The sequence below is a fragment of the Kitasatospora sp. GAS204B genome (assembly GCF_029892155.1).
Lineage (GTDB): Bacteria > Actinomycetota > Actinomycetes > Streptomycetales > Streptomycetaceae > Kitasatospora.
Window position 1 is genome coordinate 227,151 of record NZ_JARZAG010000004.1, and the last position, 115,343, is coordinate 342,493.

Annotated in this window: 93 protein-coding genes, 2 pseudogenes and 1 riboswitch; of the genes and pseudogenes, 40 read left to right on the plus strand and 55 right to left on the minus strand. The window is 71.1% G+C overall.

What is annotated here, in order from left to right:
• Positions 1–173: 173 nt before the first annotated feature.
• Positions 174–2,240, plus strand: a complete 2,067-nt coding sequence (locus P3T41_RS07965) for a hypothetical protein (RefSeq protein WP_280688885.1) — start codon at positions 174–176, stop codon at positions 2,238–2,240.
• Positions 2,241–2,321: 81 nt separating this feature from the next.
• Here P3T41_RS07965 and P3T41_RS07970 read toward each other — a convergent pair whose 3' ends face one another.
• The 5 genes from P3T41_RS07970 to P3T41_RS07990 all read right to left on the minus strand — a co-directional run bounded on the left by P3T41_RS07970 (position 2,322) and on the right by P3T41_RS07990 (position 10,288).
• A complete protein-coding gene (locus tag P3T41_RS07970) occupies positions 2,322–3,308 on the minus strand; it encodes a DUF4190 domain-containing protein (RefSeq protein WP_280688886.1) in 987 nt (328 codons plus the stop codon).
• Positions 3,309–3,371: 63 nt separating this feature from the next.
• Positions 3,372–4,358, minus strand: coding sequence for an NADP-dependent oxidoreductase (locus P3T41_RS07975; protein WP_280688887.1), 987 nt, complete (start codon positions 4,356–4,358; stop codon positions 3,372–3,374).
• 20 nt (positions 4,359–4,378) lie between these two features.
• A complete protein-coding gene (locus P3T41_RS07980; protein ID WP_280688888.1) occupies positions 4,379–5,035 on the minus strand; it encodes a TetR/AcrR family transcriptional regulator in 657 nt (218 codons plus the stop codon).
• Between the two features lie 121 nt (positions 5,036–5,156).
• Complete coding sequence (locus tag P3T41_RS07985) at positions 5,157–5,927, minus strand: putative protein N(5)-glutamine methyltransferase (RefSeq protein ID WP_280688889.1); 771 nt, start codon at positions 5,925–5,927, stop codon at positions 5,157–5,159.
• 458 nt (positions 5,928–6,385) lie between these two features.
• Positions 6,386–10,288: a LamG-like jellyroll fold domain-containing protein gene (locus P3T41_RS07990; RefSeq protein ID WP_280688890.1), complete on the minus strand. Its 3,903-nt coding sequence runs from the start codon at positions 10,286–10,288 to the stop codon at positions 6,386–6,388.
• A 417-nt stretch (positions 10,289–10,705) separates the two neighbouring features.
• Between P3T41_RS07990 and P3T41_RS07995 the strand changes: the two genes are divergently transcribed.
• The 8 genes from P3T41_RS07995 (at position 10,706) to P3T41_RS08030 (ending at position 26,013) form a co-directional block, all read left to right on the plus strand.
• Positions 10,706–17,434 (plus strand): RHS repeat-associated core domain-containing protein, encoded by a 6,729-nt coding sequence (locus P3T41_RS07995; RefSeq protein ID WP_280688891.1) that lies wholly within the window; start codon positions 10,706–10,708, stop codon positions 17,432–17,434.
• Entirely contained in the window at positions 17,427–18,170 is a 744-nt protein-coding gene (locus tag P3T41_RS08000) for a hypothetical protein (RefSeq protein WP_280688892.1), read from the plus strand. Before P3T41_RS07995 ends, P3T41_RS08000 begins: the two co-directional genes overlap by 8 nt.
• 94 nt (positions 18,171–18,264) lie before the next feature.
• A complete protein-coding gene (locus tag P3T41_RS08005) occupies positions 18,265–20,301 on the plus strand; it encodes an RHS repeat-associated core domain-containing protein (protein ID WP_280688893.1) in 2,037 nt (678 codons plus the stop codon).
• Positions 20,302–20,407: 106 nt separating this feature from the next.
• Positions 20,408–20,623, plus strand: coding sequence for a hypothetical protein (locus tag P3T41_RS08010; protein ID WP_280688894.1), 216 nt, complete (start codon positions 20,408–20,410; stop codon positions 20,621–20,623).
• Between the two features lie 235 nt (positions 20,624–20,858).
• Entirely contained in the window at positions 20,859–23,054 is a 2,196-nt protein-coding gene (locus P3T41_RS08015) for a polymorphic toxin-type HINT domain-containing protein (RefSeq protein ID WP_280688895.1), read from the plus strand.
• A complete protein-coding gene (locus P3T41_RS08020) occupies positions 23,041–23,592 on the plus strand; it encodes a hypothetical protein (protein ID WP_280688896.1) in 552 nt (183 codons plus the stop codon). Before P3T41_RS08015 ends, P3T41_RS08020 begins: the two co-directional genes overlap by 14 nt.
• Before the next feature lie 317 nt (positions 23,593–23,909).
• The gene (locus P3T41_RS08025) at positions 23,910–24,284 is read left to right on the plus strand and encodes a hypothetical protein (RefSeq protein ID WP_280688897.1); all 375 of its coding nucleotides are present in this window, start codon (positions 23,910–23,912) and stop codon (positions 24,282–24,284) included.
• A gap of 907 nt (positions 24,285–25,191) precedes the next feature.
• Positions 25,192–26,013: a hypothetical protein gene (locus tag P3T41_RS08030; protein WP_280688898.1), complete on the plus strand. Its 822-nt coding sequence runs from the start codon at positions 25,192–25,194 to the stop codon at positions 26,011–26,013.
• 34 nt (positions 26,014–26,047) lie between these two features.
• Here the strand turns inward: P3T41_RS08030 and P3T41_RS08035 are convergent, their stop codons facing one another.
• The 3 genes from P3T41_RS08035 to P3T41_RS08045 are packed head-to-tail and all read right to left on the minus strand — an operon-like array spanning position 26,048 to position 27,975.
• Positions 26,048–26,374 (minus strand): hypothetical protein, encoded by a 327-nt coding sequence (locus tag P3T41_RS08035; protein ID WP_280688899.1) that lies wholly within the window; start codon positions 26,372–26,374, stop codon positions 26,048–26,050.
• A 9-nt stretch (positions 26,375–26,383) separates the two neighbouring features.
• The gene (locus P3T41_RS08040) at positions 26,384–27,652 is read right to left on the minus strand and encodes an amidase domain-containing protein (protein WP_280688900.1); all 1,269 of its coding nucleotides are present in this window, start codon (positions 27,650–27,652) and stop codon (positions 26,384–26,386) included.
• A gap of 5 nt (positions 27,653–27,657) precedes the next feature.
• The gene (locus tag P3T41_RS08045) at positions 27,658–27,975 is read right to left on the minus strand and encodes a hypothetical protein (protein WP_280688901.1); all 318 of its coding nucleotides are present in this window, start codon (positions 27,973–27,975) and stop codon (positions 27,658–27,660) included.
• A gap of 297 nt (positions 27,976–28,272) precedes the next feature.
• Between P3T41_RS08045 and P3T41_RS08050 the strand changes: the two genes are divergently transcribed.
• A complete protein-coding gene (locus P3T41_RS08050) occupies positions 28,273–32,241 on the plus strand; it encodes a DUF6531 domain-containing protein (protein WP_280688902.1) in 3,969 nt (1,322 codons plus the stop codon).
• Positions 32,238–32,693, plus strand: coding sequence for an SUKH-3 domain-containing protein (locus P3T41_RS08055; RefSeq protein ID WP_280688903.1), 456 nt, complete (start codon positions 32,238–32,240; stop codon positions 32,691–32,693). The genes P3T41_RS08050 and P3T41_RS08055 overlap by 4 nt, the downstream gene beginning before the upstream one ends.
• Positions 32,694–32,767: 74 nt before the next feature.
• On the opposite strand, the gene P3T41_RS08060 is transcribed toward P3T41_RS08055, so the two are convergent.
• Both P3T41_RS08060 and P3T41_RS08065 read right to left on the minus strand, forming a co-directional pair.
• A complete protein-coding gene (locus P3T41_RS08060) occupies positions 32,768–33,964 on the minus strand; it encodes a TerD family protein (protein WP_280689052.1) in 1,197 nt (398 codons plus the stop codon).
• A gap of 113 nt (positions 33,965–34,077) precedes the next feature.
• Positions 34,078–35,373 (minus strand): hypothetical protein, encoded by a 1,296-nt coding sequence (locus P3T41_RS08065; protein WP_280688904.1) that lies wholly within the window; start codon positions 35,371–35,373, stop codon positions 34,078–34,080.
• A gap of 500 nt (positions 35,374–35,873) precedes the next feature.
• Here P3T41_RS08065 and P3T41_RS08070 point away from each other — a divergent pair, with 500 nt between their 5' ends.
• Positions 35,874–36,377 (plus strand): SsgA family sporulation/cell division regulator, encoded by a 504-nt coding sequence (locus P3T41_RS08070; protein ID WP_280688905.1) that lies wholly within the window; start codon positions 35,874–35,876, stop codon positions 36,375–36,377.
• A 71-nt stretch (positions 36,378–36,448) separates the two neighbouring features.
• Here P3T41_RS08070 and P3T41_RS08075 read toward each other — a convergent pair whose 3' ends face one another.
• The 3 genes from P3T41_RS08075 to P3T41_RS08085 form a co-directional block, all read right to left on the minus strand.
• The gene (locus tag P3T41_RS08075) at positions 36,449–37,867 is read right to left on the minus strand and encodes a GAF domain-containing protein (RefSeq protein WP_280688906.1); all 1,419 of its coding nucleotides are present in this window, start codon (positions 37,865–37,867) and stop codon (positions 36,449–36,451) included.
• Between the two features lie 174 nt (positions 37,868–38,041).
• A complete protein-coding gene (locus P3T41_RS08080) occupies positions 38,042–38,995 on the minus strand; it encodes a M56 family metallopeptidase (protein WP_280688907.1) in 954 nt (317 codons plus the stop codon).
• Positions 38,992–39,396, minus strand: coding sequence for a BlaI/MecI/CopY family transcriptional regulator (locus tag P3T41_RS08085; protein ID WP_280688908.1), 405 nt, complete (start codon positions 39,394–39,396; stop codon positions 38,992–38,994). The genes P3T41_RS08080 and P3T41_RS08085 overlap by 4 nt, the downstream gene beginning before the upstream one ends.
• A 95-nt stretch (positions 39,397–39,491) precedes the next feature.
• Between P3T41_RS08085 and P3T41_RS08090 the strand changes: the two genes are divergently transcribed.
• The 4 genes from P3T41_RS08090 (at position 39,492) to P3T41_RS08105 (ending at position 42,545) form a co-directional block, all read left to right on the plus strand.
• Positions 39,492–40,226, plus strand: coding sequence for a DedA family protein (locus P3T41_RS08090; RefSeq protein ID WP_280688910.1), 735 nt, complete (start codon positions 39,492–39,494; stop codon positions 40,224–40,226).
• Positions 40,223–40,837 (plus strand): phosphatase PAP2 family protein, encoded by a 615-nt coding sequence (locus tag P3T41_RS08095; protein WP_280688911.1) that lies wholly within the window; start codon positions 40,223–40,225, stop codon positions 40,835–40,837. Before P3T41_RS08090 ends, P3T41_RS08095 begins: the two co-directional genes overlap by 4 nt.
• A gap of 322 nt (positions 40,838–41,159) precedes the next feature.
• Positions 41,160–41,675, plus strand: a complete 516-nt coding sequence (locus P3T41_RS08100) for a pyridoxamine 5'-phosphate oxidase family protein (RefSeq protein WP_280688912.1) — start codon at positions 41,160–41,162, stop codon at positions 41,673–41,675.
• A gap of 174 nt (positions 41,676–41,849) precedes the next feature.
• Positions 41,850–42,545: a phosphonatase-like hydrolase gene (locus P3T41_RS08105; protein ID WP_280688913.1), complete on the plus strand. Its 696-nt coding sequence runs from the start codon at positions 41,850–41,852 to the stop codon at positions 42,543–42,545.
• Between the two features lie 305 nt (positions 42,546–42,850).
• Here P3T41_RS08105 and P3T41_RS08110 read toward each other — a convergent pair whose 3' ends face one another.
• Positions 42,851–43,582: a TetR/AcrR family transcriptional regulator gene (locus P3T41_RS08110; protein WP_280688914.1), complete on the minus strand. Its 732-nt coding sequence runs from the start codon at positions 43,580–43,582 to the stop codon at positions 42,851–42,853.
• Between the two features lie 114 nt (positions 43,583–43,696).
• Between P3T41_RS08110 and P3T41_RS08115 the strand changes: the two genes are divergently transcribed.
• The gene (locus P3T41_RS08115; protein WP_280688915.1) at positions 43,697–44,920 is read left to right on the plus strand and encodes a saccharopine dehydrogenase C-terminal domain-containing protein; all 1,224 of its coding nucleotides are present in this window, start codon (positions 43,697–43,699) and stop codon (positions 44,918–44,920) included.
• Positions 44,921–44,959: 39 nt separating this feature from the next.
• Entirely contained in the window at positions 44,960–45,472 is a 513-nt protein-coding gene (locus P3T41_RS08120; protein ID WP_280688916.1) for a recombinase family protein, read from the plus strand.
• Between the two features lie 766 nt (positions 45,473–46,238).
• On the opposite strand, the gene P3T41_RS08125 is transcribed toward P3T41_RS08120, so the two are convergent.
• Together P3T41_RS08125 and P3T41_RS08130 are read right to left on the minus strand one after the other, a co-directional pair.
• Positions 46,239–47,294: a hypothetical protein gene (locus P3T41_RS08125; protein WP_280688917.1), complete on the minus strand. Its 1,056-nt coding sequence runs from the start codon at positions 47,292–47,294 to the stop codon at positions 46,239–46,241.
• A gap of 161 nt (positions 47,295–47,455) precedes the next feature.
• Entirely contained in the window at positions 47,456–47,797 is a 342-nt protein-coding gene (locus tag P3T41_RS08130) for a DUF5713 family protein (RefSeq protein WP_280688918.1), read from the minus strand.
• A 208-nt stretch (positions 47,798–48,005) separates the two neighbouring features.
• Here P3T41_RS08130 and P3T41_RS08135 point away from each other — a divergent pair, with 208 nt between their 5' ends.
• Positions 48,006–48,494: a SitI3 family protein gene (locus tag P3T41_RS08135; protein ID WP_280688919.1), complete on the plus strand. Its 489-nt coding sequence runs from the start codon at positions 48,006–48,008 to the stop codon at positions 48,492–48,494.
• Here the strand turns inward: P3T41_RS08135 and P3T41_RS08140 are convergent.
• From P3T41_RS08140 to P3T41_RS08180, 9 genes are all read right to left on the minus strand, one after another.
• Complete coding sequence (locus tag P3T41_RS08140) at positions 48,452–49,051, minus strand: hypothetical protein (protein WP_280688920.1); 600 nt, start codon at positions 49,049–49,051, stop codon at positions 48,452–48,454. The genes P3T41_RS08135 and P3T41_RS08140 overlap by 43 nt on opposite strands.
• 160 nt (positions 49,052–49,211) lie before the next feature.
• Positions 49,212–51,209, minus strand: coding sequence for a phospholipase C, phosphocholine-specific (locus P3T41_RS08145; RefSeq protein ID WP_280688921.1), 1,998 nt, complete (start codon positions 51,207–51,209; stop codon positions 49,212–49,214).
• A gap of 13 nt (positions 51,210–51,222) precedes the next feature.
• Positions 51,223–52,692 (minus strand): endonuclease/exonuclease/phosphatase family protein, encoded by a 1,470-nt coding sequence (locus tag P3T41_RS08150; RefSeq protein WP_280688922.1) that lies wholly within the window; start codon positions 52,690–52,692, stop codon positions 51,223–51,225.
• A gap of 300 nt (positions 52,693–52,992) precedes the next feature.
• On the minus strand, positions 52,993–53,316 hold the full coding sequence (locus P3T41_RS08155; RefSeq protein ID WP_280688923.1) for a multidrug efflux SMR transporter: 324 nt from the start codon (positions 53,314–53,316) through the stop codon (positions 52,993–52,995).
• A gap of 4 nt (positions 53,317–53,320) precedes the next feature.
• A complete protein-coding gene (locus P3T41_RS08160) occupies positions 53,321–53,989 on the minus strand; it encodes an HAD family phosphatase (RefSeq protein ID WP_280688924.1) in 669 nt (222 codons plus the stop codon).
• Positions 53,990–53,997: 8 nt separating this feature from the next.
• On the minus strand, positions 53,998–55,092 hold the full coding sequence (locus P3T41_RS08165; RefSeq protein WP_280688925.1) for an ABC transporter ATP-binding protein: 1,095 nt from the start codon (positions 55,090–55,092) through the stop codon (positions 53,998–54,000).
• A 93-nt stretch (positions 55,093–55,185) separates the two neighbouring features.
• Positions 55,186–55,932: an ABC transporter permease subunit gene (locus P3T41_RS08170; RefSeq protein ID WP_280689053.1), complete on the minus strand. Its 747-nt coding sequence runs from the start codon at positions 55,930–55,932 to the stop codon at positions 55,186–55,188.
• Between the two features lie 80 nt (positions 55,933–56,012).
• Positions 56,013–56,981, minus strand: coding sequence for an ABC transporter permease subunit (locus tag P3T41_RS08175; RefSeq protein WP_280688926.1), 969 nt, complete (start codon positions 56,979–56,981; stop codon positions 56,013–56,015).
• A gap of 8 nt (positions 56,982–56,989) precedes the next feature.
• A complete protein-coding gene (locus P3T41_RS08180) occupies positions 56,990–58,147 on the minus strand; it encodes an ABC transporter substrate-binding protein (RefSeq protein WP_280688927.1) in 1,158 nt (385 codons plus the stop codon).
• A 327-nt stretch (positions 58,148–58,474) separates the two neighbouring features.
• On the opposite strand from P3T41_RS08180, the gene P3T41_RS08185 reads away from it, so the two are divergent.
• The gene (locus P3T41_RS08185) at positions 58,475–59,275 is read left to right on the plus strand and encodes a GntR family transcriptional regulator (RefSeq protein WP_280688928.1); all 801 of its coding nucleotides are present in this window, start codon (positions 58,475–58,477) and stop codon (positions 59,273–59,275) included.
• Positions 59,276–59,300: 25 nt separating this feature from the next.
• On the opposite strand, the gene P3T41_RS08190 is transcribed toward P3T41_RS08185, so the two are convergent.
• Positions 59,301–60,896: a phosphonate degradation HD-domain oxygenase gene (locus P3T41_RS08190; RefSeq protein ID WP_280688929.1), complete on the minus strand. Its 1,596-nt coding sequence runs from the start codon at positions 60,894–60,896 to the stop codon at positions 59,301–59,303.
• Positions 60,897–61,389: 493 nt separating this feature from the next.
• Here P3T41_RS08190 and P3T41_RS08195 point away from each other — a divergent pair, with 493 nt between their 5' ends.
• Entirely contained in the window at positions 61,390–62,481 is a 1,092-nt protein-coding gene (locus tag P3T41_RS08195) for an amidohydrolase family protein (RefSeq protein WP_280688930.1), read from the plus strand.
• 34 nt (positions 62,482–62,515) lie between these two features.
• Complete coding sequence (locus tag P3T41_RS08200) at positions 62,516–63,193, plus strand: uracil-DNA glycosylase (protein WP_280688931.1); 678 nt, start codon at positions 62,516–62,518, stop codon at positions 63,191–63,193.
• 48 nt (positions 63,194–63,241) lie between these two features.
• On the opposite strand, the gene P3T41_RS08205 is transcribed toward P3T41_RS08200, so the two are convergent.
• The 8 genes from P3T41_RS08205 to dnaK are packed head-to-tail and all read right to left on the minus strand — an operon-like array spanning position 63,242 to position 72,262.
• Positions 63,242–63,691 (minus strand): DUF1931 family protein, encoded by a 450-nt coding sequence (locus tag P3T41_RS08205; protein ID WP_280688932.1) that lies wholly within the window; start codon positions 63,689–63,691, stop codon positions 63,242–63,244.
• A 35-nt stretch (positions 63,692–63,726) separates the two neighbouring features.
• Positions 63,727–65,418: a cyclic nucleotide-binding domain-containing thioredoxin-disulfide reductase gene (locus P3T41_RS08210; protein ID WP_280688933.1), complete on the minus strand. Its 1,692-nt coding sequence runs from the start codon at positions 65,416–65,418 to the stop codon at positions 63,727–63,729.
• Between the two features lie 13 nt (positions 65,419–65,431).
• On the minus strand, positions 65,432–65,878 hold the full coding sequence (gene trxA, locus P3T41_RS08215) for a thioredoxin (protein WP_280688934.1): 447 nt from the start codon (positions 65,876–65,878) through the stop codon (positions 65,432–65,434).
• A gap of 2 nt (positions 65,879–65,880) precedes the next feature.
• Positions 65,881–68,502, minus strand: a complete 2,622-nt coding sequence (gene clpB / locus P3T41_RS08220; protein ID WP_280688935.1) for an ATP-dependent chaperone ClpB — start codon at positions 68,500–68,502, stop codon at positions 65,881–65,883.
• Entirely contained in the window at positions 68,493–68,876 is a 384-nt protein-coding gene (locus P3T41_RS08225) for a chaperone modulator CbpM (protein ID WP_280688936.1), read from the minus strand. The genes clpB and P3T41_RS08225 overlap by 10 nt, the downstream gene beginning before the upstream one ends.
• Positions 68,873–69,835 (minus strand): J domain-containing protein, encoded by a 963-nt coding sequence (locus tag P3T41_RS08230; protein ID WP_280688937.1) that lies wholly within the window; start codon positions 69,833–69,835, stop codon positions 68,873–68,875. Before P3T41_RS08230 ends, P3T41_RS08225 begins: the two co-directional genes overlap by 4 nt.
• Before the next feature lie 6 nt (positions 69,836–69,841).
• Positions 69,842–70,348: a nucleotide exchange factor GrpE gene (locus tag P3T41_RS08235; protein WP_280688938.1), complete on the minus strand. Its 507-nt coding sequence runs from the start codon at positions 70,346–70,348 to the stop codon at positions 69,842–69,844.
• Positions 70,349–70,357: 9 nt separating this feature from the next.
• The gene (gene dnaK, locus P3T41_RS08240) at positions 70,358–72,262 is read right to left on the minus strand and encodes a molecular chaperone DnaK (protein ID WP_280688939.1); all 1,905 of its coding nucleotides are present in this window, start codon (positions 72,260–72,262) and stop codon (positions 70,358–70,360) included.
• 369 nt (positions 72,263–72,631) lie between these two features.
• Between dnaK and P3T41_RS08245 the strand changes: the two genes are divergently transcribed.
• From P3T41_RS08245 to glnII, 9 genes and pseudogenes are all read left to right on the plus strand, one after another.
• Positions 72,632–74,224, plus strand: coding sequence for a helix-turn-helix domain-containing protein (locus P3T41_RS08245; protein WP_280688940.1), 1,593 nt, complete (start codon positions 72,632–72,634; stop codon positions 74,222–74,224).
• A 167-nt stretch (positions 74,225–74,391) separates the two neighbouring features.
• Complete coding sequence (locus P3T41_RS08250; RefSeq protein WP_280688941.1) at positions 74,392–75,693, plus strand: ABC transporter substrate-binding protein; 1,302 nt, start codon at positions 74,392–74,394, stop codon at positions 75,691–75,693.
• Complete coding sequence (locus tag P3T41_RS08255) at positions 75,690–76,628, plus strand: sugar ABC transporter permease (protein ID WP_280688942.1); 939 nt, start codon at positions 75,690–75,692, stop codon at positions 76,626–76,628. The genes P3T41_RS08250 and P3T41_RS08255 overlap by 4 nt, the downstream gene beginning before the upstream one ends.
• The gene (locus tag P3T41_RS08260) at positions 76,625–77,518 is read left to right on the plus strand and encodes a carbohydrate ABC transporter permease (protein WP_280688943.1); all 894 of its coding nucleotides are present in this window, start codon (positions 76,625–76,627) and stop codon (positions 77,516–77,518) included. The genes P3T41_RS08255 and P3T41_RS08260 overlap by 4 nt, the downstream gene beginning before the upstream one ends.
• Before the next feature lie 58 nt (positions 77,519–77,576).
• Positions 77,577–78,758: a sn-glycerol-3-phosphate ABC transporter ATP-binding protein UgpC gene (ugpC, locus tag P3T41_RS08265; RefSeq protein ID WP_280688944.1), complete on the plus strand. Its 1,182-nt coding sequence runs from the start codon at positions 77,577–77,579 to the stop codon at positions 78,756–78,758.
• Between the two features lie 35 nt (positions 78,759–78,793).
• Positions 78,794–78,883: pseudogene (locus tag P3T41_RS08270) on the plus strand (uracil-DNA glycosylase); the annotation flags it as partial.
• 71 nt (positions 78,884–78,954) lie between these two features.
• Positions 78,955–79,425 (plus strand): hypothetical protein, encoded by a 471-nt coding sequence (locus tag P3T41_RS08275; RefSeq protein ID WP_280688945.1) that lies wholly within the window; start codon positions 78,955–78,957, stop codon positions 79,423–79,425.
• Between the two features lie 254 nt (positions 79,426–79,679).
• Positions 79,680–80,621, plus strand: coding sequence for a hypothetical protein (locus tag P3T41_RS08280; protein ID WP_280688946.1), 942 nt, complete (start codon positions 79,680–79,682; stop codon positions 80,619–80,621).
• Positions 80,622–80,794: 173 nt separating this feature from the next.
• Positions 80,795–81,817, plus strand: a complete 1,023-nt coding sequence (gene glnII, locus P3T41_RS08285; RefSeq protein ID WP_280688947.1) for a glutamine synthetase — start codon at positions 80,795–80,797, stop codon at positions 81,815–81,817.
• A 75-nt stretch (positions 81,818–81,892) separates the two neighbouring features.
• On the opposite strand, the gene cobC is transcribed toward glnII, so the two are convergent.
• Complete coding sequence (gene cobC, locus P3T41_RS08290) at positions 81,893–83,314, minus strand: Rv2231c family pyridoxal phosphate-dependent protein CobC (protein ID WP_280688948.1); 1,422 nt, start codon at positions 83,312–83,314, stop codon at positions 81,893–81,895.
• Between the two features lie 89 nt (positions 83,315–83,403).
• Between cobC and P3T41_RS08295 the strand changes: the two genes are divergently transcribed.
• Entirely contained in the window at positions 83,404–84,297 is an 894-nt protein-coding gene (locus tag P3T41_RS08295; RefSeq protein WP_280688949.1) for an alkaline phosphatase family protein, read from the plus strand.
• 8 nt (positions 84,298–84,305) lie between these two features.
• Here P3T41_RS08295 and P3T41_RS08300 read toward each other — a convergent pair whose 3' ends face one another.
• Positions 84,306–85,040, minus strand: a complete 735-nt coding sequence (locus P3T41_RS08300) for a DUF2071 domain-containing protein (protein ID WP_280688950.1) — start codon at positions 85,038–85,040, stop codon at positions 84,306–84,308.
• 33 nt (positions 85,041–85,073) lie between these two features.
• A complete protein-coding gene (locus tag P3T41_RS08305; RefSeq protein ID WP_280688951.1) occupies positions 85,074–85,580 on the minus strand; it encodes a MarR family transcriptional regulator in 507 nt (168 codons plus the stop codon).
• A 51-nt stretch (positions 85,581–85,631) separates the two neighbouring features.
• Here P3T41_RS08305 and P3T41_RS08310 point away from each other — a divergent pair, with 51 nt between their 5' ends.
• Positions 85,632–86,357: an SDR family oxidoreductase gene (locus P3T41_RS08310; protein WP_280688952.1), complete on the plus strand. Its 726-nt coding sequence runs from the start codon at positions 85,632–85,634 to the stop codon at positions 86,355–86,357.
• A gap of 3 nt (positions 86,358–86,360) precedes the next feature.
• Here P3T41_RS08310 and P3T41_RS08315 read toward each other — a convergent pair whose 3' ends face one another.
• From P3T41_RS08315 to P3T41_RS08330, 4 genes and pseudogenes are all read right to left on the minus strand, one after another.
• Complete coding sequence (locus tag P3T41_RS08315; protein ID WP_280688953.1) at positions 86,361–87,833, minus strand: phosphatidylinositol-specific phospholipase C domain-containing protein; 1,473 nt, start codon at positions 87,831–87,833, stop codon at positions 86,361–86,363.
• 98 nt (positions 87,834–87,931) lie between these two features.
• Positions 87,932–88,105: a hypothetical protein gene (locus P3T41_RS08320; RefSeq protein ID WP_280688954.1), complete on the minus strand. Its 174-nt coding sequence runs from the start codon at positions 88,103–88,105 to the stop codon at positions 87,932–87,934.
• A complete protein-coding gene (locus tag P3T41_RS08325; protein WP_280688955.1) occupies positions 88,102–88,653 on the minus strand; it encodes a flavoprotein in 552 nt (183 codons plus the stop codon). The genes P3T41_RS08320 and P3T41_RS08325 overlap by 4 nt, the downstream gene beginning before the upstream one ends.
• Positions 88,650–89,168: pseudogene (locus P3T41_RS08330) on the minus strand (hypothetical protein); the annotation flags it as partial. The pseudogene P3T41_RS08330 and the gene P3T41_RS08325, both read right to left, overlap by 4 nt.
• On the opposite strand from P3T41_RS08330, the gene P3T41_RS08335 reads away from it, so the two are divergent.
• From P3T41_RS08335 to P3T41_RS08345, 3 genes are all read left to right on the plus strand, one after another.
• On the plus strand, positions 89,113–89,493 hold the full coding sequence (locus P3T41_RS08335) for a hypothetical protein (protein WP_280689058.1): 381 nt from the start codon (positions 89,113–89,115) through the stop codon (positions 89,491–89,493). The pseudogene P3T41_RS08330 and the gene P3T41_RS08335 sit on opposite strands and share 56 nt — an antisense overlap.
• A 9-nt stretch (positions 89,494–89,502) precedes the next feature.
• On the plus strand, positions 89,503–90,624 hold the full coding sequence (locus tag P3T41_RS08340; protein WP_280688956.1) for a hypothetical protein: 1,122 nt from the start codon (positions 89,503–89,505) through the stop codon (positions 90,622–90,624).
• Between the two features lie 446 nt (positions 90,625–91,070).
• On the plus strand, positions 91,071–92,363 hold the full coding sequence (locus tag P3T41_RS08345) for a hypothetical protein (protein WP_280688957.1): 1,293 nt from the start codon (positions 91,071–91,073) through the stop codon (positions 92,361–92,363).
• A gap of 5 nt (positions 92,364–92,368) precedes the next feature.
• Here the strand turns inward: P3T41_RS08345 and P3T41_RS08350 are convergent, their stop codons facing one another.
• The 5 genes from P3T41_RS08350 to P3T41_RS08370 are packed head-to-tail and all read right to left on the minus strand — an operon-like array spanning position 92,369 to position 99,049.
• A complete protein-coding gene (locus P3T41_RS08350) occupies positions 92,369–93,727 on the minus strand; it encodes a cobyrinate a,c-diamide synthase (RefSeq protein ID WP_280688958.1) in 1,359 nt (452 codons plus the stop codon).
• 10 nt (positions 93,728–93,737) lie between these two features.
• The gene (gene cobO / locus P3T41_RS08355; RefSeq protein ID WP_280688959.1) at positions 93,738–94,334 is read right to left on the minus strand and encodes a cob(I)yrinic acid a,c-diamide adenosyltransferase; all 597 of its coding nucleotides are present in this window, start codon (positions 94,332–94,334) and stop codon (positions 93,738–93,740) included.
• 4 nt (positions 94,335–94,338) lie between these two features.
• The gene (locus P3T41_RS08360; RefSeq protein WP_280688960.1) at positions 94,339–96,438 is read right to left on the minus strand and encodes a putative cobaltochelatase; all 2,100 of its coding nucleotides are present in this window, start codon (positions 96,436–96,438) and stop codon (positions 94,339–94,341) included.
• Entirely contained in the window at positions 96,435–97,955 is a 1,521-nt protein-coding gene (locus P3T41_RS08365; RefSeq protein ID WP_280688961.1) for a cobyric acid synthase, read from the minus strand. The genes P3T41_RS08360 and P3T41_RS08365 overlap by 4 nt, the downstream gene beginning before the upstream one ends.
• Positions 97,952–99,049, minus strand: coding sequence for a cobalamin biosynthesis protein (locus P3T41_RS08370; protein ID WP_280688962.1), 1,098 nt, complete (start codon positions 99,047–99,049; stop codon positions 97,952–97,954). Before P3T41_RS08370 ends, P3T41_RS08365 begins: the two co-directional genes overlap by 4 nt.
• Before the next feature lie 54 nt (positions 99,050–99,103).
• Positions 99,104–99,239, minus strand: a riboswitch (cobalamin riboswitch).
• A 238-nt stretch (positions 99,240–99,477) separates the two neighbouring features.
• Between P3T41_RS08370 and P3T41_RS08375 the strand changes: the two genes are divergently transcribed.
• From P3T41_RS08375 to P3T41_RS08390, 4 genes are all read left to right on the plus strand, one after another.
• Positions 99,478–100,197 (plus strand): XRE family transcriptional regulator, encoded by a 720-nt coding sequence (locus P3T41_RS08375; protein WP_280688963.1) that lies wholly within the window; start codon positions 99,478–99,480, stop codon positions 100,195–100,197.
• A 135-nt stretch (positions 100,198–100,332) separates the two neighbouring features.
• On the plus strand, positions 100,333–101,460 hold the full coding sequence (locus P3T41_RS08380) for a hypothetical protein (protein ID WP_280688964.1): 1,128 nt from the start codon (positions 100,333–100,335) through the stop codon (positions 101,458–101,460).
• 214 nt (positions 101,461–101,674) lie between these two features.
• Positions 101,675–103,180: a hypothetical protein gene (locus P3T41_RS08385; RefSeq protein ID WP_280688965.1), complete on the plus strand. Its 1,506-nt coding sequence runs from the start codon at positions 101,675–101,677 to the stop codon at positions 103,178–103,180.
• Between the two features lie 15 nt (positions 103,181–103,195).
• Complete coding sequence (locus tag P3T41_RS08390) at positions 103,196–103,570, plus strand: hypothetical protein (protein ID WP_280688966.1); 375 nt, start codon at positions 103,196–103,198, stop codon at positions 103,568–103,570.
• A 77-nt stretch (positions 103,571–103,647) separates the two neighbouring features.
• Here P3T41_RS08390 and P3T41_RS08395 read toward each other — a convergent pair whose 3' ends face one another.
• The 9 genes from P3T41_RS08395 to P3T41_RS08435 all read right to left on the minus strand — a co-directional run bounded on the left by P3T41_RS08395 (position 103,648) and on the right by P3T41_RS08435 (position 115,004).
• Positions 103,648–104,484, minus strand: a complete 837-nt coding sequence (locus P3T41_RS08395) for a CDP-alcohol phosphatidyltransferase family protein (protein ID WP_280689054.1) — start codon at positions 104,482–104,484, stop codon at positions 103,648–103,650.
• A gap of 43 nt (positions 104,485–104,527) precedes the next feature.
• Positions 104,528–105,220, minus strand: coding sequence for a phosphatidylserine decarboxylase (locus P3T41_RS08400; protein WP_280688967.1), 693 nt, complete (start codon positions 105,218–105,220; stop codon positions 104,528–104,530).
• Positions 105,221–105,505: 285 nt separating this feature from the next.
• A complete protein-coding gene (locus tag P3T41_RS08405) occupies positions 105,506–106,708 on the minus strand; it encodes an acyl-CoA dehydrogenase family protein (RefSeq protein WP_280688968.1) in 1,203 nt (400 codons plus the stop codon).
• A gap of 133 nt (positions 106,709–106,841) precedes the next feature.
• Positions 106,842–107,345, minus strand: a complete 504-nt coding sequence (locus tag P3T41_RS08410) for a MaoC family dehydratase (protein ID WP_280688969.1) — start codon at positions 107,343–107,345, stop codon at positions 106,842–106,844.
• Between the two features lie 2 nt (positions 107,346–107,347).
• Entirely contained in the window at positions 107,348–108,307 is a 960-nt protein-coding gene (locus P3T41_RS08415; protein ID WP_280688970.1) for a CoA ester lyase, read from the minus strand.
• Positions 108,304–110,334 carry a protein meaA gene (locus tag P3T41_RS08420; RefSeq protein WP_280688971.1) on the minus strand — a complete coding sequence of 677 codons (2,031 nt, stop codon included), beginning with the start codon at positions 110,332–110,334 and terminating at the stop codon, positions 108,304–108,306. Before P3T41_RS08420 ends, P3T41_RS08415 begins: the two co-directional genes overlap by 4 nt.
• Position 110,335: 1 nt before the next feature.
• Positions 110,336–111,673, minus strand: coding sequence for a crotonyl-CoA carboxylase/reductase (gene ccrA, locus P3T41_RS08425; protein WP_280688972.1), 1,338 nt, complete (start codon positions 111,671–111,673; stop codon positions 110,336–110,338).
• 335 nt (positions 111,674–112,008) lie between these two features.
• Positions 112,009–112,905 (minus strand): TetR family transcriptional regulator, encoded by an 897-nt coding sequence (locus P3T41_RS08430; RefSeq protein ID WP_280688973.1) that lies wholly within the window; start codon positions 112,903–112,905, stop codon positions 112,009–112,011.
• Between the two features lie 287 nt (positions 112,906–113,192).
• Positions 113,193–115,004 (minus strand): 3-hydroxybutyryl-CoA dehydrogenase, encoded by a 1,812-nt coding sequence (locus P3T41_RS08435; RefSeq protein WP_280688974.1) that lies wholly within the window; start codon positions 115,002–115,004, stop codon positions 113,193–113,195.
• Between the last annotated feature and the right edge of the window lie 339 nt (positions 115,005–115,343).

A 115,343-nucleotide genomic window follows, 5' to 3' on the forward strand; every position in this document is an offset into this window, starting at 1 on the left:
CGAGGTCAGGCACGGGGGCCATGAATGGCCGGTGCTCTGGCCTGTCCGCTCATCGACGCGGTGCGCAGCATAGGGCTGTCCGGCCGTTGTTCGGGCCTCTCGTTGGTGTGAGGGGGTGGCCCGTGCTCGGCGGACCTGACCACCTGATCGTGTCGCGAAGGGGAGATTTCGTCATGACGGACGACATAGCGGCGGGCGCCGACGAGCAGCCCGGTGATCCCGGGCCCTGGCCGTATGGCGGACCGCCGCCACCGGTCCCTGCGGCCGGTGCGGGCCGGTCGCGCCGGCGGCTCGTCGCGCTGGCCGTGGCGGGGCTGCTCGTGCTGGGGAGCGTCGGGTACGTCCTGTGGCCGGGCGGCTCGGGCCGGTCCGCGAACGGCAACGCGGCCGCCCACGCGACAGCAGCGGCCCAGGCGCTCAGCGTGTTGCCGGCCGTGCAGCTGTCGATGGTCTACGACCCGGGCCAGGACGGGACGTTGACGCAGGCCGACTTGACGGTCACCGCCGCCGGTCAGGCCACCGGGACCCTGCACGAGCCGGACGCCGGCAGTTCGGATCTCGCCTGGAACGCCGGGCAGCTCTACCTCAAGGGTGACGCCGCGTTCTGGGGGACCCAGTCGCCCCTGTACGACTTTGACGTCTCCGCGAGCGGTCACTGGGTCGCACCGCAGAAGCGCGACGGCTACTACCTGCTCGACAACTTCGCCGTGGACGTGGGCACGCTGACCCCGGCGTCGCTGGGCTCGCTGGTCAAGCAGGTCACCTCCGACCCCACGGCTGTGCGCGGGGACGCCGGTTCGTTCGGCGGCCGGCCGGCGACGTCCTACACGGCGGGCGACTGGACGGTGCTCGTGGCCTCCACCGCCCCGTACACGGTCCTCGGCATCGGCGGCACCCCGCACGACTCCGGCCCGGTCCGGTCGGCCGCCTGGACCGCGCCCGTCCACTCCACGAAGGTGGTTGACGCGGGCTTCCGGTCGTCGGTGCTGCCCACGGACGACCCCGGTACCGGCGACCCCGCCGGCCCACCCAGCCTGTTCTTCGTTCCCGCGCCCGCCTGCCCCGCCGAGGCGGCGGCAGTACCGCCGGCTGTCGCCGGTGCCTCCTCCACGGCCGTCCCCTCCGGGACGGCTGGCAGCTCGGATCCGACCGGCACCGGCACGGCCCAGGGAGCTGCGTTCTCGGCGACCCAGACCAGCGGGACGGACTGCAGCACCCCGTCGTGCCCGATGACCTTCGAGGTCACGAACACCGGCGACCAGCCGGCGGACGCCACCCTCTACGTCAGCGCTCCCGGGTTTCCCGAGACGCCCTTCCCCCTGGGAACGATAGCCCCGGGCGACAGCCGGCAGGCCAGCGCCAGCAGGCCCAACCAGGCGCCGCCCGGCCAGACCGTCTCGGTCACCGTCAGCACCTGGGTGTACTCCTCGGCCCTGTACGGCCAGGACCCCGCAGTGCCGCAGCGGCTGCGGGCCCGGAACCTGAACCCCGACGACCAGGCCGAAGTCAGCAGCGTCGCAACGCCGTTGCGGGCAGCCGCGGTGAACCTGCTGGACCAGATGACCCAGAACACCCCGGCCTCGAACACCGAAGCCAACACGGCCGCGCTGAAGGCCCTCGACAGTGCCAACACGCGCGGACTCCTGCCGTTGCTGTCGACGATCACCAGCTCCGGGCGCCTGCAGAACCCCGACGACCTGCGCACCATCATTCCCAAGGCGATTGCGCCCACCGACGTCCGGGAGATGGAGCAGGTCGCCCACCTGCTGCAGACCGACCCGACCGCGAAGGTCTGGTACGACGGGCCGTACATAGTCGACGGCACGCGGTACCAGGCCGACTACATCTACACCGGCACCGAGAACGGCCAGCCCGTGAAACGCGCCGTCCAGATCAAGACGCTCACCTCGTACAAGAACCTTGGGACGAACGTGCGCAAGGGCGCCAACCAGCTCAACGGCAAGGCAGGCGGCCCGAACGGGGACGACACGCTGGCCGAGAAGGCTCCGCCCGGCTTCGAGCGGGTCCTGCAGCTCTACCTCGAGCCCTCGTTCGGCTACCTGGCCATGAGCAACCAGGCGGATCTGGAGAACTGGATACAGAGCAGGGCCTTCCGCCAATCACGCCAGAACCTCTGCGATCCGGGCGGCGGAGGACTCCTCGTCGACCGGCTCGTCATCATCAACGGCACCGGCCTGCACACGTGGACCGACCTCGGCAAGCTCGGTATCCACTGCTGACGTCCGCTGCTGACAGACGGGGCGACGGATGGGCCGGCCGAGTTCAGTGCCTGCTGCTGCTCCGCTACGGCCGCCTTGGGCTCAGACTGCGGCCGGGGCGGCGCTGTCGGTCGGCTGGGTGCTGCTCGGATCGCCCGGTATCCCGTTGCCCGGGTCGACCGGCCGGTCGTCGTCGGTGAGCGAGAGTGCTTTGCGGGCGATGGCCTCGGCGATCGAGGGGGCGTTGGTCCGCAGGGCTGCCTGGAAGGCCCCCACCGGGTCGGTGGTGTTGGTGCTGACCGCGTTCCATACGGTCGCGTCGGCCTCGAAGCTGTTCACCAGCACGGCGATCTGGCCCTTGACCTCGGCGGGCCACTGCGTCTGGTCGAGAAAGACCTCGGCGTCCGCGAGTGCCTGGGCGGTGCGCTCTGCCTCCCCGCCCGCCATCCCCGGGTCGGTCATCGGGTCCTGCAGAATCTCGTCCTGCAATCTGAGCTCGGTGAGGTCCTGCACGAAGGCCTGCTGAGTCGGGTTCAGATCGGCGGAGCCACCAGGGTCGCTGGGGATGTCGCTGGGCAGGGGGAAGGGCAGCGCGGGCGTTGAAGGACCAGCCCCGGTAGCGCTCGCGTGGACGTGCAGGACGCCGCTCACCATGCCCACCGTCCCCCCGATCAGCCCGAGCGTCCCGAGCACCACTCCCGCAACGGCGATCCCGAACCCCTCCTGGCGGCGGCGCCGGAGCTGGACCAGCGCTGCGATTCCGAAACCCAGCGCGGCCGGCCAGAGGCAGCAGGTGACCCCGGTGACCAGCGAGGTGATGGCCAGCCCGTTGGTTCCCTCGACCACCGGGCGCCCGTCGTACGGGTAGGGGTACGGGCCGACCTGCGCGTATGGGTGGCCGACCTGCGCGTATGGGTGGGGGTACGGGCCGTTGCCGGGCGGTGGCCACGGGGCACCGGCGGGGCGGGCGTCCTGCGGTGCGTCGTCCTGCGGCGGCGCCCACGGATCAGGGGAACCGGCGTCGTGTGGAGCCGCGTCCTGCGGTTCCGCCTGAGGCTCCCCGTTGTCCGGCCGTGCTGCGTCCGTCATGCTCCCCGCCCCCAAGCCCGCTGCCCGCGCAGCCGTTCGATCGTGGCCGGACTCTAGCGGAGCTCACAGCTGGACGACGACTTTGCCCTTGGCGTGGCCCTGTTCCAGGTACGCGAAGGCGTCGGCGATCTGCTCGAAGGGGAAGACTCGGTCGGTCACCGTTTTGAGCATGCCCTTGTCGACCAGTCCGGCCAGCACCTCGAGGTCCGCTCCGCTGGGGTGCATGAACAGGTACCGGTAGCCGACACCCTTGCGTCGGGCCGCGCGGCGGATCTTGGCGCTGGCCGCCGTCAGTACGGCGGTCAGCAGCGGGCCGGCGCCCAGGTCCACGCGGGCCGTGGTCGCGTCGGGGATCCCGGCGATGGAGACGGTCCTGGCGCCGCGCTTGAGGATGGCGAAGCTGTCGAGCAGGTCCTGGCCGCCGGTCAGGTCGAATGCGCCGTCGTAGTCGCTGAGTTGGTCCTTGAACTTCTGCGTCCGGTAGTCGATGACCGTTTCGGCCCCGAGGGAGCGCACCAGTTCCTCGCCACGCGGTGATGCGGTGGTGGCCACCGTCGCGCCCAGCCAGGCGGCGAGTTGGATGGCGAGGGTGCCGACGCCGCCGGCTCCGCCGGAGATGAACACCCGGTCGCCCGCCTTGACGGCCAGTTCGTCGCGCAGTGCCTGCAGCGCGGTCAGCCCGGCGAGCGGGAGTCCGGCGGCATCGGCGAAGTCCAGCGACGTCGGCATCTTCGCCACCAAGGCCTCGTCGACGACGGCATACGGGGCGTAGGCGCCCAGCTTGTCCTTGTCCACCCTGGCGAACACCCGGTCGCCGACCGCGAAACGCGTGACGCCGTCGCCGATCGCCTCGACGGCACCCGACAGTTCGCTGCCTGCCACCATGGGCAGGTCGAGGCGCTTGAGCAAACGCATCTTGCCTTCGCGGATCTTGAAGTCGACCGGGTTCAGCCCCGCCGCGCGCACGCGAATGAGCACCTCGCCGCTGCTCGGCGCGGGCTCGGGGACGTCGCGCAGTTCCATCGCGCTCGCGTCGCCGTATCGGGTCATGACGTATGCCTGCATGAGAGTTACTCGCTTTCACTGCTCTGTTCGGTCCGAGCCCGCTGTTCGGTCCGAGGCCGGGGTGCTGCCACGCCGAGATTCGCGTGGACGGCGCCACGGACCCGGTCGGCGACGACCTCCGGCACGGAAGCGTCGAACTTGCCGTCGAGGTGCAGGAACGCGAGGCCGTGCACCAGGGCCCAGACGGCGGTGGACAGCGCCTCGAAGTCGTCGGCACCCGGGCCCGCTTCACTGCCGTGCTTCCGAAAGGCTCGCCGGACGAGGCCGTCGACGTACGCGGAGATGGCGGCGGTCGCGGCGGCCCTTTCGGCGTTGCCCGGGTCGCAGGGCTCCGAGAACATGGCCCGGAACAGGGCCGGGTGCGCAAGGGCGAACTGCACATAGGCCACGGCGACGTCCGCGAGATCCTCAGGCGTCGCGGGCGCTGGGTGCGCCGCGGCGAGGCGCTCCGCAAGCTCGCGGTACCCCTGCGCGGCGACCGCGGAGACCAACGCCTCCCGGTCGGGGAAATGCCGATACGGAGCGGTCGCCGACACGCCGGCCCGCCGGGCCACAGCGCGCACCGAAAGCCCGCCGCCGCCCTCTTCCAGCAGCTCACGCGCCGCACGCAGGCACGCGGCCCGCGCGTCGCCGTGGTGGTAGGAGTCGCTCGGCTTGCCCATGGGACTCCTCTCGAGTGTGCACTGCTTACATTGCGATCGTAGCCGCAATGTAAGCAGTGCGCACATCGACTCCTTGTCGAAGGGGTGTTTGAGGAGTCAACGGCGGCAGGCTGACGTACCGTCAGGCAGCCGTGGCCACGATCACGGTCGCCTCCAACTCCTCGTCCCTGCGGATCTCCACACCCAGCCCGGCCGCGCGCACCGTGGCCACCGCGTTCGGCACCTGCCGCTCGCTGGTCTCGAAGAGCAGCGCCCCGTCCGGCGCCAGCCACTCGGGCGCGGCACGGGCGACCCGGCGCAGCACGTCCAAACCGTCCGCGCCGCCGTCCAGCGCGACGCGGGCCTCGTGCACCCGGGCTTCGGTGGGCAGCAGCGCGATGTCCCCGGTCGGGACGTACGGGACGTTGGCGAGCAGAACGGTGACCTGGCCGCGCAGGCGGGTGGGCAGCGGGTCGAACAGGTCGCCTTCGTAGGCGTGCGCCCCGGCCGGAAGGTTGCGGCGGGCGCAGGCGACGGCAGCGGGGTCGACGTCAGCGGCGTGCAGCTCGACGCCGCCGTCGACGCTGGCGGCCAGCGCCGCGCCGAGCGCGCCGGACCCGCAGCAGAGGTCGATGACGAGGGCGCCGGGCGCGGTGCGTTCGGCCGCGCAGTCGACCAGGAACTCGGTGCGGCGCCGAGGCACGAAGACGCCGGGGTCGAGCGAGATCCGCAGGCCGTGGAAGTCGGCCCAGCCGAGCACGTGTTCCAGCGGGAACCCGGCAACGCGCTGCTCGACCATGGCGGCGAGCTGCTCGGGCGTGGTGGCGGTGGCGACGATCAGGTCCGCCTCGTCCTCGGCGAAGACACAGCCGGCGGCGCGGAGTTGGGTGACGATGTGGGGGAGGGGCGACATGAGAGCGGTGGATGCCTTCCGGGGTGACCGAAGGGTGCTCTCGCGGTCTGTCTCTGTCGTCTACGCCTGCGTCTACGAGTGGCGTACGGCGGGACCGCGCGGGGAGAGCACCCGGGCTGCAACAGCGGTAATGGGTCTCACCTCCTGGGTCGTGGTCCGGCAGGGCCGTGGTGCGGGCCTGCGGCGGCAAGAGTAACAGAGGGGGGCTGCGGGGCGGGGGTGGAGGAATTCTCGGCGAGGGGTGTCGAAGCCGGGTGGGCAGCGGCGTCATTCATGGTGAGGCCTCGAAGGCGCCATGCCTGCCGAAGGACCTACTGCTGAGTAACCTGCTGGTCAGTCCTGATAGCCACTCTGCCCCGCCGGGTACTCCCGGCGGGGCAGAGTGGCAGAGCCCGGATCAGCTAACAGCGTTGCGTTGCCTGCGGGTCCGGGTGTTGCTCAGGGTGAGTCGGTGCGGCTCAGCTGTTCTGGTAGATGTTCGTCACCTGCTGGTTGGTGAGGGCGTAGGGGTAGATCTGGACGTCGCTGACGGCGCCGTCCAGGGCGTTGCTGAGGCTGTATCCGGTGGCGGCCGATGCGCCGATGATGGTCGGTCCGGTGGTCTTCCAGGGGCTGGGGTTGGTGCCCGAGCCGGCGAACTGGCCGCCGACGTAGAGGGTCATGGCCTTGGTGTCGGCGTTGTACGTGGCGGTGAGGTGCGTCCAAGCCCCGACCTGTGGCGCTGTGTTGGCCGAGGCCGAGTAGTAGGTCGGGGTGTTGATGTCGTCGGCGCCGGCTGCGATGAAGGCCCAGGTGCCGAAGGACTTGGAGTACTGGAGGTAGAAGGGGCTGCGTTGGTTGCCGGCGAGGCAGAGGATGGTCTGGTTGTCGTAGGTGCTGTTGATCTTTGCCCAGGCCGAGACCGAGAAGCTCTTGGTGGTGTCGGGGGTGGGGATGTTGGCCTGGAGGTAGCTGGGGGTCGAGGCGCCATGGAACGAGGCGGCGGCGTTGGGGGTGCCGTTGTGGTCGGCCTCCCACTGGTAGGCGCCGCTGGGGCTGGCGGTCAGCGGGTTCTGGCCGTTGACGTCGAGGGGCGGGCTCGCCGAGGCCAACTTCCACTCGTAGTTGGGTGCTCCGGTGTTGAGGACGGTGTCGGGGCCGGTGGTGAAGGTGTAGCCGGGCGTGGCGGTGTCGGCACCAGTGGTGTTGCCGGTCCAGATCTGGATGTCGCCGGAGGGGGTGATTCCCCAGAGGGTGGGGTGGCCGTTGCCCGTGAGGTCGCCGTCGGAGCCGATGGTGGGCCAGTTGGCGGTGGTGACACCGCTGTTGATCTGGGTGCTGGTGGCGATGCCAGTGAGGGTGGGGAGAGTGACCGAGCCAGCGAAGGGGACGTTGACGGTGATGGTGCCAGTGCTGAAGGTGTAGGCAGTGATGTTGCCGCTGGCGTTGCTGGTGCTGGTATCGCGGGCCCACAAGCCGGGGCGGCCCTGGCCCGCCCAGTCGCCGGGTGAGATCAGCTGGAGGTTCTTCCAGCCGGTTGCGGCAAGTTTGACCGGTGAGCCGAAGACGGCGTTAGCGATTGCCGGGTAGAACCAGAGGGCCGCGTCGTTGGCGGGGTTGGTCTCCACGGTGAACAGGCCGGTGCGGTTGAGGAAGTGCTTGGTGGGGTCGAGGTTGGTGGTGCTGGGGTCGCCGCTGGCGGCGATCTGCTTCACGCTGGACCAGTCGGTGGCGTTGTAGCCGGTGCAGTCCGTGAGGGTGGGGTCACAGGCGGGCTTGGTCAGCAGGTTTGGGGTGTCGAAGGCGCCGGTGATGCTGTTGTTGTTGGGGTTCTGGTAGTAGTACAGGCTCTTGGCGCCGACCTTGTACGCGATTAGGTCGTCGACGTGATTGGCGCCGCTCAGGCTGCCGCGGTGCGTGATGAGGTAGTTGTTCCAGGAGTCAGCGCCGGGTGACTTGGCCTGAGGGGCGGCGAGGGTGGTGGCAGGCGCCTGGGCGAGCGGGTTGCCCGGGACGGTGTAGGAGCGCAGGTTGCCGGCCGAGTCCGGGGCGACGATGTCGGGGACGCTGTCGCCGGTGATGTCACCGAAGACCGGCGCGGGGCCGTTGGGGTTCCACGGGGCGTAGAAAGAGTACGGGGCGATCGGCGAGAGGTTGCCGGCGTTGTCCTCGGCCTGGACGTAGAGGATGTTGGTGCCCCAGTGGCCGGGGATGATGCCCGGGATCTGGCCGCTGGGCATGTTCGAGCCGCAGGCCCAGTTGGAGCCAGCCAGTTGTGGGTCCCAGCCCCAGCGCAGGCAGCCGACGCCGGAGGAGTTCAGGCCCGAGGGGTTCGGGTCGGTGGCGATGAACGGGACCGCGCCGGTCTTGCCGGCGTAGATCTGCGGGATCTGGCCGTTGCCCGAGGGCGGGAATGTCGTGGCGAGGTTGCTGACGGTGGACGGGAAGGTCACGGTCGGCGGAGTCAGGTCGACCTTGAAGTAGCAGGTCGGGGTGGAGGCGGACCAGGACACGCCAGGCAGTTGGTCGCTGGCCATGATGCCGTAGCCGTAGGAGTGACCGTCCTGGATGACGCTGCCAGGCACACCGAAGCTGGTGGTGCCGCCGCTGGCCGCCAGGTTCGAGTACCCGGACGCCACGTCAGGGACGCCGGAGAGCTGGTAGTCCCAGAGGTGGTCCCAGGACCACAGCTGGCCCTGGGTGGGGCTGGAGACGGTGGCGTTCAGCCAGACCGCGCCGTTCTGGTTGCTGCCGGCGCCGAGCCAGGCCCAGTCGTTGGAGTTGCCGTCTCCGCAGGACTGGTTGGTGGTCCCCGTGCTCATGGTCTTGGGGGCCGGCCAGACCGCTGGGTTGGTCGGGGTGTTGGGGACGCGGTCGTACTGGATGGATATCGAGGGCTGGTAGGTGAAGCGCTTGAACGCGTTGTCGTTGCTCTCGTTGCCGTAGAGGCCGAAGGTCAGCTGGCCGTTGTTGGCGTACTGCTGCATGGTGCCGGTGATGTTGTACTGGAAAGGTATGTTCGGACCGCAGCCGGAGCCGCCGACCTTGTCCTCGCCGAGCGAGCCGCCGACCTGGCCGGGCTGGTTGGTCCAGTTGGTGCCGGTGCCGTTGGGGCCGCTGCCGGGCGGGTAGATGGCACCGGTGAGGTAGAGGTCCAGCGGGTAGGTGTCGGCGCAGGTCCAGTCGGCGGAGCTGTACTCCTGCATGTTCATCGTGGCGGAGGAGACGATCGCGCCGTTGAGCCCGCTGATGTCGAACTGGTAGAAGCTGCGGTATTTGTCGACAGGGGAGCAGCTGTTGCCGGCGGCGTAGTAGCCGCAGATGCCGACACCAGGGTGGTCGGAGTCGCCGCTGCCCGAGCGCATCCAGTTGGACAAGTTCGGGTAAGCGGACTGGACCCAGGTCCAGGAGTTGGCCGACGGTGACCACGGCACCCAGGCCGGGTCGATGTAGTAGGGCGCGGTGCCGTGCGCCAGCAGGTCCTGGTCGGGGGTGAGGTCGATGCCCGTGCCGTCAGCCTTCACCGGCATCGTGGCGACCTTGGATGCAGCACCGGGGCCGTCGGTGGTACTGGTGGGCGCGGCCGTGCCGTCGCCACCGGCGGCTGTGGTCTGGAGGGCGGCGCGTAGCTGCATACCGTTGGCGGCGGGAGCAGCGGGCGTGGTGCTGCTGTCCCACATCTGCGGAGTGGGGGCGAGGAAGCGGGGGTTGCCGTCGGCAGCGGTCGCGGTGATGTCACCGACCTGGTCACTGCTGACGGTGACGCCGTCGGCGACGGTGTCGAAGTGCAGGTCCTTCAGGACCGGATTGGCGGCTGCGGCTTGGGTCTTGACGACCAGGACGGTGGTCAGGCCACCGAGCTTGGTCGCAGTGACCTTGAGGTCGATGTCCGGGGCGACAGACGGGTAGAGAACGCTGTCGCCGCTGACGGTGGGCGCGGGAAGCGCGAACGGGGCGGTCAGGGCGAGCTTCTTGCCGTCCGTGCTGGTCATGGTGGCCAGCGGACCGTCACCGCCCTTGGACAGCACCAGGTTCGCGACCGAGGCCTTCGGCGAGTAGCTGCCATCGGGGTTGGCCGCCAGGTCGGCGTCCAAGGCTTGCCAGGTGCCGTTGCGCTTGACGCGCTGCTGGTCGGGGTGGCTGGTCAGGGACAGATGACCTGTGGGCGTCGCGACCGTCTCGCTGAACTCCGTGGTCAGCGCGTCGATCGGAACGTTCTGCTTGGTCGCCTCGGCCTGCGCGATGGCCTTGTCGGTGTCGTTGGCCGGAGGCCGCTCCTGCGAGCGCAGGGCGGTCGCGGCGTCGATCGCGGCCTGCGAGGGCAGACCCGATGGGCCTGCGGCGTGCGCGATGGGTCCGGCGAGGGCAGCCGTCAGTGCCACGACCGCGGCCGTGGTCAGGAGACGAGTGGGCGCGCCAAAGTGATGGCGCCGGCTGGTCACGGTGAAAGTCCCCCAGGAAAAAGGTGAGAGGCCTGTGTAGGCAAAAGTCGTCAACACGCTCGTGGATGTCACGAACCGTGGCAAGTCATTTACGGCTGGTGCTGTCCGGGTTTGGCGGAAAGAGCATCGGAATGCGTGCGCGTGAGAATCTTCACGCCTGTGATGATCTTGACGTGTCCTCAGTGAACACCGCTACGCTGCGCCTGGTTTGTGTCGGGAGGGTGACCCGGTCGTGCCGGGTCGGTGGGGGGAACGGTGTTCGCGTTGCGTCCTGTTGGTGGCCTGTGGCAACGAGTTGATCGACGGCGGGACCGACCACGTGGCGGCTCCAGAAGCCGCGTTGCCGCGGTCGCCGCAGTGGCTCTGCTGGGTTCGCTGGTGGCGCCGGTGTCGGTCGCGGTGGCGGCAGGGCCGGACTACTCGCGGGTGTGGTCGCCGGGCACGGCGTTGTCGAAGACGGCGTCGGTCAAGGGTCACAAGGCCGCTGCAGTTCCCGCGGCGAAGCCGGCGCACCCGGTGCCGCCGGTGTGGCAGCCACCGAAGTCCGCGCATCCGATCCCCAGCGGCCAGGCGTCGGTGCAGCTCGGCTCGGGTCCCGCGCCGCAGGCGCCGGCCGCGGCCGCGGCCCCGGCCGCCGGTGGCGAGACGGCCGCGTCAGGTCTGCCGGTCACACTCGCGCCGGTCGCGGGCTCCTCGGTCGCTGGGCAGAGCGTCCAGGTCGATGTCGCGGACCCGAAGTCGACTGCCAAGGCCGGTATATCGGGGCTGGCGGTGACGCTGACCCGGTCGGGCCAGGGCGATCCGGGCGCGGTCCAGGTCGGGATCGACGCGTCGGGTCTGGATTCCGCGTTCGGCGCGAACTGGGCGGAGCGCGCGCACCTGGTCCTGCTGCCCGGCTGCGCTGTGACGGATCCTCAGGCGGCCGGGTGTCAGAAGCAGACGCCGCTGGCTTCGCAGTACGACCCAGCCTCGAAGAAGATCACCGCTGATGTGACGTTGCCCGCCGCCAACGGCGGTGCGGCGCAACCGCGCAGCATGGCACTCAACAGCGCCGCCTCGTCCTCATCCCCATCCTCGACCACGGTCGGGGTGGTCTCCGGATCCTCCAGTGGTACAGGCACGTACTCGGCGACTTCGCTGAACCCGTCCCAGGCGTGGACGGGCGGTGGCTCCTCGGGCTCATTCACCTACTCCTACCCGGTGCAGGCCCCGCCGGCGCTGGGCGGTTCCGCTCCGACGGTGCAGCTGTCCTACGATTCGTCCTCGGTGGACGGGAAGACCTCCTCGACGAACTCGCAGGCGTCCTGGATCGGCGACGGCTGGGACTACACCCCTGGCTTCGTGGAGCGCTCCTACCAGCCGTGCTCGAAGGACGGGATCACGACCTCGGGCGACGAGTGCTGGGCAGGGGCGAACCTCACCCTGTCCCTTGGCGGCCACTCCGGGCAGCTGGTCCCCGACGACCCCTCCTGCCAGGCCAACGCGCCGGCAGCCACCGAGCAGTCCAACTGCACCTGGCGGATCAAGGGTGACGACGGCACCAAGGTCCAGTTCCTCACCGGCGCCACCAACGGCACCTGGAACGGCTCCTACATCAAGGTGACCGACACCAGCGGCACGGTCTACTACTTTGGCCTCAACCACCTGCCCGACGCGAACGGCAACCCGACCACCCTGGGCGCCGACAGCGGCTCGGCCTGGACGCTTCCGGTCTACTCGCCGAACTCCGGCGACCCGTGCTACGACCCGGCTAAGAGCCAGGCATCGTGGTGCCAGAGCGCGTGGCGCTGGAACCTGGACTACGTCGTCGACTCGCACAGCAACCTGACCACCTACAGTTACACCCCCGAGGCGAACTTCTACGCCCGGGGTGGCGGCCAGAACAACGGCACCGGCTCGAACAGCTCCTACACGCGCGGCGGCGTGCTCGCCTCCATCGGCTACGGCCAGCTGCTGTCCGACCAGCTGAACAACAACGGCGGCTACCAGCCGGCCGCGAAGATCGTGTTCAACTCCACCGAACGCTGCGTCACGTCCACCGCAGCCTGTGACCCCTCGCAGCGCACGTCCGCGAACGCGGCGAACTGGCCTGACGTCCCGCTCGACCAGCAGTGCGCACAGGGCGACAACTGCACCAACTACGGCCCCACTTTCTGGACCACCAAGTGGCTGGCCTCGATCGCCACCCAGGTCAAGATCAACGGCAGCTACCAGCCGGTGGACTCCTACGCGCTGAACCACGTGTTCCTCCAGGTGCAGAACGCCACCGAGAACACCCAGGTGCCGTGGCTGGCCAGCGTTCTTCGCACCGGCCAGGACGCCCAGGCCCCTGGGATCTCCGTCCCGCTGCCCCTTGTGTCCTTCACCTCGGAGCTGCTGCCCAACCGCGTCGACGGCACGAACCTGCTCCCCGCACCGCCGCTCTACAACCGCCCCCGCATCCAGCTGATCACCACCGAGACCGGCGCCACCATCGGCGTCACCTACGCCAGCGCCGGCGCCACCGGCACCACCAACCAGCCCACCTGCTCCCGGGTCAACAACGTGATGCCGGCCTCGGCCGACAGCGACACGATGTCCTGTTACAACGTCAAGTGGAACCCGCCGGGCTCGGTCGCGGGCGCGACTCCGGTTGACGACTGGTTCCAGCGCTACCCCGTTGCCAGCATCACGGTCAACCCGGGCACGCCGGGCTCGGCGCCGATGACCACGACCTACAGCTACGGCAAGGCCGCCTGGCACCGCAACGACTCCCCGCTCACCCCCGACAACGCGCGTACCTGGGACCAGTTCCGCGGCTACGCCTCCGTCACCGCAGTCTCCGGCAGCGGCAACGACGGCCCCCAGTCGCAGAAGACGACCACGTACTACCAAGGCATGGACGGCGACCTGCTCGCCAACAAGAACGCCCGCAGTGTCTCGGCGGCCGGTCCGATGAGTGGTCCGGTCACCGATTCCGACTGGCTCTCCGGCCAGACCCTGGAATCCGACACCTACACCCAGGCCGGCGGCAGCATCACCGGGTACACGGTCAACACCAGCAGCGGTCCGGTCGCCACCGCCACCCACAGTCAGGGCAGCCTGCCCGCCCTGATCGCCCGCTACGCGGCCACCACCACGGCCTCCATGACCAAGTCGCTGAAGGCGGACGGTACCTGGCGGGCCACCAGCACGACCACCAAGACTGACTCGGCTTACGGCAACCGGACCATCACCTCGCTGAACAGCGCGGACGGCCTGCCGGACATCTGCACCCGCACCAACTACGCCGCAGGCTCCGACCCGCAGGTCTCGGCGCTCCCCGACGAGACGATCACCGTCAATGGCGCGAGCACCTGCAGCGCCACCACCACCGCCACCGCGGCCAACACCACCGCGTGGAAGCGGATCACCTACGACGGCCTGTCCTTCGGCCAGCTCGGCACGGCGCACGATCCGACCAGCACCCTGACAGCCGACCACTTCGACGCCAGCGGCAACCCGCAGTTCACGGTGGCCAACGCCACCTACGACAGCTACGGCCGCATCACCAGCGCGACGGACCCCAACTCCACTGACGGCGCCCACCCGAACGGCGCCACCGTCACCACCAGCTACTCGGCCGCCGCCGCAGGTGAGCTGCCGAACAGTGAGACGGTCACCACGCCGGCCCCGGCCGGTGCGAGCGACGCCGCGACGGGCCGCGCCACGACCACCACGTATGACCCGGCGCGCTCCCTGCCGCTCGCGGTGACCGATCCCAACGGCCGCGTCACCACCGAGGCCTACGACCAGCTCGGCCGGGTGACCGGAGTCTGGCTGCCTGGCCGCGCCACCACCAGTAGCGCCAGCAAGACCTTCGCCTACACGGTGCCCGGCGTGGTCAACAACGCGGCCGTCCCCCCGACTGTCACTAGCTCCACCTTGCGCGCGGACGGGTCGTACAACGTCAGCATCGCGATCATGGACGGTGAGGGTCGTAGCATCCAGACCCAGTCCACCCCGGCGATCTCCGCCTACAACAACGGCCGGTTGATCACCGACACCGCCTACGACTCGCAAGGGCGGGTCATCCGCTCCAACAACACCTGGTACAACAACGACACCCCGCCCAGCACCACTCTGTACCAGACCACCACCCAGCAGGTCCCGGGTCAGACCTACACGGTGTACGACGGCCTCGGCCGTCCGCTGACCCAGCAGTTCGTCGCCTACGGCGTGGTCCAGAACACCACCACCACGGCCTATCCGGGCGCGGACCGCACGGACGTGACACCGCCGGCCGGCAGCACGCCGACCTCCACCGTCACCGACGCCCGCGGCCACACCGCCCAGCTCTGGCAGTACAAGACCCCCACTGCTACTGGGAACCCGGCCGACGCCGATGTGACCTCGTACACCTACACGGCCGACGGCCAGCAGGCGACCCAGAAGGACGCCGCCGGCAACTCCTGGAGCCACACCTACGATCTGAAGGACCGTGAGGTCAACTCGGTCGACCCGGACACCGGGACCACCGCCACGACCTACGACCCGGCCGGTCGTGTGGCCACCACCACCGATGCCCGCAACCAGACCATCGCGTACACCTACGACCTGCTCGGTCGTAAGACCGGCTCCTATCAGGGTTCGGCGTCGCCCGCCAACCAGCTGACCGGTTTCACCTACGACACGGTGGTCAAGGGCCAGCCGAGCACCTCGACCCGGTACGTGAACGGGGCCTCTGGCAACGCCTACACCACCTCGGTGCTGTCCTACGACACCGCCTACCACCCCACCCAGACCACCACCACGATCCCGGGCGCCGACATCGGCCAGGGCTCGACCCCGTTCACCTACACCTACCAGGCCCTCTACGATCCGATCACCGGAGCGTTGAAGGACGACAACCGCTCGGCGGTCGGCGACATCCCGGCCGAGACCATCGCCTACACCTATGAGGTCAACGGTGAGCTGACCAGCTTCGGCGCGTACGGCGGTGCCACCTACGACGTGTCCTCGAACTGGGATGCCTACGGGCATCCCATCCGCGCCACGGTCAACCCGTGGGGCACCCAGATCGTGGTGACCAACACCTTCGACGAGTCCACCGGGCGCCCGCTGCAGCAGTTCGTCGACAAGCAGACCGCCGCCACCGGCGCGGTCCAGCAGACCACCTACGCGTACAACGCCTCCGGTCAGGTCACCGGGGTCCGCAGCATCCCGGACAACGTCCCGTCCTCCACCGACCTGCAGTGCTTCGGCTACGACTACCTCGGCCGGCTGACCACGGCGTGGAGCGATACCGGCACCCTCACCCAAGCCCCCCAGCCCTCGGTCGGCGGACAGGGCTCGTGCGCCAACTCCAGCCCAACGAGCGGCGCGCAGGCCCCGTTGCGCACCACCGTGGGCGGACTGGCGGCGTACTGGCAGAGCTATGGCTACGACCTGACCGGCAACCGCACCCAGCTCGTCCAGCACGACCCGTCCGGCAACACCGCACAGGACACCACGGTCACCCAGACCTTCCCGACCCCGGGAACCCTCAACACCCCCACCACAGCCCAGAACACGGGCGGCGGTACGGGCGGCCCGCACGCGCTGCTCGGCGCCACCACCGCTGGACCGAGCGGGAACAGCTCGGCTGGCATGCAGTACGACGCGGTCGGCAACACCACCTCCATCACCGACCCGACCGGCACCGCGACCCTCAGCTGGAACGGCGAGGATAAGCTCGCCTCCTACAGCAAGACCGGCACCGCTGGACCCACCACCTACACCTACGACGCGTCCGGCAACCAGCTCGTCCGCCGCGACCCCGGCAGGACCACCGTCACCCTCGGCAACGACGAACTCGTCTACGACTCGAACGCCAAGACCCTCACCGGGGTGCGCTACTACACGATCCCCGGCGGCGTCACCCTGGTCCGCCAGGGCGGCACCTCCACCTTCCAGATCGCCGACCCCCACGGCACCAACACCCTCGCCCTCGACGGCACCACCCTCACCGAGACCCGCCGCCCCACCGACCCGTTCGGCAATCCCCGCGGTACCCAGCCCAGCACCTGGGCCGGCGACAAGGGCTTCGTCGGCGGTACCCAGGACCAGGCCACCGGCCTGACCAACCTCGGCGCCCGCGAATACCAGCCGAGCACAGGTCGGTTCCTTAGTACGGACCCCATCTTCAACCCCGCCGACCCCCAGCAGTGGAACGGCTACGCCTACAGCAACAACAGCCCCGTCAACAGTAGCGACCCCACCGGCAAGCTCTCGAATGTTCAGGGGGGTGGCTGTGGCACCGGATGCGACGTCAATGCGGTCCTGAACGACCCCAACTACTACCCAAACGTTCCCGAGCCTGACAACAGCCCTTTCAAGCCTGCTCCCAGCACCACCGGAAATGCCAAGAGCGACCAGGGCGGCTGCGACGACAGTTGCCAGGGCGCTCTGAACTCCCTTGTCCATCACGGGCACTGGAAGGACGACTCCCAGGAGACTGGGGTTCACCAGGCCCTCGCCACCGAGCTGCAGAAGTACATACTGACTCTCGGCGGCAACACCCGGCCCTGCCAGGCAGGCGCCTCGGTGACGTCTGGGACAATTGCGGCCTGCAACCAGCTGGCCGGAACCTCGCCCCAGCTGACCTGGCAGGACCTGCTGAAGCTCTGGGCGATGGGGAAGGACGGTGCGGACATCTCGTTCGACGGGGGTAGCCCACTGACCCAGCAGATCGCCGCGAGTGAACACAGTCAGGAGATCCTCAGCAATCTGGCCGCGCAGATCAGGGCGGGTGGCTACGCGGTCCCCCTGTCCGAGTTGGGTGGGCAGAACGACTACGTGGACGGGGCGAACCTGCCCGAGAAGCTGAAGAACTTCCCCAAGGACATGCTCGGAATGGGCACGGACGGGAAACACGGAACTCCTACACCGGAAGCCTTCCTGGGTGGTTATGACGTGGTATACCAAGTAATCAATGAATCGCCGAAGACTCGTTCCTTCACCGTGGCATTCGCCGCCTACAATGACACCGGGATCGCCTCTCTGACGCACGCCTTGCCGAACACCACGTCCGGCGCCGGGGCAAGCGTCAGGCAGGAGTTCTACTGGGCCGGAGCTCTCCATGAGTGACCGGAGCGTGAGCAGCCCGCGCTTCATCGACCGGATGTTCGCAAAGCCCGTCCGATGGGCCGCGCTGCTCGTCCTGGTAGCCGGCTACCTGGCTGTGCTGGTCAGTCTGTTCCCGGTGCACAGTGAAAACTCGATGCTCGTCGACGACCTCCGGTCGCACCGCACATCTGTGGTCCGGCTGGACACTGACGGCTCGCAGGTGTTCGCCGAGTGGTCGACGGGAGTGCTCGATCACAAGGCGGAGACCTACCGATTCGCGTACGGGAATCCGGGTTCCGCCGGAGCCATCGACGCGTTCGAACAGGTCATCAATCAGGCAACAGTCGGGAGCGGTGCCACGGTCAGGTTCCAGACGTTCGACGCGAGCCACGGATTCGGCGGTCTGAGCGTGTTCGTCTCGGTGCTGTATCCGAGTGTCCTCGGTTGGTCGCTGCTCTCTGTCGGGGCCTATGCCACGGGGCTGCTGATCATCAGCCACATCCTGCTGGGGGCCGGAAGGCGCAGGGATGCGGGAGCGGGCTGGCTTTGGATCTGCCTCCTGACTGGGTTCGGTTTCTTCTCGTACCTTTGGCTCGAGCCGAGCCCGCTGCTCGCCTTCGCGATGAGGCGCCCGAAGCCCGCACGAACCAGGCCGCTGGGCGTGCTAGGGGCGCTCGGAGCCACCACCGTTGCTGCCGCGTTCCTGGCTGCGCTGGGCCTTGTCTTCATCCACCTGATCGACTCCGTACATGCCTGAGCAGAAGGCCCAGTGGATCTGTTCCCGCTGGGCCTTCTCGAGTGCCAGGCCGGGCCAGTGAGGTTCAGCCGGAATGGGAGTAACTGCAGCTGGCATGGCACAGAACTACGACATAGTTGCCGACTACGATGTCAACGGTGAGCTGAGCACCTTCGGCGCGTTCGGCGGTTCCACCTACGACCTGTCTTCGGACTGGGACGCCTACGGTCACCCCATCCGCTCCACGGTCAACCCGTGGGGCACCCAGATCGTGGTGACCAACACCTACGACGAGTCCACCGGCCGTGCGCTGCAGCAGTTCGTCGACAAGCAGACCGCGGCCACCGGCGCGGTCCAGCAGACCACCTACGCCTACAACCCTTCCGGCCAGGTCACCGGGGTCCGCAGCATCCCGGACAACGTCCCGTCCTCCACTGACCTGCAGTGCTTCAGCTACGACTACCTCGGCCGGCTGACCACGGCGTGGAGCGACACCGGCACCCTGACCCAGGCCGCCCAGCCCTCGGTCGGCGGGCAGGGCTCCTGCGCCAACTCCAGCCCCACCAGCGGCGCCCAGGCCCCGTTGCGCACCACCGTGGGCGGACTGGCGGCGTACTGGCAGAGCTACGGCTACGACCTGACCGGCAACCGCACCCAGCTCGTCCAGCACGACCCGTCCGGCAACACCGCCCAGGACACCACGGTCACGCAGACCTTCCCGACCCCGGGAACCCTCAACACCCCCACCACAGCCCAGAACACGGGCGGCGGCACCGGCGGCCCGCACGCGCTGCTCGGCTCCAGCACCGCTGGACCGAGCGGGAACAGCTCGGCCGGCATGCAGTACGACGCGGTCGGCAACACCACCTCCATCACCGACCCGACCGGCACCGCGACCCTCACCTGGGACGGCGAGGACAAGCTCACCTCCTACGCCAAGACCGGCACCGCTGGACCCACCACCTACACCTACGACGCGTCCGGCAACCAGCTCGTCCGCCGCGACCCCGGCAGGACCACCGTCACCCTCGGCAACGACGAACTCGTCTACGACTCGAACGCCAAGACCCTCACCGGGGTGCGCTACTACACGATCCCCGGCGGCGTCACCCTGGTCCGCCAGGGCGGCACCTCCACCTTCCAGATCGCCGACCCCCACGGCACCAACACCCTCGCCCTCGACGGCACCACCCTCACCGAGACCCGCCGCCCCACCGACCCGTTCGGCAATCCCCGCGGTACCCAGCCCAGCACCTGGGCCGGCGACAAGGGCTTCGTCGGCGGTACCCAGGACCAGGCCACCGGCCTGACCAACCTCGGCGCCCGCGAATACCAACCTGCCACGGGGCGCTTCCTCAACGCGGATCCCCTCCTTGCCCCTACTGACCCCCAACAGTGGAACGGCTACTCCTACGGTGACAACAAGCCGACGGACGCGTCCGACCCGACTGGTTACAGGGTCCACGACGACATCACCGGTCTCAGCTTCGGCATGGCAAGGGCCATGGAGGACAACTACGCCGCACACCCGCAGCAGATTCAGCAGGACCTCCAGGAGCAGGCCGCCTCGTACAAGAAGGCGCAGGAGGAGCATCCCACCTGCCTGCATGACTGCACGCCGCACTCGGTGAAGCCCGACTACACGTACACCTACAAGGAGGACATCGGACCGGTCGCGAAGGCGGGGCTGCCGATCGACGTGATGTCTATGTTCCTGCAGTCGCCCGCTCAGATCTTCCCCTTCCCGGTCAGTGGTTGCAGCTCGTTCTACGACGGTTCGCATTGCGAGCTGCATCCGGGGCCAGCCATGTTCAAGGGGGACGGAACTGTTGAGGTGGTACTCGATACGCCCACGAGTTTCACCTTCATCGTGGAGTCTGACCGCTACTTCGACAGGGCTGGGTCGACCATTCGGTTCTCGCTGAGCGATGAGCACAACGAGCTCTACCTGACCCAGCACGGGGAGGCCCGGAGCAACTCGGCGCTGGTTTCGGCTGGGAAGGACGCCGGGTTCATCCACACAACCTGGAAGGACATGGCGCACAACCTGCGCACCGAGCTCGGGGTAGCGCCGTCCAAGCCGCAGATTGACTGGACATCCCCGGGTGACTGGGCCGACCTCATCGGCGGCAACTGGGACCAGTTCCAGTAGTTCGCAGTCCTCGATCAGTACGGCCCCGCTGACACCCGGCGCCGACGTGGCCGCGACCACTCGGTAAGCTGCAGAGTGGTCGGCGAAGTGCAGAAGGTGATGATCCTTGGAAATTGCCCAGTTGCTGTCGTTCCTTTTCGTGGCGGCCGCATTCATCCTGTTGCTCGCTTCCCCCATGCTGGCCGTGTGGGCCGGGGGGAGGCTGGCCCGGATCTATGCGCGATCTAAGGCCCGCGCGATCGGGATTGCCGCCGCATTCCTCGTATCGCTTCCGGTCGCGGTCTACGCCTTCCTGCGATGGGCTGAAATACCGCTCATCTGAGGCAGCTTGGCTTGACCTGGTGTCCCGGCGGAACCCGTTCCGCCGGGACACTGCCAGTTGCTCACTCCCAGGCGCCGGACCATAGAGAGCACCTCCGCTGGCCCCGCCAGCAGGTCGAGGTCGATACCCACAGCACCGAACCGGGAGCGTACTCACCGCTCTCGCTGACACGAGCAGGGGGAGATCGAGACCGCACTGGACCAGTTGAAGACCCACCGGCGGCGCGCAGGCCCCGTTGCGCACCACCGTGGGCGGACTGGCGGCGTACTGGCAGAGCTACGGCTACGACCTGACCGGCAACCGCACCCAGCTCGTCCAGCACGACCCGTCCGGCAACACCCTCCAGGACACCGCGGTCACCCAGACCTTCCCGACCCCGGGAACCCTCAACACCCCCACCACAGCCCAGAACACGGGCGGCGGCACCGGTGGCCCGCACGCGCTGCTCGGCGCCACCACCACCGCACCCAGCGGGCCCAGCTCGGGCAGCATGCAGTACGACGCGGCCGGCAACACCACCTCCATCACCGACCCGACCGGCACCGCGACCCTCACCTGGGACGGCGAGGACAAGCTCACCTCCTACAGCAAGACCAGCGGCGCCGGCGCGACCACTTACACCTACGACGCGTCCGGCAACCAGCTCGTCCGCCGCGATCCCGGCAAGACCACCATCACCCTCGGCAACGACGAACTCGTCTACGACTCGAACGCCAAGACCCTCACCGGCGTGCGCTACTACACGATCCCCGGCGGCATCACCCTGGTCCGCCAGGGCGGCACCTCCACCTTCCAGATCGCCAACCCGCACGGCACCAACACCCTCGCCCTCGACGGCACCACCCTCGCCGAGAGCCGCCGCCCGACCGACCCGTTCGGTAACCCTCGAGGCAACCAGCCCAGCACCTGGGCCGGCGACAAGGGCTTCGTCGGCGGTACCCAGGACCAGGCCACCGGGTTCACCAACCTCGGAGCGCGGGAGTACCAGCCGAGCACGGGTCGGTTCCTCAGCACGGACCCGCTCCTCAACCCCGCCGACCCCCAGCAGTGGAACGGCTACGCCTACAGCAACAACAGCCCCGTCAACAGTAGCGACCCCACCGGCAAGCTCTCGAATGTTCAGGGGGGTGGCTGTGGCACCGGATGCGACGTCAATGCGGTCCTGAACGACCCCAACTACTACCCCAACGTTCCCGAGCCTCAGATTCTCGCGCCCGATGGGTTCGGCAAATACGCACAGACTGCCCCCAGCAGCAGCGGAAAGAACAAGAAGAGCGACAACGGCGGCGCGGGTAACTTCAAGGACTTCCTGTTCGGCGTGGGAACAATCCCGTGGTCCTTCGGAGCCGCGATTCACAAGGTCCTCTGGGTGGGCGACTCCCAGGACGACCCAATACCGCACCCGATGGACAGCTATTACAACTGGGCCCAGAGAAACGGCGTCGACACCGACAGCGCCAACTTTGCCTCCGGGTCGTTCTTGTTTGCCGCGCTGGGTGACAGCTACGCTACCTCCGGCGACGATCCGGCAGCGATCAGCAGCGGAGGTTGCAACAGCTTCCTCCCAGGGACGCCCGTACTGCTGGCAAACGGTGCAACCAAGGCCATCGACAAGCTGGCTGGCGACCAAGTAGCCGCCACTGACCCGCAGACCGGCCTCACCACCGCACAGCCGATCACGCAATACATTGTCACCCCGGGCGACCAGGACTTCACTGACCTCACCCTGCTCATTACCCCGAAGCTTGCCGCGTCGAGTACTCCGCCCCGCATCACCACAATCGCTTCAACTCAGCATCACCCATACTGGGACCTCACGACCCAGCGGTGGACCGATGCTGCCGACCTCCATCAGGGTGACCAGCTGCTGGCCGCAGACGGATCCACCGTTGTCGTCCAGGCCATTCGCAACTACCAGACTCCCCCAACGACGACCTACAACCTGACGGTCGATCAGGTCCATACGTACTATGTGCTGGCAGGGGCCACGCCGGTCCTCGTGCACAACTGTGGTGGAAACGACGCGCCTTTCCTGAACGACAGAAACGGACAATATAATCTTCAGAGTGAGCTTGGGCGTGCGGATTCGCTGGGCGTGAAGCCGGTGAGGCCTGGCCAGCCTGGCTTTGACGAAGCGATCAACTCCGGTGATATCAAGTGGGTAGTGGGCAGCGATGGAAAATTGGTAGTGATGCCGAAGACTGTGGCTGGCGAGGAGATTCCTCACAGTGTTCTAACTCGCGGTCAGCCAGTTCTGGCTGCCGGTGAAGCCGATGTTGCCGGTGGGGATGGGTTCCACTTCGGGCTCCGAATATCGAATAACAGCGGTCACTATATGCCCTGCAACTGTAGTCTCGATATTGGGATACAAAATTTCCGCGAGGCTGGAATTGAATTCGATCCAGGGAGCGTGGAACGTGTTGCCCCTTGATGCTGAAAAGATCCACGATCTCCTGGAGATGGATGGCGATTCACAGCGCCGCTGGTTGGTCGCAGGTCAGCCATCCGTAGTTGGTGAGCGCCACTACTGGTGGGAAGCCGTCACTACGATCGCACTGAGTGGTCTTTATGACGCCGCCCCGGCTAGCCCCGATGAATTGAAGTATGCGCTCCTGGCTATGCGCTCAACTGAAGGGGCCATGGCGCAGCATGTCGTGGCTAGAACGGATGGACTGATTCGCATTTCCTACCTGGCGTCGCGATACGGTCGTGATGCAGGCAATGACATTCGCAGCATTCTAGACCCTGATCAATTGGCGAGCGACTGTTTGGCGTCGATTGAACTGCCGTACGAGGTCGTGCTGCAGGCTCTGGATGACTGGAGGTCATTGCCGCGCTCAGAGATACTGGCGCTCCGGAAGGTTAAGAAAGTTATCAGTGCAGTCGCGGTGCTGATCCCGCATGTTAGCGACGGTGAACTTCGGGACAACGTTCTTCGATGGCTCGAAATTCGCGACCTGTTGCCCTAGGGCCTCTGCTGTCTGGAATTAGCGAGATCTAGTCGGAAGCTCCGTTGAAAGGCGGTGGTTTCTAGGAATCGTTGCAACACGTAGTCGATTTGATCAGGCCGCGAGCAGTTTATGCAGGCGCTCGGCTGGGGTTTCCCAGCCGAGCGTTTCGCGTGGGCGGCCGTTGAGTTCGGCATTGACGGCGGCCAGGGGCTCCGCTCCGTGGACTCTCGGGCGAGTGCCCTTGTCGGCGATGTGGATCCACTTGAATTTTTACGTCAGTGCTGACTGTTGCCGGTTGCGGGTATGATACAGACGCACCTAGGCATGATGGCGGCGTGTCAAGCGATGCGCGTGCTTATGAAGGGTCCTCCGGTCTCTCGCTTGGCGATGCATCTCAGCAAGACGCAATTACGTTCCCGCCCGCAGCGACAAGTCTACATTTTAAGACGGTTGGAGATCCGGGCGGCGGAAGTTTTTATCTGACCTTCAAGGCTCCAGGGAATTCGGCTGACGGATTTCTGGGGCAGCTCGGGACATCAATGAGAAATTGCAGTCAGCCATTCGGTGATATTGAATCTGATGTGGCCTCGCATGCGGGATGGCAATTGCTGGCGGCAATCGGTTTAATTTTAATGGCTGTATCGGTGGCATTGGCAATGGGAGATTCTTCGAAATTTCGTTGGATAAGATCGATTCGCCAGGCATCATAATTTACTACTTCTCGGGCGAGGATGGGGTGGGTCAAATACCGCTTTGCCATGGCAGGCGCTACTTGCATGTCGGTTCGCTAGGTGCTTCGAGCGGTTGCGGGTTTTTGGACATGAGCCCTCGCCCTGCCCATGCCCCCTTGTGGGCTATATAGTTAACTTCCTGTTAGGCGGCGCCGTAAGCCTGCAGTGAGCTTGGTGAGGTTTCCGGATATGCCATCCCGCATGAGTGGGATTCGTCATCTTGTCGAAAGAATTATTGTGAGGTCTGGCTCCTGGTGTAGTTTTTGATGTCAAGGAGGAAAAGATGTCGCACCTCTTCGATGACGACTTCGTCAGAGGCTCGCTCGAAGTCCATCTCCCCGAGGCATGTGTGCTCCTGGGGCGACTGGACATGGCTGAGCGTGCATCAGCAGAGGACTTGGGGCGGAGCCCTCGGTCCCTCGGTATGTACACGGTTTTGCCTGAGGCCTTCTATTGGGATATTCTCCGGCCGGCTCTGAACCCTGCGGAAACCAGTCTCGATCTCCTGGGAAGATGCAAGGATTTTCTTGATGAACTCACCGAGAGCCGACGCTATGGGGTATTGCAGGCGCTGCGAATTCGTGTGTGGGAACATCTAACACGTCCTGAGCGCGGGATTCTTGCGTGGAGTGGCCCCGATGCGGTCGCCCCGCCGTCCTAGCGTCGACCTTTCGTGACGGTCCGCCGGGCTTGCCCGGCGGACCGTTTCGGCTTGCGGGCCTGGGGCGGGCAGGCCCTGAAGGCCAGCTTGAACAGCTTCCCGAATAGCAGCAATCCGGATTTCAGCGAGTACGTCGTCTATGCTGTCGGAGGAGATTCTGGTGGATGGGCTATGACCGGCAGGGTCGGTGGTCAGCGGAAGTGCGACGGTTGGGGATGCTGAGCCATGTCGAGTGACGCGGCCATCCTGGTCAGGCGATACACCGGGCCTGCCCTGACTGCGGCTGAGATTGCCAAGGTTTTGGGGCTTCCGTTGGATCCGACATCGGTGGCCTGGCAATCTGTTGACGGTGTTGACGGATCCCGGTTCAGCCTTCGGCTGAGCACGGCCCGCGGTGACCGCTTGGGTCCGGCGGTCGGCGCTGGTGGTGACTGGCCAGCGGAGCGTGAGTACGACTGTTTCGTTCATGTCGGCATCGACCGGACGGCTCCGGACAGTGATGACAGCATCGGCGCGCTGCGGGCCTTCTGCCGGTCCGCCGTCGTCAAGTTGCGTGCCGAATGGCGTGGCCTGGAGACAGCGTTCAATCTCGACTTCGACGGTGCGTACAGCTACGCAGTTGAGCTGGCCGAGTCGCCGGGGCCCGAGGTCGCGGTGTGGTTGGCCAGTCGACAGCTGCCGGATGCCGAGAAGTTCTCCGCGGTCGAGCTGGTCGACCGTGCGATCCGTGCTACTGGGGCCACCGTGGCCATCGAGGCGGAGCAGCCCGGGCGTTATCTCGTCTCTACTGATGCTGCGGCCGATGAGGTGACGGAGTCCCTTGCGCTCCGCGCTGATGAGCTCAGCTTCCAAGCGGCCGTCCTTGTACCCGAGTGGCACGCTTCAGTTCGGGAACTGGAGGCTTTCGGTGACCTGTTGGTCGCCGAAGCAGCTGAGGCCTTCGACGGGGTGGATGTCGCCTGGTGGGCCGGACGGCAGCTGGTCCGTTACGAGGTCGAGGCTCGCCCGAACCGCAGCCTTGGCCGGAGTCCGAGGTCTACCGGCTGAGCACCGCGCAGGGTTGCCGCGTGATGACGCTACGTCAGTCACACGCGTACGGCGCCAGCATCCCCGAAACAAAGTCGGCATGCAGCACCGACACGTCGTACGCCAGCACCCCCGCCGCCGCCACCACCAGAAGCACCGCGATCACCACCGCCTCCCCCGCCCGCCGCGCCCGAACGCCGGCGAGCACGCCGGTCCCCGCCGCCCAGCGCCGCGACCCCTGCCCCACGGCAGGCACCGCCCCCGCCGTGTGGCAATGGCTCAACGGCTCGCGCACCACGTGCTGGTAGAGGTCGAAGTGGACCACCTGCCAGACGAGCCGCCGCGGCGCGCGGACGGGGGCGGCGGCGCCGAGCGGCATCACGGTCGGTCGTCAGTACCAGTTCGGTTGCGGCCGCACGAAGAGCACGTTCTGCTGCCCCTCAGCCCGCGTCTCGTGCTCGTTGCGGCCCGAGAGGCTGACGTTGAGCCGGGGGTCGGAGTGCTGGGTGTAGCGGACGTCGCCGTCGGGGGTCACGGCGGTGACGATGGCGGTGTGGTGGATGTTGCCCTGCTGGAGGCTCGGGTCCTGGTCGTTGCCCTGCTGGAAGAACATGATGTCGCCGGGCTTCACCTGGTCCTGCGGGACCTGGGAACCGCCGTTGCCGGTCAGGAAGTCGTGCAGGTTCTGTGCGCCGCCCCAGCTGTGGGTGTGCTCGGGGCCGGCCAGCAGGCCGCCGAGGTCCCAGCCGTTCTCGCCGGCGGTGCTCTGGTTCCAGCCGCTGTCGTCGAGCGTGTTCCAGCCCTTGTACTGCATCCCGGCCTGGTGCAGCGCGTTGGAGGTGAAGTTGGTGCAGTTGTCCTCGCCGCTCACGTCGCCGCTGCCGTCGTTCCAGTGTTGCTGGGCGTACTGCACGACCGCCACCCGGTCGTACTTGCCGTCGGTGCCGTGCAGGTCGGCCTTGACGGAGTCGGGGATGCCGGGCAGGCCGGCGATGGCGACCGGCTCGGAGAGCATGAACTGGTGCTGCTGGAGGGGGGTGAGGCCGTTCCACCAGTCGGTGACCAGTTGCGGGTTGTCGCCGCTGGGGATGTCGCCCTGGTAGGCGGCGAGTTCGACGTTGGAGGCTTCGCCCTGGATGTCGTCGAGGGCCTGGTTCAGGTCGGTGACGCAGGTGTCGTTGCCCAGCTTGGTGAGCTCGGCGGCGACCTGCTGGTCGGCCTGGGTGGCCTCGCGCAGCGCCTCCTGGAGCAGGGCGTCGACCTCGCCGACCTGGCTGGCGTTCGTCGGCTCGTTCGGGTTGCCGGCGGGGATGCTGCGGCCCTGGTCGAGGTCGACCGGCAGGTTGTACTGCTGCGCGAGGTTCAGCGCGTTGGCCAGCGTGCTCTTGGCGTACTCGATGCTGTGGGTCAGGCCGTCCAGCACCATGGCGACCCCGCGCATGATGTCGGAGGCGGCCTCCAGCGCGTCGGCCTGGTCGGAGAGCTTCTGGCCGGCCGTCTGACCGACCGCGTCCTTCCAGTGGTCGCCGAGCGGGCCGACGCCCTGGGCGTGCAGGTCGTTGGAGGCGTTGGTGGCCTCCTGCGAGGCGCGCAGCCAGCCGTCGGCGGCGGCCTTCCACTGGGTGGGGTCGGCGTGCTGCAGGTCGGTCAGGGTCACCATGGCGATCAGCCCGCGTTCAGGTCGGTCAGGGACTGCGCGAAGCGGCGCTGGGCCTCGGCGTCGGCGGCGTCGTAGGAGTCGGCCGACTGGCTGAGCTGGGCCGAGTAGGTCTGCAACTGGCTCACGATGCCGTTCAGGTGGGCCTGCCAGTTGTCGGTGCAGGTCACCAGGGCGGCCGAGGACTGCCAGGCGGGCTGGGCCTGGGCCACCGTCAGGCTGTCGTCCAGCCAGTGGCCGGCCGCCGGCGAGCTCTGGTCGGCGATGGTGTTCACGGCGGCGGCGGTGGTGCGGACGCCGCCGGGATGGATCTGGATGTCGTTCACGTCGTTCTGCTTCCCCGTGTGTTGCTTCCCCGCCACCAGTGATGCGCGGCGCGCGGCCGGTGGTGATCTTGAGTCTAGCGCGGGGCCAGGGCGGATTCTGAGGGCTGGTCAGCTCTGCGGCCCTGGTCAGCGCGGTGCCGCCGGTACCGGGAGCCCAACCGTTCGCGGCCGGTTGGCGTCTCTCATACTGAACCGATCAGCAAGCGAGAGTCAGCCGCCCGACAGGTTGCGCTGACGGCGGGAGGGTTGCCACATGGCAGTTGCAGTCATATCGGCGAGGGCGGGGGTGGACTTCGCGTGAGCAACCCGATTGTCAAGGCGCTGGAGTCGGGCGCGCAGAAGGTCGGCAAGGCCCTGACCGAGGACGGCGGCAAGGCCGTCAAGGACCTGTACCACTCGACCGGTGAGAACCTGAAGAAGGTCACCAAGAACACCGTCGACGCGGACACCAAGCACGAGGGCGAGCTCAAGAAGCTCCTCTCCTCGGGGAAGAAGGACGAGCCCAAGGACCCGCACACGCCCGGCGGCGGGGGGAAGGGGCCCGGCGGGTCGGGCAAGGGCGGCAGCGGCGACGAGAACGGCCCCAAGGACCCGCACCAGCCCGGTGGCGAGGGGTCCGGAGGCGGCGGGTCGGGCAAGTCCGGCGGTGACGGCGGCGGTCGCGACCAGGTCAAGGACCCGCGGACGTCGGGTCGCCGGGACGACTCGATCTGCCCCGGTGGTGAGCCTGTCGACATGGCGACAGGGCGGATGTTCATCAAGCAGACGGACGCCTCGCTGCCCGGCTCGCTGCCGCTGCTCTTCACCCGCAACTTCGAGTCGGGCTACGGGGCCGGTCGGTGGATGGGCCGCCGCTGGGTCTGCACCTTCGACGAGCGGCTGGAGATCGACGCCGACGGCGTGGTCTACCTCAGCCCCGACCTGTTCTCCCAGGCCTACCCGCACCCCGCGCCCGGCGACGATCCGGTCCACGCCAGTGCCGGTCCGCGCTGGGACCTGGCGATCGACGAGGCGAGCGGCGACTACACGCTGAGCGACCCGTCGACGGGCGTGGTACGGGAGTTCAGCACGGTGCCGGGCGGGCACGAGGCGCTGCTGACCCGGGTCCGGGACCGCTTCGGCCGCCACTACGACCTCGCCTACGACGACAGCGGCACCCCGCTGTCGATCACCCACTCCGGCGGCTACCAGCTGCTGGTCACGGTCGACCACGGCCGGATCACCGCGCTGCGCCTGGCGGACGCCGTCTCGGGCGGGCGCGCCGAGCTGCTGTTGCGCTACGGCTACACCGACGGGCACCTGAGCGGCGTCTACAACTCCTCCGGCAAGGCGATGCGCTTCGCCAACGACCCGAGCGGCCGGATCCTGTCCTGGACCGACCGCAACGACAGCCACTACCGCTACACCTACGACCAGCACGACCGCGTCACCGACGAGGGCGGCGCCGACGGCACCCTGCGGTTCAGCTTCGGCTACGGCGAGCCCGACCCGGTCACCGGCATCAAGGTCCACACCGAGACCAACGCGCTCGGCCACACCAACGCCTACCAGGTCAACGAGCACGCCCAGATCGTCGCGCAGACCGACCCGCTCGGGAACACCACCCGCTACGAACGCGACGACTACGACCGCCTGCTGGCCGAGACCGACCCGCTGGGCCGCACCACCCGGTGGGAGTACGACGGCGCCGGCGACCTGATCTCCGTCACCCGACCGGACGGGGAGCGGATCACCGCGACGTACGCCGGGCGGCTGAGCCTGCCGGAGACGGTCACCTACCCCGGCGGCGCCACCTGGCGGCACACCTATGACGAGGCCGGCCGCCGCACCACGCTGACCAGTCCGACCGGCGCGGTCACCAGCTACGGATACGACGAGCTCGGCCACCCCAGCTCGGTCACCGACGCCCAGGGCAACACGACCCGGGTGCGCTTCAACACCGCCGGGCTGCCGGTGGAGGTCGTCGAGTCGACCGGTGCCACCGTGCGCCTGGAGCACGACGCGTTCGGTCGCGTCGTGCAGGCCACCAACCAGGCCGGCAGCACCGCCCGGCTGACCTGGACGGTCGAGGGGCAACTGGCCTCGCGCACCGGGATGGACGGCAGCACGGAGTCGTGGACCCACGACGGCGAAGGCAACGTGCTGACCCACACCGACGGGCTCGGCCGGCTCAGCACCTTCGAGTACACGCACTTCGAGACGCTGACCGCCGCCACCGGCCCCGACGGCGCCCGCTACGCCCACACCTACGACGCGAACATGCAGCTGGTGGCGGTCACCAACCCGCTCGGCCAGACCTGGCACTACACCTACGACGCGGCCGGACGGCTCGTCGCGGAGCAGGACTTCCACGGGCGCCGCACCGGCTACCAGCGCGACGCGGCCGGCCAACTGGTCTGCCGCACCGATCCGCTGGGCCAGCAGACCCGTTTCACCTACGACCTGCCGGGCCGGGTCACCGCGAAGGACGCCGCAGGGCGCGTCACCACCTACGGCTACGACCGCGCCGGCTACCTGGTCCGGGCCACCAACCCGGACGCCGACGTGGTCCGCACCGTCGACGCGCTGGGCAACCTGCTCGCCGAGTCCACCAACGGACGCACCCTGACCCACACGCTGGACACCCAGGGACGCCGGGTGCGGCGCACCACCCCGGGCGGGCACACCAGCAGCTGGACGTACGACGCGGCCGGCCGGGCCACCGCCCTGGCCACCCCCGGCGGGAACCTCGAATTCAGCTACGACCAGGCGGGTCGGGAGCTGCAGCGCGTCTATGACGGGCACCTGACGGTGGACAGCGTCTGGGACGCCGTGCACCGGCTCACCAGCCGGACCCTGCGGACGGCCGGGCAGGCCGGGCCCGCCGTGCTCCAGCAGCGCGACTACACCTACGGCGGCGCCGGTCTGCTGACCTCGGTCGACGACCAGTTGGCGGGTCGGCGCAGCTTCGACCTCGACGAGTCGGGCCGGGTCACCGGGGTCCGGGCGGAGGGCTGGACCGAGAGCTACGCCTACGACCAGGCGGGCAACCTGACGAACGCCGACTGGCCGGCCACCGGTGCCACCAAGGCCGCCCTCGGCGCCCGTACTTACGAAGGCACCCAGCTCACCACCGCGGGCCGGGTCCGCTACGAGTACGACGCGGCCGGCCGCGTCACGCTGCGGCAGAAGGCCCGGCTGTCGAAGAAGCCGGACACCTGGCTCTACACCTGGGACGCCGAGGACCACCTCACCGAGGTCACCACCCCCGACGGCACCCGCTGGCGCTACCGCTACGACCCCTTCGGGCGACGGGTCTCCAAGCAGCGCCTGGGAGTTGACGGTGTCACCGTCGAGGAGCAGACGGACTTCGTCTGGGACGGCTTCACGCTGGCCGAGCAGACCACGCACGCGCCCTACCTGCCCGGCCCGCACACGCTGAGCTGGGACTACCAGGACCTGCACCCGCTCGCCCAGACGGAGACCATCACCACACCGGCCGGCGCCGATCCCGCCGAGAGTGCCCAGGATCTGATCGACCGTCGGTTCTTCGCCATCGTCACCGACCTGGTCGGCACCCCGACCGAGCTGGTGGACGCCGCCACCGACACCATCGCCTGGCGCGCCACCAGCACGCTCTGGGGCCAGACGACCTGGCCCACCGGCAGCACCACCTACACGCCGCTGCGCTTCCCCGGCCAGTACTTCGACCCGGAGACCCGCCTCCACTACAACGTCGGCCGCTTCTACGACCCCGAGACCGCCCGCTACACCAGCCCCGACCCGCTGGGCCTGCTCCCCGCGCCGAACCCGGACACCTACGTCCACAACCCCCACACCTGGTCCGACCCGCTGGGGCTGTCACCCCACCCGCACCAGGATCTCCTCGACTCGGTGAAGGGGAGGGCGGACCAGGCCGCGACACTGTCGAACAAGCAGCGTCCAGGTGTGGCGGAGGGGCTCAAGCTGCCCGACGGGACGATCACGACGGCCACCAGCGGCAAGGACGTCCCGACGCTGCATCCCAGCGTCCAGCAGATGCTGGACAACATCGAGGCGGACGACCGCGGCAACGGCCACGGGAAGTGCGGGATCCCCCGGCTCCTGTCCGAGGCCTTGAACAATGGGCACAATCCGCAGGGAGCGGCGGCGGCCGCCATGCTCGTCACCAAGAAGGCGGAGACTCACGGCAAGGAGATCGGCCCGTGCGACAGCTGTAGGGTCCTCTCGAACCACTACGGTCTCAACTTCATCACTGACGACGGATTGACGGGTGGCACGTCGTGAACGACAACGACATGCAGAGGTTCTCGGACGAGGTCGAGCGGGTGCTCCGGGCCGCGGGCTGGCAGCCGGGACGGCAGGTCGACACCACGGCCTGGCGTCGTGATCTGGAGAGCACCGGGTTCCGCATGCACGAGGCGGCCGAGCGCTTCCTGGCCGAGTTCGGCGGTCTCAAGGTGGACATCCGTGGTCGGGGCATCTCGGTCGCCCGTGAGCCCTTCGAGTTCGACCCGATGCTGGCCGACGGGGAGGACGACCGGTTCACCGAGTGGGGCGAGGACATCGGACAGGCCCTCTTCCCGATCGGCGTGCTGGACCAGGGGCAGTTCTTCCTCGGGATCTCGGAGTCGGGCGAGGTGTACCTGGTCACGAACTGGCTCGCCTCGTTCGGGGTCGTGCCGGAGGCGCTGGAGCGGCTGATCCTCGGCATCAAGGCGGACGAGATCGCGGAGTAGCCGACGGCGTGTTGTGACGAGCACGGCCCCGACCGCCTGGCGGTCGGGGCCGTGCTCCTCGCTCTGACGACCCGTCAGAGCAGCGCGGCCGAGGGCTTGACCATGCCGCGGGCCGTCTTCGCGTCCACGTACTCGCCCAGCGCCGTCATCACCCACTCGCCCGAGAACTGGCGGACCAGCTTGCACATCACCACGCCCGTGTGGGGCTCGGCGTTGGTCAGGTCGAAGCGGACCAGCTCGTCGCCGGTGGTCAGGTCGAGCAGCCGGCAGTAGGCGTCCTTGACCTCGGTGAAGCGTTGGCCGGAGAAGGAGTTGACCACGAAGACCAGGCCGCAGACCTCCGCGGGGAGGCCCTCCAGGTGGACGTCGATGGCCTCGTCGTCGCCCTCGCCCGCGCCGGTCAGGTTGTCGCCGGTGTGCTGGATGGCGCCGTTGAAGACGTTGAGCTTCATGAACCAGACGGTCTCCAGGCGTTCGCGCTGCGCGTCGAAGGCGATGCAGGAGGCGTCCAGGTCGATGTTGCGGCCGCGCTTGGCGGGCTCCCAGCCGAGCGCCATCCGGACCGAAGTGAGCAGCGGGCGGCCGTTCTTGACCAGCGAGACCGAGCCGCCCTTGACCAGCGAGACCCGGCCCTTGTCGAGGGTGACCCGGGGCGTGGCCGGCGCGGCGGCCGGCGGGGCGCTGGGCCTCGGGGGGACGCTGGTGGGGGAGGGCGGGACGGCGGTGGGCGCGTAGTCGGGCATCGGCGGCAGCGCGCCCTGGCCCGGTTCGTCGATCGAGACGCCGAAGTCGGTGGCGATCCCGGCCAGTCCGTCGGCGTAGCCCTGGCCGACCGCGCGTACCTTCCACTCCGCGCCGCGCCGGTAGATCTCGACCACCACCAGGGCGGTCTCGCGGGTCAACCGGGGCGGGGTGAAGGTGTGCAGGACCCGGCCGCTGTCGGCGTCCCGGACGGTGGCGGTGGGCTCGGCGCCCGCGAAGCCGGTGCCCGGGGGCGTCCGTTGCTCGTCCAGGCTGGCGACGATCACCACGGTCGCGACGTCGGCCGGCACCGCCCAGGTGTCCACCGTGATCGCGTCCGGGGCGGCGCCGCTCGCCGGGCGGTGGACGACGCCCGGGCCGCGCGGGGCGTTGAAGAAGACCAGGTCGGCATCGGAGCGAACCTTGCCGGCCTTGGTGAGCAGGATGCCGGAGACGTCCACCCGCTGACGGCAGCTCACTTCCACGCTGACCCGGACAGCGGACAGCGGCGCGTTGGCACCCTGGGTCAGGGGCGTGGTCACGTGAGCCTCCTCGGCTGGGCGGGCACGGGGGTGCGAACCGGCGTGCGGTGCGAGGCCAGCCTAGCCAAGGGCAGGTCAGGGTGGAGTCAGGAGTCCGGCGGCTACCTCGTGGGCATCGCGGCGGTGGCAGTGGTGGTGGGGACCGTGGCGGCGGTGAAGGTGCCGAGCGCGGCCACCGCCTGCGGGCTGCGCAGCGCGAAGCCGGAGGCCGTCCAACTGCCGGCGGCCGGTGCGGTGTCCGGCCCGGCGGACCGGGCGTCCTGCACGGTGAAGGTGTAGGTGCCCGGCGCCAGGTCCTCGCCGGCCGCCGGGGCGAAGCGGTAGACGACCATGGCGCCGCGCTGATGGAGCGTCACCTGGGCGCCGGGCAGGGTGCTCCAGGCCATCGCGCCGGCGGTGGCGTCGGCGTCCAGCCGCAGCTCGACCTCGACGGCGGCCAGCGGCTCGGTGACGGTGAGCGTCACCGTGTGCCGGCGGCCGAGTCCGGCGGGGGCGCCGATGTCGCCCTGGCCGGTGAGGATCGGGGCGTCCGGGGCGGGGGTGGTGGCGCCGTCACCGCCGATCGGGTCCGGCGAGGGGCGGGGCGCCGGGATCAGCGGCGGCGCCGGGGAGGTGGGCGTCAGCGGGGTGGGGCCGGGCGTCGGGGTGGCCGTGTCGGGCGTGCGGGCGGGCGGGACGATGACCGGGGCCGCCGGCTGGTCGCTCGCGCCGCTGGGGGCGGGCGTGGGGGTCGCCGTGTCGGGCACCCGGCCGACTCCCGTGGTGGGGTGGGCGGTCGGCGTCCCGGCGTCGGTCCCGGGGGTCCCGGAGGTGCCGGCGGTGGCCGGTGCGCCGGCCGGTGACGACGAGGTCGGCGATGGCGCCGAGAGCGGGTCGAAGGGACCGGGCGCGGCGGGTGCGGGGCTGACGGGGGCACCCGAGAGGCGGGGGTCCGGCTGGGCGGGCGTGGCCGGGGGCGAGTACGCCGGGCGCGCGGGCCCACCGGCGACTGGCGCGGGGCCGCCGGACACCCGGCTGCCCGCCGTGGGCCCGCTCGAGGTCCTGGCGACCGGCGCGGTGCTGGCCGGTCCACCGGTGATCGTCCCGCCCGCCACCGGCGCGGGCGCGGTGGGCCCGGCGGAGCCGCCGCCCGGCGGCGTGCCGGGGGCCGTGGTCCCGGGATCCGTGGGCGTGGCGCCGACGGTGGTCATCCGCACGCCGTAGCCGATCCGCTGCTGGGAGCTGATCAGCCAGGTGGTCGCGATGCTGATGCCGACCACGGTGGACATCGCCATCGCCGCGCCGGAGACCCTGATCGCGGGCAGCCGGAACTGTCCGCCGAGCGGCTTGGGCCGGCTGTGCCGACCTTGCGCAAGCGGCCGCTGCGCCGCCGCGGGGGTGCCTTCCCGGTGAGCCACCGGACTCCTCTCCTCCCCAGCCGACCTCCCCGGTCGGCTGCCAATGCCCCGCTCGAATGCCCCGTCCCAGCCGTGACACGCGGTCCCGCTGCGATCCGGGTGCGAACCGGTTGCCCGTGGCGAACCGTTACCCCCGTGGCACCACCCGTGTCGACAGAGTGACGAGAGTACCAGCGTGGCGGCGCTGCGTGACCGGGCGGGAACGTGCGCAGTGGGTACGACGGTTGCCGGTCGACGACCTGGACCGAATGCGGACTGAACGTGGACTGGCTGTCGGACGGCGAAAGTTGACGTACCGTCTGGTAGACCGGACCGAACGCGGGAGCGACGGGGCGGCAGCGGGCGGGCGACGGGGGAGCGGGGACGGTGCGCTGACGCCCGGTGACGCCGCCGGTGAACGCCCGGGAGTCCGTCGCCCGTTGCAACCCTCTGCAACCTTTGCGGCCCCGGCGGCGGCGGAGCAGGCTGGCCCGGTCCCGTCTCGCCCCGGAGTAGCAGCCATGCCGCGCGATCACCTGTCTCCCGCCCCCGGCGGAGTTCCGTACCGTGCCACGCAGGGAGCCCGGCCGCAGTCACCCGGCCGGCCGGCCCTGCCGGTCGAGGACGTCCTGACCCTGCGGATCGCGCTGGGCCGGGACCGGGTGGGCACCGTGCCCACCAGGTTCCGTTACCAGCCCGAGCGCCCCTACGAGGTCCTGGTCACCTTCCACCTGGGCCGACCCGACGAGGTCGACTGGGTCTTCTCCCGCGAACTGTTGCGCGAGGGCCTGCACGGCCTGACCGGCCAGGGTGACGTGCGCCTGTGGCCCGCACACTGCCCCTGCCACGGCGCGACCCTGCACCTGGCCCTGGAGTCGCCGTACGGCAGCGCGCTGTTGGAGGCCTCCGCGCCGCGGGTGCGGGAGTGGCTGGACCGCACCTACGCCGAGGTGCCGGACGGCGCCGAGCCGGACTGCGCGCCGACCGACGAGCAGTTGACGGCGTTCCTGTTCGGCGACAGCTGAGAGTTGCGACAGCGGTGCGTGCTGCCGCCTGAAGGCCCGTCAGGAGTCCGGGCGTTCAGACGTTCAGGTGTTCAGCCGTCGGTTCTTCTGGGGCTGGGCACCTGTCTGTCCAGCGGCCCCGCCGACTGCTCGGCAGCCTCGGCGGCCTCCGCGATGCGGCAGCCCGCCAGCAGGATCGCGCCGTCGTCGAGCAGCGCCCGCAGGCGGCGGATGCCGGGGGCCGAGGAGGCCGGCAGCAGCTGGGAGGGGTCGGCCGGGCGGATCACCTCCGTCTGGACGGTCTCGGCGAACCGGTACGGGCGGTGCTCCAGCAGGCCGCCCAGGTAGCGGCGCAGGCGGGAGAGTTCGGCCCGGACGGTGACCGCGCGGGACGGGTCGCCGAACAGGCCCAGGGCCAGCTCGGCCGCCGTCTGGCCGCTCTGATGGGCCGCCAGCAGCAGGAGCAGCTCGGCGTGCCGCGGGCTGAGCGCGTGCGACCAGCTGCCGGCGCCGCCGCGTACCGAGACCTCGGGCCGGTCGGTGCGGCTCAGGTCGAGCACCAGCCGGGCCCCCGCGGCCTGTTCGGAGACGGCCTGCGGTGAGCCGGTGAGCGGGCGGACCAGCCAGCCGTCGGCGAGCGGCTCGACCGCGCACTCGCCGAGCGAGGGCAGCCAGTGCACCGAGGCCGAGCCCCAGCCGTCGGCGGGCAACCGCAGCCGGCTGATCGGCGGCAGGCCGGCGGTGGCGGCAGTCCAGCCGTCCCGGTCGACCACCAGCGCCGGGCCCGAGGCCTGGGCCAGCACGGGCGCGGCGACGGTGCGCAGCCGGTGCAGCGACTCCAGCTGGGCGGCGCGCAGTTCGGTCTCGGCCAGGCGGGCGGCGGTGACGGCGAGTGCCAGCAGCTGCGGGTGCACCCCGCGGGCCGGGCCGCTGAGGTCGACCACGCCGGCCACCCGGCCGGTGCGCGGGTCGCGGACCGGGGCGCCGACGCAGGTCCAGGCGTGCTGGTTGCGCACGTAGTGCTCGCTGGAGTGCACCCGCAGCGGGCGTCCGGTGCGCGCGACCGTGCCGATGCCGTTGGTGCCCACCGCCTCCTCGCCCCAGCGGCCACCTGTCATGAAACCGATCAGGTCGGCGCTGCGGCGCAGCTGGCGCGGGCCCTCGTGCCAGAGCACCGTGCCGTGCGAGTCGGCGACGGCCAGGATCAGCGGCAGGTCGGCGACCGGGTCGAGCAGGGTGTCGCGCAGGGTGGGCATCACGACGTCCAGGCCGCTGGCCCGGCGGCGGTGCTCGATCTCGGCGGTGCCGAGGTGCTCCGGCTCCCGGCCGCGCTCCGGGTCCAGCCCGAGGCGGCGCAGCCGCTCCCAGGAGTCGCCGATCTCCGGGCGTGGTGCCTGGCGGGGGATCTCACCGGTGACCACCTGCTCGTGGCTCCTGGCGGTCTTGGCCGTGGACCGGACGGCGGCCTCGTCGTTCCGGCCCGGGTGTCCCGGGTGCGCGGTCTCCCGCATGGTGGCTCCCCTCGCCGCATCGCCGGCCCCGCTCGACCGGCGCAGGGCCCGGCAAGCCCTGCCGCCCACAGCGTACGGGTGCCGCAGCTCGCGCGGTCGGGGGATCCACGCACGAGCGGCGCGGGTTGACGCGAGGTGGTAGCGCGAGGTGGCAGCGGAGAGCGCCGGCCCCTCTCAGCGCCCGCCGGCCGCCAGCTGCGCGCTCTCCACGGTGTGGTGCAGGTCGCGGGTGGCAGCGGCGGTGGCGGCGGTGCTGACGGTCAGGCAGGCGGCCAGGGCCAGCGCGGCGGCCACCCGGCGGCGCCTGCCGGTGCGCGGGTGCGGGCTGAGCAGGGCGGCCACCCGGCGCGGCACCGGGCCGGCCGTGGCGGCCGGCGCCAGCAGGGGGCGCGCCGGGTGCGGGGTGCGGGCGGCCGCCAGCGCGGCACGCCCGACCGCGCGCGCGGTCACGGCGCGGTCGCCGACCTCCCTGGCGGCGCACTCGTCGGCCCAGCGCTCCAGATGGAAGCCGAGCGGCGCGCGCAGCCGGCGGAGCGCCGGGTGGAGCACGGCGGCGTACTCGGCGGCGGCCAGGAAGAGGTGGTGGCGGGCGGTCAGGTGGGCACGCTCGTGGGCGAGCAGCGCGGCCCGCTCGGGCGCGGGCAGCGCGCGCAGCATGCCCGCGGTGACCACGATCCGGCCGGGCCGCCCCGGCAGCGCGTAGGCGTCGGCGCGGTCGTCGTCCAGCACCGCGAGCGGGTGGCCGTCGTCGCCGGCGGCCTCGGTGCACGGGCCGAGGGCGGCGCGGGCCCGGCGCAGGTCGCTGTACTGCTGGTGGGCGGTGTGCAGGGTGAGGACGCCGGCCACCACCAGGGCGGTGGCCGCCAGGGTGGCCAGCACCATCGCGGTGGGCGAGGCCTCGTCGAGCCAGGGCAGCGAGATGTGGGCGAGCGCGGCGACGGCCGGGATGCGCAGCAGTCCGGCCGCGGCGAGCAGGCCGAGCGAGGCGGCGCTGGCGCCGGCCAGCACCACCCCGGTGGCGCCGAGCACCCAGGAAGCCGGGCGCGGCGGCAGCGCGTCGGCCAGCCGGCGGGCGGCCGGGGCGGCGAGGAAGGGGATCAGGAACGGGACCCAGACCAGGAGGATCATCGCGCGCCCCCCGCTTCCTCGGCGGACGCCTGCGGGCCCTCGCCGAGCAGCTCGCGCAGCAGCCGTTCGTCGTCGTCGGAGAGGTCGGAGACGAAACGTGCCAGCACGGTGGAGCGGTCCAGCTCGCGCTCGAGTTCGGTGCGCATCCGGCGGGCGGCGAGGCCGGCCGGGTCCCGCACGGTCGGGGTGTAGGCGTAGGCGCGCCCGGCCCGGTGGCGCTCGACGGTGCCCTTGTCGTGCAGCCGGGCCAGGATCGTGGCGATCGTGGTGCGGGCCAGCTCGCCGCCGAGGGCCGACTGCACGTCCTGCGGGGTCAGCGGCTGGTCGGCGGCCCAGAGGGCGGCGAGCACCTGGGCTTCGAGCTCACCCGAGGGGCGGCGCGCGACGGGCACTTCGGTCATGTCGACGTGACCTCCAGTCGTCGTCTACAGTCGTGTAGACCGTCTACGTCACTGTAGACGGTCGAGGCGCGTTCCGCAGGACCGCCTCCACCAGTATGAGAGGTCCGCCCATCGTGCCCTTCGCCTCCTCCCTGACGGCGCTCGCCGGTCATGCCCTCGCGGGTCATGCCCTCGCGGTCAACGTGCTGGACGCCTCGTCGCTGCTGGCCGCGTTCGGCGCGCTCGGCATCGCCGTGGTGCTCTTCGCCGAGACCGGTCTGCTGGTCGGCTTCTTCCTGCCCGGCGACTCGCTGCTCTTCACCGCCGGGCTGCTCTGCGTCTCCGGTACGCACAGCGGGCCGCACCTGGTGCTCTGGCAGGTGATCCTGGCCGCGGTCGCCGGCGCGCTGATCGGTGCCCAGGTCGGCTACCTGATCGGGGCCCGGGGCGGACGGGCGCTGCTGGCCCGCAACAAGCGCAAGTCGCTGACCAACGGCGTCGAGCGGGCCGAGGAGCTGCTGTCCAAGTACGGCTACGGCAAGGCGATCGTGCTGGCCCGGTTCATCCCCGTGGTGCGCACCGTGCTCAACCCGCTGGCGGGCGTGCTGGAGGTGCCGGTCCGGACCTTCACGCTGTGGCAGGTGGTCGGCGGCACGGTGTGGGCGGTCGGCGTGGTGCTGGCCGGGTACGCGCTCGGATCGTCCGTTCCCAACATCGACAATTACTTGTTGCCCATTATTGGTCTGGTAGTAGTTGTCTCCGTGATCCCCATTGCTCTCGAATTGCTCCGCGCCCGCCGCGAGGCGCGCCAGTCCGGCTCCGACCAGCAGGACGGGGGTGCGGCCCGATGACGACCGCGCTCCTCGCCTATGACGGCAGCGGCATCGACGGTGGCCTCTACACCACCATCACCGGGTGGGCGGCCGGCGCCCCGCACTGGCTCGACCAGGTGATCAGGACCTGGTCCGACCTCGGCCTCGGCCTCTTCGCCGTCTTCATGATCTGGGGCTGGTGGCAGGCCCGCCGGGCGGACTCGGTGGTGATGGCCCGAGTGCTCGCCTCGCCGCTGATCGTGGTCGCCGTCTACGTGGTCAACTCGATCCTCAAGAGCCTGGTGCACGAGGTGCGGCCCTGCCAGCAGCTGCCGAGCACGGTGACCGTGGAGACCTGCCCCGGGGTCGGGGACTGGTCGTTCCCGAGCAACCACTCGGTGATCGCCTTCGCGGCGGCCGTGGCGCTCTTCTTCGCCTACCGCAGGCTGGGCGCGATCGCGCTGGTCGCGGCCGTGCTGATGGCGGCCTCGCGGGTCTGGATCGGCGTGCACTACCCGCACGACGTGGTGGTGGGCTCGCTGGTCGGCATCCTGGTCGCGCTGCCGCTGGCGGTGCTGGCGGGCCGGGCGGCGCCGCTGGTGGACCGCCTGCGCGGTGGGGCGCTGGGCCCGGCGCTCGGCAGCGGCTGAGATCTGTCCCGTCGTGAGCTGTACCGCATGAAGCCGGGTCCCGGGCGGGGCCCGGCTTCGGGCTTTCGGGTGGGAGCGGCGGTGTCCTGGTTGACGGCCCGCGGCCGCGGGCCGGGTGGATCTTCGCCACCGCTGGCGCCACCCCCTGGCCTTTGACCTGGTGATCGTCAGCCCCTTGTGCGCCCGTGTCCGGCGGGGGCAGCATGAGATCCCGGGCCGACGCCCACCTGGCCGGCCCGGTCCCCGCACCGTGCGCCATCTGCGCTGCGCCACGCGCCGTGCGCCGCGGGCGGGGCCACTACGGTCGGTCGAAGGGACGCGCATGCCGTACCGGCTCGACAACATCCAGGGCGACTGGCCCGCCGAAGAACTGCGCAAGGGCGTGGAAGGCCTGCTGGCCGAATCCATGGTGCTCACCCTCGCCACCGCGGGCCCGGACCACGGGCCGCACGCCAACCTCGCCTTCTACGCGTTCGACGCGGAGCTGGTGCTCTACTTCGTCAGCGAGCGCTCGACCCGGCACAGCCTGCACCTGTCGGAGCAGGCCAGGGCCGCCGCCACCGTCTTCCTGCCGCCGCCGGTCTTCGGCGAGCAGCTGCGCGGGCTGCAGCTGACGGGTCGGGCGGGGGAGGCCTGGGGGCAGCACGCGCAGGCGGCGCTGACGGCCTATCAGGGGCGCTATCCGACCTTCGCCCAGGATCCGCAGGTGCGCGAGCAGTACCTGAACGGGGGCGGGGCGGCCGCGCTCTACCGGTTCGAGGTGGCGGAGCTGACCGCGGTGGACGAGCCGCACTTCGGGCGGCGCAACTACCTGCGGGCGCGCGTGGTGCGGGACTAGTTTTTGCCTGTCCTTGGTTGATGGGTTGTACAGACAACTACTGGCTGGTTGTCTGTACAACTTGACGACTATTGGCCCGCGCGTCGCTGATCGGACACCTGGCGGCCACCTGGATCACGCAGCCTGGTAGCCACCATGCAGGGCCAATAGCGCAACCGGTAAGGACACCCCCCGATGAGCATCGAGAACCCCACCGACAAGATCACCCTGGTCGTGCTCGACATGGCCGGCACCACGGTGGCCGACGACGGCCTGGTCGAGCAGGCCTTCCAGGCCGCTGCCGGCGAGCTGGGCGTGGTGGCCGGCAGCGAGCAGCACCAGGAGATGCTCGCGCACGTCCGGGCCACCATGGGCGAGTCCAAGATCTCCGTCTTCCGCCACCTGTTCGGCGACGAGGAGAAGGCCCAGCGGGCCAACGCCGCCTTCGAGCGCGCCTACCACGACCTGGTCGACGCCGGGCACTGCGCCGCCCTGCCCGGTGCCGCCGAGGCGATCGCCGAACTGCGGGCCCAGGGCCGCACGGTGGTCCTCACCACCGGCTTCTCCCGGGCCACCCAGGACCAGATCCTGGCCGCGCTCGGCTGGCAGGACATCGCCGACCTGACCCTCTGCCCCGCCGACGCCGGCCGCGGCCGCCCCTACCCCGACCTGGCCCTCACCGCCCTGCTGCGCACCGAGACCGACTCGGTCCGCCAGATCGCGGTGGTCGGCGACACCGGCTACGACATGCTCACCGGCACCCGCGCGGGCGCGTCCGTGGTCGCGGGCGTGCTGACCGGCGCGCACGGCGCGGAGCGGCTGACGGCGGACGGGGCGACCCACGTGCTGGGCTCGATCGCCGAGCTGCCGGCGCTGCTGGCCGGCCGCTGAGGGCACTGCCGCGTGGTTGGCAGAGCTGCCGTTCTGCCAACCACGGGGCACTCAGGTCTACCGTTGCGCTATGGCTCCTACGCCTGCGCAGCCTGTCGAGGCAGACACCACCGTCGGGCAGCGCGTCCCGGGGGTCGGCGCCATCATCATCGAGACGACCAATAGCATCCTGAACCGCGTGCACCGCTGACTGCCTCGGGCTTCCGGTCCTCACCGCCGAGTTGGCCCGGGCCGACCTGCGGGACCACCTCACCGCGAAGATCGTACTGATTCGCTGATCCGCCCTGTTGGGATCCGCCCGGGAGTCAGGCCGGCCGGCCCTCCTCGTCCTGCCCGTCACCCTCACCCAGCTCCGACGCGGCCGAGGCCAGCAGCAGGTCCAGGGCGGCCGGGTACGCGCTCTCGTTCATCCGTTCGGCCAGCAGGTCTGCCGTGGCAGCGATATGAGGGTGCGTCTGTTCCGGGAGCCGCGCGTAGGTCGCCTGCCAGACGGCCTCGTCCGTGCGGCGGGCGGCCGCCGGAAGGGCGAGAGCGGCGGCGTCGAGCGCCGCGAAGGCCAGGCTCTGGTCGATGAAGACGTGGTAGATCCGGACCGCCGCCCGGTCCGGGAAGCCCGCACCGCGCAACAGCCCCAGAACGGCCTCGTCCGCCGCGATCTCGTGGGCACGGCCGCTGACGCGGCTTGCGGCCAGGACGGCCGCTTGCGGGTGGGCGAGGTAGGAGGCGTGCACGCGCAGGCCGAGGGCGCGAAGGTCGGCCCGCCAGTCACCGGTCGGGGCCCAGCCGGTCATCGCGCGGTGCATCAACTCGTCCGCGATGGCGCGCGAGAGCTCGTCCATGCCGCGGAAGTACCGGTAGACAGTGCTCGGGTCCGCGCCGAGGGCGAGGCCGAGACGCCGCGCGGTCAGCCCCTGCGCGCCGTGCTCGCGCAACATGCGCAGCGCGCTCTCCACGATGAGCTCGTGCGAGAGCACCGTGCCCTGCTTGGTCGGCCGTCGCCGACGCCGCTGCTCGTCCTGGACCACCGCTTTCGCCATGCCGCGAGCTTATGCCAACGCCATTGACGTGTGTGGCGGCCCCGGCGTTTGATCGGCACGCGGCCGCTCAACCGCCCTGAAAGAACGCACGCCCATCCCTCAGAGGAGTCCCCCATGCGTGTCCTGCTGGTCGGCGCCGGAGGCGTCGGTACCGCGATCACCCGGATCGCCGCCCGTCGGCCCTTCCTGTCCCACCTGGTCGTTGCCGACTACGACGTCGCCCGCGCCGAGGCGGCCGTCGCCGCACTCGGCGACGAGCAGGCGCAGCGCTTCAGCGCCGCCCGCCTGGACGCGACGGACCAGGCCGCCGTCGAGGCACTGCTGCGCTCCGAGCGCTGCGAGGTGCTGCTCAACGCGACGGACCCGCGCTTCGTGCTGCCGCTCTTCGAGGCTGCCTTGGCGGCCGGCGCGCACTACCTCGACATGGCGATGTCCCTCTCCCACCCGCACCCGGAGCGTCCGCACGAGCTCTGCGGGGTCAAGCTGGGCGACGACCAGTTCGCCCGTGCCGAGGCGTACGAGAAGGCGGGCCTGCTGGCGCTGGTCGGCATGGGCGTCGAACCGGGCCTGTCGGACGTCTTCGCCCGCTACGCCGCCGACGAGCTGTTCGACGAGATCGAGGAGATCGGCATCCGCGACGGTGCGAACCTGACCGTCGAGGGCTACGACTTCGCCCCCTCCTTCAGCATCTGGACCACGATCGAAGAGTGCCTGAACCCGCCGGTCGTCTACGAGGCGAACCGGGGCTGGTTCACCACGCCGCCGTTCAGCGAGCCGGAGGTCTTCGACTTCCCCGACGGCATCGGCCCGGTGGAGTGCGTCAACGTCGAGCATGAGGAGGTGCTGCTGGTGCCCCGCTGGGTGGACGCCAAGCGGGTGACCTTCAAGTACGGGCTGGGCGACGACTTCATCGCCAAGCTGAAGACCCTGCACGCGCTCGGCCTGGACCGGACCGAACCGCTGACCGTCCCTTCGGCGAATGGCCCGGTCCAGGTCTCCCCGCGTGACGTCGTCGCGGCTGCCCTGCCGGACCCGGCGACCCTGGGCGAGCGGATGCGCGGCAAGACCTGCGCCGGCACCTGGGTGAAGGGCGTCAAGGACGGGCAGCCGCGCGAGGTCTACCTCTACCACGTGGTCGACAACCAGTGGTCGATGCGCGAGTACGGCTCACAGGCGGTCGTCTGGCAGACGGCGATCAACCCGGTCGTCGCACTGGAACTGCTCGCCACCGGCGCCTGGTCCGGCCAGGGCGTGCTGGGGCCGGAGGCGTTCCCGCCGAAGCCGTTCCTCGATCTGCTGACCGCGTACGACTCGCCGTGGGGTCTGCGCGAGCAGTAGCACCGGCGGGCCATGGGAGTTGTGAGTCAGGGAAGCTGCATGGACTTGGCATATTGCAGGGCCGGCACAGCCGTGGAGGACCTCACGGCGCAGTTGGCCGCGGTCCGCGCCGCCGCGGTCGCCGAGGAGTTCATCTACGTGGACGACAAGACCAGCCCCATCGCTCATCGCGAGGGCCTCACGACGCTGATCGCCTTCGCGCGGCCGGGCGATCGGATCACCGTGGTGACGTTGGACCGGCTCGGCTGCGGCCTGCGCGAGACGTTGAGTCTCGTCCGCTACTTCACCGAGCGTGGGATCTTCCTGCGCACGCTCGATCGCGACCTCTCCCTGGACACCAGCACTCCGGGGCCAGGCACGGACATGGCCGTCGCACTCCTGACCCGGTTGGCACACCTGGAACGGATCTACAAGTCGGAGCACGCCGCGGCCGCACGGGCTGCCAGACGGGCTCACGGGCCGACGCCCGGCCGCCGGGACCAGCCGGGCGCAGCCACCCACGTGACTTCCGCGCAGATCCAGGTCGGTGTCCTGCGGCCCCGACTCCTCTGAGGTGCTAGGCGCAGGCAAACGGCCCGAACGTGCCACGCTCCCAACGGCCCAGCCAGAAGGCCGCGGTGGACTCCGCCTGGCCCTCGGTGGAACCGTCGTGCGGCAGGTATTCGGTGGGCGCCAGGTAGCCGTCGCCGGGATCGAGGCGGATGCGCAGGCATCGAAGCGGATGACCGGCTGCGACGTACGCCCGCAGGTCGTCGGTGTGTGCGTAGCGGCTCGCGTAGCCGTGGTGCTTCGTGCGGCAGGTCGTCTGCCTGGGCAGCCTTCGCCCAGAGCGTCGCGGGCGGAGCGTTCGGCGACGTCTGAGTACCGGTCAACCACCAGGCCCCGCTCGCCGATTCTGTCCGGTCGGCGGGGTCTCGAGGTCGATCACTTCGTGGTGTGGCGACGAGGATCGCGGCCAGGTTCTCGCCCGGTTCGACTGCGACCACGTGTGCGCCGGCGGCCAGCAGCGGCCCGGTCGCCAGACCGGTGCCGGCGCCGATCTCGAGAACCCGCGTGCCCGGTCGCAGCCCGCAGCGGCCGGCCAGCAGGTCGAACACCGCAGCCGGGTACGGTGGCCGGCCTCGCTGGTAGGTGCTCGCTGCGGCGTTGAACGACATCCGGCGGTCCGCAGGTGCCGAGCCAGGCGCCGTCGACTCACCGGTCATGCCGATGCCCCCGACCGGTACCGCCATCGTTCAGCGCTGCATCCGACACGAACGCCCCCAGCCTCGTCGTGATGGCACGGTCAGTTTAAGGAGGTCCCCGGCGATGTCACGTGCTACCGGCGTCGAATGACCTGCGCCTCAGCCCGTTCCACCGTCGCTCGCCCGTAGACGTGGACCAGTGCGAGGTGGAACAGCGCCGGGGCCAGCGGAGCCCAGCGGTGGATGCGGTCCGTGTGCAGCAGGTACTTGGCCACTGTTGCCGCGCGGAACGGCACGTACTCGATGGTCTGGTGCTCCCACCTGTCGGCGACCCCTCGGCTCAGCCGGGCCTGGAGCCCCTCGCGGGTCAACTCGTCCAGGCGCGCGTAGAAGTGGGCGCTCCAATGGCGCTTCTCCACGTCCAGCACGAAGGCCAGGAGCTCGAGGGAATACTCGTGTGGCTCCAGGGACAGCTCCTCCCGCATGCCGCGCCGAGCAACCGCATGGAGGCCCGGTGCGTTCCTGCCGGATGAATCGATGTGCCGGGACATGCCCTCGTTGACGGAGGAGTTCCAGGCGCCCGGTGCCATCCGGACCCGGTCGCTGCGCTGGCTGACGACCAGCAGGTCGTCGGCGGTCACCACGGCGATGTTGACGCCCAAGCTGCACTGCAGGAACGCTGGTGCCTCAAGCGGCTGGTCGGGGTCGAGGTAGCGGGAGCGGAGAGTGGTTCCGTCGGGCAGCCGGCGGTCGAGTTGCTGGGCGGCAAGGAAGGTGTAGTAGTCCGTGGGCCGCAGCCGCAGGCGGACTTCCGGTTGCTCGTCGACGGGCGTCCGGGAGATGTCGAACGACTCGACCGCGTAGCGGAGACCGTTCCAGACCGGCGTTCGTCCTTCCGCTCGGAGCCGAGCGCTTTCGGCCTCGATCTCGCCCCACCAATGCGTGATCTCCGCCGGAAGCCTGGTCTCGCCGTCGAGTACCTGGATGTGCACGCCCTCGGCAGGGATGGGTGTTTCGCCGTCGCCCTCGACGATCAGCGCCGACGTGCGGAGTGGGCCCAGAGAGAAGGTCGTCCACGACGGGCTGTGCTCCTGCCGGAGCCGAAGGCTTCGAACCGCAGTGAGCCAGCGTCTGCGCACCTTGAACCACGTGTCCTGCAGCGGCTGTTGGAACAGCACCGCGAACAGCATCCCGATCACGGCGCCGGCGACCCCGTTGACCACGTCTATTCCGCCCATGCCGCGGAGCCTAGCGGGGGCGGTCGAACCACGGGTCAGCTTTTCTGGTCGAGGCCGAGGCGGACGCGACCACGTGTGCGCCGGTGCCGCTGTCGAGAACCAGGGCCGCGCGTTCACCAGTCCCGCGCGGCCACCAGTGCCTCGACGTCGGCGTCCTCGAACCCGTACGCCGACGCCACGAACCCGAAGTCCTCGCAGATCTCCTCGCGCGCGAAGGTCTCGATCTCGCTTCCCACTGCCTCGAATTCCGCCTCCAGCGCGTTGAACTCCTCCGTGGCCACTTCGGTCAGCGCGTAGAGCGCTGCCAGGTCCGACGGCTGTTCGGCCTCGATCCGTGCGCACAGCCTCAGCAGGATCTCCTTCCCCTTGGTGACGACCTGGTCGGGGAAGTAGTCGTCCTCGAACAGCCCCTTCAGAAACGGATACCCTGCCACCTGCTGGTTCGTGACCGACATGGCGATCCCGCCTCCCTACCGAAGATCCGATGTCCCGATCCTGGAGCACGGCACTGACAGTGGACCGGCTCGAGGGCGAGCTGCGCCACCCGGGTGCCGGTCCAACCGGTGATCACCGCTGGGACGATGGGAGTCCCGTGGCTGGGCCAACTGGCGCGTCAGCCGAAGGAGTAATTGTCAGTACCTGTGGATGAGAAAGACGGCCGGCATGGCTATTTCCTACAGTCTCGACCTGGTGACCCCGGTTCCCGTGATCGAGGTCGCGCAGAAACTTGATGAGGTCGCCCAGTCACTGCGACTGATCGATGCCTCCGTGACCGCCGAAGCGTTGCTCAACGGCACGCTCGCGGTCTACGGCACCTGGATCAGGGTGGTGACGACGAAGCCGGTCCCGTGGGGCGACCCGCTGATCGGCGGCCGTGTCTTCACCCCGACGGTTTCGGTTGTCTTCCGCCTCGACAAGGCGGGCGACATCTCCGGGCAGCAGGACGACATGGTCCGGCTCGCGAGCGGACTGCTGTCCCAGGTGCCTGGCGACGCGGTGCTGCACTTCGACTACGAGGATGTCTGGCTGGTCCGCCAGGACGGCCAGTTGAGCCTGAACGAGCGCTCTGACCTCTGGCCAGCGCTTCGCCTGTCGGGCGTCTCTCTTCCCTATGGTCGGCAGACCCACGAGTTCGTCTTTCCTGAGGACTGAGAGTTGTGGATCGGCTCGTTGGCCGCGATCGCCGACCAGACGTGCTGAGCGAGGTCGTCGACGGGACGATTTCCGTCGACGACCAGGTCGCAGTCGCCACGCAGGGGTTCGACGTGCCGCTCGTGCGCGGCCCGGCGGTGGTTGAGGTAGTTGAGCAGGAGGACATCGAGGGGAAAGCCGTCCCGCAGGCACTTGCGCTGGATCTTCCGGACCAGGCGCAGGTCGGCGGGCAGGTCGACGAAGACGTCGAACCGCGCGCATGCTGCAAGTGGGTTGACATGGCGGGCGAACAGGCCGTCCACGATGACGACGGGCGAGCCGGCCAGCGCGGCGTCGGTGTCGTGGGCGAGACGCGCAAGGTCCAGCGACCGGGGGTCGCCAACGTCCAACCGCGGCACTCCGGTTTCATCGGGTGCCCACACCCCCTGCTCGGGAGCGCGGAAGTAGTAGTCGTCACCGTGGAGTACCCGCACTGGGCCCCGGGGCGTCGTAGCCGCCAGCGCGGTGGCCAGCGTGGTCTTTCCCGCCCCAGCTCCTCCAGTCAGCGTGACCAGCATGTCCTCTCCTCGCTGTCGTGGTGACGCTCGGAGCATCGCATACGACCTGTGGGTTCACGCCACCAGGTCCGAGGAGCGTTCCACTGGCGGGCCCGAGTACCGCGCGGCGCCCCCGGTCATCGACCGGAGGCGCCGCGCCGTGCACTCAACTGACTGACCGTCAGCTCGGGTGCGCCCACCCCGCGTACCGCTGGGCGAAGCGGGTGCCGGTCCCGGCGGTGACCGTGACGTCGTAGCGGCCCTGGGGGTCCAGCGGCCAGTCGATCTTCGCAGTGCGTCCGGCTTCCACCCAGACGGTCTGCGGGGTGCCCGCGAAGTCGTTGCCGGTGGCGGTGAAACTCACCTGGCCGGCGCCGTCGTTGGCCACCTCGAAGCGGATCGAGTGCGGGTCGCGCAGGTCGGCGCTGACGATCGGGACCGCCACGTCCTCCTGCTCCAGGCGGGTCACCGTGCCGGCGAAGCGGGTGACGAAGCCGTCCGCGCCGTGGATCGTGAAGTCGTAGCGGCCGTCGGTGGTCGAGGCGTCCCAGACGTAGCTCTTGCTGGCACCGGGAGCAACGGTGAACGGGGTGCCGGCGAAGGGGAGTTCGATGTTCGGGTAGACGGTGAAGCAGTAGCCGACCGAGCCGAAGTTGGTCATCGTGCAGGTGACCTTGCCGCTCTCGCGGTCCACGTCGATGTCCGCCCAGGGCCGGTAGGGCAGGGTGCGGTGCGGGCGGTCGCCGCGCTCCGGGGCCGGCATCGACTGGGTGCCGGGTGCGGGCAGCGCGACCGGGGGCAGCGAGGAGTTCGCGTCCGCCTTGGCCATCAGTGCGGTGGTGTCGGGGAGCTTCGGGATCGAGAAGTCCGGCTTCTTGAAGTCGAAGCAGCTGGTGAGGTCGCCGCAGACGGTCCGGCGCCACTGCGAGATGTTCGGCTCCTGGACCCCGGTCACCACCTCCAGGAAGCGCAGCACCGAAGTGTGGTCGAAGACCTGCGAGTTGACCCAGCCGCCGCGCGACCAGGGCGAGGCCGCCCAGAGCGGCACCCGGTTGCCCAGGCCGATCGCCCGGCCCTGGGTGAACTCCTCGGGCGTGCCCGCCTCCGGGGTGGGCGGCACCTGGTGGTCGAAGTACCCGTCGTTCTCGTCGTACATCACCAGGAAGACGGTGTGCTCCCAGACGTCCGGGTTGGACATCAGCGACTGCAGCGCCATGTCGACCCAGTGCGCGCCGTAGTCCGGGCTGGCGTTGGGGTGTTCGCAGAACAGGTACGGCGCGACCAGCCAGGAGACGGTGGGCAGCGTGCCGGCCTTGCAGTCCGCGTCGAAGGCGGTGGGGTCGAACTTGGTCATCGCGTTGATGTAACGCGGGTCAGTGGTCGGGAAGTTGTGGAACTGCTTGAAGTACGACAGCGCGTTGTCGTCGTAGTCGCCGGTGCGGTCGTCCTCGCTCGGGTTGTGGTAGACCCGCCAGCTGACCTTGGCGGCCTCCAGGCGCTCGGCGTAGGTGGTCCAGTCGGCGACCGGGTTCTGGGTGACCGGGGTGTTGTCGATCCACGGCCCGGTGGTGCCGTCCTTGCCCGGGCCCGAGGTGCCGGTCCACAGGTAGAGGCGGTTGGGGTCGGTCGGTCCGGCCAGCGAGCAGAAGTAGGCGTCGCAGAGGGTGAACGCGTCGGCCAGCGCGTACTGGTAGGGGATGTCCTCGCGGGTGAAGTAGCCCATGGTGCGCTCGCCCTTGGCGGCCACCCACTTGTTCATCGCGCCGTCGTTGATCGCCTGGTGGCTGGTCGCCCAGTCGTGGGCGAGGCCGGCCGCGTTCTGGGCGTTGTACTTGGTGGTGTCCATCCGGTAGGGCAGCATGGCCCCGCCGTCGCTGCGGCCGGCGTCCGGCTGGCGGAAGACGGAGTCGCCGTTCGGGAAGGTCAGCGCCTGCTTGTCGGCGAAGCCGCGGACGCCGTTCAGGGTGCCGAAGTAGTGGTCGAAGCTGCGGTTCTCCTGCATCAGGATCACCACGTGCTTGACGTCGGTGACGTCACCGGAGTGTCGGGTCCGGCCCTGCGTGCGCTGGGTGGCGTCGGCGGCCTGAGCGGCCTGGGCGGCCTGGGGGAGGCCGACCACGGTGGCGGCAGCCGTCGCGGCGGCGGCGCCGAGGACGACGCGGCGGTTCAACTCGGTCATGGCGGTGGGCCTTTCAGAGCGCGAAGGTCGAGACGGCGGCGGCGGTGTCCGAAGGCCAGCCGTTGGCAGCCGAGTTGGGGTCGGCGGCGGGCCAACCGGTGGCGATCACGTGGGCCTCGCGCAGCTCGATCCGGCCGCTGTCGGCGTAGAGCACGTAGTCGATCCGGTCCTGCGGCTCGGGCTTGCTGCCGCGCTGCTTGCGGGTGGGCGACCAGGTGGCCCCGGGGAACGCGGCGGGGTCCGGGTGCTCCTCGCGGAAGCTGTCGGTCAGGCCGGCGGCCTGCACGGCCTCGGTGACCGGCCAGTTGAACTGCGCGCCGTGGGTGGCGGTGGTCCAGTCGAGGTGCGAGGGGGAGGAGAGCTCGGCGGCCACGATCAGCTCGGCGGGGTGCTCGCCCCGGTGCAGGGCGGCCTGCTGGGCGGCTTGCTGGGCGCTCTGCTCGGCCTTGATCGCGGCGAGAAGGGCCTGCGCCTGCTGGTAGCGGAGCGAGGCGGTCTCGGTGGCGAGCACCTGGGCCGGGGTCTGGCCGTCCTGGATCGCGTACGGGCCGTAGGAGTTCTCGTCCAGGTGCGCCGTCCACAGGCGCACCGAACGGCCGCCCGGCAGCTGCACGGTGACGGCGGCGGCGGGCAGCGCGGCGGTCACCGCGGTGACGGCGGTGAGCGGGTAGCGGCTCAACACGCCGACGCTGCCGGCGCTCTGGTAGGCGTACCAGCCGAGCGCGTCGGCCAGCGCCTTGGCGTTGGTCCCGGCGGTCTCCTGGAGCGCGACCACGTCCCAGCCCTGGGTGAGGATCACCCGCAGCTGCTTCTCGAAGCCGTCGGTGCTGTGGGTGCCGGCGTCCCAGAGGTTCCAACTGGCCACCTTGAGCTGCTGCTTGCCCTTGGCCTCGACCACCGGGACCTGCACGGTGACGGTGTCGGTGGCGCCGGTGCTGTCCTTGACGCCGACGGTGACGATCGCGGGGCGGGCGCTCGGCCGGCCCGGTGCGGTGCCGGTCACCGTGCCGTCGGCGCTGACCGAGAGCCAGGAGTCGCCGCTGACCTTGCGGAAGGTGGGGGTCCCCGGTGCGTTGCCGGCCGGGCGGGCCCACAGCCCCTGGAGTTTGACCTGAACCTGACCTCCGGGCTGGACCGGTGTCGCGGTGAGCGCGTCGACCGCACTGTGCGGCGGGACGACGGCGGGCTTGGGCCTGAAGCTGAACGGCGCCGTCTGCGCGAGGATCCCGTACCCGTCCTTGGCCAGCAGATAGGCCGTGTAGGGCCCGCCGGTCAGCGCGGAGGTGTCGAGGGTGAGGTCGCCGGAGCCGCCGGGGGTGTACTTCCACAGCAGCGAGGAGCCGGTGCCGGGCTGCCGGGTGCCGTCGTAGATGCCGACCCAGTTCTTGGCGTCGGGCGCGTCGGTCGTCCAGTGGAAGGTGAGCTTGTCGCCTTCGTTCGGGCTGGGCGGCGTGCTGAGAGTGAGGGAGCTGCCTGTGGCCACGGGGATCCTGTCCATCGGGTGACGAGGGTGATGGGGGGGTGATGGGGGGCGAGCAGAGTTGGCTGCACAACTCTGCTCACATTCAGGTGATCCATGAGGGCCGGTGCATGAACGAGGTGTGACGGGTAGTCGGGAATCCGCCTAATTCGCCGATTTGACCGTCCAGTAGCGGTTACGGGGCGCAGCCGCGCGAGGAAGGCCGAAGGGGACCGCCGAGCAGGAAGGCCGAGGGGGAACGCCGAGGAGGAACGCCGAAGGGGCTGCCCGCCGTCCGGCGGGCAGCCCCAGTCACAGTCAACCTCAGTGCGTGGCCCGCAGGTTGAGCAGCACCACGCCCAGGATGATCAGCGCGATGCCGGCCAGCTGCGGCCTGCCCAGGTGCTCCCCGAAGGCGACCACGCCTATCGCGGCCACCGCCGCCGTGCCCGCGCCTGACCAGACGGCGTAGGCGACCGAGACGGGGATCTGCTTCAGGGCCTGGCCGAGCAGTACGAAGGAGAGCACGTAGCCGATGCCCACGCCCACGCTCGGCCAGAGCTTGCTGAAGCCGTCGGTCAGCTTGAGGCAGCTGGTGGCGCAGACCTCGCTCATGATGGCGAGGGCGAGTAGGAGGAAGGAGGGCATGGGCCTATTCTCGCGGGCCGGTCAGCGCGGCCAGCATCGGTAGGTCCGCCTCGGTCAGGCTGGCCAGCATCGTGATGCCGGGGCCCTGCGGGATGGGCACCGCGGAGGACGGGACGGCGAGCACCGCGCAGCCGGCCGCGTGGGCGGAGGCGACGCCGGTCGGGGTGTCCTCGACGGCGACGCAGTCGGCCGGGTCGAGGCCGAGGTGGGCGGCGGCGGCCAGGTAGGGGGCCGGGTCGGGCTTGGTGCGCGGGGTGTCCTCGGCGGCCAGGGTGATGGTGAACCAGTCCCGGCCGAGGTGGCTGAGGACCAGGTCGACCACCTGGCGCGGCGAGGCGGAGACCAGCGCGGTGGGCACCGCCGCGTCGCGCAGCTCGGCCAGCAGGGCGAGCGCGCCGGGGCGCGGGACCACCTGGGCGGCGACCCGGGTGATGAACGCCGCGTTGAGCCGGGCGGCGAGCTCGTCGACGCCCGGGGAGGTGGCGACCACGCGGTCCAGGTGGGCCGCGGTGTGCTCGACCGCGTGGCCGAGCACCTCGGGCTGATCGGCGACGGTGAGGGCGTAGCCCAGGCCGGCGGCGATCTCCTCGGTCGCCGACCACCACAGGTGCTCGGTGTCGACCAGGGTGCCGTCCATGTCGAAGAGGACGGCGCAGGGGAGCAGGGAGGTCATGGAGGTGATCACTGCCCCGCGCCGGAACGGACGTCGACCAGGACCGGGCGGTCCGGCAGCGTCACGTCGGCGTTGCCGCCGATCGGCAGCTGGGCGGCCTCCTCGGTGGGCAGGTCGGCCTTGACCGTGGTGCCGTCCGCCAGCCGGACGGTCAGCCGGGTGACCGCGCCCAGGAAGCTGGCACCGACGACCACTGCCGGGCCGTCCACGGCCGGGCTCAGGCCGACGTTCTCCGGGCGGACCAGTACCTCGAGATCACCGGCGACGGGCAGCGTCCCGTCCACCGCGTGGCGGCGGCCGAAGACCTCGACGCTCTCGCCGGCCCGCACGGCCGGGATCCGGCTCATGGTGCCGACGAACTCCGCGACGAAGGCGGTGGCCGGGCGCGCGTAGAGCTCGCTGGGGGTGGCGCACTGCTCCAGGCGGCCCGAGCGCAGCACCGCGACCCGGTCGGCCATCGACAGCGCCTCCTCCTGATCGTGCGTCACGAACAGGGTGGTGATGCCGAGTTCCTGCTGCAGCCGGCGGATCTCCTCGCGCAGGTTGAGCCGGACCTTGGCGTCCAGCGCGGAGAGCGGCTCGTCGAGCAGCAGCACCCGCGGCTGCAGGGCCAGCGCCCGGGCGAGTGCGATGCGCTGCTGCTGGCCGCCGGACATCTGGTGCGGGAAGTGGGCGGCGCGCTGCGGCAGGCCGACCAGCTCCAGCAGCTCCATCGCCCGCTTGCGCCGCTCGTCCTTGCCGACGCCGCGCATCTTCAGGCCGAACGAGACGTTGTCCAGCGCGGTCAGGTGCGGGAAGAGGCTGTAGGACTGGAACACCATGCCCGCGTCACGCTTGTGCGCGGGGATCCTGGTGACGTCCTCGCCGTCGACCAGCACCTCGCCCGAGTCGTGGCTCTCGAAGCCGGCCAGGATCCGCAGCGCGGTGGTCTTGCCGCAGCCCGAGGGGCCGAGCAGCGCGAGCAGCTCGCCGGGGTGCACGGTCAGGTCGAGGCCGTCGAGCGCGACGGTGCTGCCGAACGCGCGGCGCAGCGAGCGGAACTCGACGGTGGCGCTGCCGGGTGCGAGCGGCACTCCGGTGGGGACGGTGGCGGCCGTGGTCATGAGGGGAACTCCTGGAGGAAAGTGCGTGGGGGATCGTACGCGATCGACGATGCGCGTGCGATCAGTGGCGCGGGTGCGATCAGGAACGCGCGATCAGGAACGCGCGGCCTTGCGACCGCGGTTGCCGACGACGGACATCAGCAGCAGCACGACCCAGACGACCAGCAGGCTGATCATCGAGACCGCGACCGACATCTGGCCGTCGGTCTTGCCGTACGAGTTGATCCACACCGAGAAGGGCTGGAAGCCGAGGATCGAGGCGGTGGTGAACTCGCCGAGCACCAGGGCGACGGTGAGCACCGAGGCGCTCAGCAGCGCGCTGCGCAGGTTGGGCAGCACCACCGAGAAGACGGCGCGCGGGTAGCTCGCACCGCAGTTGCGGGCCGCCTCGACCAGCGTCACGACGTCCACGCCGCGCAGTCCGCCGTCCAGCGCGCGGTACGCGAAGGGCAGCGCCATCAGCACGTACGCGATCAGCAGCACCGCCGGGAGGTCGGGGTTCTGGATCGCCACGAAGGTCTGGAAGAACGGCGAGTTCGCGAAGTACTCCGGCCCCCAGCGCAGCACGCCGACGATGCCGGTGGTGAGCGCGACCACGGGGACGACCAGCGGCAGCGAGCACATCACCTCGATCACCGGGCGCAGCCTGGGCGAGCCGAGCCGGGCCGCGAGCAGCGCCGGCACCAGGATCAGCAGTAGCACCACCACGGTGGCGGCGGCCAGCTCCAGGCTGAGGTACAGGGCGTCCAGGAAGCCGGGCGCCCCGAGCAGCTTGGTGTACGCGTTGAAGGTGATGCCGCCGTGGTAGTCGTCGATGCTGAACCAGATCGACGCGCCCATCGGCACGAAGAAGTAGATCGCGGCCAGCAGCAGGACGCCGGCGCGGCCGGGGCGAAGGCGGCCCAGTGCGGTCTGGGAAGTCAGCTGAGCCACTTGGCACTCCGGCGCTGGAGGGGCAGGTAGATCGCCATCACCAGGCAGGCGACCACGATCATGTCGAGACCGAGCGCGAGGGCCAGGTTGCCCTGGCCGACCAGCACGTTGCCGGAGAGCGCGTCGCCGATCTGCATCGAGATCAGCGGGATCGAGCTGCCGACCATCGCCTCGGCGGTCGCGTACGCGGCGAACGAGGCGCCGAACAGCAGCACGTAGCCGCCGAGCAGCGAGGGCAGCAGCACCGGCAGCGCGACGTGGCGCCAGTACTGGAAGGTGGTGGCGCCGTTGTTCGCCGCCGCCTCGCGCCACTGCACCCGCAGACCCTCCAGGGCCGGGGTGATGGTGAGGATCATCAGCGGGATCAGGAAGTAGAGGTAGACGACCGCGAGGCCGTCGAAGGTGTAGAGGCTCCAGCCGTACTTCTTCAGGCCCAGGCCGGTGGTGACCTCGCCGGCGTTGCCGAGGGTCGCGACGAACATGAAGGCCAGCGGCACGCCGCCGAAGTTGGCCAGCACGCCGGAGCCGGACTGCACCGCCTCGCGCACGAAGCGCCAGCGGGAGGTGGCCACCGCCTGCGCCAGCGGCAGGCCGATCACGGTGCCGATCAGCGCGGTGAGCGCCGACAGCTTCACGCTGCCGAGCAGCGCCGTGAGGTAACCGCCCTGGAGGGAGGCGGTCAGGTTGGACATGGTGAAGGTGCCGCCGCCACTGGGGGCGTCGGGCGAGGTGGTGAACGCGCCGATCGCGATGGCGATCGCGGGCAGGCCGAAGCCGACGGCGAAGAACACCATCAGCGGCAGCGCGCCGAGCCAGGCGCGGTTGCCACCGGCGCGGCGGCGCCGGCTGGCCGTGGGGGCGGCCGGGGAAGCGGGAGTTGCGGTACCGGGGGTCCCCCCGCCGCCGCTGATGTCAGCGGCGGCGGAGGTCGGCACCGGGGTGGGAGCCGTAGTCATCGTGTGGGTCAGCCCCCGATGGCCTTGGACCAGTTGGCCGTGATGGCGGCCTTGGCAGCGTCCTGCTGCGCCTGGGTCGGGAAGGTGGTGAACGGCTTGGCGATGGCCGGCAGCTTGGCGACGGCGGCCGCGTCCAGGGTGCCCGCGGTCTTCATCGAGTCGAACAGCGCCGGGGTGGCGTAGCCGCCCAGGAAGCCGTTCTGGCCCTCGGCGCTGTAGAGGTACTCCTCCCACAGGCGAGCGGCGGCCGGGTGCGGCGCGTACTTGCTGACGGCCTGGTTGTAGAACTGGGCGAAGCTGCCGTCCGAGGGGATCGACACCTGCCAGTCGATGCCCTTGCTGGCGTACTGGGCGGTGTAGCCGGTGTTCAGGTACGACCAGTCGATGGTGATCGGGGTCTCACCGTTCTGCACGGTCGCGGAGGTGGCCTCGACCGGGTTGAAGTTGCCGGCCGCCTTCAGCTTGCCGAAGAAGTCGATGCCGGGCTGGATGTTGTCCAGCGAGCCGCCGTTGGCGAGCGACGCGGCCCAGACACCGCTGAGCGCGGCGTTGGCCTTGGTCGGGTTGCCGTTCAGCGCGACCATGCCCTTGTAGGCCGGGTTCAGCAGGTCGGCGAAGGTCTTGGGGCAGGGGTTGACCTTCTTGGCGTCGCAGCCGATCGAGACGTAGCCGCCGTAGTCGTTGTAGCTGGTGGCGTCCGAGGCCTTCATCGAGGCCGGGATCTGGTCGTAGCCGGCGACCTTGTACGGGGCGAAGAGGCCCTGCTGGGCGCCGGAGATGGCGAAAGCGGTGCCCACGTCGACCACGTCGGGGCCGCGGTCCTGGCCCTCGCGGGAGGTGATCGCGTTGATCTCGTCCTGGCTGGTGCCGTCGGGGTTCTCGTCCTCGATCTTGATGCCGTACTTCTTGGTGAAGCCGTCCATCAGGACGCCGTAGTTGGCCCAGTCCCGGGGAAGGGTGATGACGTGGAGGTTGCCCTCCTTCTTGGCGGCCGCGACCAGCGCGTCCATCCCCCCGAGGTCGGCGGCCGAGGTGGCGGTCTTCGCGCTCTTGCCGCCGCTGCTGCTCGCGGTGGAGGAGGTGGCGGAACCGCAGGCGGTGAGAGAGAGCGCTGCGCAGGTCAGCACCGCCGCGACGGCGGCGATACGGGCACGGTGCACGGTCACGGGAGGATCTCCTGGATCGGGGTGCGGCAAGGTCGCAAGGGCGTCGCACGGCAGGAATTCGGGGCTGCTGCTGCGACGGGGAGAGGAGCCGGGGCCAAGTTGGCCAGCCAACTTTGTCCGACGTGGGACAGTACGCCGGACCTTGGTGACCAGGAGGTGAACGGGCGCCCCAGAACAGGGGTCGGCTGCGGGAACGGTGGAGTGGGGTCGGTCGATACCCGTCCATCTGGCGTGCGAACGGTCTGCGCGAAGCCGATAGGGTCGGGACCGTCCTGAGCCGCTGGTGCGCGGGACACTGAAGTAGGAGGGGGTCCGGTGGGAGGCACGGTGACTTCGAGCGTGACGCAGCTGGACGACCAGGAGGGCCAGGACGGCCCGTCCGGCGGTGCGCTGTACCGCCAGGTCGCCGCGGATCTGCGGGAGGCGATCACCACCGGCGCGTACGGCGAGGCCGGCCGGCTGCCCGCCGAGGGCGCGCTGGCCGAGCGGTACGGCGTCTCGCGCGGCACGGTGCGCCAGGCGCTCGCGGTGCTGCGCGCCGACGGGCTGGTGACCTCGCGCCGTGGCACCCGCCGGGTGGTGCTGGGCAACGCCCGGGTGCAGAGCTTCTCGGAGCTGCTCAGCTTCACCCACTGGGCGCGCGCACTGGGGGAGGAGCCGGGGGGCCGGCTCGAGTCGCTGGTTCGGCGGCCGGCCGACGCCGCCGAACGCGAGCAGCTGCGCCTGGAGCCGGGCGCCGAGGTGTACGTGACGCTGCGGCTGCGCACCCTGTCCGGCACCGCCGTGATGGTCGAGCGCACCGTCTACCCGCCCCATGTCGGCGTGCTGGTCGCCAAGTTGCCGCCGGACGTGGTCTCGCACACCGAGCACCTGCGGGAGCACGGCATCCTGTTCACCGACGCCGACCACACCATCGACGTGGTGGCCGCCAACGCCGAGGACGCCAAGCTGCTCGGCTGCCGGCGCGGCGCCCCGCTGCTGCGTGAGCGCCGCCGCACCACCGACCCCACCGGCCGCCCGGTGGAGTGGTCACAGGACCGCTACCTGCCCGGCACGGTCTCCTTCAGCGTGCACAACTCGATGGTGACGTCCGCGCTTTCGCGGCACGCGCGGACGTCCGACGACTAGCCGGCGGCTGTCCGGTCCGCCGGGTTCAGTGGTCCATCAGCCCGGCCAGCAGCTCGCGGAACTCGGCGAAGGTCGGCGTGGCCGCATCCGCGACCTTCGCCTGGTCGTCCCACCGCCGCAGTGCCACCGCGTCCGCCGCGCCGGGCAGTTCGGCGAAGGCCGCGGCCTGCTCGGCGCCCATCGGGCCGCCCTGCACCCGCAGCGTGTACTCGGAGGCCTCGGAGAGCTGGGCCCGGTAGGCGGGTTCGACCGTGCAGAGGTAGCGCTTGGCGGCCACGTGCAGCCTGATCGGCTCGGTGACCTCGGGGCCGAACCACTGGGCCAGCCAGTCGGCGCCGGTGTCGCTGTGCCGGTTGTCCTGACCCAGCATCAGCTGACGACCCGTCACCACGCCCTTGAAGTGGCCGATGTCGTGCAGCAGTGCGGCTGCCACCAGGTGGTCGGGGGCGCCGCTGCGCTGGGCCAGCACGGCGGCCTGCAGCATGTGCTCGGCCTGGGTGACCGCCTCGCCCAGGTACTCGCCCGCGCCCTCGACCTCGAAGAGCGTCTGCAGCTCGTCCAGCGCGGCCGCGCGCCGGTCCAGCACCGCGAGGGTGGAGGACAGCGAGTCCAGGTCCGCGTAGCACCCTTGCAGGTGGCGCCGCCCGTCCTGCTCGAAGGCGGTGCGGGCGTGCAGCAGCCGGGTGTTGTCGAAGATCAGGCAGTCGCCGGGGGCGAGCCGGAAGTCCAGGCGCAGCGCCGGGCGCAGGGTGATCTCGGCGAACTTCCGGTAGGCGCTGTAGAAGGCGGTCAACTCGGTGGCGGGCAGCTGGAGTCGACCGATCGAACGGTTGTTGAGCCGCACCTCGCGGATCCGCCCGAGCGGGTCGACGTCGATCAGCGGGCGGTCGGCGTGCAGCTCGGCGCTCCGGTCGCGGAAGGTGAACGGGACCAGGGTGCGGGTCAGCACGGCGAAGTCCTCGGGTGCCTGCGCGCGCAGCAGGGCGGCCGCCCGGAAGCCGTCGACCAGGCCGGAGTCGCCGCCGGTGGCCGAGTTCTCCAGGCAGTGCAGCAGCTGCAGGGTGGGGACCGGGTCGCGGTACGGGTTGTCGGTGTGCGGGGCGATCTCCGCGCTGGTGAAGGCCAGGTTGTTCGGGTCGGGCTCGATCCGCACGTCGAACAGCTCGCCGTAGTTGGTCGTCCGGACGTAGCCGAAGCTGCCCGCCACCGCCAGCACCTGCCGGTCCACGATGGGGACCTCGCGCAGCACCGCGAAGCCGAGCCGCTGCACGGCGCGCAGCACGGCGGCCTGCTCGGCGGGGTCGGTCGAGTAGTCCGCCCAGCGCGCCTCGGGGATCCCGGCGGCGAAGTCGGCGGCCTGCCAGAGCCGCTTGCCCGCCTCGGTGCGGCGGTCGTCCTCGACCTCGGTGGTGAACCAGTCGAGCGGGTAGCGCGAGCGGTGGCCGTCGTTCCAGAGCACCTCCAGGCGGCCGTTCAGCTCGGTGGCCGCCGCGATGGACAGCTCGGCGGGCAGGTCGGTGATCTGGAAGTACTTCTGGCCGTTGCGCGGGTCGCGGCAGTCGGGGCAGCCGCAGTTGTCGCGCAGCCAGTAGGGGGAGAGGGAGGCGGTGGCATCGGACATGGCGGGCCCTCCGGAAGGCGGTGTCCATCAGGGAGAGTGGCCAAGTTGGCTATACAACTTGACCTCGTCTGGACCCTTTCGAGCGCCGATGAGCAGCATGTGAACGGCGGGTGGCGGGCGCTGGAACAGCTGTGGGCCACCGCGGCGGCGGCGGGGTCGCGGCAATCGGGGCCGGTGGTGCGGCCGCCCGAGCCCGGCGGACCGAGGGGTGCGGTCCGCCGGGCACGGGTTGCGGCTCACCGGCGGCGACGGCGTCCGGCACGTCGGAGGGCGGTGAGCGGCCCTGGTGCGGCCGGACGAGCTGGGCCGAGGAATTGCGCGCGATCGACGACTTGCTGACCGTAGTCAAGCATGGCTGTCATGTCCGGTCAATCAAGTTGTCGCGATCACCGGCCGTTCCGTTCACACTCTTTGATGACGCGTCAGAATCCGGTCCCGGACCAGCGTCCCCCTGGCGGGTGATCGCGCGCCGCCGGAGTCGTAGAGTGCGGGCATGACGGAAGGCGCGGTACTGCACATCAAGGGCCGGATCCTGGTCGGCCCCGACGAGGTCCGGGACGAACTCTGGGTGCTGGACGGCCGGGTGAGCTACCAGCGGCCCGCCGGGGCCCGCGATGTGCGGACGGTCACCGGCTGGGTACTGCCCGGCCTGGTCGACGCGCACTGCCACGTCGGGCTGGACGAGCACGGCGCGGTCGACGAGGCCACCAGCGAGAAGCAGGCGCTCACCGACCGCCAGGCCGGCACGCTGCTGATCCGCGACGCCGGCTCGGCCGCCGACACCCGGTGGATCGACGACCGGGAGGACCTGCCGAAGATCATCCGGGCCGGCCGGCACATCGCCCGCACCCGCCGCTACATCCGCAACTACGCGCACGAGATCGAGCCCGGCGACCTGACCGCCTACGTGGTGCGCGAGGCCCGGCGCGGCGACGGCTGGGTCAAGCTGGTCGGCGACTGGATCGACCGGGAGCGCGGCGACCTGGCCGCCTGCTGGCCCGGCGACGCGCTGGCCGAGGCGATCGCGGCCGCGCACGCCGAGGGCGCCCGGGTCACCGCGCACTGCTTCGCCGCCGAGTCGCTGCCCGACCTGCTGGCGGCCGGCATCGACTGCGTGGAGCACGCCACCGGGCTGACCGAGGAGCTGATCCCGGCCTTCGCCGAGCGGCAGGTGGCGATCGTGCCGACGCTGGTCAACATCGCGACCTTCCCGAAGCTGGCCGACGGCGGCGAGGCGAGGTTCCCCGCCTGGGCCGCGCACATGCGCCGGCTGCACGAGCGGCGCTACGACACGGTGGGCGCCGCGCACGAGGCGGGCGTGCCGATCTACGTCGGGACGGACGCGGGCGGCTCGCTCGCGCACGGCCTGGTCGCGGCCGAGGTGGCCGAGCTGGTCAAGGCCGGCCTGAGCACCACCGAGGCACTGTCGGCGGCCAGTTGGGGAGCGCGCTCCTGGCTCGGCCGCCCCGCGCTGGCCGAGGGGGCGCCGGCCGACCTGGTGGTGTACGCGGCGGACCCGCGCGCGGACGTCCGGGTGCTGGCGGACCCGCAGCTGGTGGTGCTGCGGGGGAAGGTGACGGGCTGACCGGCTGTCCAGCTGGGCCGATAGAGTGAGGGGCATGGCACCGCGTCCCTTGCACGAGATCGTCGAACCCGGTTGGGCCCAGGCCCTGGAGCCGGTGGCCGGGCGGGTCGCCGCCATGGGCGAGTTCCTGCGCGGCGAACTGGCCGCCGGGCGCACCTACCTGCCGGCCGGGCCGGACGTGCTGCGCGCCTTCCAGCAGCCGTTCGCGGACGTCCGGGTGCTGATCGTCGGTCAGGACCCCTACCCCACGCCCGGGCACGCCGTGGGCCTCAGCTTCTCGGTCGCCCCGCAGGTGCGGCCGATCCCCGGCAGCCTGATCAACATCTACCGCGAGTACGGCCAGGACCTGGGCTTCCCGCCGCCCGCCAACGGTGACCTCATGCCGTGGACCCAGCAGGGCGTGCTGCTGCTCAACCGGGCGCTGACCACCGCGCCCGGCAAGCCGGCGGCGCACCGCGGCAAGGGCTGGGAGGAGGTCACCGAGCAGGCGATCCGCGCCCTGGTGGCGCGCGGCACCCCGCTGGTGGCGATCCTCTGGGGGCGGGACGCGCGCAACCTGCGCCCGCTGCTGGGGTCGGTCCCGGCCGTCGAGTCGGCGCACCCGAGCCCGATGTCGGCGGACCGCGGCTTCTTCGGCTCGCGTCCGTTCAGCCGGGCGAACGACCTGCTCGTCCGCCAAGGCGCGCAGCCGGTTGACTGGCGACTGCCGTAGCACGCACCGGCATTCCTCCGTCCATGCATTTTCCGGCGTCTCCGGCGTTCAGATCAGGAGGTCGAAGAGCTCGAAGGCTTGGTCCCACTGCTCGGTGGCGGGACGGCGGGTTTCCGGGGCGATCGTCTTGAGGGCGCGGCCGAGGGCGATGCTGAGGCCGCCGGCGAGCAGTGGCAGCCGGGCTTCGGTCTCCTCGGAGGCGTCCATCCCGAGGGCGGGGCGGGCGGCGATCTGGTCGAGCAGGGGGCGCAGCTCGATCTCCTCGTCCAGTTTCTTGAAGGCGTGGATGCTCTCCTGCAGGCCCTTGGTGACGGGGAGGTCCTGAGGCTGGATGATGTCCCGGTCGTTGGCCTTGGCGTTGGCCGTGCCGATGACGAAGAGGTCGTAGAGTTTGGCGTCCACGAAGTCGCTGTAGCGCTTGAGGTCGTTCTTGCTGACGTCGAGGCCGGCTGCGGCTCTGAAGAAGTGTTCGAACTTGGCAACTCCCATGACGGGCATGCGATTCACCTTCTCCTGTAATGGATGAGCGGGTGTCAGCGGATTCCGGGGGATCCCACCTCCCTGAGGTGTTCGTGGACCAGGCGGACGGCCATCGAGCCTTCGCCGACCGCCGAGGCCACCCGCTTGACCGAGCCGCTGCGGACGTCGCCGGCGGCGAAGATTCCGGGGCGGTCGGTCTCCAGGGCGAACGGGGTGCGAGCGAGGTGGCGCCAGAGTTCTGCGGGGGCAGCGCCGGCCAGGTCCTGTCCGGTGGGGATCGAGCCGTGCGGGTCGAGGCGGATGGTGCCGACGAGCCAGGAGGTGCGGGGGCGCGCGCCGATGAAGACGAACAGGGCGTGCACCTCCAGCACACGCTGTCCGCCGGAGCGGTTGTCCCGGACCACGACCGACTCGACCCGATCGGTGCCGGTGACTTCCTGGACTTCGGTGTGCAGCATGACCTCGATCCTGGGGTGCTGGGTGATCCGGTCGACCAGGTAGCGGGACATGCCGGCAGTGAGGTCGCCGCCGCGGACCAACAGGTGGACGCTGGGCGACTGGGCTGCCAGGAAGAGCGCGGCCTGGCCGGCGGAGTTGCCGCCGCCGACGACGGCCACCGGGTCCAGGCGGCAGGTCCTGGCCTCCCAGAGCGTGGCGGCGTAGTGCACCCCGACGCCCTCCAGCCGGTCGACTCCCGGTGCGGGCAGGCGTCGGTAGCGGGCGCCGGTGGCCACCACGACCGCGTGGGTGGAGATCGCGGTTCCGTCGGCCAGCCGGATCAGATGGTGCCCGCTCTCCTGTTCCAGGCCGACGGCCTCGGCGGGGACGGTGATCCGGGCGCCGAACCGCCCGGCCTGGAGGACCGCGCGTTCGATGAGCTCGACCCCCGAGATGCCGGCCGGGAAGCCGAGGTAGTTCTCGATCCGGGAGGAGGTGCCGGCCTGGCCGCCGGTGGCCACCGCGTCCAGCACGACGGTGGCCAGCCCCTCGCTGGCTCCGTAGACGGCGGCGGCCAGACCGGCCGGTCCTGCGCCGACCACCAGAAGGTCGCAGACCGTCGCCACCGCAGTGTCGGTGCGCAGGCCGATCACCCGGGCCAGGTCGGCGTTGGAGGGATTGCGGAGCACCCGGTCGCCGCGCCACACCACCACCGGCGTCTCCTCGGGCGTGATGCCGAGACGGCGCAGCAGTGTCTCGGCCTCGGCGTCCTTCTCCAGATCGACCCAGCGGTGCGGGAGCCGGTTGCGGGCGGTGAACTCCAGCAGTCGGCGGGTGTCCGGTGAGAAGGCGGAACCGATGATGCGAAAGCCGGTCCCCTGCCCGGCGAGCAGGATGCGGCGCCGCAGATAGGCGCGCAGGATGAGGTCGCCGAGCACGGGTTCACGGGCGAGCAGGTCGGGCAGGTTCGACCAGGGCACCGCCAGGACTTCGCCCCGTTCGCGGACCACGGCGGTGAGGACGGCGGCCTGGCCTTCCAGCAGGCCGAGCTCGCCGAGGAAGGACCCGGGGCCGTGCAGTTGGAGGGTTCTCTCCTGCTCGCCGTGACCCTCGACCACGGCGACCGTGCCACTCAGGACCACGAAGAACTCCCGGCTGGGCTCGCCCTCCCGGAAGAGCAGCTCACCTTCGCGGACCCGCCGCCGTTGCCCGCTGGCGCTCAGGACAGCGATCTGATCGTCCGTCAATCGCGGGAAGGCGCCGTAGGGGTCCGGTGTCGGCGCGGGCGTGGGTCGGTCGGTGGTCACGTGACTCCCTCAGTCAGGCGGCTTGGGCGCGGTCCGCCAGGGCCTTCTCCACCCACTGGCGCAGCGCCGGGGCGGGGGCGGCTCCGGCCTGGCGGGCGACGGGCCGGCCGTGGTCGAGGACCAGCAGGGTGGGCACGGCCTGGACCTCGAAGCGCTGGGCCAGGGCGGGCGACCTGTCGATGTCGACCTTGACGAGTTTGATCCGCCCGGCCAGTTCGGTCGCGACCTGTTCCAGGGCGGGGCTGACCATCCGGCAGGGGCCGCACCAGGTCGCCCAGAGGTCCACCAGGACGGGCAGTGCGGCCTGCTCGACGACGGCGGCGAAGTCGTTGTCGCCGGCTTCGGTGATCCAGGGCAGCGGGGTCTGGCAGTTGCCGCACCTGGGGCGCCCCTGTGCGGCGGCGGGGAGGCGGTTGGCCTTTCCGCAGTTGGTGCAGCGGACGGTGGTCGTGGCACTCATGGCTACTCCTGCGGCTCGTCCTGGAAGCTGACGACCAGCTCGCCGTCCCGGGCGTCGACGACGATGGTCACGCCCTCGTGGACGTCGCCGGCGAGCAGTGCCCGTCCGATCTTCGTCTCGACCTCGTGCGAGATGAAGCGGCGCAGCGGCCGGGCGCCGTAGACCGGGTCGTAGCCCTCCGCGGCGATCAGGTGGCGGGCCTCCTCGGTGAGGACGAGGGAGATCCGCTGCTCGCCGAGGCGCTTGCGCAGGTCTTCCAGCAGCAGGTCGACGATGCGCTCGATCTCGGCCAGGCCGAGCGGGTGGAAGAGCACGATGTCGTCGACGCGGTTGAGGAACTCGGGGCGGAAGTGCCGGCTGAGTTCACCCATCACGAGATCCCGCACCTCGGGTTTGATCTCGCCGCCGGCGGTGGCGTCCTGGATCAGGTACTGCGACCCGATGTTGGAGGTCATGATGACGACGGTGTTGCGGAAGTCGACGGTGCGGCCCTGGGCGTCGGTGATCCGACCGTCGTCCAACACCTGGAGCAGGGTGTTGAAGACATCGGCGTGGGCCTTCTCGACCTCGTCGAAGAGGACGACGGAGTAGGGCTTGCGGCGTACGGCCTCGGTGAGCTGGCCACCCTCCTCGTACCCGACGTATCCGGGGGGTGCCCCGACGAGACGGCTGACGGTGTGCCGCTCCTGGTACTCGCTCATGTCGAGGCGGACCATGTTGTTCTCGCTGTCGAACAGCGCGGTGGCGAGGGTCTTGGCGAGTTCGGTCTTCCCGACGCCGGTGGGGCCGAGGAAGATGAAGGAGCCGATCGGCCGGCGCGGGTCGCGCACGCCCGAGCGGGCCCGGATCACCGCGTCGGCGACCAGTTGGACGGCCTCGTCCTGTCCGATCACCCGCTGGCGCAGGATCTCGTCCAGGCGGAGCAGCTTCTGCCGTTCGCCTTCCTGCAACCGGCTGACCGGGATGCCGGTCCAGGCGGAGACGATCTCGGCGATCTCGTCGGCCGTGACCACCTCGCGCAGCAGTCGGTTCTCGCCCTGCTTGGCGGCGAGTTGCTCCTCCTCGGCATCCAGGCGGCGCTCCAGTTCGCTGATGGTGCCGTAGCGCAGCTGGGCGGCGCGATTGAGGTCGTAGGCGCGTTCGGCCTCCTCGGCGTCCTGCCGGGCGCGTTCCAGCTCCTGGCGCAGTTCCTGGACGCGGCGGATGGCCTGGCGTTCGGCCTCCCACTGGGCGTGCTTGGAGTCCAACTCGCCTCGCAGGTCGGCGAGTTCGCGCCGCAGATCGGCCAGGCGGGCGCGGCTGGCCGGGTCGGTCTCCTGGGCGAGCGCCGCCTCCTCGATCTCCAACCGGGTTGCCCGGCGGGTGAGTTCGTCGAGCTCGGCGGGCATCGAGTCGATCTCGGTGCGCAACCTTGCGCAGGCCTCGTCCACCAGGTCGATGGCCTTGTCGGGGAGGAAGCGGTCGCTGATGTAGCGATGACTGAGGGTCGCGGCGGCGACCAGGGCGCCGTCCTGGATCTTGACGCCGTGGAAGACCTCCAGGCGCTCGCGGATGCCACGCAGGATGGAGATCGTGTCCTCCACGCTCGGCTCGTCGACCAGGACGATCTGGAACCGGCGTTCGAGGGCGGCGTCGGACTCGATGTGTTTGCGGTACTCGTCCAGGGTGGTGGCGCCGATCATGTGCAACTCGCCGCGGGCCAGCATCGGCTTGAGCATGTTGCCGGCGTCCATCGCGCCCTCGGCGGCGCCCGCGCCGACGACGGTGTGCAGCTCGTCCACGAAGAGCAGGATGCGTCCCTCGGCTCCCTTGACCTCGGCCAGTACGGCCTTGAGCCGTTCCTCGAACTCGCCGCGGTACTTGGCGCCGGCAACCAGCGATCCCATGTCCAGGGCGAACACGGTCTTGTCGCGCAGCCCTTCGGGGACGTCGCCGCGCACGATCCGCTGGGCCAGGCCCTCGACGATGGCGGTCTTGCCGACGCCGGGTTCGCCGATCAGCACCGGGTTGTTCTTGGTCTTGCGGCTGAGGATCTGGATCACCCGGCGGATCTCGGCGTCGCGGCCGATCACCGGGTCGAGGCGGCCGGTGCGGGCGTCGGCCACGAGGTCGCGGCCGTACTTCTCCAGCGCCTCGTAGGCGGCCTCCGGGTTGGCGGAGGTGACCCGCTGGTTGCCGCGCACCCGGGTGAGGGCGCTCAGGAAGGCGTCCTTGGTGATCCCGTGCTCCGCCAGTCGGCGCCCGGCGCCGGTGGCCGAGCCCTCCTCCACCAGGGCGAGCACCAGGTGCTCGGTCGAGACGTACTCGTCCTTGAGTCGTCTGGCCTCCTGCTCGGCCGTGTCGAGGAGCCGGGCGAGGCGCTGGGTGACCGTCACCTGGCCGGGTGCGGCGCCGGGACCGGTGGTGCGCGGGCGTTTGGCGAGGTCGGCCTGGACGGCGGTGCGCAACGCGGCCGGGTCGGCGCCGGCCTGCTCGAACAGCCGGGGCGTCAGGCCGTCCTGCTGGTCGAGCAGGGCCAGCAGCAGGTGTTCGCCGTCGACCTGGTTCTGGCCCAGGCGCACCGCGACGCTCTGCGCTTCCTGGAGGGCTTCCTGGGACTTCTGGGTGAGGCGGTTCATGTCCATGGGATTCGCTCCTTGGCGGCCCGCTCGCGGTGGCGCAGCGCGCTCTCCAACTCGTCGATGCGGTCGAGCAGGTCGAGGACGAGCCCGATGGCGGCGTAGTTGAGGGACAGTCCGGTCCGCAGCCGCTGGGCCCGGGCGATGGTCGCCGGGGCGCTGGTGCGGAACCAGAACCGGCCGAGGCGGTCCCGCTCGGCGTCCACCAGCCCCAGGGCGACGAAACGGCGGACCAGGTCGGGTGACAGGCCGCTGTGGTGGGCGACGCTGTCCAGGGACAGCCGGTACGGGTCGGGGCGGTAGATCCGCACGAGTGGGTAGCGAGCACCGGTGTCGGCCGGTCCGATGCCTTCGGCGGGAGGACGCTGCTGGGCTCTCATGTCTGCTTCCTCGGGTCAAACGTCGACACTGCGGCCAGTTCCTCCAACAACTCGCGCTCGCGCGGGCTCAGCGAGGGCGGCACCATCACCCGGATCTCGGCGTAGAGGTCACCGGGGGAACCCTTGGGGTTGGGCATCCCCTCGCCTCGCAGTCGTAGCCGGCGGCCGGTGGAGGTGCCCGGTGGGACGTGGACCTTCGCGGTGCCGCCCGGCCCGCTGACCGGGATGGTCGCCCCGAGCGCGGCCTCCCACGGGGTGACGGGCAGGTCGACATGGATGTCGCGACCCGAGAGGCGGTAGCGCGGGTGCGGGGCGATCCGCACCACCAGGTAGAGGTCCCCGGCGGCGCCCTGGCCGCGGCCCCGGCCGCCCTCCCCCGCGAGCCGGATCCGCTGTCCGTCGACCACGCCGGCCGGGACGTTCACGTCATAGCTGCGCCCGCCGCCCGGCCCGTCGAGGGTGATCTTCCGTCTGCCGCCCCGGTAGGCCTCTTCCACGGTGAGCGTGAGTTCGGCCTCCTGGTCGGCGCCGGGGACCGGCCCGGCACGCGCTCGGCCGGCCGGGCCCGCTCGGCCACCGAAGATACCGCCGAAGAGCTCCTCGAAGTCGACATCGGACGTGTCGTACTGCCCTCCCGTCGTCCAGACCCGCGCGCCCCCTCGGCCACCCGCCCCGGCGTACCCGCCCCTTCCCCCGAAGCCCTGGGCGGCGGCCGCCCGTTCGTCGTAGTCCTCGGGGATCTGCCGGAAGTCGGGGCCGAAGCGGTCGTACCGGGCCCGGGTGTCGGGGTCGGAGAGCACGCTGTATGCCTCGTTGAGCTCCTTGAAGCGGTCCTCGGCGGCCGGGTCCTTGTTCACGTCCGGGTGGTAGCGGCGGGCCAGGGTACGGAACGCCTGCTGGATCTGGGCCGCGTCGGCGGTCCTCGGGACGCCCAGCACCTCGTAGTAGTCGCGGGCCATGGCGTCTCACTCCGGCTTGCGGCTGACCGCCACCGCCGCAGGGCGCAACTGCCGCCCGGGCTCACCGTACCCGGGGCGCAGCACCTGGACGACGGTGCCCGGAGCGGTGTCCGGGGCGTCGACCACGGTGACCACGTCGTGCAGCGCGGGGTCGAAGGGGACGCCGGTCTCGTCGTGGCGGGGGTAGCCGAGGCTTCTCAGCACCTCGACGGCCTGGTCGCGGACCGCCCGGACGCCCTCGACGATCGACCCGGGGTCGGCGGCCGCGTGGGCGAGGGCCAGTTCGAGGTTGTCGAGCACCGGGAGCCAGGCAGCGGTGACCCTGGCCCGTTCGGCCTCCAGTTCGCGGGGCCGCTCACGGGCGTGCCGCTTGCGGAGGTTGTCCAGATCGGCGAGCGCCCGCCGCCACCGGTCCTCCAACTCCTCGGTCTCGGACATCTCCCGTGCCGGAGCCGCCTCCTGCGAGAGTTCCGGCGCCTCCTGCGGAGGACGGTCCTGGTCCTGTTCCGACATGACGCCGCCTCAGCTCCGGTCGAAGTCGGCGTCGATGACGTCGTCGTCGCCCGCGCCACCACCCGAGGCGCCGCCCGAGGGTCCGCCACCGGCGGCCTGGCCGGACGCGCCCGAGGGCCCGGCCGGGTGGGCGGCCAGTCCGGCGTAGACCTGCTGGAGCTCGGAGGTGAGGCTGCGGGCGCGGTCCGCGGGTGCCTCCTCCTTGATGGCCGCGCGTGCCTGATCGATCAACAACTCGGCGCGGGCCCGCTCGTGCTGCGGCGCGGCGTCGCCGAGTTCGCTCAGCCGACGTTCGACCTGGTAGGCGACCGCGTCCAGCTCGTTGCGGGCGTCGACTGCCTCGCGCAGCGCTCTGTCGGCGGAGCGGTTCTGCTCGGCCTCGGCGATCATCCGCTCGACCTCGGCCTGGTCGAGGTTGGAGCCCTCGCTGATGGTGATCGACTGTTCGGCGCCGGTGTCCTTGTCCTTGGCGCTGACCTTGAGGATGCCGTTGGCGTCGATGTCGAAGGTGACCTCGATCTGGGTCTGCCCGCGTGGCGCGGGCTTGAGGTTCTCCAGCCGGAAGCGGCCCAGCACCCGGTTGTCGGCGGCCAGTTCACGCTCGCCCTGGAGCACCACGATGTCCACGGCCGGCTGGTTGTCCTCGGCGGTCGAGAAGGTCTCGGAGCGGCGGGCGGGGATGGTGGTGTTCCGTTCGATGATCTTGGTCATCACACCGCCCGCTGTCTCCACGCCCAGCGAGAGCGGGGTGACGTCGAGCAGCAGTACATCCTTGACCTCACCCTTGAGCACTCCGGCCTGGACGGCGGCGCCCAGCGCCACCACCTCGTCCGGGTTGACGGTCATGTTGGGGTCCTTGCCACCGGTCAGGCGCCGCACCAGCGCCTGCACCGCGGGGATGCGGGTCGAACCACCGACCAGGATGACCTCGTCGATGTCGTTGTCGGTGACCTTCGCGTCGGCCATCGCCTGCTTCACCGGGCCCAGGCAGCGCTCGACCAGGTCCGCGGTGATCTGCTCGAAGGTGGAGCGGCGGACGGTCTCGGTCAGGTGCTTCGGCCCGGAGGCGTCCGCGGTGACGAACGGCAGGCTCACCTGGGTCTGGGTGACCGAACTCAGCTCGGTCTTGGCCTTCTCGGCGGCCTCGAACAGCCGCTGCAGGGCTTGCGGGTCCTTGCGCAGGTCGATGCCCTCGGTCTTCTGGAAGTCGTCCGCCAGGTGGTCCACCAGCCGGCGGTCGAAGTCGTCGCCGCCCAGGTGGGAGTCACCTGCGGTGGCGCGGACCTCCACCACGCCGTCGCCGACGTCCAGGATGCTGACGTCGAAGGTGCCGCCGCCGAGGTCGAAGACCAGGACGGTCTCGTGACCCTTCTTGTCCAGCCCGTAGGCCAGCGCCGCCGCGGTCGGCTCGTTGATGATCCGCAGGACCTCGAGGCCGGCGATCTTCCCGGCGTCCTTGGTGGCCTGCCGCTGGGCGTCGTTGAAGTAGGCGGGCACCGTGATGACCGCCTCGGTCACCCGCTCGCCGAGCGACTTCCCGCCGTCGTCGGCGAGCTTGCGCAGCACCTGCGCGCTGATCTCCTCGGGCGCGTACTGCTTGCCGTTCACCTCGAATCGGGCCACCCCGCCCGGTCCCTCCACCACGTCGAAGGAGACCGCCTTGGCCTCCTCCACGACCTCGTCGTAGCGACGGCCGATGAACCGCTTCGCGGACGTGACGGTGCCCTTCGGGTTGAGGATCGCCTGCCGCCGGGCCAGCTGCCCCACCAGCCGCTCGCCGGTGTCGGAGAAAGCCACCACCGAGGGCGTCGTCCTGGATCCCTCGGCGTTCGGTATCACGGTGGGCTCACCGCCCTCCCAGACCGCGATGACCGAGTTGGTCGTACCGAGATCGATGCCGACTGCCTTCGCCATGGGAACCTCCTCCGTCGTGACACGGACCGGTCGTGACCGTGACGCGGGCCCCGGCGAGACCGCCGACGACAGCCGCGCGTTCGCGCCCACGCCAGCCGCCAGCCTCGCGCGACAGTCCTCGGGATTCCTCGCCCTGGCAGGACGAACCCGCGACGGCCCGCTCGTCCGCCAGGACGGGTGCCAAGCCCGCGGCCTGCCGCTGAGGGCCCGCCTCGGGCGGCGTAGCGTGGTAGCAGCGGCTGATGTCCCGAGCCCCGAAGGGGGCCTGTCATGGATGACGCTGTCCCGCCCGCGATGACGGCCTCACCACCGCATGCGGTCCCGCCAACGGCTGGGGTAGCGCACACCCTGCTTCGCCACACCACGGCGATGTTCGAGGGAGCCGACGAGTTCGCGGTACTGGGGGCTGCCAGGGCCGCGATGGCGGCGCTCGGCCCGTTCGACGCGGCCCACCTGCTGCACAACGGCCTGCCGGTGCGCCGCGCACCGTTCACTCCCGCCGTATCCGGCGCGCGGCCGCACACCGCAGCCACAGCCACCGGCCACCCGGACGGCGCCGGCTGCTGCTGGATGCGGGTCTACGCCCTACGTGACGGCGACCGCTGTCTCGGCCACCTCGTCGTCCGAGCCCGCACCGCGCCCTCGGCCGACGAGAGCGCCCTCGCCGACCTGCTCGTCCGGCAGGCCGGCATCGCCCTCGCATGGATGGCGCGGCGCCGGCTGGAACGCGCCACTGCCGTGGAAAACGACCGGCTGAGGACTGCGGAGGTCCGGCGCGACGCCGACCCCGGCGCGACCGTCGCGGTCCTGGAACGCACCGGCGCCTGCCACGAAGCGCTTGCCCGCGCGGCGGCCTCCGGCCGGGGCGAGAAGGGCATAGTCCGGGCTCTCCACGAACTCACCGGGCTCCCGGCGCTGACCGAGGACCTCTTCGGCAACCTGCGGGTCTGGGCAGGCCCCGGTCCGCCCCCGCCCCCTCGCGGACCTGACCTCGGACCCCGAGAAGAGCTGCTGCAGCACGCACGGCACCAGCCGGGCGCCGTCCGTGACCGGGACTGGCTGATCGCCCCCATCGCCATGGCCGGCGACCTGCTCGGCCTGGTAGCCCTGGTCGACCCGGACCGGCGAGCCGGGAAGCCGGACACCTGCGCCCTCGACCAGGCCGGCCTGGTCCTGGCCCCGGAACTCTCCCACGCGCGCAGGCTCGCCCTGTTGGAACCACAACTGCGTCGTGATCTCGTCGACAGGCTCATCTCGGGCCGGGCGACCGAGGACATGTTCGCCTGTGCGGCCACCTTCGGCCACGATCTGCACCGGCCGCACCGGGTCGCCGTACTGCAGTGGCCCGGACCCGCCGACCAGGCGGCGCTCGGCGACGCGGTCGCCCGCGCGGCCGCTCGCCTGCGCGTGGACGTGCTCATCGGCGCCCGCCGGGAGACCACGGTCGTGCTGGCAGCGGGGCTCGACTCCGGGGACGCGCTGTACCGGGCCGTCTCCGAGGACCTCGACACCCGGGCCGGGGCCATCGGCGTCGGCGGCCGCTGTGACAGCCCCGCAGACCTCCCGCACTCCTACGACGAGGCCGCCCGAGCCCTCACCGTGCGGCGCAGATCCCACGACCCGCACGGCAGCACCAACTTCGAGGAGCTCGGCCTCTACCGCATGATGGGCACCGGCGACGGCGAACGGGAAGCCGACCGCTTCGTCCGCGAATGGCTCGGTGCCCTGCTGGACTACGACGCGCGCCACCACACCGACCTCGTCACCACGCTCTCGCGCTACCTCGAGAGCGGCGGAAGCTACGACGCGACCTCTGAGATCCTGCTCATCCATCGGAGCACCGTGCGCTACCGCCTCCAGCGCATCCGCGAGATCACCGGCCACGACCTCAGCGACGTCGAGGCCCGGCTCAACCTCCATGTCGCCACCCGCATCTGCAACGTGTTCTACGAACCCCGTTGACGCCGGGGCTGCCCCACCTGCCGTCAGGTCTGTTTCCGGTAGCCGCTGAATCACCCAAATGCCCCTCCGTCGGATGACTGTCGCGCAGGCTTTCATGACTTAGCGTCACCTGGACTGATGATCTGTCAGATGGCGGTCTTCGCAGTGATCGGCGGCAGGGGGGACAGATGCGCGGCGATGCGGACGGACGAGCTCATCGGCGTCGCCACAGCGGCGCCCGCCGGCTGCACGCGCTCGCCGCGCTGCCACTGCTCGCCTCGGTGCTCGCCGGGTGCGGCGGGACGGCGTCGGCAGGCCCGGCCGTCCTGAACTGGTATCAGTTCCCGGACGACTCCGGCGCCCTCCAGCAGGCGGCGGACAGCTGCGGCAAGGCCTCGGGCGGCCGGTACGTCATCCACTACAACAAGCTGCCACGGACGGCGGACGGCCAGCGCCAGCAGCTCGTCCGCCGGTTGGCGGCGCACGACTCCTCGATGGACATCCTCGGGCTCGACGTCACCTGGGCGCCGGAGTTCGCCGAGGCCGGCTGGGCCCGCGAGTGGACGGGGGCGACCAAGGAGCAGGCCACCGAGGACACCCTGCCGGTGCCGCTCCAGACCACGACCTGGAAGGGCAAGCTGTACGGCGTCCCGTACAACGCCAATACGCAGCTGCTGTGGTACCGCGACGACCTGGTCCCCACGCCGCCGAAGACGTGGGCCGAGATGCTGGCGCAGGCCGAGGCGCTGGCCAAGGCCGGCAAGCCGCACTTCGTCGAGATCCAGGGCGCCCAGTACGAGGGCCTGACCGTCTGGTTCAACACCCTGATCACCAGCGCCGGCGGTGCCGTCCTGACACCCGATGCCACCGCGCCGTCCCTCGGCCCGCCGGGGGTCACCGCAGCCGGCATCATGCACGACCTGGCGACCTCCGCCGCCGCCGACCCGTCGCTGCCGAACCAGATGGAGGACCAGAACCGGCTGGCGATGGAGTCCGGCACGGCCGCCTTCGAGATCAACTACCCGTTCGTCTACCCCTCCATGAAGGCCGACCAGCCCGAGCTCTTCAAGCACTTCAAATGGGCGCCCTACCCGGGCGTCGAGCCCGGCAAGCCGGCCAGCGTGACCATCGGCGGCATCGACCTCGCCATCGGTGCCTACACCCGCCACGCCGACCTCGCCTACGAGGCCGCGCTGTGCCTGCGCAACAGCGACAACCAGAAGGTCGCCGCGCTCAAGGGCGGTCTGCCGCCCACTCTGCGCAGTCTCTACTCCGATCCGGCGCTCGGCGCCAGTTACCCGTTCGCCGCCGAGATCCTGGCCTCCCTGGAGGCGGCGAGCGTGCGGCCGCAGACCCCGGCGTACCAGAACGTGTCCATCGCCATCTCGCACACGCTCTCGCCTCCCGCCTCGATCAGGCCGCGGAGCTCGATCGCCGGCCTGCGCAGCCAGATCAGCGACGCGCTGAGTTCCAAGGGGCTGATTCCATGACCGGGCCTGATCGTGCAGCACCCGACCCCGCCACCCCGAAGGGCCCCAACGCCCTGTCCGTGGGCGCCCGGCAGGAGCGCAATCTCGGCTTCATGCTCTGTGCACCCGCGGTGATCGTGATGGCCGCCGTCACCGCCTACCCCATCGGGTACGCCGTCTACCTGTCGCTGCAGCGCTACGACCTGCGGTTCCCGCAGCTGGCCCACTGGGTCGGGCTCAGCAACTACGGTGCGGTGCTCACCTCTCCGTTCTGGTGGGACGCGCTCTGGGTGACGGTGGTGATCACGGTGGTCTCGGTCGCCATCGAGCTGGTCCTCGGCATGCTGCTGGCGCTGGTCATGCACCGCGCCCTCTTCGGACGCGGGGTGGTCCGTACCGCGATCCTGATCCCGTACGGGATCGTCACCGTGGTCGCCGCCTTCTCCTGGCAGTACGCCTGGACGCCGGGCACCGGCTATCTGGCCGCGCTGCTCCCGGCCGGCAGCGCGCCGTTGACCGACCACTGGCAGGCGATCGGGCTGATCATCCTCGCCGAGGTCTGGAAGACCACGCCGTTCATGGCGCTGCTGCTGCTCGCCGGGCTGGCCCTGGTGCCGGAGGAGACCGTCCGCGCGGCGATGGTGGACGGTGCCACCGCCTGGCAGCGGCTCGTCCTGGTGATCCTGCCGCTGATGAAGCCGGCCATCCTGGTGGCACTGCTCTTCCGGACCCTGGACGCCTTTCGGATCTTCGACAACATCTATGTGCTGACGTCGGGTTCCAACAACACCGCCTCGGTCTCGATCCTCGGCTACGACAACCTCTTCACCGCCCTGAACCTCGGCATCGGATCGGCGATCTCGGTGCTGATCTTCGTCTGTGTCGCGCTCATCGCGTTCGTGTTCATCAAGCTGTTCGGCACCGCCGCGCCCGGTTCGGAGATGGAACGCCGATGACCACCACCCACCCGACTGCCGCCCACCAGCCGGCCGCGCCCGGCGCCCGCCCGCGCCGCTCCACCGCACAGACCAGGCGGGTGGTCGGCTGGAGCGTCGCCAACGTGGTGGTCGTGGCCTACGCCCTCTTCCCCGTCTGGTGGATCGCCGCGCTGTCCTTCAAGGACCCGAGCACCCTGACCGACGGCGACTTCATCCCCAGCAAGTGGACCACGCAGAACTACCGGGGCATCTTCCAGACCTCCGAGTTCACCCGCGCCCTGATCAACTCGATCGGCATCGCACTGATCGCCACCGTGATCGCCGTCATCCTCGGGACCATGGCCGCCTACGCGGTCGCCCGGCTGCGCTTCCCGGGAAAGCGACTGCTGATCGGCATGTCACTGCTGATCGCGATGTTCCCTCCGATCTCGCTGGTGTCGCCGCTGTTCAACATCGAACGGCTGCTGGGGATCTTCGACACCTGGCCGGGGCTGATCATCCCTTACATGACCTTCTCGCTGCCGCTGGCCATCTACACCCTGTCGGCGTTCTTCCGCGAGATCCCCTGGGACCTGGAGAAGGCGGCCAAGGTCGACGGCGCGACCCCGGCGCAGGCGTTCCGGCTGGTGATCGCCCCGCTCGCGGCACCCGGCGTGTTCACGACGGCGATCCTGGTCTTCATCTTCTGCTGGAACGACTTCCTCTTCGCCATCTCGCTGACCTCCACCACCAGGGCCCGCACCGTACCGGCCGCGATCGCCTTCTTCACCGGCAGTTCGCAGTTCCAACAGCCCACCGGATCCATCGCGGCGGCGGCCGTGGTGATCACCGTTCCGATCATCGTGTTCGTGCTGCTCTTCCAGCGCCACATCGTCGCCGGGCTCACCTCCGGCGCCGTCAAGGGCTAGCGCACCGCGCCACGCCGCCCAAGGCTGACACACCGTCAAGAAGAAGGAAGGCAGGACTGTGGCCGAGATCGTCCTCGAGGGGATCACCAAGCGCTACCCGGACGGCGCTGTCGCTGTCAGGGACGTCAACCTCGCCATCGCCGACGGTGAGTTCGTCATCCTGGTCGGCCCCTCGGGCTGCGGCAAGTCCACCACCCTCAACATGATCGCGGGTCTGGAGGACATCACCGAGGGCACCCTGCGGATCGGCGACCAGGTGGTCAACGACAAGCCACCGAAGGAACGCGACATCGCGATGGTCTTCCAGAGCTATGCCCTCTATCCGCACATGACGGTCCGCGCCAACATGGGCTTCGCGCTGCGGCTGGCGAAGGTGGACAAGGCGACCAGCGACGCCAAGGTGGAGGAGGCGGCCCGGATCCTCGACCTGACCGAGCACCTGGACCGCAAGCCCGCCAACCTCTCCGGCGGCCAGCGCCAACGCGTGGCCATGGGGCGCGCCATCGTCCGCAACCCCAAGGCCTTCCTGATGGACGAGCCGCTGTCGAACCTGGACGCCAAACTCCGGGTCCAGATGCGCACCCAGATCTCCCGCCTGCAGCGCCGGCTGGGCACCACCACCGTCTACGTCACGCACGACCAGGTCGAGGCGATGACGCTGGGCGACAAGGTGGTGGTGATGCGCAGCGGAGTCGTCCAGCAGGTCGGTACGCCGCAGCACCTGTACGACTCCCCGCGCAACCTCTTCGTCGCGGGGTTCATCGGTTCGCCCGGCATGAACTTCCTGAACGCCACGCTTGAGGAGAACGCGCTGCGCACCTCGGTCGGCGATCTCCCGCTGGACGACCGCACCCGCCAGCTGCTGACCCGCGCGGACGCGCCCCGCGAGCTGATCGTCGGCATTCGCCCCGAGGACTTCGAGGAGGCCTCGCTGATGGGCGGTCGGCACGGCGGCCATACCTTCACCGTCACCGTGGACGTGCTGGAGTCCGTCGGTTCGGACGTCTACCTCCACTTCACCGAGGAGGGGCCGGCACGGACCTCCGAACTGGAGGAACTCGCAGTCGACTCCGGTCTCGCGGACACCGGCGTACAGGAGCACCAACTCGTCGCCCGCCTCAGCGCCGCCACCCGCGCCGCCGAGGGCGAGCAACTGGAGCTGTGGATGAACACCTCCCGCCTCCACGTCTTCGACCCCGCCACCGGCGCCAACCTGGTCCACCCCGAGCCCACCGTCTGACCCGGACCCACGGCCGGGGTCGGCGCCCCGATGGCCCGACGGCCGCCGACCGCGGCTTCTTCGGGTCGCGTCCGTTCAGCCGGGCGAACGAGCTGCTGGCACGTCAGGGTGCGCAACCGGTGGACTTGGCGACTGTCGTAGCGCTTTGCTGGGCCCGCGCAGTCCATTCGTCGAACCCTGGAACCCTGGAGATCAGATGGTCACACCAGCCACCGGTATCAAGCCCGCGCCGCCCGCCCAGCCCGCGCCGCCCGCCCAGCCCGCGCAGACCGTCCAGCCCGCGCCACCCGCCCAGAGCGGCCCCACCGCCAACCTCGCGGTCGCCGCCTTCGCGCTGCTCATGCTGTTCCTCGGGGTGATCGCCTGGGACGGCGACACCGCGCTGCCCGACCTGATGCAGGTCGCCTCGGGCCTGGTCACCGCGCTGCTCGGCGCCGTCATCAACCCCGACCACACGGTCACCCGCCGGGCCTGGAACGGCCTGGGCGGCTGTGCGCTGCTGGCCGCCGTGGCGGCCGCCGTCGCGCTGCTGGTCTACCCCAGGCACGTCGACGCGATCCCGGCGCTGACCTCCGCGGTCGCCGCCTTCGCGGGCCTCTACATCGACACCAGCAAGATCACCCATGCCAGCACCCCGTCGCCCGCGGCATCGGACTCAGGATCCTGATTCACTCCAACGAGTGAAGAAGGGACGGGAGTTGCTCCCGGTGTGCGGTGTGGCCCGGAGGATGGCGCACTCGGAGCGCAGCAGGCGCTCTCGCATCACCGTCCACCCGTGGGGGTTCCTCCGTGCTGTCCGCTGCCCGTCCTGTCCATCGCGCCGCCGTTCACCGTGTCGCCGTTCACCGTGCTGCCGTCCACCGCGCTGCCCTCCGCCGGGCCGCCGCTCTGCTGGCCGTCACCGCGCTCACGGCGCTGCCGGTGGCGGCGCCAGCCCGGGCCGACACCCCCGAGGCCGGGCGGGCCGACGCGGTCACCGCCGAACTCGCGTTGGACGTCAGCCTGTTGAACAGCACGGTGGACGTCCCGGTGGACATCGCGCTGAACAAGGTCGAGTCGCCGGCCGAGCAGCACGGCTCGGTGCTGAGCGCGAACGTGGCCGGCGTGGCGCAGCCGGGCCCGGTCACCCTGGTCAAGGCCGACGTGGGCAGCTCGGTGACCCACCTGGACGCCCAAGGTGCCTCCGCCGCCGTCCAGTTGCTCAACGCCGACGTGCACGCGCCGGGCCTGCCCGCCAGCACGCTGCTGGGGCTGCGGGCGCTCAGCGCCTCGGTCAGCTGCCCGGTGGACGGCTCGCCGACCGCCACCGTGAACATGCCCGCCACGCTCTCGGTGCTCGGGCACCAGGTGAGCCTGCGGGCGATCGGGCCGACCCACGTGGACGTCCCGGCGATCGGCTCGGTGGACATCGAGTTCGCGCCGCGGAGCACCACCTCCAGCACGGCCGCGGCGGCCGCGCTCTCGGTCCACGTCGCGTTGAATCCGCTGAACCTCAACGTCGCCAAGGTGGACGGCACCATCACGGTGGCGTCGGTGAGTTGCGTCACACCCGGTGCTGCCGCGGCTCCGTCGATGCCGGCGTCGGCGCCGGCGTCCGCCGGCTTGACCGTTCCGGGGCCGCCCGCTTCCGGCCCGGCTGCTCCCGGCCCGGTGCCCGTCGCCCAGGTTGCCGCCGCCGCGAGCCCGACCCCCGGCGCCGCCACGCCGACCCCCAGCCGGCGCCCCGCCGCCCCAGCCGCCGCACTCGCGTTCACTGGTAACACCAGCGTCATCCCGCTCCTCGCCGGGGCCGCCGCGCTGATGACTTTCGGTGCCGCCGCGATCATGGTCTCCCGCCGCCGGCGCGCCACGCACCGGCGCTGACCTGCGCGGATACCGGTCGACGCGGACCGCGGGCGGACGCTGGCACTCTCGGAGCGTGAGGGTGCAACTTCGCATAGTCGGTTCACATGCTGGTTACACAAGAGGAACAGTGGGGAAACGGCGACTTGCAACGCTACGCAGGCACCCACCGAGACATTGCGAGGTAAACCGCCGTGGCTATCAAGGCCGAGTACATCTGGATCGACGGCACCAAGCCGACCGCCAAGCTCCGTTCCAAGACTCGGATCCTGGCCAACGCCGATTCGCTGCCGACCTGGGGCTTCGATGGTTCCTCCACCAACCAGGCCGAGGGCCACGCCTCGGACCGCGTGTTGGCCCCGGTCGCCTCGTTCCCGGACCCGATCCGCGGCGGCGACAACGTCCTGGTGCTGTGCGAGGTCAACGAGACGGACGGCACCCCGCACGTCTCCAACACCCGCGCGCTGCTGCGTCCGATCGCCGAGCGGTTCGCCGGCCAGGAGGCGATCTTCGGCATCGAGCAGGAGTACACCTTCTTCAAGGGCTCGCGTCCGCTGGGCTTCCCCGACGCCGGCTTCCCGGCCCCGCAGGGCGGTTACTACTGCGGTATCGGCGCGGAGGAGGTCTTCGGCCGCGAGATCGTCGAGCTGCACCTGGACCGCTGCCTGGCCGCGGGCCTGGCGATCTGCGGCATCAACGCCGAGGTCATGCCCGGCCAGTGGGAGTTCCAGATCGGCCCGGTCGACGCGCTGACCGTCTCCGACCACCTGTGGGTGGCCCGCTACCTGCTCTACCGCACCGCCGAGGAGTTCGGCATCGACGCCACCCTGGACGCCAAGCCGGTGCGCGGCGACTGGAACGGCGCGGGCGCGCACACCAACTTCTCCACCAAGGCGATGCGTGAGGGCTACGACGCCATCATCGCCGCCTGCGAGTCGCTGGGCGCCTCCCAGGAGATCGTCCTGGAGCACGTCAGCCAGTACGGCGACGAGATCCAGTCCCGCCTGACCGGCAAGCACGAGACCGCCCCGTGGAACGTCTACTCCTACGGCGTCTCCGACCGCGGCGCCTCGGTGCGCATCCCGTGGCAGGTCGAGGTGGAGAAGAAGGGCTACATCGAGGACCGTCGCCCCAACGCCAACGTCGACCCGTACGTGGTGACCCGCCTGCTGGTCAACACCTGCTGCTCCGCGCTGGAGAAGGCCGACCTGGTCTGACCCACCGTCAGCACCACGCTGCCCGCCTGCCCTTGCGAGGGCCGGCGGGCAGCGCCGTGTCCACCGGGCGCCCGGCTAGCCGGTCGACTCCCGGCAGCGTTCGAGGGCCTCGACGAAGGCGTCCGTGGTCGCCCGGTCCCGCACCGCCACCCGCAGCCAGTCGGCGCCCAGGCCGGGAAAGGTGTCGCCGCGGCGCGCCGCGAAGCCCGCGGCGCGCAGTCGCGCCCGCACCCGGTCGGCGCCCGCCAGCTCGATCAGCACGAAGGACGCGGCCGGTTCGCCGTGCACCCGCAGCCAGGGGAGCTCGCCCAGCCGGGTCAGCAGGTGCGCCCGGTCCGCGCAGAGCTGCCGGGCCGCCGCCTCGGCCTGCGCCAACGCGGCTTCGGCGCTGCACAGTTCGGCAGCGATCAGGCCCAAGGAGGAGACCGGCCAGAGCGGTTGGGCCCGGCTCAGCTCGGCGACCAGCGAGGCCGGGGCCAGCAGGTAGCCGATCCGCAGCCCGGCCAGCCCCCAGGTCTTCGTCAGGCTGCGCAACACCACGACCTGGCCCGGGAGTTCCCGCAGCTCCGCGAGCGACTCAGGCTCGCCGGGGACGGTGTCCATGAACGCCTCGTCGACCACCAGGGTGCGCCCGGGCCTGGCCAGCGCGGCCAGCGCGGCGGCGGGGTGCAGGATCGAGGTCGGATTGGTCGGGTTGCCGATCACCACCAGGTCGGCCTGCTCGGGCACCGCCCCGGCGGTCAGCCGGAAGCCGTCCGCCGCGCCGAGCAGCACCCGGTGCACCGGGATCCCGGCATCGCGCAGCGCCGCCTCCGGCTCGGTGAACTGCGGGTGCACCACCACCGCGTGGCGCGGGCGCAGGGTGCGGGCCAGCAGCACGTAGGCCTCGGCGGCCCCGGCGGTCAGCAGCACCTCGGCGACCGGCCGGCCGTGCCGGGCGGCGACGGCGGCCCGGGCCGCGCTCTGCTCGGGGTAGGCGGCCAGCTCACCGAGGGCGGCGGCGAGCGCCTCGCGCAGCCAGCCGGGCGGGGTACCGGTGCGCACGTTCACCGCGAGGTCGACCAGGCCGGCGGCCCGGACCTCGGCGTCGCCGTGGTGGCGCAGATCCGGCTCGGCGGCCGGCAGGGTGGCGACCGCCACCGTCGAGCGGGCCGACTTCCGCTTCCCGACCAGCAGTTCGCCGCCGCCGAGCAGCGCGGCCGCCTCCGCCACGCTCGCCGTCCCGGCGGCCGCCAGCACCGCCGCCGACGGGTTCGGCACCGCGACGGCGGCCAACTCGCCCGCCGGGTGGCCGACCAGCGGCACGCCCAGCGCTCGGGCCGCGCCCAGCAGCCCGGGCTCGGCGCTCCGCTGCTCGGCGGTGGCCAGCCGCCGCACGGCCGCCGTTGCCAGACCGGCCTCGGCCAGCGCGGCGTCGATCAGGTCGAGCACCTCGCCCTCGGCCACTCCGGCGCTCGCCCCGACGCCGACCACCACGCCGTCCTCAGTACCGTTCACCTGTGATTTCTCCCTCCGCGCCCCGGAATCATGTCACGCTGCCGGTGCGGCGCCCGAGCCGCGTCGCGCCCGGGTGGCAGGCTGTCGGCATGCTCCGCCGCCCGCACCTGCTGGTCGCGCTCGCGTCCGTCGCCGTCCTCGCCACCGGCTGCCTGGACAGCGCGCCGCCCCCGTCGGGCGCCACCACCGCCACCACCGCTACTGCGACGGTCGCCGAACTGCCCCGGCCCGATCACGTGCTGGTGGTGGTGCTGGAGAACCACGCGTACGGCCAGATCATCGGCAACCCCGACGCCCCGTACCTGAACGGCACGCTCAAGGCCGGCGGTGCCGACCTCACCGACTCGCACGCCCTCACCCACCCGAGCGAGCCCAACTACTACGCGCTCTTCTCCGGCAGCACCCAGGGCCGCACCGACGACAGCTGCGTCGCCGTCGGCTCGCTCGGCGCGCCCAACCTCGGCGCCGAGCTACTGGCCGCCGGAGAGCGCTGGGACAGCTACAACGAGTCGCTGCCGAACCAGGGTTCGACACTCTGCGCCGGCGGCGAGTACGCGCAGAAGCACAACCCGTGGTTCGGCTTCGGCAATGTCCCGCTCGACACCGCCCACACCTTCGCCCAGTTCCCGGCCGACTACAGCACCTTGCCCAAGGTCGGCTTCGTGATCCCCAACCTCTGCGACGACCTGCACGACTGCCCGGTCGCGACCGGTGACGCCTGGCTGAAGAACAACCTCGGCGGCTACGCGAGTTGGGCGCAGAGCCACAACAGCATGCTGGTCGTCACCTTCGACGAGGACGACAACGGCCCCACCAACCAGATCCCCACCCTGCTCTACGGGCAGCACGTGACCCCCGGCAGCACCGCCGGGGCCCGCTACACCCACCTCGACCTGCTGCGGACCCTGGAGGACCTGGCCGGCCTGACCAGCCACGCCGGGGGTGCCGCGACGGCCGGGGACATCACGGGCATCTGGAACTGACGCTTACTTCAGCCGAGTTGTCGTCGGGGTGGGGTGTGCACGTCGAACAGGACGCTGTGCTGCAGGCCCGCGTGGCACGGGGGCTGTTCCTCGGCGATCAGGCCCAGGGCGGTGAGGGCCTGGCTGCGCGCGCCGGTCACCTCGGCCTGCCGCAGGGCGAGCGGCTGGTGCCAGACCGAGTAGCGGCCGATCCCCGTGCCGTCGCGGCGGGGGTACCAGCCGAGCGCCGGGTCGAGCAGGATCCGGCTGGCCTCACCCTGGTCCGCGAAGCCCGCCGGGGTGGGCAGCGCCCGCCCGGTGCCGCGCAGGTCCACGGCGGCCGAGCCCCAACCGCCCACCGTCCGCAGCCGCCACTGGGTCAGGCCGGCCTCGCCCAGCCGGGAGGCCACCCGCACCGACTCGTGGTGCCAGGGCATCTGCCAGGCGGTGCGGGCCACTTGGACCAGCCGGCTACTGAGCGAGGTGCCGAAGAACCAGACGCCGCGTTCGCCCCCGCGCCGCACGTACGCCCGGTAGTTCACCTGCCCCGCCGAGAACCGCACCGGCGGTGCCAGCCGGAAGTGGAAGTGCCGGTCGCGGAACGCCACCAGCGAGACCAGTGCGGCCCCGTCCCGGATGTCCGGCTCGAACCCGGCGGGCAGCAGCGCCGCCACTCGCTCCGGGTCCGCTGCCCAAGTCACCAACGCGAAGTCGGTCAGCTCGGCCACCGCGTGATGCCAGCGCACCTTCGGTCGTCCGTCCACAGCGCCCCCCTCGGCCGTTCGATGGCAGAAATGCTAGCCCCGGGGCAGCGCGGCCAGCAGCTTGGCCAGCAGTCCGGCCAGTTCCGCCTGCTCCGGCCCGTCCAACGCCCCGTCCACCAGCCCCTGTTCGTGCCGAAGCAGGTCGCCCACCGCCGCCTCGACGGCCGCGTGCCCGCCGGCGGTCAGCTCCACCGGCACCGCCCGGCTCCCCGGTTCGGTGGGCAACCGGCGGACCAGGCCGGCCTGTTCGGCCCGGTCGACCCGCTGGGTGACGGCGCCGGCGGTGATCATCGAGCGGGCGGCCAGCTCCCGGGTGGTCAGGCGGTAGGGTGCACCGGCCCGGCGGAGCGTGCTGAGCAGGTCGAGGGTGGCGTCGTCCATCGCCACCCGGGCCAGGGTGCGCCGCCGGTCGTCGGTGAGCAGCTTGGCGGCCTGCCGGATCCGGGTCAGGATCGGGATCGAGCCGACCGGCAGGTCCGGCTGCTCGCGCTGCCAGGCCCGGGCGATCGCGGCGGCGAGGTCGTCTTCGGGTGCGGTCATGGTGCTAGTGTGCCAGCTACGTTTAGGTCTAAACGAGGGGAGCATCGCACGATGCGTCAGATCATCGTCTCCGGGGGCGGCACCGGCATCGGACGGGCGGTCGCCGCCGCCTTCGCCGACCAGGGCGACCAGGTGGTGATCACCGGCCGCCGCCAGGAGGTACTGGACCGGACCGCCGCCGAACTGGGCCCGGCCGTCCGCCCGGTCGCCTTCGACGCCGCCGACCCGGCCCAGGTGACGGCCGCGCTGGCCGAACTCCCGGACCGGGTCGACGTGCTGGTCAACAACGCCGGCGGCAACACCGACATCGGCGCCGAGCCCGGACCGGGCCTGGCCGGCCTGGCCGCCGCCTGGCGGGCCAACCTCGACGCCAACCTGCTCTCCGCCGTGCTGCTCACCACGGCCCTGCGCGAGCGCCTGCGCCCCGGCGGCACGGTGGTCAACCTCAGTTCGATCGCCGCCCACCGTGGCGGCTCCGGCTCCTACGGCGCCGCCAAGGCTGCCGTCGAGGCCTGGACCCTCACGCTGGCCCAGCAGCTCGGCCCCGAGGGGATCACCGCCAACGTGATCGCCCCCGGCTACATCGAGGACACCGAGTTCTTCGGCGCCGGCATCGCACCCGAGCGCCGCGCCTGGAACATCGAGAGCGCCCTGAACCGCCGCGCCGGCACCCCCGCCGACATCGCCGGCACTGCGCTCTACCTGGCCTCGCCGGCCGCCACACACCTGACCGGCCAGACGCTGCACCTCAACGGGGGCACCTTCAGCGGACGTTGACCGCTACGGGAGGCTCCAGTGCTGCGCCGGGGTCCCGTTGCAGGACCAGATCTGCAGCCGCGTGCCGTCCGTCGTGCTGGACGACGGATCGTCCAGGCACAGCCCCGACTGGGAACTCACCAGCGCACCGCTGCCGTTCGCGCTCCACTGCTGGTTCGCCCCGCCGTTGCACGGCCACAGCTCGACCAGGGTGCCCGGGCTGGTGGCCGCGCCGGTGACGTCCAGGCACTGGCCGTTGATCCGCAGCGTGCCGTCGGTGGCCGGGCGCCACTGCTGGGCGGCGGTGCCGTTGCAGCTGTACAGGTCGACGGTGGCGCCGTTCGCGGTCGAGTCGTAGTAGTCGTCCAGGCACTTGCCCGCGATGCCCGAACTCACCGGCCCGGTCCGCCAGATGCCGGGGTTGCGGTCGATCAGGCCCGCGATCACCGCCCACCCGGGGAAGTCCATCCGCAGCACGCCGGTCTTCCCCGGGCCGCCGGCGTTCAGGTAGTCGAGCAGGTGCTGGTTCTCGCCCTCGCCCCCGAGGTAGCCGCCCGCCATGTCGGCCGGATCCGCGCCCAGCGGTGCGCAGTTGGCCGAGGTGTAGGTGACGTACAGGCCACCGGAGGTGTCGTTCGCCGCGTTCGTCAGGTTGCTCTGCGCCTCGCCCCACTTCTTGCCGAGGTCGCACTGCGTCCAGTCGTTCTCCACCGTGCTGCCCGAGTCGCCGCCGGGCAGCTGGGACAGTCCGAAGCCCGGGTACACCTCGCCGCTCGGGCCGGTGAAGTCGGCCAGCACGATGTGACCCCGCGCCTGGCCGAGCGTCGGCGTGGCGGCGGTGCTGCTGCCGGTCACGGTGGGCGCGTAGAACAGCCCCGGGTAGCGGGCCAGATAGCCGTCGAAGATGTTGATCCGGTCGGCCGCGGTGGTGTTCGACGGGTCGTCGGCGCAGTGGCCGATCGAGGCCGTGCCGCTGCCGCCCTCGGTGGTGTCCGCGTCGCACTCGCCGTGCAGGTTCATCACGACCGTCTCGCCGGGATGCGCGCTCAGGAAGGCCTGGGCGTGCGTCAGCACGTCGTCGAAGTTCGCGTTCTGGTAGACGTCGGTGTGGTGGATGGTGAACGCGCCGCCGATCACCCGCACCCGGATGTCGATCGCGCGGATCCCGGCGTCCAGCTGCGCGGTCAGAGTGGCGGCGCTGTCGCCGTGGTCCTCCTGCGCCTCGTAGGCCCAGGGCGCGAGGCCGCCGTGGATGGCCAGCGTGTCGTGCGTGCCGGGGATGGACATCGCGCCCAGGCCGGTGCCGTCCGGCACCTGGGCCATCCAGTCGGGGTGGCTCTGGCCGGTCAGGCTGTTGAAGGCTTCCGAGGAAGAGCTCGGCTGGGCGACGGCCGTCACCGGTGCCGCCAGCAGCGCCCCGCTCGCGGCAGCGAGTGTGGCGGCGACGGCAACGGCGGCTCTGACGGCACGCGGCGGAAATAACGAGGGGATGTGCACGGGGATCCTCCATAGGTGCGGGAGAGGTCAGTCGCCTGCCCGTCGGTCGGGCGGCCGTGCGATTCTCCGCCCAGGAGGCCAGCGGCGGAAGGCCGCCGTCAGTCGCCGCAGGGCACGAGACCAGCCGGCTCCGGCACGGACCCGAACGGCACCGGGATCCGCACGCGGCCGCCGAACTTCCCATCGCTGCGCGTGTGGTACTGGTCGTGATCGGGCTCCGAGAAGAGCGTTACCGTCTGCTGACGCGGGTCGGTGATCAGGTAGAAGCTCACGGTGTCCCTCCGACCGACTGCGCCACCGGGCGAAGCAGGTCGAGCACGTGGGTCCAGTTGTAGTGGTCACGACCGCCGCCGGCCTTGGGCTTGTGGGGCACGTAGTCGCCGATCAGGACGTCCATGGACCGGAGTCGGGCCAGGCTCTCGTCGTAGGCAGGGTGTGCCGCCTGGGCGGAGTTGACGTACGGCTGGACGGCCACCGGGATGCCGAGCCCGTACGCCTCGCAGAGGATGCCGAGCGCGAGCGTGTCCGAGATGCCGGCGGCCCACTTGTTGATCGTGTTGAACGTCGCGGGGGCGACCGCGATGGCGTCGGCCGGAGGGAGTGGCTGCGGGATGCTGGGCGTGCGCCACGCCGAACGGATCGGGTAGCCCGTCTGAGCCTCGATGGCTTCCTGGTCTATGAAACCGAGCCCGTTCGGGGTGGCGATCACGCCGACCTTCCAGCCCTCGGCATGGGCAGCGGTGATCAGCTCACTCACCCCGTCCGCGATGCCAGAAGCGCAGACGATGACATACAGGAACGGCTCGCGGTGCTCGGTCAAACCTGGACTCCCAACTCCTGGCAGAAACGGCGAAGCTCCGGGACAGCGCCGCGCCGGTCGCGAGCAGCCATGTCACCGGCCAGCTCCAGCACGCTGGGCCGTCGGTGGATGTCCTCCGAGGCACAGCTCTCCGCGACCCTGAGCGCTTTGTATCCCTCGGCCAGTCTGCCTTGCTGGCTGTACGCCCGTGCAGCCTCCACCCATAGTGCCGCCCGACGCTCGGGGACCGGGATGCGTCTGCGCATCAGAGGCCGGGCGGCTTCCAGCGCCGTCCCAGCGTCGCCCAGCACTACCGAGGCGCTCACCGAATGGAGCGCGACGTTGGTCGGACTGAAGTTCGCCCAGGCCTCGGGGCTGTCGAGATCGACGTAGCGCGCGACCTCTTGGGCCTCGGCGAGGAACTCGGCGGTCGTGGCGCGGTCGCCACCGGCGCTTGCGGCCGTAACCCCGCGAAGGAGCATGAGCCCCAGCGCGGCAAGGTACTCAGGTGGGCGCCGGCGCGAGCTGTTCGACACCTACCCCGACCTGGCCGAGGACCGCCGACTACGGAAGCACGTCTGGACCGCCCCCGGCGGCGGCGAATCGCTTGCTGAGGGCGTGATCAAGAGGGCCTCCGAGTTCGCCACACTGGCCCAGGCCGAACTGCGTTCGCCCCGCACGGTTATCGCCTTCACCCACCAGACCGCTGCCGTGGCGCTCCGGTCGCTCCTCGAATGTCGGCCCCTGCCCGACCTACTCGCTGAGGAGCGGAAGGGCAAGCTGCCCAATGCCGCGATCCTGCACTACGAGCTGCAGGACGGCCAGTTCACTGGAACGGGGATGACCATCCCGCCGATCTAGGAGGAGCCCGTGCCACACCTGTTCCTCAACGGGCCTGTCCAGAACGGGCCCTTCACCTTCGAGACCAACCCAGGCAAAGCAGTCGGCATCCGCCTCGCCGAGGCCCTGAACGCCATCCTGGGCATGCCACCCGTTCTGCATCTCTGGAACACCGTGGCCCTGACAGGCGATCTGCGGTACCGGCAGACCAGTCGGGAGGGCGTCTCCCGCCAGACGTTCGAGACCGATCTCATCGCGGGCAAGTACCCGCTTGGACACTTACCGGTTGCCGGCATCGTCACCGATACGGACGCCGAGGTCACGAGCCTCGCTCTGGAGATGATCGAGAACAACCTCCGCGCCAGCACTCTGGAGATCAGCCGGGAGACCGTTCCCACTTGTCGAGCCTGCGGTCACATGGTCGGCGGTGGCACCCATCCTTGCAACGCCTGCGGCAACACCGACACCCAGGACATCACCAGGCTGCACCTTGTTTCCTGCCCGGTGAAGGACCACCCGGTGCTCGATCGCACGGACATTCACGCGAGCCACCGCCAGCAGCCCAAGCACCTACGGAACACCGTCGGCAATGGCGGCCAGCGCCTCATCCTCTCCCGAACCCGGGACCACGGCGTGGACCTGTCGCCCGTCGGACTCCCCGGCCTCGTGCTGGATCCGAGGACCGGCATCCACGCCACCGTTCTCGCCGCAGCTCGAAGGCAGCAGGCGGACATAGCCGTCATGACCACCACCCAGAACGCTGCCAACCACATCGCGGCCCATGGCCAGCACTTCCGCGAATATGACGGCACCCGCCTGCAGTACACCCTGCACGGCCATCTCCCCTATGACCACACAGCAGGCCTTCGGCCCGTGCACGACGCATACCGAGCCACCGAGGCGGTCAGGGTCGCCTTCGAAGCCTGGTTCCTCCCGCTCTTCGCCCTGAAGGCCAAGACCACAACTCGATCGGACCAGCTTCCCGCACTCTTCAAGCACTTCATTCGGGCGCATATGGCCCGGCCGGACGAGGCCCACGAGGCTGCCATCAGGGATGTACGGCGCTCGGTCGAGGCCGGCGACCCCGAATGGATCACGGACAAGCGGGCCCTGGCCAACGTCATGGCTGCTTCTGGCGCCTTCTTGGAGTGAGGGCGAGCTATTCCACGGCCGAGGGCGGTCAGCCGTACCAGCAACGCGCCCGGTCCCCCCGGCGCGTTGCCGGTACGGCTCAGCATCGCTCGAACGGGTGAGCGTGACGCGAGCACCGCCCTGCGGAGAGCGCGTGGGCGGACGATTGCCAGATGGCGACGAGTGGGGCGGGTGGGGCCTTGAACAGGGCGAGGCATTGTGATCGGTGGGTCGACGTCACCGTCCTGGTCCGCGATGACCAGATCTGTTACGACCGGGCGGCAGCGGCGTTCTCGGCTCGCGGGTGGAGCATGACCGACTGTTCCGCGGTCGGGCGGGGCGTATCGTACCGGGCGGGGCACCGGCGGTATGTCGTCTCCCTCGGCCGGGACGGCGGCCCGTGGCGGGCCCGAAGCGCCGCGGTCTGCGAGGTCGCCGAGGTTGTCCGCGCGGCTGGGCTGCACGGTGTGGAAGTCAGGGATGCCGACTTTCCACAACAGGCCAAGGGTTACGTCTACCGCCTGCACCGCCGATGGCAGTACACCCACTCCGCGCCCATGCGATGGGTCGGGAGAGGCGTCCGGGCTCTTGGTCTCCTGGACACCGGTGACATCGTCAGGCTGCTGCCCGGAGCCAACGTAAGGGCGGAGGCCGATCGCCTCGAACGACGACTGGGCTACCAGGTCGGCGATCACACGCTCCGAGAGACCTGGCTCGATCAACCGCCGAAGCCGCGCGACCCCGCTGCCCCGAGCCACGAACCGGCCGACGGATCGCTGGGAATCAGCGACGATGCGGCGGCCGTCGTGGTGGCCACCGGGTTCACGATCTCCCTCTTCCTCGGTTCCGAGTTGCCCCTGGTCCGCTCAGCGGAGGCGCGTGCCCTGCTGACGGCGGCGTTCCTGCTGACGCTGCTCGGAGCGCTGGCCCTGGTCCACTCAGGTATGCGCCGCCGCGACGAGCTGTCCCCGCTACGGCGGTTCGCCCGGGTGTGCCTCGCAGCCGCGGCCACGACGGTCGTCCCCGCCGTGCTGGGCGCCGTCATGAGCAGCAGGGTCCCGCACCTCGAACCGAGGGTGCCGGTCGAAATCGCCCTGGTCGTGCTCGGCGCCAGCGGAACGGCCCTGCTCGCTCGCCGGTCCTGGCTTGTCCAAGCCGGGCTGGTCGCGGTGCCCGTGGCGCTGACGCTGCTGCGGCCGGTACTGCCCATCGGCGCCAACACGCTCTACGAGGTGTACCTGGAGGACTTCGACCTGAGGCCGGCCGAGCTGCCGGTCTCCACGCTCTGGCACGCGCTGGCGGGGCTGAGCGTGGTCTTCCTCGTCCTCAAGGTGTTGCTGGTGCCGCTGGGCGTGCTCGGCTGGCTGCGCTACTTCCATGTCAGGTTCCGACCGGCCATGGTGGCCTACCCCATGGTGGTCATCGTCCTCGCCACGTGGATGCTCGGGACCGTCCAGGTCACCATGACCCGACCGGCGCACGCCGCGGACAGACTCCGCTCGCAGGCCGCGGCCGGCCGGCCACCTGCCGCGTACTTCGGAATCCAGCCCCGTCTGGTCTGTGTCAGGGCGCTGTCCTCGAACATCCCGATCGACGGCGAGCCGCTTCCTCCAGGTCGGCCGCTGCTCTGGTTCGGCACGGTCACCGACCGTGCGCCGCTCTGGGATCCCCGGACGGGGGCGACCACCCGCCCGTTCGCGCGAGACGTGGCGATCGTTCCTGCGCACCCCGACGCGACCACCGGAGTGCTCGGCTGCTGAGCGCCTCAGCGCCCCGCAGCCGCCCCGGTGAAGCGCTCGGCGATGCCCGGCGCTCCCGCCCAGTGCAGGTGCAGGTAGCTCGCGTGCACGTTGCCCGCCGCGAAGCCCTCGGTGTGCGCGGCGCCGGCCGGGGTGCGCCAGGCCCAGGCGGGGGTGGGGCCGGCGGCCGGGTGGCAGGTGGTGCGGTGGAACTCGTGGCCGCGCACCCGGGTGCCGGTCACCGCCAGCGGGCTGTCGTGGAGGGCGACGGCCTCGCGGTAGCCGAGGGTGAGGCGTTCGGTCATCCGGGCGGTGGTGTCGAGCACGCCGCACATCGGGCGGCCGTCCAACTCGCGGCCCAGGTAGAGCAGTCCGGCGCATTCGGCGGCGATCGGGGCGCCGGTGGCGGCGAGCGCGGTGATCGCGCGGCGCAGGGGGGCGTTGTCGCTCAGCTCGGCGGCGTAGACCTCCGGAAAGCCGCCGCCGATCACCAGGCCTGACGTACCGTCAGGCAGCGCGCCGTCGTGCAGCGGGTCGAACGGGAGCACCTCGGCCCCGGCGGCGGTGAGGAGTTCGGCGTTCTCGGCGTACGAGAAGGAGAACGCGGCGCCGGCGGCCAGCGCGATCCGGGGGCGACCCGGCACGGCGCGGACCTCGGCGGCCGGGTCCCAGGCGGCGGCGGTCAGCGGTGGGGCGGAGCGGGCCAGCGCCAGCACCGCGTCCAGGTCGACCGAGGCGGCGATCAGTTCGCCCATGTCGGCGACCGCCCGCACGGCCTGTGCCGAGCGCTCCACCACCGGCACCAGGCCCAGGTGCCGCGAGGGCGTGGCGACCGAGGCGGTGCGCCGCACCGCGCCCAGCACCGGCACGCCCGCGCCCTCCTCCAGGGCCTCGCGCAGCAACTCCTCGTGCCGGTCGGAGGCGACCCGGTTGAGGATCACCCCGGCCAGGCGCACCTGTGGATCCCAGGAGGCGAAGCCGTGCACCAGCGCGGCCACCGACCGTGACTGCGAGGAGCCGTCGACCACCAGCACCACCGGGGCCCGCAGCAGCTTGGCGACATGCGCGGTGGAGGCCAACTCCCCGCGCCCCGAGGCCCCGTCGAACATCCCCATGACGCCCTCGACCACCGCCAGGTCCGCCCCGGCCGCGCCGTGCCGCAGCAGCGGCTCGATCAGCCCGGGCCCGCACAGGAAGGCGTCCAGGTTGCGCCCGGGCCGACCGGTGGCCAGGCCGTGGTAGCCCGGGTCGATGTAGTCCGGGCCGACCTTGTGCGGGGAGACCCTCAGGCCGCGCGCGGTGAGCGCGGCCATCAGGCCGGTGGCGACGGTGGTCTTGCCCGCGCCCGAGGAGGGCGCGGCGATCACGAGGCGGGGCAGCTGCATCAGGTGGGGCCTACCACTCGATCCCGCGCTGGCCCTTGCGGCCCGCGTCCATCGGGTGCTTCACCTTGGTCATCTCGGTGACCAGGTCGGCGAGTTCGAGCAGTGGTTCAGGTGCGTACCGGCCGGTGATCACCACGTGCTGCGAGCCCGGGCGGTCCCGCAGCACCTCGACCACCTCGGCCACGTCGATCCAGCCCCAGTGCATCGGGTAGGTGAACTCGTCCAGCACGTAGAGCCGGTAGGTCTCGGCGGCCAGGTCGCGCTTGACCTGCTGCCAACCCTCCTTGGCCGCCTCCTCGCTGGACTCCAGATCCCGCTGCACCCAGGACCAGCCCTCGCCCATCTTGTGCCAGGTGACGCTGCCGCCCTCGCCGGAGGCACCCAGCACCTTGAGCGCGTTCTCCTCGCCGACCTTCCACTTGGCGGACTTGACGAACTGGAACACCCCGATCGGCCAGCCCTGGTTCCAGGCCCGCAGCGCGAGCCCGAAGGCGGCCGTCGACTTGCCCTTGCCCGGGCCGGTGTGCACGGCGGTGATCGGCTGGGTGCGACGCTGACGGGTGGTCAGGCCGTCCTGGGGGACGACCTCGGGCTTGCCCTGCGGCATCGGGTCACGCTGCCTTTCGCGTAGCGGGGGAACGGTGGGCGTGCACCAGGGCGGCCACGCCCTCGGCGCGGAGTTCGTCCAGGGTGACGGTGGTGGCCCGCAGTCGGGCCGCCAGGGTGCGGGCCAGACCGAGCCGGACCGGGCCCGACTCGCAGTCGAGCACCACGGCGGCGGTGCCCTGCGCGGCCAGCAGCGCGGCGGCCTGCTCGGCCTGGGCCAGCGCACCGCGCCCGCCGGTGGCCCGGCCGTCGGTGACCAGCACCAGCAGCGGGCGGCGCAGCGGGTCGCGCAGCCGCTCCAGGCGCAGCACCTCGTGCGCGCGCAGCAGGCCGGCCGCCAGCGGCGTGCGGCCGCCGGTGGGCAGCTGCTCCAGGCGGGCCGCGCCGACCTCGACCGAGGAGGTGGGCGGCAGCGCCAGCTCGGCACCGGCGCCGCGGAAGGTGATCATGCCGATCTTGTCCCGGCGTTGGTAGGCGTCCATCAGCAGCGAGAGGACCGCGCCCTTGACGGCGGTCATCCGCTGCCGGGCCGCCATCGAGCCGGAGGCGTCGACCACGAAGAGCACCAGGTTGGACTCCCGGCCCCGGCGCACCTGCTCGCGGAAATCGTCCGTGCGCAGCTCCAGCGCCCGCCCGGCCCGGCCCCTGGCCAGCTGGTGCGGGGCGGCGGCCTGGAGGGTGGCGGACAGGTGCAGCTGGGTCAGCCGGCCCTGCGGGCGGCGGGACCTGATGGTGTGTCCGCCGTCGGTCTCGGCGGGGGAGCGGCGGCCCTGGGTGCCCTGCCCGGTGCCGGGGACCTTGAAGAGCCGGGTCCGGTAGGGCTCACCGGCCGCCACGGGGGCGGATTCGGGGGCGGGGGCGCCGCCGGGCCTGGGCAGCCGGGGCGGGGCGCTCTCGGCGGGCGCGTCCTGGGCGGGCGCGTCCTGGCTCGTGCCGGGGTCGGTGGACTCAGGTTCGGCGGGCTCAGGTCCGGTGGACTCAGGTCCGGCGGGCTCGGACGGCTCGGGCGCACCGCCACCGCCGTCCGGCCCACCGCCGGGACCGTCGTCGTCGCCGTCACCGTCGCCGTCCGGGTTGTCGTCCGCCGGCTCCTCGGCGTGCTCGCTCAGCGTCCGGTCCAGCTGCTCCTCGTCCAGCCCCGGCGCGTCGAACGGGTTGCGCCGCCGCCGGTGCGGCAGCGCGAGGCGCGCGGCCTGCCGCACGTCCTCCTCGTTCACCGCCGTCCGCCCGTCCCAGGCGGCCAGCGCGACCGCGGTGCGCGCCATCACGATGTCCGCGCGCAGCCCGTCCACCTCGAAGGCCGCGCAGACGGCGGTGATCTGACGCAGCGCCGGATCCCCGAGCAGCACGGACGGCAGCAGCGCCCGCGCGGTGGTGATCCGCTCGGCCAGCGCCCGCTCCTGGGCCGCGTACGCCGTCGCGAAGGCCGCCGGATCCGCGTCGTAGGCCAGCCGCCGCCGGACCACCTCGGCCCGCTCCGTCGGGTCCCGGGTGGCCGCGATCTCCACGGTCAGCCCGAACCGGTCGAGCAACTGCGGCCGCAGCTCGCCCTCTTCCGGGTTCATCGTGCCGACCAGCAGGAACCGCGCCGCGTGCCGCACCGAGACGCCCTCGCGCTCCACGTAGGAGCGGCCCATCGCCGCCGCGTCGAGCAGCAGGTCCACCACGTGGTCCTGGAGCAGGTTGACCTCGTCGATGTAGAGCACGCCCCGGTGCGCCTGGGCCAGCAGGCCGGGCTCGTAGGCCTTGACGCCCTCGGCCAGCGCCCGTTCCAGGTCCAGCGAGCCGACGATCCGGTCCTCGGTCACGCCGACCGGCAGCTCCACCAGGCGCGCGGCCCGGTCCGCCACCGGGCCGGCCGCGTGCGGCCCATCCGGGCACTGCGGGTCCGGCGAGGCGGGGTCGCAGGCGAACCGGCACCCCTCGACCACCGCGATCGACGGCAGCAGCCCGGCCAGCGCCCGCACCATGGTCGACTTCGCGGTGCCTTTCTCGCCGCGCACCAGCACCCCGCCCACGGCCGGCGAGACCGCGTTGAGCAGCAGGCCGAGCCGCAGGTCCGCCATCCCGACGATGGCGGTGAACGGGTATCGGACGTCACTCACAGGCTCTCCTCCATTGCGCGCGCCGCCGGCGCTCCCGGCGGCACGAACGGCAGCGTGCCGCCCACCCCGCCCTCGATCAGCCGCCACAGCGCGTCCGTGTCGGCGTGCTCCTCGATCAGATCCCCGAGCCGGTCCAGCCGCTCCTCGCGGGCGGCGGCGAACGAGGTGTCGGGCGCCGGGACGAAGTCCCGCCCCGCCACCGCCGCGACCTCGCGCAGGAACGCCCGGCGGAAGCCGTCGTTCTCCAGTGCCCCGTGCCAGGTGGTGCCCCAGACCGCGCCTTCGCGGCAGCCGTCCAGGAAGGGGGCGCCACCCTCCACCGTCACCACACCGTGGTGGATCTCGTAGCCCACGACCCGCTCGCCGTAGGCCTCGCCGACCGGCCGTCCGAGCACCTTCTCGCGCCCGAACTCGACTGCGGTGGGCAGCAGTCCGAGCCCGGCCACCGCACCGGCGCCCGACTCGACGGCGTCCACGATCCGCCGCCCGAGCATCTGGTAGCCGCCGCAGATCCCGAGCACCGGCCGCCCGGCCGCCGCCCGCTCGCGCAGCGGCTTCTCCAGGCCGCGCTCGCGCAGCCAGGCCAGGTCGGCGACGGTGGCCCGGGTGCCGGGCAGCACCACCAGGTCGGCATCGGCCAGTTCCTCGGGGCGGGTGGCCCAGCGGACCAGCACCCCCGGCTCCTGGGCCAGCGCGTCCAGGTCGGTGAAGTTGGAGAGCCTGGGCAGCCGCGGCACGGCCACCCGCAACACCTCGGCGCCGTACGGCCCCGCCGAGCAGCGGTCCACCACCGCGCCGAGATCCAGCGAATCCTCGGCGTCCAGCCACAGACCGGGCAGCATCGGCAGGGTGCCGAGCACCGGGCGCCCCGTCAGCTCGTGCAGCATGTCGAGGCCCGGGCGCAACAGCCGGGCGTCGCCGCGGAACTTGTTGACCAGCCAGCCCGCCACCAGCCGCTGGTCCTCGGGCGAGAGCAGCGCCAGGGTGCCGAACATCGCGGCGAAGACCCCGCCGCGGTCGATGTCGCCGACCACCACCACCGGCAGCTCGGCGGCCCGGGCCAGGCCCATGTTGGCGATGTCGCGGTCCCGCAGGTTGATCTCGGCCGGCGAGCCCGCCCCTTCGCAGATCACCACGTCGAACCGGCGACGCAGGTCGGCCAGGCACTCCAACGAGCGTTCCAGCAGGTAGGGCTTGCGCTCGCGGTAGTCGAGCGCGCCCACCTCCGCGATCGGCCGGCCCAGCAGCACCACCTGGCTGCGGCCGTCGGCGCCGGGCTTGAGCAGCACCGGGTTCATCGCGGCCTCCGGCTCCACCCGGGCGGCCTGCGCCTGCATCACCTGGGCCCGGCCGATCTCCGCGCCGTCCAGGGTGACCATCGAGTTGAGCGACATGTTCTGGGCCTTGAACGGCGCCACCTTGACGCCCTGGCGGGCCAGCCAGCGGCAGATCCCGGCGGTCACCACGCTCTTCCCGGCGTCCGAGGTGGTGCCCGCGACCAGCAGTGCGTTGCTCATGTCCGTCCCCTCCCAGGGCCGCGGCCCAGCACGGCGGCACGCAGTGCCACCGTGGTCCCCAGCGCCAGCAGGCCCACCCGGCGGGACAGCCGGCAGGCCCGTTCGATGTCCGCCACCGCCACCGGGCGCAGCTCGGCGCCCAGCACCGGCCGCTCCTCGACGCGCTGGCGTGACTCCCCACCCGCCTCCGGGCGCTCTTGAGCCGGTGCCGACGTTCCTCGCTCCGGCGCTCCCTCGTTCCTCGGTCGCTTGTCGGTCGTCTCTTTCGACACCGGCGCGCCGTTCGGCTCGTAGGCATAGCGCAAGGTGCCACCGAGCCGCACGCCGAGCGCGCCCGCGAAGGCCGACTCGGCCTGCCCGGCGTTCGGGCTCGGGTGCGCGCCGCCGTCCCGCCGCCACACCCGCCAGGCGGTACCCCGGTGCTCGGCCGCCGCCACCGTGAGCAGCGCGGTCAGCCGGGCGCCGGGCCAGCCGGCCAGGTCGTCGAGCCGGGCCGCCGCCCAGCCGAACCGGCGGTACCGCGGTGACTTGTGGCCGACCATCGCGTCCAGCGTGTTGACGGCGCGAAAGCCCAGCAGGCCGGGCGCGCCCGCCAGCGCGCCCCAGACCAAGGCGTTCACCACGGCGTCGGCGGTGTTCTCGGCCACCGACTCGACCACGGCGCGGGCGATCTGCTGCTGGTCAAGACCGCTCGGGTCGCGCCCGCACAGGTGCGGCAGGCGCTGCCGCGCGGCGGCCAGGTCACCGGCCGTCAGCGCGGCGCCGATGGTGCGTGCCTCGCGGGTGAGCGAGCTACCGCCGAGCACGGTCCAGGTGGCGGCGGCGGTCAGCAGCGCGCCGTGCCGGCGCGGGCCGCGGTCCAGCAGCCGGGCGAGCCCCGCCGCGCCGCCCGCCACCGCGCCCACGCAGAGGGCGGTGTGCAGGGCTCCGGCGCCGCGGTGGTCGCGCCAGAGCGTGCGTTCGAGCCGGGTGGCCGCGCGGCCGAAGGCGGCCACCGGATGGCCGCGTCGCGGATCGCCGAACCGGGCGTCGGCGGCATAGCCGGCCAGGGCGCCGAGGGCGTACGGAAGCGCGCGGTGGAAAACCCCCGCCATGTGTCGCGTGTCCTCACTCAGGGTCCGCGCCCTGGATCGACGTACCGGCGGCGAGAGTCTCCTGGCTCCCGGGTGGCTGACACACGCCCGGGCCTTCCAACGACCCTGTGGCGGGCTGCCGTGACCATGCGTCGGGCGTGCTCCCCGGTGACAGTGGCGGGACCGCGCCGGATTCGCACCGGCTTCCTCTCCTTGCCTCCGTTTGGCCCATGGATCCCATCACGCGTGCGAACGGGGAGTCAACCAGGCCTCGGGACTGGTTGATCACACGAGCGGATGGTGCGGCGAAACCGTTACTACCTCCGAGTAGTGGTGCGGGTGGGGCGCCGGCCGTTGGTGAATCGTCCAAGGCCGGTTGACGGCCCGTCGCGCGGCTTCGTGCGTTCGGCGACTGGGGGTGCGCGGACCCCGGCCCTAGCGTTCGGCTCATGCGAAGAAGCCGGCCGCCGGCCCCCACCCCGGTCCCGTTCTCCCCGCAGGCCGCCCGGGCGCACCGCGTCGGCCTCGGCCTGACCTCCGAGCAGCTGACCGGGGCGCTGGCCGCGCACGGCGTGCGCCTGCTCCCCACCCACGTGCTCGGCTGGGAGAGCGGCGAGCTGCACCCCACCGAGGAGGAGCTGATCGCGCTGGCCCGCGCGCTCTGGTGCCCGGCGGTGCAGCTGATGGGCGTGGCGCCGGCCACGCTGCGCGACTTCCGGGTGGCCCGCGAGCTCAGCCAGGAGCAGGCCGCGACCCGGATCGGCATCGGCCTGCGCAGCTACGCCGACGCCGAGCTGACCGGGCGGTGGACCGGGAACGAGGAGCAGAGCGCCGCGCTGGCCGAGGCGCTCGGCCTGACCCTGCGCGACCTGGTCCGGGTCCAGGGCGCCGAGCAGGAGCTGGAGCAGCGGCTGCGCCAGTGCGTGGACGGCCGCTGGCAGGCCCAGTCGAAGGCGATCGGCAAGCTGGTTCCGGTGCCCCGGGAGACCCTGGGCCGGGTGCTGGCCGCGCTGCAGAGCGAGCGCCAGGCGACCGCCGGCCACTGGGGCGCGGGCAGCTGGGGCTCGTCGACCCCCGCCGCGCCCGCGCCGCAGCAGCCGGAGCAGGCGCCGATCGACCGGTTCTGGACCCTGCTGGCGGCCCAGGACATCGGCGGCCTGCGGGTCTGAGCCACCGCTCGCGGCGCTCTGCCCGGTGTCCCCGGCCGAGCCCGGACGGCGCCCCAGCGGTGGCCGCGAGGCGAGGCTCGCGATGGACTGGAAACGTCGTGTCCGCGCCGCCGCCACCACTCCAGGGAGAAACCCATGCGTTGGAGAACCGCCGTCGCCGCAGCCACCGCCGTCGCCGCCGGAGCGGGTGTGGCCGCCCTGCTGATCGGGCGTCGGGTCTCCGACCTGAGCCTGCGCCCCGAGCTCGCCGAGGACGGCGACCGCAAGGGCGAGCCCGCGCTGCGGGTGCACGAGATCGGCCCCGAGGAGGTCACCCTGACCCGGACGGTGGCCGCCTCCCGGCGCGGCCGCTACGCGCTGGACTGGCCCGGCGGTCACGCGGTGGTCGGCGCGGTCCTGCGCACCGGCCCGCAGACCGTCACCCGCCGCCTGGAGCTGACCGCCGGCAGCCCGCCCGCGGCCGGCGCCGAGGTCGAGCTGAGCCCCTGGGTGCTGCGCGGCGACCCGGGCTCGGCCTGCGGCCTGGACTACATGGACGTGCTGGTCGACGGCGAGCTCGGCGCGCTGCCCGCCTGGTACGTCCCGGCGGTGCGCGGTACCTGGGTGATCCTGGTGCACGGGCGGCTGGCCGAGCGCCGCCAGGCGCTGCCGGTGCTGCCGCTGCTCCAGCGGCTCAACCTGCCCGCCCTGGTGATCAGCTACCGGGGCGACCAGGGCGCGCCGGCCTCGCCGGACGGGATCGGCCACTTCGGCGAGACCGAGTGGCGCGACGTCGAGGCGGCGATCCGGTTCGCCAAGGAGGCCGGCGCCGGGCGGATCGTGCTCTACGGCTGGTCGGTCGGCGCGGCCATGGTGCTGCGCACCGCCGCCGAATCGGAGTACCGCCCCCAGCTGGCCGGGCTGATCCTGGACTCGCCGGTGCTCGACTGGTCGGCCTCGGTGCGCGGCGTCGCGGCCCGGGCCGGGATGCCCGGCGCGCTGGCCGGGCGGTTGGGCGCGCTGGCCGCCGAGGGGCGCACCGGGGTGGATCCGGCGGGATTCGCCAAGCTCGCCGACGGCGTCGAACTGGACGTCCCGGCCCTGCTGCTGCACAGCCCGCAGGACGCCGTCGCCCCGTTCGACGCCGCCCGGCGGCTGGCCGACCAGCGACCGGACCTGGTGAGCCTGCGCCGCATCCCCGACGCCGGGCATGCGGCGCTCTGGAACGCCGACCCGCACGGGTACGAGGAGGCGCTGCGCCGCTTCCTGACCCCGCTGCTCTGAATCTCGTCCTGGGGCCTCGTCCCACAGGGTGCGTTCGGTCACCCCTTGACCACGGTCCGTGCCCCCGCTACTGTCGTGCACAGGTCACCGCACTGTCCCTGGGCCCGGTTTGGCCGCTCTTGCCCCGAGTCGGCCACCCCGGCAACCTCGATCTGCCGAAGACGCGCCGAACTCGATGTGACAGAAGCCCCGTACACGGGGAAGACTGCACGGCGTGACGTCTCGGAATCCGCGCGACCGTGATGCCCCGCTCCCGCCGACCACGGGTACCGGCGCGACGGTGACCCGTCTACCCGGTACGGCCCGCCGCGCCGACAGTGCGCAGCCGGGCCGCCCTGCCGCCACCCGTCGACGCACCCCCAAGCCGGCTCCGGGCCGCGGTCGCGTGCCGCTGCCCGACGGCTTCCCCGGACCCGCCGAGCTGGCCCCGCCGGCCCGCCGGATGCTCGCCGACGCGGTCCGCATCGCGCGCTGGGCCGGCGAGCTGGCGGCCGTCGACAAGCGCGGCGAACTGCTCCCCGACGACGCCCGGGCGGCCGGCCGAGCGCTGGCGATGACGGTGGGCGCCGCCGCGAAGGCATGGGGCCAGGCGCTGCTGGTCGGCCTGGTCGAGCCTCGGGACGGCGGCGCGGCCCCCGGCTGGCGGCTGCACGCCTGGGAGCACGACGACGAGGCCGTGCTGCGCGGCTGGTCCGCGCTCTTCGACGCCTGGACGCTGCTCGCGCCGGTCCCGCCGGCCGCGCTGCGCGGGGTCTTCGCGGTGCTCGCCGGCCAGGCCGTCGACCAGGCGCCGCAGCTGCTCTCCTTCCTCCACCTGGTGGACGGCCCGGTCGCCGAGAGCGAGTTGATGGAGCTGCTCCGCCGCGGCCTGGACGAGCGCCGGCACGGCTCCGGTACGGGCTTCGCGACGCTGTCGCCGGTCCCGCACGCGGCCTCCGCCGTTTCGGCCGTCCGCGGCACCTGCCGCGAGCCGCAGATCGACACCCCGCCCGCGCCCTCGGACATCGCCGCCGTGCTGGACTGGATGCTCGACGGCCTGGCCGCCGTCGGCGCCGTGGTCCGCGCGGACGCCGCCGCCGAGCTCTCGCCGCTCGGCCACTGGGCGGTGCGCGCCAAGCTGGAGGACATCTGCACGGTCGCCCAGACCGAGGCCGGCCACATCGAGCAGAGCGCCCTGGAACTCCTCGACGCCTGCGCGAACTACTCGCCCGGCCCGGCCCGCGCCGAGTACCGGGCCTGGGTCGCGGCCCGTCCGGTGGACCGCGCGGTGGCCGAGCTGCTGGAGGCCGCCCAGGGCGAGGACGCGCTGCTGCGCGGGCTCGCCTTCGAGGCGCTGCGGGTGGCCGGCGGCACCGCCGAGCAGGCGGTCCGGGCGACCGTCGACAACCCGGTGCTGCGCCCCTACGCCCTGCTCTGGCTGGCCGAGCAGCTGGACGAGGGCGGCGTGGTCCCGTCCGACGTGCTGAGCGCCGAGGACGCCGCCTGGCTCTGGGTGGACACCGCCGCCGCCGTCCTCGACCACGGTGAGACCGAACTGCTGGTCGGCCACGTCGAGGGCGCCAGCGCCGGCGACCCGGTCCGCCTCTTCGCCCGCGCCCGCCAGTCCGGCCACGCCCGCGCGGCCTCCGTGCTGACCGCGGTGGCCGGCGTGCACCCCGACCCGGCGGTGGCCCGCGCGGCCCGGCGCTCGGCGTTCAGCGTGCACACCGGCGGAGCCTGACGGGTCGTCACGCCGGTGCCGGCCACCCGGATCGAACTGACCAGGGACAGCGTCGCGGCGGGCGATGACACCGACGCCCCGCACCAGCGCGTGCTGGAGCTCCCCGAGCGGACCGTCCTCGACGCGGCGGCGGTGGCCGACCTCGCGGCCGGCTACCTCGCGCGGATCGGCGGCGGGCGAGCCACCTGGGTGCTGCGCGCCGCCGGCGGGACCGCTCTCGCGGTGCTGGCCCAGCAGTGGCCGCAGCCGCGCCTGCTGAGCAGCCGTCAGGTCCCCTTCGCGAGCCTCGCCGAGCCGGACGGTACCGTCCGGCTGTACTTCGAGTACCTCGCCCAGCAGGACCCCGAGGAGCTGTTCGCCCGTCTCGGCAGGACCCCGGACGCCTCCTGACGCCAAACACCGGACGCCAGACGCCCGCGGCCCCGGACCTCCTGGTCCGGGGCCGCGGGCGTCTGCTCGGTGTGCGGTCAGCAGCCGCGCGACTCCGCGCGGCGGGCGCGCACGTCGCCGACCTTCTGGCCGACCTTGCGGCGGATCACCAGGAGCGGGGCCATGGCGGCCAGCGCGATCTGGGCGATGGCGCCGATGTGCATCAGCACGTCGCCGCCGGGCAGACCGGCCGCCCAGGCGGCGAGGCAGCCGATCGAGACGACGATCCAGCCGAGGGTGGCGGTGGCCAGCAGGCCCTGCGGCTTGGGGTACTCGACCTGGCTGACCATCAGGTAGGCCACGCCGAAGATGGCCAGCAGGCCGGCCAGGAACGGCGGGTCGAGCAGCACGATGGCGATCACGGTCATGGCGCCCATCGGGCAGGGCATGCCCTGGAAGACCCCGGGCCGCATCTTCACCGCGGAGAACCGGGCCAGCCGCAGCACGACCGCCAGCAGCACGGTGATCGCGATGAAGGCGGAGAGCCCCTGGCTGGTGCCCGGGCCGCCGACGATGCCCCAGACGGCGACGAAGTAGGCGGGCGCGATGCCGAAGCTGATCAGGTCGGCCAGGTTGTCCAGCTCCGCGCCCAGCGCCGAGGAGCGCAGCTTGCGGGCCACCAGGCCGTCGAAGAGGTCGCACATCGAGCCGAGCAGCAGCAGGGTCACCGCGGTGGCCGCGCCGTGCCGGATCATGCCGCCGGTGCCGTCACCGGTGCCGCTGATGTGCGGGATGAGCATGTTGGTGGTGATCGAGTAGATCGCCAGGAAGCCGCAGACGGCGTTGCCCAGGGTCAGGAAGTCCGCCGTGGACAGGGCCTGCGGTGAGCGCGGCGCGCGCAGCTCGCGGTCGCGTGCCCAGCGGCGCCTGCGCAACTCGGTCTCCTCCGAGTCGCCGAGGCCCACCAGGGTCTCGGGATCAGTCACGGTCAAGGCGTGTCACCCCCGCGGTCGTCTTCTGTCCGACCTCGACGCCGACCTCGACGCCGGCCGGCAGGTAGGTGTCGACGCGGGAGCCGAACCGGATCAGGCCGATCCGTTCGCCCTGCTCGACCTTGGTGCCGGCGGGCACGTACGGCACGATGCGGCGCGCCACGGCGCCCGCGATCTGCACCATCTCGATGTCGCCGAGCTCGGTGTCGAAGTGCCAGACGACGCGCTCGTTGCGGTCGCTGTCCTTGTTGAACGCGGGCACGAAGCCGCCGGCGATGTGCTCGACGGAGCTGACGGTGCCCGGCAGCGGAGCCCGGTTGACGTGCACATTGAGCGGGCTCATGAAGATCGCGACGCGGGTCCGGCCGTCCGGCCAGGCGTCGATGCTCTGCACCACGCCGTCGGCCGGCGAGATCACTCTGCCGACGCCGATCTCACGCTCGGGGTCGCGGAAGAACCACAGCATGCCCGCGCTGAGCGCGCAGGTCGGTACCGCCGCCAGAGCCCACTTGCCGTTCCGCTTGGTGAGAGCGGTGGTCAGGGCCGCGGTGGCCAGGGTCGGGACGAACCAGGGGGTGGCTCCGCGCGCGATGGTCACGCGGGGTCGCCGGCCGGCCGTCTCGGGAGCGAAGGCATCGCGCTCCGTGACGGAGGTGTGAGGGGACGAGCTGATGGGCATCGAAGACCTTTGTCGCGGGGGATCTTGGCCTGCACGGGGGCCAACCGCGGGGATCGGGTGATAAAGGGGACAGCTGCTGTCCCGGTGGATGCTATCGGGAGCAGGCGGTAGGTGGGCAACCCGCCTGCACGTTCAACTGTCTCCAGCCGTGCCGGAGCACACGCGCTATGTGTACGACCGTAGCGGGCGCGCCCCCGGTTCCCAAGGGCCCGCTCAAGATCCGTGAGTCATCTCTCAGCGCTGCGGATGGGCCCTGGACCAGGTCGGGCCCACCCGCTTCGAGCCCTATTCGGCGATCTTGTACTCCTCCAGCAAGCGTCGCCCGACGATCATCTTCTGGATCTCCGCAGTGCCTTCACCGATGAGCAGCATCGGCGCCTCGCGGTAGAGGCGCTCGATCTCGTACTCCTTGGAGAAGCCGTAGCCGCCGTGGATCCGGAAGGCGTCCTCGACGACCTCCTTGCAGTACTCGGAGGCGAGGTACTTGGCCATCCCGGCCTCCAGGTCGTTGCGCTCGCCGCTGTCCTTCTTGCGGGCGGCCATCACCATCATCTGGTGCGCGGCCTCGACCTTGGTGGCCATCTCGGCGAGCTTGAACTGGATCGCCTGGTGCTCGGAGATCTTCTTGCCGAAGGTCGAGCGCTGCTGGGCGTAGGAGATGCCGAGTTCGAAGGCGCGCCGGGCCACTCCGCAGCCGCGCGCGGCCACGTTGACCCGGCCGACCTCGACGCCGTCCATCATCTGGTAGAAGCCCTTGCCGGGCACGCCGCCCAGGACCCGGTTCGCCGGGATCCGGACGTCCTGGAGCACCAGCTCGGTCGTGTCGACGCCCTTGTAGCCCATCTTCTCGATCTTGCCGGGCACGGTCAGGCCCGGCACCGTCGGGTTCGGGCCGAACCCGGGGGTCTTCTCGATCAGGAAGGTGGTCATGTTGCGGTAGGGGGTGCTCGCGCCCTCGTCGGTCTTGCAGAGCACCGCGACCAGGGTGGAGGTGCCACCGTTGGTCAGCCACATCTTCTGGCCGTTGATGACGTAGTCGTCGCCGTCCCGGACGCCCTTGGTGCTGATCGCCGACACGTCCGAGCCCAGGCCCGGCTCCGACATCGAGAAGGCACCGCGGATCTCGCCGGCCGCCATCCTGGGCAGGAAGTAGTCCTTCTGCTCCTGGGTGCCGTGCGCGTTGATCATGTGCGCCACGATGAAGTGGGTGTTGACGATGCCGGAGACCGACATCCAGCCGCGGGCGATCTCCTCGACCACCAGGGCGTAGGTGAGCAGCGACTCGCCGAGGCCGCCGTACTCCTCGGGGATGGTCAGGCCGAACAGGCCGAGCTGCTTCATGCCCTCGACGATCGCGGTCGGGTACTCGTCCCGGTGCTCCAGCTCGGTGGCGACCGGGATGATCTCCTTGTCGACGAAGTCCCGCACGGTGGCGAGGATGTCCCGCTGGATCTCGGTGAGGCCGTCGGTCTGTGCGAGGCGTCCCATCGTGCGGCTCCCTATCTGTAAGGCGGTGAGGGTGGGGTGCGGGGCCCCGCGGAGCGTGACTTCCGCGGGGCCCCTGACCGGAGAGCGACCGATGACGGCGGCCGCTCGGTCCGGGGTCCGGTGGGGGCGGGGATCAGCTGAGCGGCGTCGGCCGGCCGGGCTGCTCGCCGCCGCGCTCCTTGATGTACGTCGCGGTCGGCACCATCACCTTGCGGCGGAAGACGCAGACGACCGTGCCGTCCTGCTTGTAGCCCTTGGTCTCGACGTGGACGATGCCGCGGTCGTCCTTGGACTTGGACGGCCACTTGTCGAGCACCGTGGTCTCGCCGTAGAGGGTGTCGCCGTGGAAGGTCGGCGCGATGTGCCGCAGCGACTCGATCTCCAGGTTGGCGATCGCCTTGCCGGAGACGTCCGGGACGGACATGCCGAGCAGCAGCGAGTAGATGTAGTTGCCGACCACGACGTTGCGGCCGAAGTCCGTCGTCTTCTCCGCATAGTTGGTGTCCATGTGGAGCGGGTGGTGGTTCATGGTCAGCAGGCAGAAGAGGTGGTCGTCGTACTCGGTGACGGTCTTCCCGGGCCAGTGCTTGTAGACCGCGCCGACCTCGAACTCTTCGTAGGTGCGTCCGAACTGCATGATCAGGCCTCCGGGGCTTCGAACTTGGACAGCCGGGTCATGCCGGCCGCCCGGCCCTTGCCGGAGACGACCAGCGCCATCTTGCGGCTGGCCTCGTCGATCATCTCGTCGCCGAGCATCGCCGAGCCCTTGAAGCCGCCGGCCTCCGAGGTGCACCAGTCGTAGGCGTCCAGGATCAGCTCGGCGTGGTCGTAGTCCTCCTGCGAGGGCGAGTAGATCTCGTTCGCGGCGGCGACCTGGTCCGGGTGCAGCACCCACTTGCCGTCGAAGCCCAGCGCGGCGGACCGGCCGGCCACCTCGCGGTACCCCTCCTGGTTGCGGATCTGAAGGTAGGGGCCGTCGATCGCCTGCAGATCGTTGGCACGGGCCGCCATCAGGATGCGCATCAGGATGTAGTGGTAGGCGTCGGCCGGGTAGCCGGGCGGCTGCTCGCCGACCACCAGGGACTTCATGTTGATCGAGGCCATGAAGTCGGCCGGGCCGAAGATGATGGTCTCCAGGCGCGGCGAGGCGGTGGCGATCGCGTCGACGTTGATCAGGCCCTTGGCGTTCTCGATCTGCGCCTCGATGCCGATCCTGCCGACCTCGAAGCCCATCGTCTTCTCGATCTGGGTGAGCAGCAGGTCCAGCGCCCGCACCTGCTCGGCGTCCTGCACCTTGGGCAGCATGATGCAGTCCAGGTTCTGGCCCGCGCCCTCGACCACCGTGATCACGTCACGGTAGGTCCAGTGCGTGGTCCAGTCGTTGACCCGGACCGTCCTGGTCTTGTTGCCCCAGTCGCCGTTGTTCAGGAAGTCGACGATGGTGTGCCGCGCGCTCTCCTTGACCAGCGGGGCACAGGCGTCCTCCAGGTCGAGGAAGACCTGGTCGGCCGGCAGGCCCTGGGCCTTCTCCAGGAAACGCGGGTTGCTGCCGGGCACGGCGAGGCAGGAACGGCGCGGGCGCAGGCGATTGGCAGTCATGCGAGAGTCTCTTCCTTCGTGGGGACGAGGATCGGGTCCAGCCGGTTGGCCAGCCGGATCTCGTCCACGATCCGGCCGATGATGGTGGTGATGCCGAAGTCCTTCGGGGTGAACACGGCGGCGACGCCGGCGGCCTTGAGGGCCTCGCCGTCCGCAGCCGGGATGATGCCACCCACGATCACGGGCACATCCTCCACCCCTGCCCGGTGCAGCCGCCGCAGCACGTCCGGGACGAGCTCGGTGTGCGCGCCCGAGAGGATCGACAGCCCCACGCAGTGCACGTCCTCGGCGACCGCCGCCGCGACGATCTGCTCCGGCGTCAGACGGATACCCTGGTACACCACTTCGAAGCCCGCGTCCCGGGCCCGCACCGCGATCTGCTCGGCGCCGTTGGAGTGCCCGTCCAGACCCGGCTTGCCCACCAGCAGCCGCAGCTTGCCGGCGCCCAGCTCGGCCGCCGTGGCCGCGACCGCCGCCCGCACCGCGGCCAGCTCGCCGCCCGGCTCGGCCGCCACCGCCACCGGCGCGCCGCCGACCCCGGTGGGGGCCCGGTACTCGCCGAAGACCTCGCGCAGCGCGAAGGCCCACTCGCCGGTGGTCACCCCGGCCCGCACGCAGGCCAGGGTGGCGGCCATCAGGTTGGCCTCGGTCGCGGCGACCGCCTTCAGCTCGGTCAGCGCGGCCTGGGCCGCCGCCTCGTCGCGCTGCGCCTTCCAGGCCGCCAGTCCGTCGAGCACGGCCTGCTCCGCGGCCGGGTCGACCACCATGATCGCGGTGTCCAGGTCGGCGGTGAGCGGGCTCGGCTCGGTGGTGTCGAAGCAGTTCACGCCGATGATCTTGTCTTCGCCGGCCTCGATCCGGGCCCGCCGCTCGGCGTGCGAGGCGACCAGCGCCGACTTCAGGTAGCCGGACTCGACGGCCGGGATCACCCCGCCCATCCCCAGCACCTTGGCGATCTCCGCCTCGGCGCCGGCCAGCAGTTCGGCGGTCTTCGCCTCGACCACGTGCGAGCCGGCGAACAGGTCGCCGTACTCCAGCAGGTCCGACTCGTAGGCGAGCACCTGCTGGATCCGCAGCGACCACTGCTGGTCCCAGGGCCGGGGCAGGCCCAGCGCCTCGTTCCAGGCGGGCAGTTGGACCGCCCGCGCGCGGGCGTCCTTGGAGAGGGTGACGGCGAGCATCTCCAGCACGATCCGCTGGACGTTGTTCTCCGGCTGCGCCTCGGTCAGGCCGAGCGAGTTGACCTGCACGCCGTAGCGGAACCGGCGCTGCTTGGGGTCCTCGATGCCGTAGCGCTCCAGGGTGATCTTCTCCCAGAGCCGCCCGAAGGCGCGCAGCTTGCACATCTCCTCGATGAACCGCACACCGGCGTTGACGAAGAAGGAGATCCGCCCGACCACCTCGCCCATCCGCTCGGCCGGCACCTGGCCGGAGTCGCGCACCGCGTCCAGCACGGCGATCGCGGTGCCCATCGCGAAGGCGATCTCCTGCACCGGCGTGGCCCCGGCCTCCTGCAGGTGGTAGCTGCAGATGTTGATCGGGTTCCACTTGGGGATGGTGGAGACCGTGTAGGCGATCATGTCGGTGATCAGCCGGACCGAGGGTCCCGGCGGGAAGACGTGCGTCCCGCGCGACAGGTACTCCTTGACGATGTCGTTCTGGGTGGTGCCGGTGAGCTTGGTGATGTCGGCGCCCTGCTCCTCGGCGACCACCTGGTACATGGCCAGCAGCCACATCGCGGTGGCGTTGATGGTCATCGAGGTGTTGGTGCGCTCCAGCGGGATGCCGTCGAAGAGGGTCCGCATGTCGCCCAGGTGCCCGACCGGGACGCCGACCCGGCCGACCTCGCCGCGGGCCAGGATGTGGTCCGCGTCGTAGCCGGTCTGGGTGGGCAGGTCGAAGGCGACCGAGAGGCCGGTCTGGCCCTTGGCGAGGTTGCGCCGGTAGAGGGCGTTGGAGTCACTCGCGGTGGAGTGGCCCGCGTACGTCCGCATCAGCCACGGCCGGTCCTTCTGACGCTCTGTCATGTCAGATGTCCCTGAAGCGGTTGATGGCGTCCAGGTGGGTGGCCCGCAGCTCGTGGTCGCGCACGCCCAGGCCCTCCTCGGGGGCCAGGCAGAGCACGCCGACCTTGCCCTGGTGCTTGTTGTGGTGCACGTCGAGGGCGGCCTGGCCGGTCTGGTCGAGCGAGTAGACCTTGGAGAGGGTGGGGTGGATCTTGCCCTTGGCGATCAGGCGGTTGGCCTCCCACGCCTCGCGGTAGTTGGCGAAGTGCGAGCCGACGATCCGCTTGAGCGACATCCACAGGTAGCGGTTGTCGTACTGGTGCATGTAGCCGGAGGTGGAGGCGCAGGTGACGATGGTGCCGCCCTTGCGGGTGACGTAGACGCTGGCGCCGAAGGTCTCGCGGCCCGGGTGCTCGAAGACGATGTCCACGTCCTCGCCGCCGGTCAGCTCGCGGATCCTGCTGCCCAGGCGCTTCCACTCGCGCGGGTCCTGGTTGTGCTCGTCCTTCCAGAACTTGTAGCCCTCGGCGCTGCGGTCGATGATCGCCTCGGCGCCCATCTTCCGGCAGATCTCGGCCTTCTGGTCGTTGGAGACCACGCAGATCGGGGTGGCGCCGCCGGCCAGCGCGTACTGGGTGGCGTACGAGCCGAGGCCCCCGCTGGCGCCCCAGATCAGCACGTTGTCGCCCTGCTTCATGCCGGCACCGTTCTGGCTGACCAGCTGGCGGTAGGCGGTGGAGTTGACCAGGCCGGGGGAGGCGGCCTCCTCCCAGCTCAGGTGCGCGGGCTTGGGCATCAGCTGGTTGGTCTTCACCAGGGCCAGCTGGGCCAGGCCGCCGAAGTTGGTCTCGAAGCCCCAGATCCGCTGCTCCGGGTCCATCATCGTGTCGTTGTGCCCGTCGGAGCTCTCCAGCTCCACCGACAGGCAGTGCGCGACCACCTCGTCGCCCGGCTTCCAGGCGTTGACGCCGACGCCGGTGCGCAGCACCACGCCCGCGAGGTCGGAGCCGAGCACGTGGTAGGGCAGGTCGTGCCGCTTGGTCAGCGGCGACAGGCGGCCGTAGCGCTCCAGGAAGCCGAAGGTGGAGACCGGCTCGAAGATCGAGGACCAGACGGTGTTGTAGTTGACGGCGCTGGCCATCACCGCCACCAGGGCCTCGCCCGGGCCGAGTTCGGGCAGCGCCACGTCGTCGAGGTGGAGCGACTGGCGCGGGTCCTTGTCGCGGCTGTCGAGGCCGGCGAACATCTGTTCCTCGTCCTTGTGGAGCGTGACCGCCCGGTAGGACTCCGGCAGCTTCAGGGCGGCGAAGTCCGCCGTGGTGCTGTCGGCGCTGAGGATCGCGTCGAGGATTTCCTTCATGGCTGCCTCCGAAGGCGTACCTGTGTGAGGGCCGCACAGGGCGTCTGGGGGAGCCGGGAGCGGACACCGGCTTCGCAGGGTCTTTGGGTGGATTGGCTCGCCCCCTGGGTGTGGGGACGCCGGACTACGACGCGCCGAGGTGGGGAGCCGCGGCGCCGCGACTGGTGGGTAACAAGCTACTGGCACCCTGTGCCACTCGTAAAGACACTCGGTGCCACGATTTTCCGCCTATTCCCGAGCCCCTGCCAGGCGGTCGGAAAGGGCAGTCGAAAACCGCCGAAGGCCCACCCCTTGCTGCTCGGGATGGGCCTTCTGACCTGCGATTTCAAGGCGGTTCAGCGATTGAGCGCGGCCCTGATGCTGTCCAGGACCAGGTCCAGCGGGGCGTCGGTGCGAGCCACTGTGATGAGCACCTCACCGCCCGGGGTGGCACTCAGTGCGCTCGTTGCGGCCAGTTCCACCGGCGTCCCGATGTCATCAGTGGCACCGGGTGTCACGACAGTGCCACGGCGTCTCACCCCGCGCGGCGGGGTGGCCCAGAAGGTGCCCCGGATCACCTCGAAGGAGTGGTCCAGCTGCGCCTCCACGTCCCCGTGGCCGCCGGCCCGCAGCCAGCGGCGCAGGACGTGGTTGTGCGCCGCGACCACCGCCGCCGCCGAGACCTCGGCGAGCATCGAGTCGTCGTCCCCGCCGTGCTGCCAGCCCGGCGGGATGGCCGCGCCCGTCGTCCCGGTGTCGACCGCGGCGTCGAACCGGCCCAGCAGGTAGCGGGTGAAGAGCCGCTCGTAGCGGGCCACCACCGCGATCTCCCGCTCGCGCAGCGCCGGGACCTGACGGATCAGCTGGTAGCGGGCCACCGAGACGCCGGGCGTGGAGGCGTACATGTGCAGCACCTCCTTGATCCCCCGGCAGACCACGTCCAGCGGGTGCTCCTCCGGCTCGGCGCTGGCCAGCAGGTCGGCCACCCGGACCAGGGTGTCGTCGTGGTCCGGGAAGATCGCCTCCTCCTTGGAGCGGAAGTAGCGGAAGAAGGTCCGCCGGGCCACGCCGGCGGCGGCGGCGATCTGATCGACCGTCGTCTCCTCGTACCCCTGGGTGGCGAACAGCTCCATCGCGGCCGCCGCCAGGTCCTGGCGCATCTGCAGGCGTTGGGCCGCGGCCCGGCGGCTGCCGGGTCCCGGCTCCGCGACGGTACGCACGTCCTGCTCGGCGGATGACTGTTCCCGATCCATGGCTGGAACGCTACACGCCTGGGTGAGCTGCCCCGGCGCCGTGCGCGGCAACGGGCGGCGAACCGGGGCTGCCGGCGGGCTGACCGCCGGGCGCGGCCAGCGGGCCGCGACCGCGCCGTCGCCCCAGACCGGGCGCAGCGGACGTGATTCGCCACGCTGGTCGGCCCGTTGCTGCCCGGCTGGCCTGGGGCTGTTGGGCACGGGGCCGCTGGGCGCGGAGCTGCCGGGCACGGGGCCGCTGGGCGCGGGATTGCCGGGCTGGGGGCCGCCGGACGGCTGGCCGGCGGTCATCGGCGCGCGTGGTCGCGGAAGCCGCGGCCGGTCTTGCGGCCCAGGCAGCCGGCCGCCACCAGGTGCTCCAGCAGCGGCGCGGCCGCCAGACCCGGCTCGCGGAACTCCTGGTGCAGCACCCGCTCGATGGTCAGCGAGACGTCCAGGCCCACCACGTCGAGCAGTTCGAACGGCCCCATCGGGTAGCCGCAGCCCAGCTTCATCGCGGTGTCGATGTCGTCCACCGTCGCGTAGTGCTCCTCCAGCATCCGCACCGCGTCGTTCAGGTAGGGGAAGAGCAGCGCGTTCACGATGAACCCGGCCCGGTCGCCGCACTCCACCGGGTGCTTGCGCACCTTGGCGCAGACCTCCAGGACGGTCGCGGTGACCTCGGGGTCGGTCAGCACCGTGGAGACCACCTCGACCAGCTTCATCGCGGGCGCCGGGTTGAAGAAGTGCATCCCGATCACGTCGCGCGGCCGCCCGGTGGCGCTCGCGCAGCTGATCACCGGCAGCGAGGAGGTGGTGGTGGCCAGCACCGCGCCCGGCTTGCAGACCTTGTCCAGCGCGGCGAACAGCTCGCGCTTGACCGCCAGGTCCTCGGCCACCGCCTCCAGCACCAGGTCGGCACCGGCCAGGTCGCTCTGCTGCCCGCTCGGGGTGACCAGGGCGAGCGCGGCGTCGCGCTGCTCGGCGGAGAGCCGGCCCTTCTCCACCGAGCGGTCCAGCGAGCGGGTGAGCTGGGCCTTGGCCTTCGCCGCCTTCTCCTGGCTGCGGGCGACCAGGGTCACCGGGTAGCCGGCCTTGGCGAAGACCTCGACGATGCCGGTGGCCATGGTGCCCGAGCCGCAGACGCCGACGCTCGTGATCGGCCGGCCAGCCACCCGCGCGGCGGCGGCGGCGCCGGCCTCGGCCACCACCTTGGAGGAGCCGGGCGCCTCGTAGGTGTAGAAGCCGCGGCCGGTCTTGCGGCCGAGCAGCCCGGCGGCGACCAGCTGGCCGAGGATCGGCGCGGGGGCGTGCAGCCGGTCCCTGGACTGCTCGTACATCGCCTCGAGCACGGTGCGCGCGGTGTCCACACCGATCAGGTCGAGCAGCGCCAGCGGGCCCATCGGCAGGCCGCAGCCCAGCCGCATCGCGGCGTCGATGTCCTCCCGGGTGGCGTACCTGGACTCGAACATCGCCGCGGCCTGGTTGAGGTAGGCGAAGAGCAGGCCGTTCACCACGAAGCCGGCCCGGTCACCGGCCGCCACCGGCTCCTTGCCCAGCGATCGGGCGAACTCGGCCGCCTGCAGGGCGACCTGAGGGGTGGTCAGGACGGTGCGGACCACCTCGACCAGCTTCATCGCGTGCACCGGGTTGAAGAAGTGCAGGCCGAGCACCCGCTCCGGGCGGGCGGTGGCGGCGGCGATCCGGGTCACCGAGAGCGAGGTGGTGCCGGTGGCCAGCACCGTCTCGGGCGGGCAGATCCGGTCCAGCTCGGCGAAGATCTCCCGCTTGAGTTCGAGCTGCTCGGGGACCTCCTCGATCACCAGGTCGGCCGTGGCGGCGGCGTCCAGCTGCTCGCCGACGGTGATCAGCGTGAGCAGCGCGGTGCGCTCCTCGGGGGTGAGCCGCTCGCGCTCGACGGCGTGCGCGGTGGCCTCCTCGATCCGGGCCAGCGCCCGGGCGGCGGACGCGCCGTCGGCCTCGATGCCGATCACCCGGCGCCCGCTGCGGGCGATCGCGACGGCGATGCCCGCGCCCATGGTGCCGAGACCCACCACGGCGACGGTGGGGAAGGGGTGCAGCGGGGCGGCGGCGGTGGTGCTGCTGTCGGGAGCCTGCATCGTTGCTGGTCCTTTCGGGTGGCCCGACCGGGCTGCCGAGGCATGGCCGGGGGAGGGCGGGGCGGCCCGTGAGCGGGGGCCGTCGCGCGGCCTGGGGCGCGGTACGGCGTACGAGGGGCGGGTACGGCGTACGAACGCGGCGCACGGCTACGCGGGGCGGCGAGCGCTGGGCGTCGGGCTGAGGCGTGAGGTGTGGGGCTGGTGACGGCGACCGGCGGTGGCTGGTGATGGTCGCGGCTCTCGTGGTCGGGCCGGTCCGCTCCGGGCCGTACCGCGAGATGTCCGCGCCAGGGAGGTGACTCCCCGAACCAGCTGAAATGCCGGGTGAAGTGAAGGAAG

Bases quoted from the DNA above. Each gene is read 5' to 3' on its own strand.
- clpB (WP_280688935.1), bottom strand. From the start codon at position 68,502: ATGGACATGAACCGCCTCACCCAGAAGTCCCAGGAAGCCCTCCAGGAA.
- P3T41_RS08305 (WP_280688951.1), bottom strand. From the start codon at position 85,580: ATGACCGCACCCGAAGACGACCTCGCCGCCGCGATCGCCCGGGCCTGG.
- P3T41_RS08275 (WP_280688945.1), top strand. From the start codon at position 78,955: ATGGTCACACCAGCCACCGGTATCAAGCCCGCGCCGCCCGCCCAGCCC.
- P3T41_RS08155 (WP_280688923.1), bottom strand. From the start codon at position 53,316: ATGCCCTCCTTCCTCCTACTCGCCCTCGCCATCATGAGCGAGGTCTGC.
- P3T41_RS08040 (WP_280688900.1), bottom strand. From the start codon at position 27,652: ATGGTGACCCTGACCGACCTGCAGCACGCCGACCCCACCCAGTGGAAG.
- P3T41_RS08225 (WP_280688936.1), bottom strand. From the start codon at position 68,876: ATGAGAGCCCAGCAGCGTCCTCCCGCCGAAGGCATCGGACCGGCCGAC.
- P3T41_RS08090 (WP_280688910.1), top strand. From the start codon at position 39,492: ATGAGAGGTCCGCCCATCGTGCCCTTCGCCTCCTCCCTGACGGCGCTC.
- P3T41_RS08335 (WP_280689058.1), top strand. From the start codon at position 89,113: ATGAGCCCCAGCGCGGCAAGGTACTCAGGTGGGCGCCGGCGCGAGCTG.
- P3T41_RS08135 (WP_280688919.1), top strand. From the start codon at position 48,006: ATGGCTATTTCCTACAGTCTCGACCTGGTGACCCCGGTTCCCGTGATC.
- P3T41_RS08080 (WP_280688907.1), bottom strand. From the start codon at position 38,995: ATGATCCTCCTGGTCTGGGTCCCGTTCCTGATCCCCTTCCTCGCCGCC.
- P3T41_RS07985 (WP_280688889.1), bottom strand. From the start codon at position 5,927: ATGTCGCCCCTCCCCCACATCGTCACCCAACTCCGCGCCGCCGGCTGT.
- P3T41_RS08115 (WP_280688915.1), top strand. From the start codon at position 43,697: ATGCGTGTCCTGCTGGTCGGCGCCGGAGGCGTCGGTACCGCGATCACC.
- P3T41_RS08370 (WP_280688962.1), bottom strand. From the start codon at position 99,049: ATGGCGGGGGTTTTCCACCGCGCGCTTCCGTACGCCCTCGGCGCCCTG.
- P3T41_RS08235 (WP_280688938.1), bottom strand. From the start codon at position 70,348: ATGTCGGAACAGGACCAGGACCGTCCTCCGCAGGAGGCGCCGGAACTC.
- P3T41_RS08365 (WP_280688961.1), bottom strand. From the start codon at position 97,955: ATGAGCAACGCACTGCTGGTCGCGGGCACCACCTCGGACGCCGGGAAG.
- P3T41_RS08205 (WP_280688932.1), bottom strand. From the start codon at position 63,691: ATGCCCGTCATGGGAGTTGCCAAGTTCGAACACTTCTTCAGAGCCGCA.
- P3T41_RS08200 (WP_280688931.1), top strand. From the start codon at position 62,516: ATGGCACCGCGTCCCTTGCACGAGATCGTCGAACCCGGTTGGGCCCAG.
- P3T41_RS07970 (WP_280688886.1), bottom strand. From the start codon at position 3,308: ATGACGGACGCAGCACGGCCGGACAACGGGGAGCCTCAGGCGGAACCG.
- P3T41_RS07965 (WP_280688885.1), top strand. From the start codon at position 174: ATGACGGACGACATAGCGGCGGGCGCCGACGAGCAGCCCGGTGATCCC.
- cobO (WP_280688959.1), bottom strand. From the start codon at position 94,334: ATGCCGCAGGGCAAGCCCGAGGTCGTCCCCCAGGACGGCCTGACCACC.
- P3T41_RS08250 (WP_280688941.1), top strand. From the start codon at position 74,392: ATGCGCGGCGATGCGGACGGACGAGCTCATCGGCGTCGCCACAGCGGC.
- P3T41_RS08160 (WP_280688924.1), bottom strand. From the start codon at position 53,989: ATGACCTCCCTGCTCCCCTGCGCCGTCCTCTTCGACATGGACGGCACC.
- P3T41_RS08030 (WP_280688898.1), top strand. From the start codon at position 25,192: ATGTCGAGTGACGCGGCCATCCTGGTCAGGCGATACACCGGGCCTGCC.
- P3T41_RS08105 (WP_280688913.1), top strand. From the start codon at position 41,850: ATGAGCATCGAGAACCCCACCGACAAGATCACCCTGGTCGTGCTCGAC.
- P3T41_RS08430 (WP_280688973.1), bottom strand. From the start codon at position 112,905: ATGGATCGGGAACAGTCATCCGCCGAGCAGGACGTGCGTACCGTCGCG.
- P3T41_RS08195 (WP_280688930.1), top strand. From the start codon at position 61,390: ATGACGGAAGGCGCGGTACTGCACATCAAGGGCCGGATCCTGGTCGGC.
- P3T41_RS08415 (WP_280688970.1), bottom strand. From the start codon at position 108,307: ATGACTGCCAATCGCCTGCGCCCGCGCCGTTCCTGCCTCGCCGTGCCC.
- P3T41_RS08125 (WP_280688917.1), bottom strand. From the start codon at position 47,294: ATGCTGTTCGCGGTGCTGTTCCAACAGCCGCTGCAGGACACGTGGTTC.
- P3T41_RS08410 (WP_280688969.1), bottom strand. From the start codon at position 107,345: ATGCAGTTCGGACGCACCTACGAAGAGTTCGAGGTCGGCGCGGTCTAC.
- dnaK (WP_280688939.1), bottom strand. From the start codon at position 72,262: ATGGCGAAGGCAGTCGGCATCGATCTCGGTACGACCAACTCGGTCATC.
- P3T41_RS08310 (WP_280688952.1), top strand. From the start codon at position 85,632: ATGCGTCAGATCATCGTCTCCGGGGGCGGCACCGGCATCGGACGGGCG.
- P3T41_RS08005 (WP_280688893.1), top strand. From the start codon at position 18,265: ATGGCACAGAACTACGACATAGTTGCCGACTACGATGTCAACGGTGAG.
- P3T41_RS08165 (WP_280688925.1), bottom strand. From the start codon at position 55,092: ATGACCACGGCCGCCACCGTCCCCACCGGAGTGCCGCTCGCACCCGGC.
- P3T41_RS08095 (WP_280688911.1), top strand. From the start codon at position 40,223: ATGACGACCGCGCTCCTCGCCTATGACGGCAGCGGCATCGACGGTGGC.
- P3T41_RS08405 (WP_280688968.1), bottom strand. From the start codon at position 106,708: ATGGGACGCCTCGCACAGACCGACGGCCTCACCGAGATCCAGCGGGAC.
- ccrA (WP_280688972.1), bottom strand. From the start codon at position 111,673: ATGAAGGAAATCCTCGACGCGATCCTCAGCGCCGACAGCACCACGGCG.
- P3T41_RS08170 (WP_280689053.1), bottom strand. From the start codon at position 55,932: ATGGGCGCGTCGATCTGGTTCAGCATCGACGACTACCACGGCGGCATC.
- P3T41_RS08085 (WP_280688908.1), bottom strand. From the start codon at position 39,396: ATGACCGAAGTGCCCGTCGCGCGCCGCCCCTCGGGTGAGCTCGAAGCC.
- P3T41_RS08435 (WP_280688974.1), bottom strand. From the start codon at position 115,004: ATGCAGGCTCCCGACAGCAGCACCACCGCCGCCGCCCCGCTGCACCCC.
- P3T41_RS08100 (WP_280688912.1), top strand. From the start codon at position 41,160: ATGCCGTACCGGCTCGACAACATCCAGGGCGACTGGCCCGCCGAAGAA.
- P3T41_RS08000 (WP_280688892.1), top strand. From the start codon at position 17,427: ATGAGTGACCGGAGCGTGAGCAGCCCGCGCTTCATCGACCGGATGTTC.
- P3T41_RS08190 (WP_280688929.1), bottom strand. From the start codon at position 60,896: ATGTCCGATGCCACCGCCTCCCTCTCCCCCTACTGGCTGCGCGACAAC.
- P3T41_RS08255 (WP_280688942.1), top strand. From the start codon at position 75,690: ATGACCGGGCCTGATCGTGCAGCACCCGACCCCGCCACCCCGAAGGGC.
- P3T41_RS08070 (WP_280688905.1), top strand. From the start codon at position 35,874: ATGCCGCGCGATCACCTGTCTCCCGCCCCCGGCGGAGTTCCGTACCGT.
- P3T41_RS08260 (WP_280688943.1), top strand. From the start codon at position 76,625: ATGACCACCACCCACCCGACTGCCGCCCACCAGCCGGCCGCGCCCGGC.
- P3T41_RS08230 (WP_280688937.1), bottom strand. From the start codon at position 69,835: ATGGCCCGCGACTACTACGAGGTGCTGGGCGTCCCGAGGACCGCCGAC.
- P3T41_RS08140 (WP_280688920.1), bottom strand. From the start codon at position 49,051: ATGCTGGTCACGCTGACTGGAGGAGCTGGGGCGGGAAAGACCACGCTG.
- P3T41_RS08075 (WP_280688906.1), bottom strand. From the start codon at position 37,867: ATGCGGGAGACCGCGCACCCGGGACACCCGGGCCGGAACGACGAGGCC.
- P3T41_RS08130 (WP_280688918.1), bottom strand. From the start codon at position 47,797: ATGTCGGTCACGAACCAGCAGGTGGCAGGGTATCCGTTTCTGAAGGGG.
- trxA (WP_280688934.1), bottom strand. From the start codon at position 65,878: ATGAGTGCCACGACCACCGTCCGCTGCACCAACTGCGGAAAGGCCAAC.
- P3T41_RS08400 (WP_280688967.1), bottom strand. From the start codon at position 105,220: ATGCCCATCAGCTCGTCCCCTCACACCTCCGTCACGGAGCGCGATGCC.
- P3T41_RS07980 (WP_280688888.1), bottom strand. From the start codon at position 5,035: ATGGGCAAGCCGAGCGACTCCTACCACCACGGCGACGCGCGGGCCGCG.
- P3T41_RS08375 (WP_280688963.1), top strand. From the start codon at position 99,478: ATGCGAAGAAGCCGGCCGCCGGCCCCCACCCCGGTCCCGTTCTCCCCG.
- P3T41_RS08380 (WP_280688964.1), top strand. From the start codon at position 100,333: ATGCGTTGGAGAACCGCCGTCGCCGCAGCCACCGCCGTCGCCGCCGGA.
- P3T41_RS08145 (WP_280688921.1), bottom strand. From the start codon at position 51,209: ATGACCGAGTTGAACCGCCGCGTCGTCCTCGGCGCCGCCGCCGCGACG.
- P3T41_RS08420 (WP_280688971.1), bottom strand. From the start codon at position 110,334: ATGACAGAGCGTCAGAAGGACCGGCCGTGGCTGATGCGGACGTACGCG.
- P3T41_RS08245 (WP_280688940.1), top strand. From the start codon at position 72,632: ATGTTCGAGGGAGCCGACGAGTTCGCGGTACTGGGGGCTGCCAGGGCC.
- P3T41_RS08120 (WP_280688916.1), top strand. From the start codon at position 44,960: ATGGACTTGGCATATTGCAGGGCCGGCACAGCCGTGGAGGACCTCACG.
- P3T41_RS08175 (WP_280688926.1), bottom strand. From the start codon at position 56,981: ATGACTACGGCTCCCACCCCGGTGCCGACCTCCGCCGCCGCTGACATC.
- P3T41_RS08295 (WP_280688949.1), top strand. From the start codon at position 83,404: ATGCTCCGCCGCCCGCACCTGCTGGTCGCGCTCGCGTCCGTCGCCGTC.
- P3T41_RS08110 (WP_280688914.1), bottom strand. From the start codon at position 43,582: ATGGCGAAAGCGGTGGTCCAGGACGAGCAGCGGCGTCGGCGACGGCCG.
- P3T41_RS07975 (WP_280688887.1), bottom strand. From the start codon at position 4,358: ATGACCCGATACGGCGACGCGAGCGCGATGGAACTGCGCGACGTCCCC.
- P3T41_RS08350 (WP_280688958.1), bottom strand. From the start codon at position 93,727: ATGCAGCTGCCCCGCCTCGTGATCGCCGCGCCCTCCTCGGGCGCGGGC.